General features: G+C 51.3%; 94 protein-coding genes, 3 tRNA genes, 1 pseudogene and 1 riboswitch (2 of these 99 cut by a window edge). Of the genes and pseudogenes, 62 read left to right on the forward strand and 36 right to left on the reverse strand.

Annotated elements, in window-relative coordinates; all coding sequences use genetic code 11:
* From pyk to Hfont_RS12990, 5 genes are all read left to right on the forward strand, one after another.
* On the forward strand, window positions 1-511 hold the final stretch of the coding sequence (gene pyk, locus Hfont_RS12970; RefSeq protein WP_112992837.1) for a pyruvate kinase. Its footprint begins 905 nt before the window's first position; 511 of the gene's 1,416 nt are visible here — the last part of the coding sequence; its start codon lies off the left edge, out of view; its stop codon occupies window positions 509-511.
* A 192-nt stretch (window positions 512-703) separates the two neighbouring features.
* Window positions 704-811, forward strand: a riboswitch (TPP riboswitch).
* A gap of 114 nt (window positions 812-925) precedes the next feature.
* Entirely contained in the window at window positions 926-2,839 is a 1,914-nt protein-coding gene (gene thiC / locus Hfont_RS12975) for a phosphomethylpyrimidine synthase ThiC (RefSeq protein WP_112992838.1), read from the forward strand.
* On the forward strand, window positions 2,839-3,042 hold the full coding sequence (thiS, locus tag Hfont_RS12980; RefSeq protein WP_112992839.1) for a sulfur carrier protein ThiS: 204 nt from the start codon (window positions 2,839-2,841) through the stop codon (window positions 3,040-3,042). Before thiC ends, thiS begins: the two co-directional genes overlap by 1 nt.
* Before the next feature lie 81 nt (window positions 3,043-3,123).
* Window positions 3,124-3,924, forward strand: coding sequence for a thiazole synthase (locus tag Hfont_RS12985; protein ID WP_112992780.1), 801 nt, complete (start codon window positions 3,124-3,126; stop codon window positions 3,922-3,924).
* Between the two features lie 128 nt (window positions 3,925-4,052).
* On the forward strand, window positions 4,053-5,033 hold the full coding sequence (locus tag Hfont_RS12990) for an NAD(P)H-quinone oxidoreductase (protein ID WP_112992840.1): 981 nt from the start codon (window positions 4,053-4,055) through the stop codon (window positions 5,031-5,033).
* A 104-nt stretch (window positions 5,034-5,137) separates the two neighbouring features.
* Here the strand turns inward: Hfont_RS12990 and Hfont_RS12995 are convergent, their stop codons facing one another.
* Complete coding sequence (locus Hfont_RS12995) at window positions 5,138-6,115, reverse strand: LysR family transcriptional regulator (protein WP_112992841.1); 978 nt, start codon at window positions 6,113-6,115, stop codon at window positions 5,138-5,140.
* Between the two features lie 146 nt (window positions 6,116-6,261).
* Here Hfont_RS12995 and Hfont_RS13000 point away from each other — a divergent pair, with 146 nt between their 5' ends.
* The 8 genes from Hfont_RS13000 (at window position 6,262) to Hfont_RS13035 (ending at window position 14,931) form a co-directional block, all read left to right on the forward strand.
* A complete protein-coding gene (locus Hfont_RS13000; RefSeq protein ID WP_112992842.1) occupies window positions 6,262-6,597 on the forward strand; it encodes an HAD family hydrolase in 336 nt (111 codons plus the stop codon).
* A 432-nt stretch (window positions 6,598-7,029) separates the two neighbouring features.
* Window positions 7,030-8,196: an ADP-forming succinate--CoA ligase subunit beta gene (gene sucC, locus Hfont_RS13005; protein WP_112992843.1), complete on the forward strand. Its 1,167-nt coding sequence runs from the start codon at window positions 7,030-7,032 to the stop codon at window positions 8,194-8,196.
* Between the two features lie 2 nt (window positions 8,197-8,198).
* A complete protein-coding gene (gene sucD / locus Hfont_RS13010) occupies window positions 8,199-9,074 on the forward strand; it encodes a succinate--CoA ligase subunit alpha (RefSeq protein ID WP_112992844.1) in 876 nt (291 codons plus the stop codon).
* A gap of 196 nt (window positions 9,075-9,270) precedes the next feature.
* On the forward strand, window positions 9,271-10,038 hold the full coding sequence (locus Hfont_RS13015) for a fumarylacetoacetate hydrolase family protein (protein WP_112992845.1): 768 nt from the start codon (window positions 9,271-9,273) through the stop codon (window positions 10,036-10,038).
* A gap of 18 nt (window positions 10,039-10,056) precedes the next feature.
* The gene (locus Hfont_RS13020; RefSeq protein ID WP_112992846.1) at window positions 10,057-11,067 is read left to right on the forward strand and encodes a 2-dehydropantoate 2-reductase; all 1,011 of its coding nucleotides are present in this window, start codon (window positions 10,057-10,059) and stop codon (window positions 11,065-11,067) included.
* A gap of 598 nt (window positions 11,068-11,665) precedes the next feature.
* Entirely contained in the window at window positions 11,666-12,691 is a 1,026-nt protein-coding gene (locus Hfont_RS13025) for a Bug family tripartite tricarboxylate transporter substrate binding protein (protein ID WP_112992847.1), read from the forward strand.
* Between the two features lie 110 nt (window positions 12,692-12,801).
* A complete protein-coding gene (locus tag Hfont_RS13030; protein ID WP_112992848.1) occupies window positions 12,802-13,323 on the forward strand; it encodes a tripartite tricarboxylate transporter TctB family protein in 522 nt (173 codons plus the stop codon).
* Window positions 13,324-13,401: 78 nt separating this feature from the next.
* Window positions 13,402-14,931, forward strand: a complete 1,530-nt coding sequence (locus Hfont_RS13035; RefSeq protein WP_112992849.1) for a tripartite tricarboxylate transporter permease — start codon at window positions 13,402-13,404, stop codon at window positions 14,929-14,931.
* A gap of 346 nt (window positions 14,932-15,277) precedes the next feature.
* Here the strand turns inward: Hfont_RS13035 and Hfont_RS13040 are convergent, their stop codons facing one another.
* Window positions 15,278-15,886 (reverse strand): Crp/Fnr family transcriptional regulator, encoded by a 609-nt coding sequence (locus tag Hfont_RS13040; protein ID WP_112992850.1) that lies wholly within the window; start codon window positions 15,884-15,886, stop codon window positions 15,278-15,280.
* Between the two features lie 270 nt (window positions 15,887-16,156).
* On the opposite strand from Hfont_RS13040, the gene oxc reads away from it, so the two are divergent.
* From oxc to Hfont_RS13075, 7 genes are all read left to right on the forward strand, one after another.
* A complete protein-coding gene (gene oxc, locus Hfont_RS13045) occupies window positions 16,157-17,872 on the forward strand; it encodes an oxalyl-CoA decarboxylase (RefSeq protein WP_112992976.1) in 1,716 nt (571 codons plus the stop codon).
* 261 nt (window positions 17,873-18,133) lie between these two features.
* Window positions 18,134-19,393 (forward strand): formyl-CoA transferase, encoded by a 1,260-nt coding sequence (gene frc, locus Hfont_RS13050; protein WP_112992851.1) that lies wholly within the window; start codon window positions 18,134-18,136, stop codon window positions 19,391-19,393.
* Window positions 19,394-20,071: 678 nt separating this feature from the next.
* On the forward strand, window positions 20,072-21,322 hold the full coding sequence (gene frc, locus Hfont_RS13055; protein WP_112992852.1) for a formyl-CoA transferase: 1,251 nt from the start codon (window positions 20,072-20,074) through the stop codon (window positions 21,320-21,322).
* Window positions 21,323-21,754: 432 nt separating this feature from the next.
* Complete coding sequence (locus tag Hfont_RS13060; protein ID WP_112992853.1) at window positions 21,755-22,897, forward strand: ABC transporter substrate-binding protein; 1,143 nt, start codon at window positions 21,755-21,757, stop codon at window positions 22,895-22,897.
* Between the two features lie 184 nt (window positions 22,898-23,081).
* Entirely contained in the window at window positions 23,082-24,785 is a 1,704-nt protein-coding gene (locus tag Hfont_RS13065; protein ID WP_112992854.1) for an NADH-ubiquinone oxidoreductase-F iron-sulfur binding region domain-containing protein, read from the forward strand.
* A gap of 31 nt (window positions 24,786-24,816) precedes the next feature.
* Entirely contained in the window at window positions 24,817-27,663 is a 2,847-nt protein-coding gene (fdhF, locus tag Hfont_RS13070; protein WP_112992855.1) for a formate dehydrogenase subunit alpha, read from the forward strand.
* A gap of 202 nt (window positions 27,664-27,865) precedes the next feature.
* Window positions 27,866-28,702: a formate dehydrogenase accessory sulfurtransferase FdhD gene (locus tag Hfont_RS13075; RefSeq protein ID WP_112992856.1), complete on the forward strand. Its 837-nt coding sequence runs from the start codon at window positions 27,866-27,868 to the stop codon at window positions 28,700-28,702.
* Between the two features lie 19 nt (window positions 28,703-28,721).
* On the opposite strand, the gene Hfont_RS13080 is transcribed toward Hfont_RS13075, so the two are convergent.
* Complete coding sequence (locus tag Hfont_RS13080) at window positions 28,722-30,050, reverse strand: D-amino acid dehydrogenase (RefSeq protein WP_112992857.1); 1,329 nt, start codon at window positions 30,048-30,050, stop codon at window positions 28,722-28,724.
* Window positions 30,051-30,449: 399 nt separating this feature from the next.
* Here Hfont_RS13080 and Hfont_RS13085 point away from each other — a divergent pair, with 399 nt between their 5' ends.
* A complete protein-coding gene (locus Hfont_RS13085; RefSeq protein ID WP_241523112.1) occupies window positions 30,450-30,731 on the forward strand; it encodes an HAD family hydrolase in 282 nt (93 codons plus the stop codon).
* 191 nt (window positions 30,732-30,922) lie between these two features.
* Here Hfont_RS13085 and Hfont_RS13090 read toward each other — a convergent pair whose 3' ends face one another.
* From Hfont_RS13090 to Hfont_RS13105, 4 genes are all read right to left on the reverse strand, one after another.
* Window positions 30,923-32,062: a UbiH/UbiF/VisC/COQ6 family ubiquinone biosynthesis hydroxylase gene (locus tag Hfont_RS13090; RefSeq protein ID WP_112992859.1), complete on the reverse strand. Its 1,140-nt coding sequence runs from the start codon at window positions 32,060-32,062 to the stop codon at window positions 30,923-30,925.
* A 5-nt stretch (window positions 32,063-32,067) separates the two neighbouring features.
* Window positions 32,068-33,402: an aminopeptidase P N-terminal domain-containing protein gene (locus Hfont_RS13095; RefSeq protein WP_112992860.1), complete on the reverse strand. Its 1,335-nt coding sequence runs from the start codon at window positions 33,400-33,402 to the stop codon at window positions 32,068-32,070.
* Between the two features lies 1 nt (window position 33,403).
* Entirely contained in the window at window positions 33,404-34,114 is a 711-nt protein-coding gene (gene murU / locus Hfont_RS13100; protein ID WP_112992861.1) for an N-acetylmuramate alpha-1-phosphate uridylyltransferase MurU, read from the reverse strand.
* Window positions 34,115-34,195: 81 nt separating this feature from the next.
* Window positions 34,196-35,233: an aminoglycoside phosphotransferase family protein gene (locus tag Hfont_RS13105; RefSeq protein WP_112992862.1), complete on the reverse strand. Its 1,038-nt coding sequence runs from the start codon at window positions 35,231-35,233 to the stop codon at window positions 34,196-34,198.
* A 148-nt stretch (window positions 35,234-35,381) separates the two neighbouring features.
* On the opposite strand from Hfont_RS13105, the gene Hfont_RS13110 reads away from it, so the two are divergent.
* The 5 genes from Hfont_RS13110 to gloA all read left to right on the forward strand — a co-directional run bounded on the left by Hfont_RS13110 (window position 35,382) and on the right by gloA (window position 41,348).
* Window positions 35,382-37,559: an LPS-assembly protein LptD gene (locus Hfont_RS13110; protein ID WP_241523113.1), complete on the forward strand. Its 2,178-nt coding sequence runs from the start codon at window positions 35,382-35,384 to the stop codon at window positions 37,557-37,559.
* Between the two features lie 17 nt (window positions 37,560-37,576).
* Complete coding sequence (locus tag Hfont_RS13115) at window positions 37,577-38,995, forward strand: peptidylprolyl isomerase (RefSeq protein WP_112992863.1); 1,419 nt, start codon at window positions 37,577-37,579, stop codon at window positions 38,993-38,995.
* A gap of 24 nt (window positions 38,996-39,019) precedes the next feature.
* Window positions 39,020-40,054 (forward strand): 4-hydroxythreonine-4-phosphate dehydrogenase PdxA, encoded by a 1,035-nt coding sequence (gene pdxA, locus Hfont_RS13120; protein WP_112992864.1) that lies wholly within the window; start codon window positions 39,020-39,022, stop codon window positions 40,052-40,054.
* Between the two features lie 36 nt (window positions 40,055-40,090).
* Window positions 40,091-40,858: a 16S rRNA (adenine(1518)-N(6)/adenine(1519)-N(6))-dimethyltransferase RsmA gene (gene rsmA / locus Hfont_RS13125; protein ID WP_112992865.1), complete on the forward strand. Its 768-nt coding sequence runs from the start codon at window positions 40,091-40,093 to the stop codon at window positions 40,856-40,858.
* Window positions 40,859-40,946: 88 nt separating this feature from the next.
* Complete coding sequence (gloA, locus tag Hfont_RS13130; protein ID WP_112992866.1) at window positions 40,947-41,348, forward strand: lactoylglutathione lyase; 402 nt, start codon at window positions 40,947-40,949, stop codon at window positions 41,346-41,348.
* Window positions 41,349-41,448: 100 nt separating this feature from the next.
* Here the strand turns inward: gloA and Hfont_RS13135 are convergent, their stop codons facing one another.
* From Hfont_RS13135 to gdhA, 12 genes are all read right to left on the reverse strand, one after another.
* Window positions 41,449-42,351, reverse strand: coding sequence for a M48 family metallopeptidase (locus Hfont_RS13135; RefSeq protein WP_112992867.1), 903 nt, complete (start codon window positions 42,349-42,351; stop codon window positions 41,449-41,451).
* A gap of 15 nt (window positions 42,352-42,366) precedes the next feature.
* Complete coding sequence (locus tag Hfont_RS13140; protein ID WP_112992868.1) at window positions 42,367-43,122, reverse strand: lysophospholipid acyltransferase family protein; 756 nt, start codon at window positions 43,120-43,122, stop codon at window positions 42,367-42,369.
* 53 nt (window positions 43,123-43,175) lie between these two features.
* Entirely contained in the window at window positions 43,176-43,733 is a 558-nt protein-coding gene (gene gmhB / locus Hfont_RS13145) for a D-glycero-beta-D-manno-heptose 1,7-bisphosphate 7-phosphatase (protein WP_112992978.1), read from the reverse strand.
* A gap of 39 nt (window positions 43,734-43,772) precedes the next feature.
* Window positions 43,773-45,875, reverse strand: coding sequence for a glycine--tRNA ligase subunit beta (glyS, locus tag Hfont_RS13150; RefSeq protein WP_112992979.1), 2,103 nt, complete (start codon window positions 45,873-45,875; stop codon window positions 43,773-43,775).
* A gap of 8 nt (window positions 45,876-45,883) precedes the next feature.
* Window positions 45,884-46,801 (reverse strand): glycine--tRNA ligase subunit alpha, encoded by a 918-nt coding sequence (gene glyQ, locus Hfont_RS13155; RefSeq protein WP_112992869.1) that lies wholly within the window; start codon window positions 46,799-46,801, stop codon window positions 45,884-45,886.
* 71 nt (window positions 46,802-46,872) lie between these two features.
* Window positions 46,873-48,429 carry an apolipoprotein N-acyltransferase gene (gene lnt, locus Hfont_RS13160; protein ID WP_112992870.1) on the reverse strand — a complete coding sequence of 519 codons (1,557 nt, stop codon included), beginning with the start codon at window positions 48,427-48,429 and terminating at the stop codon, window positions 46,873-46,875.
* A 45-nt stretch (window positions 48,430-48,474) separates the two neighbouring features.
* On the reverse strand, window positions 48,475-49,365 hold the full coding sequence (locus Hfont_RS13165) for an HlyC/CorC family transporter (RefSeq protein ID WP_112992871.1): 891 nt from the start codon (window positions 49,363-49,365) through the stop codon (window positions 48,475-48,477).
* A gap of 142 nt (window positions 49,366-49,507) precedes the next feature.
* Window positions 49,508-49,978, reverse strand: a complete 471-nt coding sequence (gene ybeY, locus Hfont_RS13170) for an rRNA maturation RNase YbeY (RefSeq protein WP_112992872.1) — start codon at window positions 49,976-49,978, stop codon at window positions 49,508-49,510.
* Window positions 49,965-51,017, reverse strand: a complete 1,053-nt coding sequence (locus Hfont_RS13175) for a PhoH family protein (protein WP_112992873.1) — start codon at window positions 51,015-51,017, stop codon at window positions 49,965-49,967. Before Hfont_RS13175 ends, ybeY begins: the two co-directional genes overlap by 14 nt.
* A gap of 40 nt (window positions 51,018-51,057) precedes the next feature.
* Window positions 51,058-52,410, reverse strand: a complete 1,353-nt coding sequence (miaB, locus tag Hfont_RS13180; RefSeq protein ID WP_112992874.1) for a tRNA (N6-isopentenyl adenosine(37)-C2)-methylthiotransferase MiaB — start codon at window positions 52,408-52,410, stop codon at window positions 51,058-51,060.
* Window positions 52,411-52,438: 28 nt separating this feature from the next.
* Window positions 52,439-52,801, reverse strand: coding sequence for a hypothetical protein (locus tag Hfont_RS13185; protein WP_112992875.1), 363 nt, complete (start codon window positions 52,799-52,801; stop codon window positions 52,439-52,441).
* Window positions 52,802-53,101: 300 nt separating this feature from the next.
* Window positions 53,102-54,445: an NADP-specific glutamate dehydrogenase gene (gene gdhA, locus Hfont_RS13190; RefSeq protein ID WP_112992876.1), complete on the reverse strand. Its 1,344-nt coding sequence runs from the start codon at window positions 54,443-54,445 to the stop codon at window positions 53,102-53,104.
* Window positions 54,446-54,587: 142 nt separating this feature from the next.
* Here gdhA and Hfont_RS15105 point away from each other — a divergent pair, with 142 nt between their 5' ends.
* Both Hfont_RS15105 and Hfont_RS13195 read left to right on the forward strand, forming a co-directional pair.
* Window positions 54,588-54,758 carry a hypothetical protein gene (locus Hfont_RS15105; RefSeq protein ID WP_162845912.1) on the forward strand — a complete coding sequence of 57 codons (171 nt, stop codon included), beginning with the start codon at window positions 54,588-54,590 and terminating at the stop codon, window positions 54,756-54,758.
* On the forward strand, window positions 54,748-55,254 hold the full coding sequence (locus Hfont_RS13195; protein ID WP_112992877.1) for a Dps family protein: 507 nt from the start codon (window positions 54,748-54,750) through the stop codon (window positions 55,252-55,254). Before Hfont_RS15105 ends, Hfont_RS13195 begins: the two co-directional genes overlap by 11 nt.
* A 112-nt stretch (window positions 55,255-55,366) precedes the next feature.
* Here the strand turns inward: Hfont_RS13195 and Hfont_RS13200 are convergent, their stop codons facing one another.
* Together Hfont_RS13200 and Hfont_RS13205 are read right to left on the reverse strand one after the other, a co-directional pair.
* Window positions 55,367-55,810 carry a universal stress protein gene (locus Hfont_RS13200; RefSeq protein WP_112992878.1) on the reverse strand — a complete coding sequence of 148 codons (444 nt, stop codon included), beginning with the start codon at window positions 55,808-55,810 and terminating at the stop codon, window positions 55,367-55,369.
* 218 nt (window positions 55,811-56,028) lie between these two features.
* Window positions 56,029-56,098: transfer RNA gene (locus Hfont_RS13205), tRNA-Met, on the reverse strand.
* 270 nt (window positions 56,099-56,368) lie between these two features.
* On the opposite strand from Hfont_RS13205, the gene Hfont_RS13210 reads away from it, so the two are divergent.
* Window positions 56,369-57,277: a site-specific integrase gene (locus Hfont_RS13210; protein WP_162845913.1), complete on the forward strand. Its 909-nt coding sequence runs from the start codon at window positions 56,369-56,371 to the stop codon at window positions 57,275-57,277.
* A 256-nt stretch (window positions 57,278-57,533) separates the two neighbouring features.
* Here the strand turns inward: Hfont_RS13210 and Hfont_RS13220 are convergent, their stop codons facing one another.
* Window positions 57,534-58,652: a RelA/SpoT domain-containing protein gene (locus Hfont_RS13220; RefSeq protein WP_112992881.1), complete on the reverse strand. Its 1,119-nt coding sequence runs from the start codon at window positions 58,650-58,652 to the stop codon at window positions 57,534-57,536.
* 124 nt (window positions 58,653-58,776) lie between these two features.
* Between Hfont_RS13220 and Hfont_RS13225 the strand changes: the two genes are divergently transcribed.
* The 6 genes from Hfont_RS13225 (at window position 58,777) to Hfont_RS13250 (ending at window position 68,350) form a co-directional block, all read left to right on the forward strand.
* On the forward strand, window positions 58,777-59,478 hold the full coding sequence (locus Hfont_RS13225; RefSeq protein WP_112992882.1) for a GIY-YIG nuclease family protein: 702 nt from the start codon (window positions 58,777-58,779) through the stop codon (window positions 59,476-59,478).
* A 728-nt stretch (window positions 59,479-60,206) separates the two neighbouring features.
* On the forward strand, window positions 60,207-61,067 hold the full coding sequence (locus Hfont_RS13230; RefSeq protein ID WP_112992883.1) for a hypothetical protein: 861 nt from the start codon (window positions 60,207-60,209) through the stop codon (window positions 61,065-61,067).
* 569 nt (window positions 61,068-61,636) lie between these two features.
* Window positions 61,637-63,361, forward strand: a complete 1,725-nt coding sequence (locus Hfont_RS13235; protein WP_112992884.1) for a type I restriction-modification system subunit M — start codon at window positions 61,637-61,639, stop codon at window positions 63,359-63,361.
* Entirely contained in the window at window positions 63,354-64,556 is a 1,203-nt protein-coding gene (locus Hfont_RS13240; RefSeq protein WP_112992885.1) for a restriction endonuclease subunit S, read from the forward strand. The genes Hfont_RS13235 and Hfont_RS13240 overlap by 8 nt, the downstream gene beginning before the upstream one ends.
* A gap of 3 nt (window positions 64,557-64,559) precedes the next feature.
* Window positions 64,560-67,643 carry a type I restriction endonuclease subunit R gene (locus Hfont_RS13245; protein WP_112992886.1) on the forward strand — a complete coding sequence of 1,028 codons (3,084 nt, stop codon included), beginning with the start codon at window positions 64,560-64,562 and terminating at the stop codon, window positions 67,641-67,643.
* Window positions 67,643-68,350 (forward strand): M48 family metallopeptidase, encoded by a 708-nt coding sequence (locus tag Hfont_RS13250; RefSeq protein WP_112992887.1) that lies wholly within the window; start codon window positions 67,643-67,645, stop codon window positions 68,348-68,350. Before Hfont_RS13245 ends, Hfont_RS13250 begins: the two co-directional genes overlap by 1 nt.
* A gap of 36 nt (window positions 68,351-68,386) precedes the next feature.
* On the opposite strand, the gene Hfont_RS13255 is transcribed toward Hfont_RS13250, so the two are convergent.
* From Hfont_RS13255 to mutL, 4 genes are all read right to left on the reverse strand, one after another.
* Complete coding sequence (locus Hfont_RS13255) at window positions 68,387-68,806, reverse strand: hypothetical protein (RefSeq protein ID WP_112992888.1); 420 nt, start codon at window positions 68,804-68,806, stop codon at window positions 68,387-68,389.
* A gap of 382 nt (window positions 68,807-69,188) precedes the next feature.
* Window positions 69,189-69,265: transfer RNA gene (locus tag Hfont_RS13260), tRNA-Met, on the reverse strand.
* 176 nt (window positions 69,266-69,441) lie between these two features.
* Window positions 69,442-70,392: a tRNA (adenosine(37)-N6)-dimethylallyltransferase MiaA gene (gene miaA, locus Hfont_RS13265; protein ID WP_112992889.1), complete on the reverse strand. Its 951-nt coding sequence runs from the start codon at window positions 70,390-70,392 to the stop codon at window positions 69,442-69,444.
* Window positions 70,393-70,452: 60 nt separating this feature from the next.
* Window positions 70,453-72,291 (reverse strand): DNA mismatch repair endonuclease MutL, encoded by a 1,839-nt coding sequence (gene mutL / locus Hfont_RS13270; protein WP_112992890.1) that lies wholly within the window; start codon window positions 72,289-72,291, stop codon window positions 70,453-70,455.
* A gap of 132 nt (window positions 72,292-72,423) precedes the next feature.
* Between mutL and Hfont_RS13275 the strand changes: the two genes are divergently transcribed.
* On the forward strand, window positions 72,424-73,077 hold the full coding sequence (locus tag Hfont_RS13275) for a VTT domain-containing protein (RefSeq protein WP_112992891.1): 654 nt from the start codon (window positions 72,424-72,426) through the stop codon (window positions 73,075-73,077).
* A gap of 63 nt (window positions 73,078-73,140) precedes the next feature.
* Here Hfont_RS13275 and Hfont_RS13280 read toward each other — a convergent pair whose 3' ends face one another.
* The 5 genes from Hfont_RS13280 to Hfont_RS13300 form a co-directional block, all read right to left on the reverse strand.
* Window positions 73,141-74,442, reverse strand: a complete 1,302-nt coding sequence (locus tag Hfont_RS13280; RefSeq protein ID WP_112992892.1) for an N-acetylmuramoyl-L-alanine amidase — start codon at window positions 74,440-74,442, stop codon at window positions 73,141-73,143.
* On the reverse strand, window positions 74,406-74,891 hold the full coding sequence (gene tsaE, locus Hfont_RS13285) for a tRNA (adenosine(37)-N6)-threonylcarbamoyltransferase complex ATPase subunit type 1 TsaE (RefSeq protein WP_112992893.1): 486 nt from the start codon (window positions 74,889-74,891) through the stop codon (window positions 74,406-74,408). Before tsaE ends, Hfont_RS13280 begins: the two co-directional genes overlap by 37 nt.
* A gap of 140 nt (window positions 74,892-75,031) precedes the next feature.
* The gene (locus Hfont_RS13290) at window positions 75,032-75,925 is read right to left on the reverse strand and encodes an AEC family transporter (protein WP_112992894.1); all 894 of its coding nucleotides are present in this window, start codon (window positions 75,923-75,925) and stop codon (window positions 75,032-75,034) included.
* 77 nt (window positions 75,926-76,002) lie between these two features.
* A complete protein-coding gene (locus Hfont_RS13295; protein WP_112992895.1) occupies window positions 76,003-76,593 on the reverse strand; it encodes a response regulator transcription factor in 591 nt (196 codons plus the stop codon).
* Window positions 76,594-76,706: 113 nt separating this feature from the next.
* Window positions 76,707-78,737 carry a two-component system sensor histidine kinase NtrB gene (locus Hfont_RS13300; protein ID WP_112992896.1) on the reverse strand — a complete coding sequence of 677 codons (2,031 nt, stop codon included), beginning with the start codon at window positions 78,735-78,737 and terminating at the stop codon, window positions 76,707-76,709.
* 263 nt (window positions 78,738-79,000) lie between these two features.
* Here Hfont_RS13300 and Hfont_RS13305 point away from each other — a divergent pair, with 263 nt between their 5' ends.
* From Hfont_RS13305 to Hfont_RS13340, 7 genes are all read left to right on the forward strand, one after another.
* Window positions 79,001-79,969 carry a DctP family TRAP transporter solute-binding subunit gene (locus tag Hfont_RS13305; RefSeq protein ID WP_241523115.1) on the forward strand — a complete coding sequence of 323 codons (969 nt, stop codon included), beginning with the start codon at window positions 79,001-79,003 and terminating at the stop codon, window positions 79,967-79,969.
* A gap of 446 nt (window positions 79,970-80,415) precedes the next feature.
* The gene (locus Hfont_RS13310) at window positions 80,416-81,393 is read left to right on the forward strand and encodes a tripartite tricarboxylate transporter substrate binding protein BugD (protein ID WP_112992898.1); all 978 of its coding nucleotides are present in this window, start codon (window positions 80,416-80,418) and stop codon (window positions 81,391-81,393) included.
* A 181-nt stretch (window positions 81,394-81,574) separates the two neighbouring features.
* Window positions 81,575-82,036 (forward strand): tripartite tricarboxylate transporter TctB family protein, encoded by a 462-nt coding sequence (locus Hfont_RS13315; protein ID WP_112992899.1) that lies wholly within the window; start codon window positions 81,575-81,577, stop codon window positions 82,034-82,036.
* 13 nt (window positions 82,037-82,049) lie between these two features.
* Window positions 82,050-83,552, forward strand: a complete 1,503-nt coding sequence (locus Hfont_RS13320) for a tripartite tricarboxylate transporter permease (RefSeq protein WP_112992900.1) — start codon at window positions 82,050-82,052, stop codon at window positions 83,550-83,552.
* A 543-nt stretch (window positions 83,553-84,095) separates the two neighbouring features.
* On the forward strand, window positions 84,096-84,593 hold the full coding sequence (locus Hfont_RS13330) for a methylated-DNA--[protein]-cysteine S-methyltransferase (RefSeq protein ID WP_112992902.1): 498 nt from the start codon (window positions 84,096-84,098) through the stop codon (window positions 84,591-84,593).
* Window positions 84,593-85,570 carry a site-specific tyrosine recombinase XerD gene (gene xerD / locus Hfont_RS13335; protein WP_241523117.1) on the forward strand — a complete coding sequence of 326 codons (978 nt, stop codon included), beginning with the start codon at window positions 84,593-84,595 and terminating at the stop codon, window positions 85,568-85,570. Before Hfont_RS13330 ends, xerD begins: the two co-directional genes overlap by 1 nt.
* 241 nt (window positions 85,571-85,811) lie before the next feature.
* Window positions 85,812-86,009, forward strand: coding sequence for a hypothetical protein (locus Hfont_RS13340; protein ID WP_112992903.1), 198 nt, complete (start codon window positions 85,812-85,814; stop codon window positions 86,007-86,009).
* A gap of 28 nt (window positions 86,010-86,037) precedes the next feature.
* Here the strand turns inward: Hfont_RS13340 and Hfont_RS13345 are convergent, their stop codons facing one another.
* Complete coding sequence (locus Hfont_RS13345; protein ID WP_112992904.1) at window positions 86,038-87,048, reverse strand: endonuclease/exonuclease/phosphatase family protein; 1,011 nt, start codon at window positions 87,046-87,048, stop codon at window positions 86,038-86,040.
* A 35-nt stretch (window positions 87,049-87,083) separates the two neighbouring features.
* Here Hfont_RS13345 and ybaK point away from each other — a divergent pair, with 35 nt between their 5' ends.
* From ybaK to Hfont_RS13360, 3 genes and pseudogenes are all read left to right on the forward strand, one after another.
* The gene (ybaK, locus tag Hfont_RS13350; protein ID WP_112992905.1) at window positions 87,084-87,575 is read left to right on the forward strand and encodes a Cys-tRNA(Pro) deacylase; all 492 of its coding nucleotides are present in this window, start codon (window positions 87,084-87,086) and stop codon (window positions 87,573-87,575) included.
* Between the two features lie 99 nt (window positions 87,576-87,674).
* Window positions 87,675-88,280, forward strand: a complete 606-nt coding sequence (gene plsY / locus Hfont_RS13355; protein ID WP_112992906.1) for a glycerol-3-phosphate 1-O-acyltransferase PlsY — start codon at window positions 87,675-87,677, stop codon at window positions 88,278-88,280.
* 236 nt (window positions 88,281-88,516) lie between these two features.
* Window positions 88,517-90,207: pseudogene (locus Hfont_RS13360) on the forward strand (methyl-accepting chemotaxis protein).
* A gap of 48 nt (window positions 90,208-90,255) precedes the next feature.
* Here the strand turns inward: Hfont_RS13360 and tsaD are convergent.
* Complete coding sequence (gene tsaD, locus Hfont_RS13365; RefSeq protein WP_112992907.1) at window positions 90,256-91,284, reverse strand: tRNA (adenosine(37)-N6)-threonylcarbamoyltransferase complex transferase subunit TsaD; 1,029 nt, start codon at window positions 91,282-91,284, stop codon at window positions 90,256-90,258.
* Window positions 91,285-91,385: 101 nt separating this feature from the next.
* Here tsaD and Hfont_RS13370 point away from each other — a divergent pair, with 101 nt between their 5' ends.
* The 5 genes from Hfont_RS13370 (at window position 91,386) to Hfont_RS13390 (ending at window position 96,292) form a co-directional block, all read left to right on the forward strand.
* Window positions 91,386-92,069 carry an ANTAR domain-containing response regulator gene (locus Hfont_RS13370; protein WP_421801001.1) on the forward strand — a complete coding sequence of 228 codons (684 nt, stop codon included), beginning with the start codon at window positions 91,386-91,388 and terminating at the stop codon, window positions 92,067-92,069.
* Between the two features lie 327 nt (window positions 92,070-92,396).
* Entirely contained in the window at window positions 92,397-93,620 is a 1,224-nt protein-coding gene (locus Hfont_RS13375; RefSeq protein WP_112992908.1) for a CmpA/NrtA family ABC transporter substrate-binding protein, read from the forward strand.
* Window positions 93,621-93,629: 9 nt separating this feature from the next.
* Window positions 93,630-94,547 carry a nitrate ABC transporter permease gene (ntrB, locus tag Hfont_RS13380; RefSeq protein ID WP_112992909.1) on the forward strand — a complete coding sequence of 306 codons (918 nt, stop codon included), beginning with the start codon at window positions 93,630-93,632 and terminating at the stop codon, window positions 94,545-94,547.
* 70 nt (window positions 94,548-94,617) lie between these two features.
* Window positions 94,618-95,430, forward strand: a complete 813-nt coding sequence (locus Hfont_RS13385) for an ABC transporter ATP-binding protein (protein ID WP_112992910.1) — start codon at window positions 94,618-94,620, stop codon at window positions 95,428-95,430.
* A 259-nt stretch (window positions 95,431-95,689) separates the two neighbouring features.
* Window positions 95,690-96,292, forward strand: coding sequence for a methyl-accepting chemotaxis protein (locus Hfont_RS13390; RefSeq protein ID WP_241523126.1), 603 nt, complete (start codon window positions 95,690-95,692; stop codon window positions 96,290-96,292).
* Window positions 96,293-96,305: 13 nt separating this feature from the next.
* Here the strand turns inward: Hfont_RS13390 and Hfont_RS13395 are convergent, their stop codons facing one another.
* Both Hfont_RS13395 and Hfont_RS13400 read right to left on the reverse strand, forming a co-directional pair.
* On the reverse strand, window positions 96,306-98,021 hold the full coding sequence (locus Hfont_RS13395) for a bifunctional protein-serine/threonine kinase/phosphatase (RefSeq protein ID WP_112992911.1): 1,716 nt from the start codon (window positions 98,019-98,021) through the stop codon (window positions 96,306-96,308).
* 77 nt (window positions 98,022-98,098) lie between these two features.
* Window positions 98,099-99,313 (reverse strand): nitrate/nitrite transporter, encoded by a 1,215-nt coding sequence (locus Hfont_RS13400; RefSeq protein WP_112992912.1) that lies wholly within the window; start codon window positions 99,311-99,313, stop codon window positions 98,099-98,101.
* Window positions 99,314-99,584: 271 nt separating this feature from the next.
* On the opposite strand from Hfont_RS13400, the gene nirB reads away from it, so the two are divergent.
* The 11 genes from nirB to Hfont_RS13455 all read left to right on the forward strand — a co-directional run bounded on the left by nirB (window position 99,585) and on the right by Hfont_RS13455 (window position 114,076).
* A complete protein-coding gene (gene nirB, locus Hfont_RS13405; protein WP_112992913.1) occupies window positions 99,585-102,023 on the forward strand; it encodes a nitrite reductase large subunit NirB in 2,439 nt (812 codons plus the stop codon).
* A gap of 94 nt (window positions 102,024-102,117) precedes the next feature.
* The gene (gene nirD, locus Hfont_RS13410; RefSeq protein WP_112992914.1) at window positions 102,118-102,471 is read left to right on the forward strand and encodes a nitrite reductase small subunit NirD; all 354 of its coding nucleotides are present in this window, start codon (window positions 102,118-102,120) and stop codon (window positions 102,469-102,471) included.
* Window positions 102,468-105,308, forward strand: a complete 2,841-nt coding sequence (locus tag Hfont_RS13415; RefSeq protein WP_112992915.1) for a nitrate reductase — start codon at window positions 102,468-102,470, stop codon at window positions 105,306-105,308. The genes nirD and Hfont_RS13415 overlap by 4 nt, the downstream gene beginning before the upstream one ends.
* A 100-nt stretch (window positions 105,309-105,408) precedes the next feature.
* Window positions 105,409-106,404 carry a DNA-binding protein YbiB gene (ybiB, locus tag Hfont_RS13420; protein ID WP_112992916.1) on the forward strand — a complete coding sequence of 332 codons (996 nt, stop codon included), beginning with the start codon at window positions 105,409-105,411 and terminating at the stop codon, window positions 106,402-106,404.
* Window positions 106,388-107,188: a uroporphyrinogen-III C-methyltransferase gene (gene cobA / locus Hfont_RS13425; RefSeq protein ID WP_241523119.1), complete on the forward strand. Its 801-nt coding sequence runs from the start codon at window positions 106,388-106,390 to the stop codon at window positions 107,186-107,188. The genes ybiB and cobA overlap by 17 nt, the downstream gene beginning before the upstream one ends.
* 82 nt (window positions 107,189-107,270) lie before the next feature.
* A complete protein-coding gene (locus Hfont_RS13430; protein WP_112992918.1) occupies window positions 107,271-108,467 on the forward strand; it encodes a BaiN/RdsA family NAD(P)/FAD-dependent oxidoreductase in 1,197 nt (398 codons plus the stop codon).
* Between the two features lie 132 nt (window positions 108,468-108,599).
* On the forward strand, window positions 108,600-108,812 hold the full coding sequence (rpsU, locus tag Hfont_RS13435; RefSeq protein WP_112992919.1) for a 30S ribosomal protein S21: 213 nt from the start codon (window positions 108,600-108,602) through the stop codon (window positions 108,810-108,812).
* 163 nt (window positions 108,813-108,975) lie between these two features.
* Window positions 108,976-109,425, forward strand: a complete 450-nt coding sequence (locus Hfont_RS13440; RefSeq protein WP_112992920.1) for a GatB/YqeY domain-containing protein — start codon at window positions 108,976-108,978, stop codon at window positions 109,423-109,425.
* Window positions 109,426-109,474: 49 nt separating this feature from the next.
* Window positions 109,475-111,283: a DNA primase gene (gene dnaG / locus Hfont_RS13445; RefSeq protein ID WP_112992921.1), complete on the forward strand. Its 1,809-nt coding sequence runs from the start codon at window positions 109,475-109,477 to the stop codon at window positions 111,281-111,283.
* 220 nt (window positions 111,284-111,503) lie between these two features.
* Window positions 111,504-113,981, forward strand: a complete 2,478-nt coding sequence (gene rpoD / locus Hfont_RS13450; RefSeq protein ID WP_241523121.1) for an RNA polymerase sigma factor RpoD — start codon at window positions 111,504-111,506, stop codon at window positions 113,979-113,981.
* Window positions 113,982-113,997: 16 nt separating this feature from the next.
* Window positions 113,998-114,076, forward strand: a tRNA-Ile gene (locus tag Hfont_RS13455).
* Between the two features lie 229 nt (window positions 114,077-114,305).
* On the opposite strand, the gene Hfont_RS13460 is transcribed toward Hfont_RS13455, so the two are convergent.
* Window positions 114,306-115,343, reverse strand: the 3' portion of a protein-coding gene (locus Hfont_RS13460) for an EAL domain-containing response regulator (RefSeq protein ID WP_112992923.1). The gene runs 147 nt beyond the window's last position; 1,038 of the gene's 1,185 nt are visible here — the last part of the coding sequence; the start codon falls outside the window, past its right edge; it ends in the stop codon at window positions 114,306-114,308.

Consider the following 115,343-nt stretch of genomic DNA (forward strand, 5'->3'; position numbering starts at 1 on the left):
CGCTGATGCTGTCATGCTGTCGGCTGAATCGGCTAGCGGTAAGAATCCTGTTCGTGCCGTGCAAATGATGGACGCGATCATCAAGGAAGTGGAATCCGATCCGGTTTACCGCAACCTGCTGGATGCACAACAAGTTGCGCCACGTGCAACGCCGGAAGATGCGATCTGCATCGCCTTGCTCGACACAACTACTTCGCTCAACGCAGCGTGCACTGTGACTTACACCAAGTCCGGCAGCACCAGCATGAGCGCTGCACGTGTTCGTCCGAATACTTCGATTCTCAGCATCACGCCGGAACTCAAAACCGCGCGTCGCCTGGCTTGGGTCTGGGGCATTCACTCGATCGTCGGCAAGGACGTGCATTCGGTTGACGAAATGGTCAGCGAAGCAGTGACGGCAGCCGTGCGCGAAGGCTTTGCCAAAAAAGGCGAATACATCGCGATTTCGGCTGGCTTGCCATTTGGTGAGTCCGGTACGACCAATCTGTTGCACATCGCAACAGTTAAGTAATCTGAAGTAAAAGTTTAGGAGTAAGCAGTTTCTGAAAGACGGTGTGTCTGCCGTTTTTCAGAACTGACATGAATGAGTTGTTGAGTTGCAATAACTCATTCATGTCAGATGTAAAAATCTGACATGGGTCAATTGACATAGCCGTTTTATGACATAGACTACGAGTCGTAGTTTGATTGACCTGTTGTAGAAGTAAGAAGCTAGGGGTCCTAGGCAGATGCGTTCCGCATTTGCCGGGTGAGAAAAACCCTTGAACCTGATCTGGATAATGCCAGCGAAGGGAAGCTACCGAGAACGTGTATTGCATCCGAAAATTCGAATTGTATTTATCGAAGTCAAAATTGAATGCGATGCATGTTCCCGAAACCTCCTTAGCTGGCTCCAAGCCAATTTGTAGTTAGCCAAGGAGCCAAAATGAATGCCAACCCGAAATTCCTGTCCGCTACCGCCACGGTAGATGAAGCAGCGATTCAACCATTGCCAAATTCCACCAAAGTTTATATTCAAGGTTCGCGTCCTGATATTCGCGTGCCTATGCGCAAGATCACGCAATCCGATACTGCGGCCTCGTTCGGCTTTGAAAAAAACCCGGCGATTTATGTCTACGATACGTCAGGCCCATATACTGATCCGGAAGCAAAGATCGATATCCGTTCCGGTCTCGATACGCCACGTCTGCCGTGGATACTGGAGCGCAAGGACACCGAAGAATTGGCCGGTCCGACATCCGAATACGGTATCGAACGTCTGAACGATCCCAAGCTCGCAGAATTGCGTTTCAACCTGCATCGCAAACCGCGTCGTGCACTCGCTGGCAAAAATGTGTCACAGATGCATTACGCACGCCAAGGGATCATCACGCCGGAAATGGAATACGTTGCGATTCGTGAAAACATGAATCGCCGTGCCTATCTGGAAGAGCTGAAGCAATCCGGACCTAAGGGCGAAAAGCTCGCCGAGCTGATGGGACGTCAACATCCGGGTCAATCGTTCGGCGCGTCAATTCCGCAAGAAATTACAGCCGAATTCGTACGCAGCGAAATCGCTCGCGGCCGCGCCATCATTCCGGCCAACATCAACCATCCTGAAATTGAGCCTATGATCATCGGCCGTAATTTCCTGGTCAAGATCAACGCCAACATCGGCAACTCGGCAGTCACTTCTTCGATCGGTGAAGAAGTTGAAAAAATGACGTGGGCAATTCGTTGGGGCGGCGACAACGTGATGGATTTGTCGACTGGCAAACACATACATGAAACACGTGAATGGATCATCCGCAATTCACCTGTACCTATCGGCACCGTACCGATTTATCAGGCGCTGGAAAAGGTCAACGGCAAGGCCGAAGACCTGACATGGGAAATCTTCCGTGACACGCTGATTGAACAAGCAGAGCAGGGCGTCGATTACTTTACTATCCACGCCGGCGTGTTGCTGCGCTATGTGCCTATGACTGCAAAACGCATGACAGGTATCGTGTCACGCGGCGGTTCTATTATGGCGAAATGGTGTCTCGCGCATCACAAGGAATCCTTCCTGTACGAACACTTTGAAGACATCTGCGAAATCATGAAAGCCTACGACGTGTCCTTCAGTCTCGGCGATGGTTTGCGTCCAGGTTCTATCTACGACGCCAACGATGAAGCGCAACTCGGCGAATTGAAAACATTGGGTGAACTGACACAGATTGCATGGAAGCACGACGTGCAAGTAATGATCGAAGGCCCGGGTCATGTGCCTATGCATCTGATCAAGGAAAACATGGATCTGCAACTGGAGCAGTGTCATGAAGCGCCGTTCTACACGCTGGGACCATTGACGACCGACATCGCACCTGGTTACGACCACATCACGTCCGGTATCGGCGCTGCGCAAATCGGCTGGTACGGTACGGCTATGCTTTGTTATGTCACACCGAAAGAGCATCTCGGTTTGCCGAACAAGGTCGACGTCAAGGACGGCATCATCACTTACAAGATTGCCGCGCATGCTGCGGACTTGGCGAAAGGTCATATCGGTGCACAGATACGCGACAATGCATTGTCGAAAGCGCGTTTCGAATTCCGTTGGGACGATCAGTTCAACATCGGTCTCGATCCGGACAAGGCGCGCGAATTCCATGATGAAACTTTGCCGAAAGACTCAGCCAAAGTTGCACACTTCTGTTCCATGTGCGGGCCGCATTTCTGCTCGATGAAAATCACGCAGGAAGTACGCGAATACGCAGCTCAACAAGGCATCACGGAAATTCAGGCTTTGAAAAAAGGCATGGAAGTGAAATCAATTGAGTTTGTGAAAAGCGGTTCGGAAATTTATCAAAAGCAGTAATGATAAAAATTGAACTCAATGGATCGCCGCATCAACTCGACGCGCATAAAAGCGTGGAAGAGTTGATTGACGACTTGTCTTTGTCAGGCAAGGCAGTCGCCGTTGCTATCAATCGCGAAATCGTGCCACGTCATCTGTGGCAGCAGCGGCAGTTACAGACTGCCGATTGTGTCGATATCGTGCGCGCTATCGGCGGCGGTTGATCATTGAAGCAAACACAAGGCAGCCACAAGCTGCCTTGTGTGTTTTTACGTATCTACTTGAATCATCGAAACAGGACCTCCATGAGCACCCCAACATTCACCGATGAACCCTTCGTTATCGCCGGCACACCTTACCGTTCACGTCTGCTGGTCGGTAGCGGCAAATACAAGGATTTGAACGAAACGCGCGAAGCCAGTCTGGCCAGCGGTGCACAAATTGTCACTGTCGCGATTCGTCGCGTCAACATCGGCCAGGACCCGAATGCACCGAGCCTGCTTGATGTCTTGCCGCCTTCCGAATTCACTTTGCTGCCTAACTCTGCTGGCTGCTACAACGCCGCCGATGCGGTTTATACCTTGCAACTGGGCCGTGAAATCCTCGGCGGTCACAAACTCTGCAAACTCGAAGTACTCGGCGATGAAAAGACCTTGTTCCCGAACATGCCGGAAACCTTGAAAGCTGCTGAGACCCTGGTCAAGGATGGTTTCGACGTCATGGTGTATTGCAGCGACGACCCGATTCAGGCGCGCATGCTGGAAGACATCGGTTGCGCCGCCATCATGCCGCTGGCTTCCTTGATCGGCTCCGGCATGGGTATTCTGAATCCATGGAATCTATCGCTGATCATCGAACAATCCAAAGTCCCTGTCATCGTTGATGCTGGCGTAGGTACCGCATCCGATGCTGCGATTGCGATGGAACTCGGTTGCGACGGCGTCTTGATGAACACCGCGATTGCCGGCGCACAAGATCCTGTGCGTATGGCACATGCGATGAAACTTGGTATCGATGCTGGTCGCAACGCTTATCTGGCCGGTCGTATCGCCAAACGTTTCTCTGCTTCGCCGTCTTCGCCTATGGCGGGACGCGTGGTCAAGTAAGGCAATTGAAGGTAAAACGGTAGAGAAAGGCCAAGGTGCTTTGGCTAGGCCGCACTTCGATCTCTGGCAGAGGACGTGATTATCGAATATCCTTGCTGCCTTCAACATCTTCACAATAAAGGATTACCATGCGCGCGATCGAAATCACCCAGCCCGGCCCTCCTGATGTATTGCAACTCTGCGAGCGCCCTAGGCCTGAACCCAAGGCTGGCGAGCTGCTGATCAAGGTGCATGCGGCTGGCATCAATCGTCCTGACGTATGGCAGCGACTTGGCAGTTATGCTGTGCCAAAAGGCGCGTCGGATATTCCAGGCCTGGAAATCGCCGGTGAAGTAGTCGGTGGAGATCTTGCAGACAGCGGTTTTAAAATCGGCGACATGGTGTGCGCACTCGCGCAAGGCGGCGGTTACGCAGAATACTGTACCGCACCTGTCGAACAATGTTTGCCGATTCCCAAAGGTTTGGATGTGGTGGAAGCGGCTTCGTTGCCGGAAACATTTTTTACCGTCTGGAGCAATGTTTTTGATCGCGTCGGTTTGACCGGCAACGAAACCTTGCTGGTGCAGGGCGGCACCTCCGGTATCGGCGTGACGGCAATTCAGATCGCCACTGCGCTCGGCCATCGCGTATTTGCAACCGCTGGTAGCGAGGAAAAATGCCGCGCCTGTGAAGTACTTGGTGCCGAGAAAGGCATTAACTACAAGACTGAGGATTTTGTCGAAGTCGTCAAGGCTGCGACCAATGGCAAAGGCGTCGATGTGATTCTCGACATCATAGGCGGCGATTATGTGGCGCGTGAAATCAATTGCCTGGCTGACGATGGTCGCCTGGTATTCATCGCGCTGGCGGGCGGCAACAAGGCAACACTCAGTCTGGGACAAGTCATGTTGCGTCGCTTGACGATCACCGGCTCTACCTTGCGCGCACGTCCGGTCGCGTTCAAGGCAGCGATTGCCGATCAATTGCGTACCAAAGTCTGGCCGCTGATCGAGTCAGGGAAGATCAAGCCTGTCGTGTATCAAACTTTCGCACTGGAAGATGCAGCGCAAGCGCATGCCTTGATGGAAAGCAGTACGCATATCGGCAAGATCGTTTTGAAAATCGTGTAAGCGCCTGTAAAAATTTGATGCAGTAAAAATACATGCAATAAAAAGCCAGACTGTCGATAAATGACAGTCTGGCTTTTTTAATTCTGCAGCAGTTTTTTTAGCTACTACTTCTTTCTTCCCTTGGCTTTGACAGGAAGGTCGCTCAACTGATTGCCCGGTTTAGGGTTGTAGCGAATGATGCGTTCGATTAACTCCGGTCCTTCTTCCAATAGAAATTTTCTGAATGCTTGCGCGACCGGCGGCAGTCGCTTGTTTTTGCGATGCACGACATACCAGTTCAGCATTACCGGGAAACCTTCCACATCCAGCACCGCTAGGCTGCCGGCCTGCAATTCCAGACTGATGGTATGTGCGGATAAAAAGCTGATGCCCATGCCTGCGATAACGGCCTGCTTGATGGTCTCAGTACTCTTGATTTCCATCGCGATATTGATGTCGTTGATACGTTCGCCGAAGCCGTCTTCCATCGAATGCCAGGTATCCGATCCCTTTTCTCTGACAACAAAAGGTTCGTGTATCAGCGTGCTCATCGGAATTTTTTTCTTGTTCACCAGATGATGGTCGGGGGCCGCCACAATCACATAGGGGTGCGGTGCAAAAGCCTCATTGATCGTATCCATGTCGGTTGGCGGTCGCACCATGATCGCAATGTCGGTCAGGTTGTTGGTCATCTGACTTAACAAACCTTCGCGATTATGAACGGACAGATTCAGTGTCACGCCCTGATGGCTGCGCGCGAACTCGACCAGCAGGCGCGGAAAGAAGTAATCCCCGGCGCTGATCACGGCGACGTTCAGTTTGCCGCCAGTGACGCCCTTGAACTGCGTCATTGCGTCTTCGGCTTCCTGGAACTGCTGGATGATGGCCCGGCTGTAGTTCAATAATTCGGCGCCAGCGGGTGTCAGATAGATTTTCTTCCCCAGTTGCTCGAACAGGGCGAGGCCGGCGTGATCTTCCAGTTTTTTGACTTGCGTGGACACGGCAGGCTGCGTCAGATGCAGTTCTTCCGCCGCGCGCGAAAAACTCAAATGGCGAGCTACCGTCTCAAAAACCTTTAATTGCCTGAGTGTTGCATTTTTCATGGGGTGGGGTAGTGCATGTATAAGCCAGAGGGAATCATTATGATTAAATACTTTAACTATGCCTAATCATTTTTTCGCCCTAAGATGCAACTCAAGTTTGGAAAACATCTCTGAACGAGTATCAAAATACAGACAGGAGACTTGCCATGTTCACAGCCGCGTTTGATCAATATTCTGCAGATGATGCAGCCGATCTGCACCGTAACGCCTATAACGCGGCGTTCTATGAACTTGGTTTGAGCTGGTACTGGGATGCGAACACAGGCGATGATCTCGCTACCATCTCGGGCGGGCGCAAGCGTCTTCAACATTATCTGGAGACCTGCCAGGCGCATCTGCTCAAAGTATATGAAGCTGATTTCCTGATTGAAGCAATACAAGCTGCCAAAGCACGCTGCTATGAAAACATGACAGCGAGCGGTACCCGCGTGACCCGTCCGGTAAATTGGGCGGAAATCCAGCGGGGCGAAGTCGGCGTTTGAGCACATGCATCATGCGCTATTCATCATGACCTGATGCAATTGTGCTCTGATGCAAGTCAACTGTACTGCGTACATCAACTGATCGGTTCGATGTTGCGCCGCGTACAGTAGGAGCTCACTCAATTTGTTGTATCCAAAGGCGATTTTTGAATCGCTGCCCTAGTGTCGTTTACACTGGTGTCGACCTGTAAGTCAATTACTGAGTAAGTAAGTTGATTTAACTGACGACAAGTATCGAATCTTAACCTTGGTCAAGGAGTTCGAGAGACGCTTCTCGCACAATCCCGGTCACCGTTTTCTATTCGATTTGGCAACTGTTAAAATAACTTTCTTTCTGCTAGAAAGACCGGCGGTTTTTGCGTGGATTTAATGCAAAAAATAATTTTATCGTAGCGAATTGCTGCAAAAAATTGATTATCAACAAGGACGATCATGAATATCCACGAGTATCAAGGAAAAGAAATACTGCGTAAGTACGGTGTTACGACACCAAAAGGCTTTCCATGTTTTTCCGTAGATGAGGCTGTTAAAGCTGCTGAAAATCTGGGCGGTAAAGTCTGGGTTGTAAAAGCACAGATTCACGCTGGCGGCCGCGGTAAAGGTGGCGGCGTTAAAGTTGCCAAGTCGCTCGATGAAGTACGCAAATATGCGAACGACATTCTCGGCATGACATTGGTGACGCATCAAACCGGTCCTGAAGGTCGTTTGGTCAAGCGCTTGCTGATCGAAGAAGGCGCTGACATCAAAAAAGAACTGTACGTCGGTATGGTCGTTGATCGTGCTAGCCAACGCGTTGCTCTGATGGCATCCAGCGAAGGCGGCATGGACATCGAGCACGTCGCTGAACATACTCCTGAAAAAATCCACAAGGTATTCATCGATCCAGTCAAGGGTTTGCTCGATAGCGAGGCTGATGATATCGCCCGCAAAATCGGCGTACCTGAAGGTTCGGTTCCACAAGCGCGCGCATTCATGCAAGGCTTGTACAAGGCATTCGACGAAACCGATGCATCGCTGGCTGAGATCAATCCATTGATCGTCACCGGCGACGACCGTATCGTTGCACTCGACGCGAAATTCAATTTCGATTCGAACGCAATGTATCGTCATCCAGAAATCGTTGAAATGCGCGATCTGGACGAAGAAGATCCAGCTGAAATCGAAGCGTCGAAATTCGACCTGACCTACATCTCGCTCGACGGCAACATCGGCTGCCTGGTGAACGGCGCTGGTTTGGCAATGGCAACCATGGACGTCATCAAGTTGTACGGCGGTTCGCCAGCCAACTTCCTCGACGTCGGCGGTGGTGCGACGACTGAGAAAGTCACCGAAGCATTCAAGATCATGTTGAAAAACCCGGACATCAAAGCGATTCTGGTCAACATCTTCGGCGGCATCATGAAGTGCGACGTGATCGCACAAGGCGTGATCGCAGCAGCGAAACAGGTTGATCTGACCGTTCCACTGGTCGTTCGCATGGCGGGCACCAATGAAGAACTGGGCAAGAAGATTCTGGCTGAATCCGGTCTTCCTATCATCACTGCAAACAACATGGCTGAAGCGGCTGAAAAAGTCGTCAACGCAGCACAGGGGAAATAAGCATGTCAATCCTGATCAATAAAGATACTAAAGTTATCACCCAAGGCATCACCGGTAAAACCGGTCAGTTCCATACCAAAATGTGTATCGAATACGCAAACGGTAAAAACTGTTTCGTTGCTGGAGTGAACCCAAAGAAACCTGGCGAATCGTTTGAAGGCGTACCTATTTACGCATCCGTCGCTGAAGCGAAAGCAGAAACAGGCGCAACCGTTTCGGTTATTTATGTTCCGCCTCCATTCGCTGCAGCTGCAATCGATGAAGCAGTTGATGCTGGCATCGATTTGGTTATCTGCATCACCGAAGGTATTCCAGTGCGCGACATGATTCGTACCAAAGCACGCATGGAAGGCAAAAAAACCTTGCTGCTCGGACCGAACTGCCCAGGCTTGATTACACCTGACGAAATCAAGATCGGCATCATGCCGGGTCACATCCACAAGAAAGGCCGCATCGGCGTGGTTTCGCGCTCGGGCACACTGACCTATGAAGCAGCGGGTCAATTGGCTGAATTCGGCCTCGGCCAATCGACCGTGGTTGGTATCGGTGGCGATCCAGTCAGCGGTTTGAAACACGTCGACATCCTGCGCATGTTCAATGACGATCCGGACACTGATGCAGTCATCATGGTTGGCGAAATCGGTGGCGATGCAGAAGAAACCTGCGCACGCTGGATCAAAGACAACATGAAGAAACCAGTTATCGGTTTCATCGCTGGCGTAACAGCACCAGAAGGCAAACGCATGGGCCACGCCGGTGCGATTATTTCCGGTGGTAAAGGTACTGCGCAAGAGAAACTGGCTGTGATGGAAGCGTGCGGCATCAAAGTCACACGTAACCCAGCTGAAATGGGCCGTTTGCTGAAATCGGTTCTGTAATAAGAAGGTCTTAACACTCCTCTTGCATGAGGAGTGTTATCTCTACAGAGAATACCCAGTGTTTTTTGTAGAGATAGTTACACATGCTGATGCGCCTACTGCGCACGCCGGATGTGATCGCGTTAGAACGCAAGTTCGCACAGGTACTCCGTTGAGTAACAGTACAAGTTTCGAAATTTAAAGAAAAGAGCCACAAATGTCACAGCATTGGATTCGTTTTAGTCACGCAGGTAATACACAATTCGGTACGCTTGAAGGCGACAGCATTCAAGTTTACACAGGCGACATGTATGCCAATCCGGTCAAAACCAGCACTGTCTTGAATCTTAATGACGTCAAAGTGTTGATGCCTACCGAGCCAACCAAAATCATCGCGATGTGGAACAACTTCCACGCCTTGGCAAAAAAATTGAATTTGGCAGATCCAGCCGAACCTTTGTATCTGATCAAATCGCCAAACTCGTATTTGAATCCAGGCGAAACAATCGAGAAGCCGCCTACAGACGAAAAAATTGTCTTTGAAGGTGAACTCGGTATCGTGATCGGCAAAACAGCCAAGCGCGTTTCCGAAGCAGATGCTTTGGATTACGTGTTCGGTTACACCGTCGCTAACGACGTAACTGTTGCCGACATCCTGAACCGCGATGCATCGTTCGCACAGTGGGTCCGTGCAAAAGGTCTGGATACCTTCTGCCCATTCGGCCCTGTTGTGGCAACTGGCATCGACCCGACCACACTGGTCGTCAAAACAATTCTGAATGGCGATATCCGTCAAGACTATCCGATCAGCGACATGCGCTTTTCGGTCCAGCAACTGGTGAGTCTGATTTCCGCCGACATGACGCTGAATCCTGGCGACATCATCCTGTGCGGCACCTCTGTTGGTGTCGGCTCGATGAAGCCGAACAGCGTCATCGAGATCGAGATTGCCGGTATCGGCAAACTCACAAACGATTTTAAATAATAGTCGCGAGGTAAGAGTATGAAAATTGCAGTTATTGGAGCAGGCGCGATCGGTGGTTACGTTGGCGTAAAACTGGCATTGGCTGGTGAAGACGTTACGTTCATCGTGCGCGGTGCAAACCTGGAAGCCATCAGCAAGAACGGCGCCAAGCTGATCATGCATGATGGTTCCGAGCACGTCGCAAAGAACGTCAAAGCAACTAACAACTACGATGAAGCGGGTCATCAAGACATCATCGTGTTGGCAATGAAGGCGCATCAACTCGAAGCGATCGCCGACGATCTGCCAAAATTGATCGGTCCTGAAACCGTCATCGTCACCATGCAAAATGGTATTCCGTTCTGGTACTTCCACAAGCATGGCGGCAAACTGGCTGGCACGCGCGTTGAAAGTGTTGATCCGACCGGCAAGATTACCGCCCAGATCCCTGCTGATCGCGTACTTGGTTGCGTCGTCTACCCAGCATCCGAATTGATCGCACCAGGCGTCATCAAGCACATTGAAGGTGATCGTTTCCCTATCGGTGAACTCGATGGTTCGATCAGCGAACGTGCAACCCGCGTTTCGGAGTGCTTCACTAAAGCCGGCTTCAAAGCGCCAGTACTGGAAAACATCCGTTCGGAAATGTGGTTGAAATTGTGGGGCAATCTGACCTTCAATCCAATCAGCGCCTTGTCGCATTCGACCTTGCAAGATATTTGCCAATTCCCGCTGTCGCGTGAGCTGGCTGCAGCAATGATGACGGAAGCGCAAACGGTCGCGAACAAACTTGGTATTGAGTTCCGCGTCACGCTGGACAAACGTATCGCTGGTGCTGAAAAAGTCGGCAAGCACAAAACATCAATGCTGCAAGACGTTGAAGCCGGTCGCGATCCAGAGATCGACGCATTGGTAGGTTCGGTGGTTGAGCTTGGTCGTTTGACTGAAACACCAACACCGCATATCAATACGGTCTACGCACTGGTCAAATTGCTGGCGAAAACCATGGATGAAGAATCCGGTCAGATCAAGCTGCAAAAAATCGCTTAATTCAGTAAAGACGAAAAGCCCATGAAATTGTTTTCATGGGCTTTTTTTTTGAAATATTTTTGAATTCAGGGAATTCTGAGTGACGTAGCACTAAAGCCTGTTGATAAATTTTCATTTTTTATATTGAGGACTACGTATAAATACGTATGTCAATTTAGGCAAAGTTTTTCCCAATTTGCCTTGCAAGGATGGCACACTCACACAAAGCGGAAGAAATACGCAATATATAAGTAGCTGATGTTTCAGATTTGAGAAGATAAGTTGTTCGATGATAGCCGCATATAAAAATTGGCACGTCGCAGCGATTTGATCGTTGAGTTGGCAAATACGAGAAATGGAGCTCGTAAATGCAGCGCAATAACTCTAAAAAAGTTACTCAAATGAAATGTAAAACATGCGATCAAGCAGTGGCCGGAGTCTCGTAAACTTGACGCCGGTCAAGAGAATTTTCAAAGAAAGGCCACACTATCTTTGAAAATAAAAGTAACTATAAGTTATGTTTGAAGGCATCGTAGTCGCACGATGCCAGTGCTCACAAGGCATCTCGACGCGGCAGTAGTAAAAAAGTAGTCAAAATTATTATTAATAGGAGACAGCAATGATCAAGGAATTCTTTTCGCACTCAAGCGGTATCGCAAAGGCAACCGCCGGCGCATTTGCAGCAGTCGCTCTGACTGCAACCCCAGCCTTTGCAGCATGGGAACCAACCAAACCAGTCGAATTCGTCGTACCAGCAGGTACCGGCGGTGGCGCTGATCAAATGGCACGTCTGATTCAAGGCGTCATCATCAAAAACAAATTGATGAAAGAGCCGCTGATCGTCGTTAACCGTTCGGGCGGTGCAGGTGCTGAAGGCTTCCTGGACGTTAAAGGTTCCAAAGGCGACCCACACAAAATCATCATCACACTGTCGAACTTGTTCACCACGCCTATGGCAACTGGTGTTCCATTCAACTGGAAAGAAATGACTCCAGTTGCAATGTTGGCACTGGATCAATTCGTTCTGTGGACGAATGCTGAAAAGCCATACAAATCGGCGAAAGAGTATATCGATGCTGTTAAAGCTGCAGGCCCAGGCAAAATGAAAATGGGCGGCACAGGCTCCAAGCAGGAAGATCAAATCATTACTGCTGGCCTGGAAAAAGCTACTGGTACCAAGTTCATCTACATTCCATACAAAGGCGGCGGTGAAGTTGCTGTTCAATTGGTTGGTAATCACATCGATTCGACAGTGAATAACCCGATTGAAGCGGTTTCGCAATGGCGTGCTGGTAAATTGAAAGCGCAATGCGTATTCGATGACCAACGTATGCCATACAAAGCGAAAATCACCGAAACCCTGTCTTGGAACGACATTCCAACTTGTAAAGAAGCGGGTATCCCAACCGACTACACCATGTTGCGCGGCATCTTCATGCCAGCAGGTGTAACTGCTGACCAATTGGCTTTCTACGTTGATCTGTTCACAAAAGTTCGTGCAACAGCTGAGTGGAAAGACTATATGGAAAAAGGCGCTTTCAATACAAGCTTCAAAACTGGTAATGACTTCAAAACATGGCTGGAAGCTGCAGAGAAGCAACACGCTACTCTGATGCAAGAAGCCGGTTTCATGGCCAAGAAGTAATAGACTAATCCGGGGTACATAAGAAGAGAGGCTGCGCTATCGACTAGTTCGATAGCGCCAGTCAGCTCGCGCGCCCCAACTCATGTAAAAAATTTTCAGGAGCATTCCTCATGGATCAGAATTCGGAATCCGGCGATGGCGTTCGCACTGGCGTAGCCACCAATATCGTAGATGCGGTAGTTGCCGCCATCTTATTGGCGCTGGGTCTTACAGTTGTTATAGCAAGCTGGAAGTTGGGCGCAACGTGGACCAGCGATGGCCCAGGTTCAGGCTACTTCCCATTCGGTATTGGTGTGTTGATTTGTATCTCAGGAGCGGGCACTTTGTGCATGTCCCTGTTTGGCAAAAACAAGAACACTGAAGTTTTCGTTGATCGTGAACAGTTCACACGTGTGATGCAAGTTTTCATTCCTGCATTGGTGTATGTTGGCGCGATCGAGATCTTCGGTATCTATATTTCGTCGGCTGTCTACATCACGTTATTCATGATTCTGCTGGGTAAATTTTCGCCAATCAAGGCGATTATTGCCGGTCTTGCCGTCAATGTCGTGTTCTTCTCGATGTTTGAAGTCTGGTTCAAAGTCCCCCTGTTTAAAGGGTCGATCGATCTTTTGAGCTTCCTCGGTTATTAAGAATTGCAGAGCGAATCGCAAGATCGCGCATGTTAGTTCTCACCGAGTCAGATTGGAATTCAAGGAGTTTTAAGTAAAATGGACGAAATTAATTCATTATTTCACGGGTTCGCGGTCATCTTGACCCCAATGAATCTGTTGTTGATGGTCATCGGTATCACCTTGGGTGTGCTGATCGGCGTGTTGCCTGGTTTGGGTGGCGCAAACGGCGTGGCGATTCTGTTGCCACTTACCTTCACGATGTCGCCGACTTCAGCGATTATCATGTTGTCTTGTCTCTACTGGGGTGCATTGTTCGGGGGCGCGATTACGTCTATCCTGTTCAATATTCCAGGTGAGCCGTGGTCAGTTGCGACCACGTTTGACGGCTATCCAATGGCGCAAAAAGGTGAGGCTGGTGCAGCATTGACCGGTGCTTTCACTTCGTCGTTTATCGGCGCGTTTATTGCAGTTGTCATGATCACCTTCCTGGCACCATTGGTTGCTAAATTCGCGTTGCGTTTCGGCGCTCCAGAATTCTTCTCGGTTTATCTGCTCACCTTCTGTAGTTTCGTCGGTATGGGTAAAGGTTCGCCGCTGAAAATTCTTGCTTCAATGGCACTCGGTTTTGCGCTGGCATCAGTCGGTATGGATACGGTTACCGGTCAATTGCGTATGACCTTTGGTTTCGAAGAGTTGATGCGTGGTTTCGACTTCCTGATTGCAGTTATCGGTCTGTTCGGTATCGGTGAAATTCTGTTGTCGATGGAAGAAGGCCTGGCTTTCTCCGGTAAATCGGCAAAAATCGATCCAAAAATCGTGTTTGCAACCTGGAAAAAACTGCCGCAGTACTGGGTCACTTCCCTGCGTAGTGCCGTGGTTGGTATCTGGATGGGTGTTACTCCAGGTGGTGCAACACCTGCATCGTTCATGTCCTACGGTCTGGCCAAGAAGATGTCCAAGAACGGTTCGAAGTTCGGCACGGGTGAACTCGAAGGCGTGGTTGCTCCTGAAACTGCAGCGCATGCTGCTGGTACCGCAGCGCTGCTGCCTATGCTGGCTCTGGGTATCCCAGGTTCGCCAACAGCGGCTGTTCTGCTCGGCGGTCTGCTGATCTGGGGTTTGCAACCTGGTCCATTGCTGTTCACTGAACAACATGACTTCGTTTGGGGCCTGATCGCTAGTATGTATCTGGGTAACCTGGTTGGTTTGGCAGTTGTTTTGACTACCGTTCCATTGTTTGCTTCGATCCTGCGCATTCCGTTCTCGATCATTGCACCAGTTATTGTCGTGATTTGCGCTATTGGTGCTTACACCGTCGGCAATGCAATGTTCGATATCTGGTTGATGTTGGTATTCGGTGCAGTTGGCTACGTGTTCAAGAAACTGGACTACCCGCTGGCTCCGCTGGTTCTGGCATTGGTTCTTGGTCGTAATGCAGAAGATTCGTTCCGCCAAGCGATGTTGTCATCGCAAGGTGATGTGTCGGTAATGTTCTCGAACGGTTTGGTTGGTTCGATCACTGCTCTGGCACTGATTATGTTGTTCTGGCCTCTGATCTCGAAAGTGATCGCGCTGGTTCGTCCTCCTAAAAAGGATGAATTCGCTGAACACCGCGAAGCAGAATAATTGATGTAATTCGATCATGACGCTCTTGAGTGGGCGTCTAAAGATCTGGTTTTAATAACAGATTTGATCTTATGCCCCGTAAGGTTTGCACCTTGCGGGGCATTTTCATTTCTGAAACTTCAATACAAAGTTGGCTGATGAATTGGCAGACGAGTATGAGTTCTCAACGTTGTTGTTGAGGATGTGTATGGGAGCGAAACGAGAAAGTGGGTTGTTCTATACTCGATGAGCAAAATCGAGTAGGAATGACTTAAAGCGGCAGTAAATACAGGATACGTACTTGTTTCAAGTGGGATTGGGCGTTTCGCAAACGCTAATCTTTAAGGCCGATCTCTTTTGGGTAAGGTCAGATCTTCCCTTGATGCTTCAATCGACTTAACGTTTCCGGTGATAAATTGAGATAGGACGCTAATTCTTTTTTTGGAATGCGATCAAAGAGATCTTGATGTTTGCGTATGAAGCGTTGTACGCGGCCTGGCGCATCCAGCAAATGCAGTGTAATAGTGTGGGCCATGATTTCACTCATCAGATGCATCACGTCATATTCAAATGCTTGTTTGACATGCTCATGTTTTTCCATGAATGCAATCCATTGCAGCAAAGGTAATTTCACGACGCGCGCTTTGGTTACGCAGATAATGCTGTAAGGAGTCGGTGTTTTAAGGCGCCATGCGGCATAACTGGTTTCCATGCTGCGTTCATCTGCAAAGCGTAGAATCATTTCCTTGGCTTGTTGGTTGGTAACCACTCGCTTCAAGATGCCGTCAAGAATGAAGTATTGCTCCATTTCATGTACGCCTTGATGCAGCAAAAAATCGCCTTTGGGGCAATCCACCACGACTAGATGTGGTTCCAGCTCAGCCCATTCGCTATCTGTCATTTCTTTTAAGACAACATTTTGCTTGAGCTGAACGCGAATTACATTTCGTTCTGGATGGTTATCAACAGTCGGCATTTACAAGGGAAAAGATATAAGAGACAGAAGGGTGAGTGGGGCTAATATCATGCGATGAAAATTGACCGGGGTCAATGATAGAAGCGCGGACAGATCGATATGATACGCCCACTTGAATAGGCATGCGCAAAAGCGTATGACTAAGGGTATCTCTAAAAATCATCCCATCTGATTTTTAGAGGTGCCTTGCAAGTAATAATGGCCGTCAAAAGTGCGGCATTGAATGGCACTGAGCAACGTTGCTCGACCTTAATCGAAAGAGAATTCATCATGAGTAATGCGACAGCAGCAGTAATACCAGAAGGCGTAGAGCTGACCGACGGTTTCCATCTTTTAATGGAATCGCTGGAAATGAACGGCATCACCAACATCTACGGTTTGCTCGGTATTCCAGTTACGGAAATCGGCCGTATGTGGCAAGCACGTGGTAACAAGTTCTTCAGCTTCCGCAACGAACAAAATGCAGGTTATGCAGCATCGGTTGCTGGTTACTTGACCAAAAAACCTGGCGTTTGCGTGACCGTTTCCGCTCCAGGTTTCTTGAATGGTTTGACCGCACTGGCTAACGCCACCACAAACTGCTTCCCAATGATCTTGATCTCGGGTTCGTCCGAGCGTGAAATCGTCGATCTGCAACAAGGTGATTACGAAGAGATGGATCAGTTGAACATCGCTCGTCCACATTGCAAAGCTTCTTTCCGTATCAACCGTACTGAAGACATCGGCGTTGCTGTTGTCCGCGCTATCCGCACAGCATTGTCGGGTCGTCCAGGCGGCGTGTATCTGGACATCCCAGCACGTCTGTTCAGCACAGTAATGAGCGCAGAAGAAGGCGCGAAAACTCTGTTCGTTCCAGTTGATCCAGCTCCAGAACAAATCCCAGGCCCATCGGCTGTTGCTCGCGCTGTTGAATTGATCAAAGGCGCTAAAAAGCCATTGATCTTACTCGGCAAAGGCGCTGCATACGCACAATGCGACGCAGACATCAAAGCACTGATCGAAGAAACCGGTATTCCATTCACACCGATGTCGATGGCAAAAGGTCTGGTCTCCGATACACATCCACAATGTGCAGCTGCTGCTCGTTCGATGGTATTGCAAGAGTCCGACGTTGTTGTTCTGATTGGCGCTCGTCTGAACTGGTTGCTGGCGCACGGCAAAGGCAAAACCTGGGGCGTTGCGAAGAAATTCGTGCAAATCGACATCCAGGCTAACGAAATGGACAGCAACGTACCTATCGCTGCACCATTGGTTGGTGACGTCGCTTCGTGCGTCAACGCATTGCGCGCTGGCCTGAAAGGCATGACCAAGCCAACCGAATGGATGGGCGCTATCGCTGAACGCGTTACGACCACCAAAGGCAAACTGGCTAGCAAATTGACCGCAGCAACTCCGGTTATGAACTACTTCAACTCGCTCGGTGCAATCCGTGATGTATTGAAAAACTACCCAGACATCACTCTGGTTAACGAAGGTGCAAACACCCTCGATAACGCACGTATGGTCATCGACCAATACTTGCCACGTAAACGTGTAGACACGGGTACATGGGGCGTTATGGGTATCGGTATGGGTTCGGCTGTTGCTGCAGCTGTTGAAACAGGCAAGCCAGTCGTTGCAATTTGCGGCGATAGCGCATTCGGTTTCAGCGCAATGGAATACGAAACAATCACCCGTTACAACCTGCCAGTAACTGTGATCATCATGAACAACGGTGGTATCTACCGCGGTGACGAAGCAAATCCAGAACACCAATTCTCGTGCATGTTGTTCAACCCGAACACCAAGTACGATCAATTCAGCGTTGCTCTGGGTGGCGAAGGCGTTCGCGCTGAAACTCCAGAACAACTGGCTAAAGCGTTGGAAGCTTCCCTGAAATCGGGCAAGCCAACCATCATCGATGCAATCATCGATCCAGCAGCTGGTGTTGAATCGGGTCGTATCGGTAACCTGAACATCGTTTCGACGATCGGTAAAAAGAAGTAATACTGGGTGAGATCATGACGCCAGTCATGATCAAACTTGGTGGCACGATCGAGTAGTTTTCGGTCGTGCCATGTACTTGACACTGTTCAGGCTGCGGCACTAGACTAGCGTGTTCAGAACTCCAAGCTGTATTGGAATATAGTCATGTAAAAATGGCGCAATTCCACCAAGATTTTTCTGGGTGGTTTTTTTACTTCCTGAAGCCCAAGTATGTTGGTTTCAGGAATCAAGTTAAACGATTGATAAGGAAATCTACCGATCATGAGTCAAAATTTACCATTAGCAGGTATTAAGATTATCGATTTCACACACGTACAAGCTGGTCCAGCATGTACACAGTTGCTGGCATGGTTCGGCGCTGATGTGATCAAAGTTGAACGTCCAGGTTCCGGCGACGTGACACGTAGCCAGTTGCGCGACATCCCTGATGCCGATGCTCTGTACTTCACAATGCTGAACAGCAACAAGCGTTCGCTGACTCTGGATACCAAAACTCCAGCAGGTAAAGAAGTTCTGGAAAAAATGATCAAAGAATCCGACGTTATGGTTGAGAACTTTGGTCCTGGCGCTTTGGATCGTATGGGCTTTTCTTGGGCGCGTATCCAAGAACTGAACCCAGGCATGATCTTGGCATCGGTTAAAGGTTTCTCCGATGGTCACCACTACGAAGACTTGAAAGTCTACGAAAACGTCGCACAATGCGCCGGCGGTGCTGCTTCGACAACCGGTTTCTGGGACGGCCCACCAACTGTTTCTGCAGCTGCTTTGGGTGATTCCAACACAGGTATGCATTTGGCAATCGGTATCTTGACAGCCATCATGGGTCGTCAAAAAACTGGCAAAGGCCAAAAAGTTGCTGTTTCGATGCAAGATGCTGTTTTGAATCTGTGCCGCGTCAAACTGCGCGATCAACAACGTTTGGACAAACTGGGCTTCCTGAAAGAATACCCACAATACCCACACGGCACATTCACCGACGTCGTGCCACGTGGTGGTAACGCAGGTGGTGGCGGTCAACCAGGTTGGGTTCTGAAATGTAAAGGTTGGGAAACCGACCCTAACGCGTACATCTACTTCACCGTGCAAGATCACGCATGGCCACCAATCTGTAAAGCATTGGGCCGTGAAGAGTGGATCGATGATCCTGCGTACAACACACCTGACGCACGCCAAGACAAGATTTTCGATATTTTCGCGACTATCGAAGAATGGCTGAAAGACAAAACCAAGTTCGAAGCAGTTGATTACTTGCGTAAATTTGACATCCCATGCGCACCAGTACTGTCGATGAAAGAATTGGCAAATGACGAATCCCTGCGTAAGAGCGGTTCTATCGTTGAAGTTGAGCACAAAGGCCGTGGTGACAAATACCTGACCGTTGGTAGCCCAATCAAATTCTCCGACATGACACCAAACATCGTTGCTTCCCCATTGTTGGGTGAGCACACAGATGAAGTTTTGGCTGGCTTGGGTTATACCAAAGAGCAAATCGCTGCATTGCACACCGCAAAAGCAGTGTAATAAAACAGCGAGTTGTATCAGCTTGTAAGAAACGGCGCCTTAGGGTGCCGTTTTTTTTTCGTCTCGTTTTCTGTTGATGCGGCATGCAGAGGCTATGCGACAGGGCTGGATGCAGGGTGGGTGGCAGGTGCTATAGTGGCAAACCTAACAGTCGCAGAACCTGGTTGCAGATATGTAGAAGAGTGCACGATATTATTTTGCTGCCTGTGTGCAATTGCTGCTCTGCAGCAGTCATTCGAATGCGCGGCAGAGGGGAAGTCTGTTGCCGGCAAGAGAGAGGCATGCGATGAAAATTGACCGGGGTCAATGATGGAAGCGCAGGCTGATCGATATGATACGGCCACTTGAATAGGTGTGCGTAACAAGGCATATTTAAGGGTGGCTTTAAAAATCCTGGATCTGATTTTTAAAGATGCCTTGCAAGTAAGAAGGTCAGTAAAACACGGTATTACTCCGGTATGGGTAGATGAAAATTGCCGATCATGGTTGACCGCGACACGCTGCAAAGAGCGCGCGGGTTGATCAGGAAAGCGTGCAGCATCTGCAGAGATCAGCATCTGAATTGTTTGGATGTATGCACCCAATACCATGACTCAAACCATGCACAGATTTTTAGTTAAACATGGCGCGAACGGGCATTTGTCTGCTCGCGTTTTTTGTACACGATAGGAGTAGTTGATGAGTAAGGCATTAAGTGGCTATCGCATTCTTGATTTCACACACGTGCAATCAGGTCCGACATGTACCCAGTTGCTGGCATGGTTTGGTGCAGATGTAATCAAGGTCGAACGTGCAGGCGAAGGTGATGCCACACGTGGTCAATTGCGTGACATTCCGGAAGCAGACAGTCTCTACTTCACGATGCTCAACCACAACAAACGTTCGATTACGCTCGACACTAAAAACCCAAAAGGGAAGCAAGTGCTCGAAACCTTGATCAAGGAATGCGACGTACTGGTAGAGAACTTCGCACCTGGCGCGCTGGATCGCATGGGCTTCACATGGGAACGTATCAACGAACTCAACCCGAAAATGGTCGTGGCATCGGTCAAAGGTTTTGGTCCTGGCCCATACGAGCACTGCAAAGTGTATGAAAACGTCGCGCAATGCGCTGGCGGCTCTGCCTCGACGACAGGTTTTGATGATGGCCCGCCAATGGTCACCGGCGCGCAAATCGGCGATAGCGGTACCGGCTTGCACCTTGCGCTCGGCATTCTCGCTGCATTGTTGCAGCGTCAGACAAGTGGTCGTGGCCAAAAAGTTTTGGCGCCTATGCAAGATGCCGTGTTGAATCTGTGCCGCGTCAAGCTGCGCGATCAGCAGCGTCTGGAACGCACCGGCGTCATGAAGGAATATCCACAATACCCGGATACTCCTTTTGGTGATTCCGTGCCACGCGCAGGCAATGCTTCCGGTGGTGGTCAGCCTGGTTCCATCCTGAAATGCAAAGGCTGGGAAACAGATCCAAACGCATACATTTACTTCGTCAATCAAGGTGCCGTCTGGGATTCAGTCTGCAAGGTAATTGGCAAAGAGGAGTGGCTTGCTGATCCGTCGTTTGCAACGCCTGCATTGCGTGTGAATCATATGAAAAACATCTTCGCTGCTGTCGAAGAATGGACCAAGACCAAAACCAAGTTCGAGGCAATGGACATTCTCAACAAGTTCGATATCCCTTGCGGTCCGATCTTGTCGATGAAAGAAATCGCTGAAGAGCAATCGTTGCGCGACACCGGTACGATCGTTGAAGTTGATCATCCAGTGCGCGGCAAATATCTGACAGTCGGTAACCCGATTAAATTGTCGGACAGCCCAACCGATGTGACGCGTTCGCCATTACTCGGCGAGCATACTGAAGAAGTGCTGGGTCAACTTGGTTACAGCGCAGAGCAAATTGCTGACTTGCGTAAAGACGGTGTGATTTCGTAAAAGAAGCAGAATCTGCGACAAGTGTTTCTAAAGCCCCTACCTGAAAAGGTGGGGGCTTTTTATTTGTCGATACTCATTGCATGGCGAGAACGGGCTGCGTGAAAGTAATTCCTCTCCAATGCATATGCTTAATTCAGCTAGAGTGCGAAGCGCGCCTCTAATAGGCAGTATCAAGGATTTGGGATAGCATTGCAGACGGACATCAAGATGCGCGCCAAATGAGAATGATTCTTTTTACCGAGGAATTGCGGGTAGAAGACGGATTTTGTAATTGTTTTAGGTTATCCAATACGCATATGTACTAAAGATCATGTGGAAAATTGATCTCGGTCAATGCTGAAAGTGGGGGCGCGTCGATAAGATACGCGCACCTGAAGAAGTCTAAGTTATGCTAAAAAAAGCATATATATAGTTTTTCTGAGGAGGCGATTGATGGTTAAGGGGTGGAGACAAGTACTGCCGGCTGTTTTGTTAATGGCAGGTGTATTTCAAGTAGCTAATGCTGAGGACGGCGTAACTGAGAGCTCGATCTTGATAGGCCAAACCATCGGTCTTACCGGCACGGTTGCCGGGACGGTAAAAGAAATGAATGAAGGCGCGCATGCTTACATAGCGGCGGTCAACAAGCAAGGTGGCGTGAACGGCCGCAAGATTGAAATACGTACGCTGGATGACCAGTACCTGCCGGAGAAGGCGCTAGCCAATGCCCGTACACTGATCGAGAAGGATAAAGTTTTCGCATTGTTTCAAAGTCGCGGTACGCCGCACACCATTGCGATACTGCCGGAGTTAGCGGCCGCTAAAGTGCCTTTGATAGCGCCTAGCACCGGGGCAGAAAGTTTGCACACACCAGTCAATCGCTGGGTATTTAATGTGCGAGCCAAGTATCAGGATGAAGTAGTCAAGGCGATTGAGCATTTCAATACGCTGGGATTTAAAAACATCGGTTTGCTGACGTACGAGAAAGACGATGCATTAGGGCTCGATGGGCTCAACGGATTTAATAAAGGCATGGCCGAGTACAAACTGAAGCCGGCCTTTATTGAGATTTTTCCGCGTATCAAACCGAATGTGAATGAGGTTGCGCTCAAACTGATAAACGCAAACCCGGATGCGCTGGTGATTGTGAGTTCGGGCTCGAATACGGTAGATGTGATCAAGGCGATTCGCGCGCATGGTGGCAGGATGCAAATCATGACGCTGTCGAATAATTCGTCTAAGGAATTTATCAAAGACTTGGGTTCGGATGCAGCAGGCTTGATTTTGTCGCAAGTAACGCCGCCACCGAATTTGTCGTCTAGTGGTTTGGGTAAAGAGTTTCAGGCTGCAGCCAAGACCATAGGTGCAACGGTTTCTTACGCAGGGCTGGAAGGTTATTTGTCCGCGAAAGTCATGGTTGAGGGTTTGCGCCGTGCAGGACGTAATTTGACGCGCGACAGTTTCATGCGCGGGCTGGAATCGATGCAGAGAGTGGATATGGGTGGTTTGTCTGTCACCTACAGCGACAAGGATCACACGGGCAGCAATTTTGTTGAGCTGACCCTGGTAAGCAAAGATGGGCGATATGTACGTTAAATTGCCGGTCGATAGTAGATATTGGTAATAGGTATAAGCAAGAGATACAGGTAGCAAGCAGTGCAGAGGTTGGTAGTGAATTGATCGCAGAGAAATTCAAGTCTCTGCGATCTGTAATGCATAAAGCGCACGTTGATAAAACCCGGATAACGGTCCGGTGTTTGTAAGTTGATTAGGAACTATCATGAACCACAAAGTCATCCCAATTGCAGTGCAAGAAGTTGTAAATACGAAAGAGCGCAAACGTCAGGCGCCTAAAGGTCGTCGCGTTGATCCAATTGCGCTGGAAGAGGTGCGCGCTTTATTGGGAGATGAGTCCCGTCAGGCTGATTTGCTGATTGAACATCTGCACAAGATCCAGGATAAATTCGGTTCTTTGGCTTCCAGCCATCTGGCAGCGCTGGCGCAAGAAATGCGTTTGGCACAAACTGAAGTCTACGAAGTTGCCAGCTTCTATCACCACTTCGATATCGTTAAAGAAGGTGAAGAAGCGCCACAGGCATTGACCGTTCGCGTCTGCGACGGCTTGTCGTGCGAAATGGCTGGTGCACGTGACTTGCTGGCTAAACTGCCAAAAATTTTGGGCAAAGAAGTGCGCGTCATTGCGGCACCTTGCGTTGGTCGTTGCGAGCAAGCTCCAGTTGCCGTCGTCGGTCAAAATCCGGTGATTCATGCAACCTGCGAAGCAGTACAAGCAACGGTTGAAAGCAAACAAATCACGCAAGCACCTGGCGACATCGTCAACTTCGCTGGCTATCAAAGTGCTGGTGGTTACGATCTGTTGAAGAAGTGTGTTTCCGGTGAGCGTGATGTTGAATCCGTCATCAAGACAATGGAAGATTCCGGTCTGCGCGGTCTGGGTGGTGCAGGTTTCCCATCCGGTCGCAAATGGCGCATCGTACGCGGCGAAAAAGGCCCGCGTTTGATGGCAGTCAATATCGATGAAGGCGAACCAGGTACATTCAAGGATCGCGTCTATCTCGAGAAAGATCCACATCGTTTTCTCGAAGGCATGCTGATTGCAGCATGGGCTGTCGACATTCAAACAATTTATATTTACCTGCGTGACGAATACCACGGTTGTCGCACGATGCTGGAAGCGGAATTGGCGAAACTGAAAGCCAATCCGCCTATCGCCAACATGCCGGAAATTTTCCTGCGTCGCGGTGCCGGCGCTTACATCTGCGGTGAAGAATCCGCGATGATTGAATCGATCGAAGGCAAACGCGGCATGCCACGTTTGCGTCCACCTTACGTGGCGCAAGTTGGTTTGTTCGGCCGTCCTACGCTGGAACACAACTTTGAAACGCTGTACTGGGTACGCGACATTCTGGAAAAAGGCGGCGACTGGTTTACATCGCATGGTCGTCACGGTCGCAAAGGTTTGCGTTCGTATTCGGTTTCCGGTCGTGTCAAAAATCCTGGCGTCAAACTGGCACCAGCCGGCATCACGATTCAGGAATTGATCGACGAACATTGTGGCGGTATGCTGGAAGGTCAAACCTTCTACGGCTATCTGCCAGGTGGTGCATCGGGCGGTATCTTGCCGGCTACGATGAACGACATTCCACTCGATTTCGATACCTTGCAACCATACGGATGCTTCATCGGTTCCGCAGCTGTCATTGTGATGTCGGATAAAGACACAGCAGTTCAAGCAGCGCGCAACATGATGGACTTCTTCAAGCATGAGTCCTGCGGTCAATGCACACCATGCCGCGTCGGCACTGCTAAAGCAGCAGAATTGATCAAGAAACCGAAATGGGATATTGGTTTGCTGGAAGATCTCTCGTTGGTCATGCGCGACTCGTCGATTTGTGGTTTGGGTCAGGCTGCGCCTAACCCTATCGACTGTGTCGTCAAGTACTTCCCGCATGAGTTGGCTTAAGCACGTAGCCCCGGATTAAGGTGAAAAGATAATGAACGCAATTACCAGAAACGAAATGGCACAACTCGAAGTGCCGACAGTCACTTTCGAATTAAACGGTCGTGAAGTAACCGGCCGCGCAACCGATACGCTGTTGACCATCGCCAAGCGCGAAGGCATCGAGATCCCGCATCTTTGCTACAAAGAAGGCATGGACACTGCAGGTAACTGCCGTGCATGCGTCGTCGAAATCAATGGCGAACGCGTCCTGGCTCCTTCATGCTGTCGCAATCCGACTAACGGTATGAAGGTCAATACCGAAAGCGAACGCGCAGTGAAATCGCAAAAACTGGTATTGGAACTGTTGCAGTCCGATATGCCTGAAGCTGACTATACGCGCCACAATGAAGTGGACGAATGGGCTGCGAAATTGGAAGTCGGCAAGCCACGTTTTGCTCCACGCGAAAGAGTCCGTCAAGACACTTCGCACCCAGCGATCACCGTCAACCTCGATGCATGTATTCAATGTACCCGTTGCTTGCGCGCTTGCCGTGATGAACAAGTCAATGACGTTATCGGTCTCGCATTCCGCGGCGATCACGCAAAAATCGTATTCGACATGGACGACCCTATGGGCGCGTCGACTTGCGTCGCTTGCGGCGAATGCGTACAGGCTTGCCCAACCGGCGCCTTGATGCCGGCACGTGATGTGGCGATGAGTGTCCCTGATAAAAAAGTGGATTCCGTTTGCCCATATTGCGGCGTTGGTTGCCAGTTGACCTACAACATCAAAGACAACAAGATTCTTTACGTTGAAGGCCGCGACGGTCCAGCTAACCACGAACGTCTGTGCGTTAAAGGTCGTTACGGTTTCGATTACGCAAACCATCCACATCGTTTGACCAAGCCATTGATTCGTCGTGCAGATGCACCGAAACGTGGTGACTTCGTGATGGATCCGGATCGCGTGATGGAAGTCTTCCGCGAAGCAAGCTGGGAAGAAGCACTGGAAGTGGCTGCAGGCAACTTCGTCAAGATTCGCGATACCCACGGCAAACGTTCACTGGCCGGTTTCGGTTCAGCAAAAGGCAGTAACGAAGAAGCCTACCTGTTCCAAAAACTGGTGCGTACCGGTTTCGGTAGCAACAACGTCGATCACTGCACACGCTTGTGTCACGCATCGTCGGTTGTCGCGCTGCTCGAAGGTATCGGTTCGGGCGCAGTGTCGAATCCAGTGATGGACGTGACGAAGGCGGAAGTCATCGTCATCATCGGCGCTAACCCGACCGTCAACCATCCGGTTGCTGCTACCTGGATCAAGAATGCCGTTCGTAACGGTTCGAAGCTGATCGTTTGCGATCCACGCCGTTCGGAAATGGCGCGCATTGCACATCGCTTCCTGCAATTCAAGGCGGATACCGACGTTGCAATGTTGAACGCAATGATGAACGTTATCGTCACCGAAGGTCTGGTCGATAAAGACTTCATCGAAAGCCGTACTATCGGTTACGAAGAACTGCGCAAAAACGTTGAAGGCTACACACCAGAACTGATGGCGCCTATCTGCGGTATCGATGCAGAAACGCTGCGTTATGTTGCGCGTTTGTACGCGAAATCCAAAGGTTCGATCATCTTGTGGGGCATGGGCGTGTCACAACACGTACACGGTACCGACAATGCACGCTGCCTGATCGCATTGGCATTGATGACTGGTCAAATCGGTCGTCCTGGCACCGGCTTGCATCCATTGCGCGGTCAAAACAACGTGCAAGGTGCATCAGATGCTGGTTTGATCCCTATGGTGTATCCGGATTACCAAAGTGTTACCGATCCAAAAATCCGCGCCAGCTTCGCAAAAGCCTGGAATATGGAACCGGAACTGCTTGATGATCAACCAGGTTTGACCGTGGTTGAAATCATGCACGCGATCACCGATGGCAAAATTCGCGGTTTGTATGTCCAGGGTGAAAACCCTGCGATGTCGGATCCTGATGCCAACCACGCACGTGAAGCGCTGGCTGCATTGGATCACCTGGTTGTGCAGGATATCTTCTTGACCGAAACCGCTTACCTGGCAGACGTGATCTTGCCGGCAAGTGCATTCCCAGAGAAAAACGGTACCTTCACCAACACCGATCGTATCGTTCAAATGGGTCGTCAAGCGATCAACCCACCGGGCGACGCTAAGCAAGATTTGTGGATCATTCAGCAAATGGGTCAACGCCTTGGTTGCGACTGGAACTACAAACACGTGTCAGAAGTGTTCGACGAAATGCGCCACACAATGCCTAGCATTGCCGGTATTACCTGGGAACGTCTGGAACGTGAAGATGCAGTTACCTACCCTTGCCTGAAAGAAGGCGATCCAGGTGACCCAGTCGTGTTCATGGAAGAATTCCCGCGTGAGAGTGGTCGTGCACGCTTCGTACCTGCTGACATCATTCCTGCGAATGAACGTCCAGATGCTGAATACCCTATGGTTCTGATCACGGGTCGTCAGCTGGAACACTGGCATACAGGCAGTATGACGCGTCGTGCAACCGTACTCGATTCGATCGAACCAGATCCAATCGCGTTGATCCATCCGCTGGATCTGGTTGCCATGGGTGGCAAGCCTGGCGATTTGATCACACTGGAATCGCGGCGCGGTAAAGTTACTTTGTATGCGCGCGCGGATGACAGCTCGCCACGTGGTGCTGTATTCGTACCGTTCTGCTACTACGAAGCGGCGATTAACCGTTTGACGAACTCTGCTCTTGATCCGTTCGGCAAGATCCCAGAGTTTAAATACTGCGCAATCCGCATCTCGATGGGCGGTACGGCTCCAGTACAAACCAGCTACGGCGGTGGTCAGGCTTTGATCAATCTGACGAACAGCATGGCAGCGGCTAACAACTAAGACGATTCAGTCTTTAGTCGTTCGTAGCTAAAAAAAACCGGCACTTGCTCTTGCAGCATGTGCCGGTTTTTATTTTTGCCTTCAGCTTTGCATCGGGATCAGCCGTGTGATGGCATAATTGCGGCATGTTTTATATCACTCGTTTTCGCGAGTCAGAGACAAGCAGTTTCTCGCTGATTTTTCCCTATCCATTTTCCCAGACATGACTGTTCGTCCGACCTTATCCAATGCAGTACGCAAGCTCACGCATGATGTCGAAGTCATGGATGAGCGCGGCCGTACATCGACGATTTCGATTCCGGCTGAGCAGCCGTTGACGATCTATGTGGATAAGCGTGAGCTGGTGACATTGATGACTTTGGGCGGCGCGCCTGAAGCATTGACACTTGGCTATCTGCGCAATCAGCGCTTCATTAAAAACATCGAAGATGTTTTATCTGTGCAAGTCGATTGGGATGTTGATGCGGTTGCGGTGGTGACGCGTAACGGGATTGAAAATATAGAAGAGCGTACGGCCAAGCGCACAGTGACGACAGGTGGCGGTGAGGGTACCGTGTTTGGCGGCCTGATGGATGAAGTCGATGCGATATCCTTGCCGACGGATGCGCTGATGACGCAATCCACGTTATATAAAGTCATCGATACCATACGTACCCATCGTTCGGTGTACAAGCAAGCCGGCTCGGTGCATGGTTGCGCCTTGTTTTCCGCCGATGGCGAATTGATTCATTTTGTTGAAGATGTCGGCCGTCACAATGCAGTCGATGCGATCGCCGGCAAGATGTGGTTCGATGGCATGCGTGGCGAAGACAAGATTTTTTATACCACCGGTCGCTTGACGTCTGAGATGGTGATGAAGGGCGCGCAAATGGGTATCCCATTCTTGCTGTCGCGTTCGGGCGCAACGCAGATGGGTCATATGGTGGCTGAGCGTTTGAACATGTCCCTGATCGCGCGTTGCAGCGGCAAACACTTTTTATTGCTGAGCGGTGTGGATCGCATCATTTTTGATGATGTGGTGACTGCGGCAGTTCAGTAATTTCAGCAGCTATTTATTTTTAAGCTGTATGTTTGTCTGGATTGGCTGACATTGATATCGCACCGTTATTCTTGCGCGATGTCATTCCCGTAAAGGCGAAATCCACTTCCGGGTGCAGGCCCGAAATAATATCTGCAATCGCACGTCCCGAACCGCAACCCATGGTCCAGCCCAGTGAACCATGTCCGGTATTCAAGAATAGATTACTGAATTTTGTCTTGCCTATGTAGGGTACATTGGACGGCGTCAGCGGACGCAAACCAGCCCAATAGGCGGGACTTTCATAGTCGCAGGCATCGGGAAATAATTCACGGGTGCGACGTGTAATTGCCGCGCAACGTGTAGCATTCAATTCCCGCGTATAGCCGTTGAATTCACAAGTGCCTGCCACGCGCAGCTTGTCGCCCAAACGTGATAACACCAGTTTGTAGCCGTCGTCTATCAGCGAGACGGTAGGCGCCAGCTCGGGATTCAAAATCGGATAAGTCGCCGAATAACCTTTGCCCGGATAGATCATCAGGTCTATGCCCAAAGGCTTTAGTATCGGCACAGAAAAACTTCCCATCGCCATCACGAATGCATCGGCATGCAGGGTTTGATGAAAGCCTTGTGCATCAATGACTTCTACTGCTGTGATGCGTGCACTGGCACCACTGCCCTCCGTAATCAGGCGAGTTACCGTTGTGTTGAACTGGAAATTTACGCCGCGTTCTTGTGCTTTACTGGCCAGCGCAGTGGTGAATTTGTAGATGTCGCCGGATTCATCGGTCTCGGTAAAATCTGCGCCGACGATTTGCCTGCGCATTTGCGCCAGGGCAGGTTCCAGTTTGACAGCTTCATCGGCTGTCATCGGGACACGCGGACAACCGAGATCGCGCATGATCGCGGCGGATGCCAGTGATTCGTCAAAGTCTTTTTGATCGGTATAAAAGTGCAGGATGCCGCGCGTCAGGCAGTCGTAATCGATATCGACTTCGGCACGTACGGCTTGCAAAGTCTGGCGACTGTATTCAGCGATGGCAACAATCTGGTGAATGTTATGAGCCGTGCGTGCCGGCGTACATTCGCGCAGAAAATTCATGCCCCATTTCCACTGCAACCATTCAGCCCGGAAGCGATACAGCAAGGGCGCATCTTCTTTGCCCAGCGATTTTAAAATCGTCATAGGTGCTGTTTTATTCGCCCATGGCGTGGCATGTGATACCGAAATCTGACAGCCATTGGCGAAACTGGTTTCTAGTGCGGCGCCAGGTTGGCGGTCGATAACGGTAACGTCGTGACCAGCCTTGTTGAGGAACCAGGCGGATGCCGTACCGATGATGCCCGAACCCAAAACGATGACTTTCATGACGCAATCAATCCCGAGATATTTCCGTAAATGCCAGTAGTTGAAGGCTGCAGATAAGGATGGTCTGCTGTGCGTTCAGCTTGAGCTAGAACAATACGATGTAAGGCTGGAAATTGCCTATGACGACTGTCAAGAATCGCGATAAAGCGCGCGACTTTATTTTTCCTAACGATTTTTTGTCGTCAAAAACGAGGACTTTTAACCTTCAATCCATTATCTATAACTAATGATTGTTATTAAATACTTTAACTATACCTAATCATTTTTAGCCCTTACGATGCACTTGAAGTCTGCAAAAGGTATCGCGGACTGGTTTCCGCAATGACGTGCACATACCCAAGGAGAAGTGCAATGGTCGAACTTGAACAATGTCCAATAGGCAACGCAATTGAATGCCACTTGGCTGCTTATAATGCAGCGTTTTACGAACTCGGCTTGAGCTGGCACTGGGACAGCGATGTATTCCATGTGCTGCAAAGTCTGCCGTGCGAACGTGACCGCATCAAAAAATACATGGAAACGCATCAGTCGCATTTGCTGAAAGTGTATGACGCTGATTTTCTGATCGACGCGATTCAAACGACCAAGACCCGTTGCTTCGAAACCTTGACCGAGAACGGTGCGAAAAAAGCCGCTAAGGTCAATTGGGCAGAATTCCAGCGTGCAGAAGTAGGCGTTTGAGCTACATCTCCTCAGTGACAGTAGCGAAAATCACTGTCATTTCTTTCTGCTGAAGTTTATTTTGTGCGATTTAGCGCATGCAAGCAGTAAGATAATAATAAAAAAGCCGCTCTCAAATAATGAGAGCGGCTTTTTTGTTGGGCGTTTGAATATGCTTGCTGCTATCGTCTGAAAATTTTTTCAGACGATAGTCAGGAGCGTCGTCCAAACATCATCTGCTCTGCCAATAGTTTTTTCGCTGGTTTTATGCCATCGACCAAACCTAATGACAAGCCCAGCAAGGCTTGCGAGATTCCACCCGCAGGCGCGCTCGCAAAAATTCTCGCCATGATGTCAGTCAAATGGATGGTTACATTGCGATCCGATACACGAGTTGCGGAAAACTCTTGCAGCGCGGCTGGTTCCATTCTTTTTGCCAGCAATCTTGCCAATACGCTGGCGTCACGCAAACCAAGATTCAGGCCTTGGCCAGCGACCGGATGCAGGGTCTGTGCGGCGTTACCGATAGCAACGGTTCTGCTTGATGATGCGGCTTGCGCATTTAAACCCAACGGAAAAGTATTGCGTTGTGTCGTCGCGGTAAAACGTCCCAGGCGCGTACCGAATGCAGTGCCTAGTTCTTCTAAAAAGCCTGCATCGTTCAATGCCAGCAAGCGTTGTGCGGTATCTGCTTTTACACACCACACCAGCGCGTAACCATCTTCTTGCGGCAACAGTGCCAAAGGACCTTCATCGGTAAAGCGCTCGTATGCGCGATGCGGAATCGGTGCACTGGTCGTGACATGAGCGACGATTGCGGTTTGGCCGTAATCGCGGTGCATGGATTTTTTTACTTGCTCTGTAAAAATCCCGCCTTCTGCCTGCACCACGATTTTTGCAGTGATGGCTGCGCGATCGGCAAATGCGAGCGTGACCGCGGTATCATTCTCGATCAGATCATTCACGCTTGCCGGACGTATCAGGCTAATGCCCATGTTCGATGCATGCGCATTCAATGCAGCGACTATTGCTCCATAGCGCGTGACGTAGCCCAGTGCCGGTAAATCGTATTCTTCACGCTCTATCATTGTGCGGCCGAAATGGCCGCGACGTGACACGTGAATTTGATTGATTTGCGTTGCTGCAATAGGCCAGGAATTGATGGCTTCAAAAATCTGGCGGCTGCCATAAGACAAGGCGATAGCACGCGGGTCGCGCGAGGTTTGTTCAATTGTTTTTGCATCGATCAAGGCGATGCGTTCAGGCTTGACACCTTGCTTGACCAGCAATGCGGCAAGCGTCAATCCGACCGGGCCTGCGCCGCAGATGGCGATGTCGAAATCGGTTTGCATATTGCTTAATCGTGCTTCATCAAGGCTTCGATGTCGGCGACCGTTTTCGGCGCTGCTACACTCAGGATGTGGCAGCCATCGGCGGTAACCAGCGCATCGTCTTCTATGCGTATGCCGATATTCCAGTATTGCTCGGGAACGCCTTCTGCAGGGCGAACATAGATGCCTGGCTCGACCGTCAGTACCATGCCGGCTTGCAAGGTACGCCAAGGTTTTTCTGCTCCGTTTGGTGCCGCATCGCGATATTCGCCGACATCGTGTACATCCATGCCCAGCCAGTGGCCGGTGCGGTGCATGTAGAACTGACTGTAGGCACGATTCTCGAGGACGTCACTTAATGATCCAACCTTGTTTTTGTCTAGCAGGCCGGTATCCAGCATGCCTTGCGCGAGCACTTTGACGGCAGCATCGTGGCCATCCATGAAACGTTTGCCTGGTCGTGTTTCCGCTATCGCTGCATATTGCGATGCGAGCACGATTTCATACAATTCTTTTTGCGGGCCGGAAAATTTCCCGTTGACGGGAAAGGCGCGCGTGATGTCGGATGCGTAGCTATCCAGTTCGCAACCGGCATCAATCAGCACCAGATCGCCATCCTTCAACTCGGCATCGCTGGCGCGGTAGTGCAAGACGCAGGCATTTGCGCCGGTCGCGACGATGGAGCCGTATGCCGGGAATTGCGAACCGTTGTTGCGGAATTCGTGCAGGATTTCTGCTTCCAGATGATACTCGCGCAACCCAGGGCGAGCGATGCGCATGGCGCGTCTGTGCGCTGCGGCCGCGATATCAGCCGAGCGCTGCATGATGTCTATTTCGCCGGCGTCTTTGTGCAAGCGCATTTCATCCAGCAATACTTGTACATCGTAGGCGGCGCTTGGTGGCGTGACGCCGGCACGCGCTTGTGAGCGTACGGTTTGCAGCCAGCGCTGCATTTGTGCATCAAGCTTGCTGTCGCTGCCTAGTGCGTAAAACAAGCCTTGGGCATTGGCCATCAGCTTGGGCAATTCTGTATCGATTGCTTCAATCGGGTAAGCCGCATCAAAACCGAAAGTGCTGCGTGCGGCTTCCGGGCCGTAACGAAAGCCATCCCAGATTTCGCGTTCCAGATTTTTCTCGCGACAAAACAGTATGGATAGATTTTTCTCGCCAGCGAGTAAAACGATCACCGCTTCCGGTTCGGTAAAGCCCGACAAGTAATAAAAATAACTGTCGTGACGATATGGGTAATCGGCATCGCGATTGCGCATGACTTCTGGTGCGGTCGGGATGATGGCAATGCCGCCGCCTTTGGCCTGCATTTGAGCGATCAGTGATGCGCGTCGTGCAGCATAGGTTTTCATTTTATTTTCCTGTCAAGGGTGCGTTCAGTTCAGCAAGGCGTTCTGCGGTACCGACGTCGGTCCAGTCACCACGATACAGCTCGCCGCCGACTTGGCCGTGTGCTGCATATTCACGCAATAGCGGGGCCAGTTTGGCAGATTCGCCGGCAATGATCGCATCGAACATCGAAGGGCGATAAACGCCTATGCCGGAAAAGGTCAGGCGCGGTTCGCCTTCGTTGATAATGGAAAAACTGTTCAACGCAAAATCGCCTTGCGGATGGTGTGCAGGATTTTTGACCAGATATAACCACGCGACGTCGCGCTTATCCAGCGGATGAGGATGGCCCCAGACATCATTATCTTCCAGCACGCCCTTTACCTGCTCAAAGTTAAAGTGGGGACAGTAGATGTCGGCCGCAAGCGCTAGAAAAGGTTCTTCGCCCAGCAGGTGCCGCGCTTTCGCAATGCCGCCTGCGGTTTCCAGTGCAGTGCCTTCTGCCGAGTAGGAAATACTGGCGCCAAACTGTTTGCCGTTACCTAGCGCTTCCTCAATCATGTTACCGAGATGGGCGTGGTTAATGACAATGTCCTTGATGCCTGCGCGTACCAGATTCAGGATGTGCCAGACGATCAATGGGCGACCGCGCACTTTCAATAAGGGCTTGGGGCAGGTATCGGTTAACGGGCGCATTCTTTCACCGCGTCCGGCAGCGAAAATCATCGCTTTCATGGTTGTCGCATTCTTTGTTTGATGAATAAATTTCTTGCCTGCGGCCTAATTAAAAATCGCAAGGTATTTGCTTTGAGTCGATTAAAACGTATAGCCGACTTGTGGTGCTTTATCTTCCAGCTCATCCAGTAATTTTACGAGTGGCGCCAGTTCCTTGTATCGGTGCGCCGCCTTGCGTGTGTACTCCATGACGAGCGGTAGATCTTTCAGGTAAGCGTCCTTGCCGTCGCGGTGATACAGGCGCGCAAAAATGCCGAGCACTTTCAGATGGCGCTGCAGCCCCATGTATTCGAAATCGCGATAGAAGGAATCGATGTCGGGATTGACTGGCAGGCCGGCGCGTCTGGCGCGTTCCCAATAGCGAATCGCCCAGTCGAGTACGATTTCTTCGTCCCATTGGATGTAGGCATCGCGTAGTAGTGAAGCCAGATCGTAGGTGATAGGCCCGTAAACAGCATCCTGAAAATCGAGGATGCCAGGATTGCCGTTTTGCAGCACCATCAGATTGCGCGAATGGTAGTCTCTATGTACATAGACTTGCGCTTGTGCGAGATTGTTTGCGAGCAGCGTATCGAACACCTTGTTCAGCGTCGCCGTTTGTTTCTCGGTCATGGTCAGGCCCAGGTGCTTGCCGATATACCATTCCGGAAACAGCATCAGTTCGCGCAGTAGCAGAGCACGGTCGTATTCCGGCAAGACTGCTGGTGCGCTATGGATCTGAATTTGCACCAAAGCATCAATCGCATCGATGTAGAGTTTGTGCGCATTGTCCGGATTTAACAATTGCAGATAAGTAGTCGATCCCAGATCCGATAATAATAAAAACCCTGATTCAATATCCTGTGCCAGAATGTTTGGCACCGAAACCCCGGTGGCGCCAAACACGTCGGCGACATGGATGAACGGGCGCACGTCTTCTTGCGGTGGCGGAGCATCCATAACGATGTAACTGCCGCCATTGACGCCGTCAATGCGGAAATAGCGCCGAAAACTGGCATCGGAAGACGCCGATCTGAGCGACGTTAGCTGAAGTTCTGGTGCCGACAAGGATGCCAGCCATTTTTGAAGTGCGGTCAGACGTGAATCGCCGGAGGAATCAGATGCAGTATGTAAAGACATGAAGCGAGCCTAGGAATTCGGTTTGTGGGTAGTGAGTTCCCATATAATAAGGGATTACATTCGAAAAATCGCCAGAGATGGTATCCAAAACTTTATTTTCATGACCTGGCATTTCTCTTCCCGTTCTTCTCAACGCTCTCGTGCCAAGATGACCGCCGTGTTCGCGGCTGTCTTTACGTCGACGCTCGCTTCCGCACAAATTCCTGTCAAGCCGGCGAAAGGAAAGTCGACAGAAGCAGCTGAAACGCAGGTCAGCTCAGAGCAGATGACAGGCCGTCCGGATCGTGAAATTGTGCTGGATCGCGATGTGGAAATCATTCGTGGCGAAACGAAGCTCAATGCGGATCATGCAACTTACTGGATAGAAGAAGACGAAGTCGAAGCCAGTGGCAATGTCAAGATGGACCGTTTTGGCGACCGCTACACAGGCGACAAGATGCGCTTCAAGATCGATGAAGGTCAAGGCTATGTCTTGAATCCGACCTATCACATGAAGTCAAATAATGCGCAAGGCAAGGCTGAACGCATTGATTTTGAAGCTGAAGACAGGGCGCTCATCACGCAAGGCACCTACAGTACCTGCGAAGGCCCGGATCCTGATTGGTACTTGAAGTCGAATACCATGCATCTCGACAGTGGACGGGATGTCGGTACCGCAGGTACTACCTTGATTTACTTCAAGGGCGTGCCGATTATCGGGACGCCGTACATGTCCTTTCCATTGTCCGATGCGCGGAAATCCGGGGTTCTGTTGCCGAGCATGGGTACCACCAGCACCGGTGGCTTTGAGGTTTCGGTACCTTACTATTTCAACATCGCGCCGAATCGCGACTTGACGCTGACACCAACATATATCGAGCGTCGCGGCATGCAATTGGGTGCGGATGCGCGTTATCTGGATAGTAATTACGCTGGCGAAACCAAGATTGAGTATTTAGCCAACGATGCAGAGACGCAAACGAATCGTTATTCGTACGCATCGATACACAATCAACACTTTACGCCGCAGGCGTCGTTTGGCTGGAATGTCAAAGGCGCGTCGGACGATAATTATCCTAGCGATTTTTCACGGAATCTGGCGACGAGTACAGAGCGTTTGTTGTTGCGTGACCTGTATTTTAATTACGCAGGTAATTTCTGGAATGCGACAGCACGCGCATCCAATTATCAAGTGTTGCAGGATCCGTTATCACCAATTGCACGGCCATATGATCGTTTGCCGCAATTTACTTTGCAAGGTGGACGGCAGGATGTAAATGGCTTCGACTGGAATGCAGTCGGCGAGGTGACGCGTTTCTGGCATCCGGATCTGGTGCGTGGTGAACGCTATGTGATTAACCCTAGTGTTTCTTATCCTATTGTTCGCCCTAGTTATTTCCTGACGCCCAAGGTGTCAATGAACGCGACTACTTACAATGTTCAAGATCCGGCGACCAACGTCAACTCAAACTACAATCGTGTGTTGCCGACATTCTCGCTGGATAGCGGCTTGATCTTTGAACGCGAGGCCAGTATTTTTGGTGATGCGGCGACGCAGACATTGGAGCCGCGCTTGTTTTACGTGCGCACTCCTTATAAGGATCAGAGTCAATTCCCTGTATTTGATAGCGCATTAGCTGATTTGAGTTTTTCGCAAATATTCAGTGAAAACCGTTTCATCGGCAACGACCGTATCAGCGATGCGAACCAGCTGACGTTTGCTATGGTCTCACGCTATATCGAATCTACCGGCGCTGAACGCTTGCGCGTCGCAGTTGCGCAAAGATTGTATTTCGATGATCAGCGCGTATGTTTGCCGGCGAGTGGCCAAAGTTCTTGCTTGCCCAGCAACGACAGCAGTTCTGACTGGTTGGCGTCGGGTACCTTGCGTGTGTCGGACTCTCTCAGTACCGAAGCCAACTTGCAGTACAGTGCGACGGAGAAAAGTGTCAGTCGCGCCAATGCCGGTGTGAGTTGGCGGCCGGAACCGAAAAAAGTATTGAATCTGACCTATCGCCGTGACGTGCCGAATGAATTGAAGCAAGTTGATGTATCAGGGCAGTGGCCGATTGCTGACCGCTGGTATGGGGTTGGCCGCGTTAACTATTCCCTGTCAGATAGCAAGGTATCAGAAGGTTTGCTCGGCTTGGAATACAAGGCGGATTGCTGGATTTTCCGTGTTGTGGGACAAAGAATCCCGACAGCAACCGGCAAATCTACTTCATCGCTCTTTTTCCAGCTTGAACTCAGTGGTTTGACTAAGCTGGGCTCCGATCCGATGGAAGCATTGCGCACCAGCATTCCTGGTTATCAAGTCATCAATAAACCTTCTAACGTCACTTATTAAGTTTGCACGTAAAAATCATGAATATTTTTTCTTCTTTGTTTGCCCATCACTACCCAGTTCGATACGCCAAGAATGGATTGATTTTGTTAAGTCTGGCTTGTGGTTTGGTTACTGCGGCTAGCGCACAAAACATGACGCCAAACACTGCATCTAAACCTGCGGTGCAACCTCGTCTGGCGGATGCAATTCTGGTCGTGGTCAACAATGAAGTTATTACACGTTATGAATTTCTCGAACGTCTGAAAGTCATTGAGACTCGCCTTAAAAGCCAGGGCGGTCAGATGCCGCCGATTCAGCAATTGCAGCGTCAATTGCTGGAGCGCATGATCGTTGAACGTGCGCAGTTGCAGCAGGCTAAAGAATCAGGCATCAAGGTGGATGACACATCACTGGATCGCGCCGTTGCACGTATTGCAGATCAGAATAGGTTGACGATGCCTGAGTTCCGCAAGCGTCTGGAAGAGGATGGCATGGTCTATTCCCAATTCCGCAACGAGATTCGCAACGAGATGATCTTGCAGCGTTTGCGTGAACGCGAAGTCGATAACAAGATTCAGGTATCGGATGCCGAAATAGATGCCTATATGGGCGCGCAAGAGGGTGCGGCTGCGACGACAGCACCGCAGGAATACAACATAGGACAAATCCTGATTCGCGTTCCTGAAAATGCATCGCCACAGCAACTTGCCGAAAGCAAGCGACGTGCAGAGGAGGTCATCGCGCAATTGAATGCAGGCGGCGACTTTGCCAAACTGGCCGCTGCCTATTCTGACGGCACAGATGGTTTGACCGGTGGCGAATTGGGTTGGCGTAGTCAAGAGCGTCTGCCGCAATTGTTTATTGATGCTGTTGGCAATTTGCAGCAAGGGCAGATTGCTCCTCTGGTTAAAAGCGGTAACGGTTTTCATGTGTTGAAACTGCTAGGCAAACGTACCCAAAGCGTGATGCGCGCCGGAGCAGCTCCGAGCAACACGGCCGCAGTGACAACCGTCAAACAAACCCACGCCAGCCACATTTTGATCAAGGTGAACCAGGTCGTTACTGAGGCAGATGCACGTCGCAAGCTCACCGAGTTGAAGCAGCGTCTTGACAACAAGGCCGCAACATTTGAAGAGTTGGCACGTCTTTACTCGAATGATTTCTCCGCTTCAAAAGGCGGCGACCTTGGCTGGATTTATCCTGGCGATACTGTTCCTGAATTTGAGCGCGCAATGGATGCCTTGCCTATCGGTGAAGTCAGCGAGCCTATTCAATCGCCGTTTGGCTATCATTTGATTCTGGTAAAAGAGCGCAAGGCTGACGATGTTTCACAAGAACGCCAGCGCATGGTTGCGCGTCAGGCCATTCGTGAACAAAAGCAGGAAGAGGCTACGCAGGATTGGTTGCGCCAGGTTCGTGATCGCGCCTATGTTGAATACCGGACGGAAGAAAAATAATGTCTGCCAAGGTTTGCGCGCACTGTGAGTAAGCGACCAACAATTGCGATTACGTGTGGTGAGCCGGCGGGTATTGGTCCGGAGATTTCAATTCGTGCTGCATGGGAATTACGTGCAGATGTAAAAAGCGTATTGATAGGCGATGCGGCGTTTTTATCCATGATCGCCGCCTCCATCAATCCGGATATTCATTTGTCTGCATTGTCCTTGCAGGCAGTGCGCAATAACGGTTTGCCAGCGTTCCCGCGCGATCAGATTGCAGTGATCGATTGTCCTCTCGCTGCACACGTTGTTCCTGGCAAGCTGGATGCGCACAATGGCCGTTATGTGCTGCAAACGCTGGACATTGCGATTGATGGTGCATTGCAGGGCTGGTTTGATGCGATCGTCACTGCGCCGCTGCAAAAAAGCACAATCAATGATGCCGGCGTGCCCTTCACAGGCCATACCGAATACCTGGCCGATAAAACCGGCACCAAACAAGTTGTGATGATGCTTGCGACGAATGCGACACCACAGCCCTTGCGCGTGGCTTTGGCAACGACGCATTTGGCTTTGAAAGATATTGCATCTGCGATTACGTTTGAAAGCCTGTCCGACATCATCGATATCCTGCATGCAGATCTGCAGAAGAAATTCGGCATTGCACAGCCGCGCATACTGGTAACTGGCTTGAATCCGCACGCAGGCGAAGGCGGCTATCTGGGACGGGAAGAAATTGACGTCATCACACCGGCATTGCAGGCAGCACAGGCCAAAGGCTACGATGTAAGCGGCCCCTATCCAGCGGATACACTGTTTCAACAAAAACTGCTGGCCAACGCCGATTGCGTACTTGCGATGTACCATGACCAGGGTTTGCCGGTATTAAAGTACGCCAGCTTCGGTTTGGGCGTCAATATCACACTGGGTTTGCCGATTATTCGCACTTCAGTCGATCACGGCACTGCGCTTGATCTGGCGGCTGCAGGCCTCGGTCAAGCTGATCATGGCAGCATGCTGGAAGCGATACGCGTTGCCGCACAAATGGCTGCCGCATCGAGAGCTTCTACCGAATAAACAAGCACTGATTTTTCAGTTAAAACTACACAATCAATGAAACATATTCCGCGTAAGCGCTTCGGTCAGAATTTTTTGACTGACGATGGAGTTTTGCACAACATCATCCTTGCAATCGATCCGCAACCGCAGGATACGATGGTCGAGATAGGTCCAGGCCTTGCTGCGATGACGCGTTTGTTGTTGCAAGGTGTGGATCAGATGCACGTAGTGGAACTGGATAGAGATCTGGTCGAACGCTTGAAAAAAACCTTCGATCCAAAAAAACTCATCATCCATTCTGCAGATGCTTTGCAATTCGATTTTTCCAGCATTGCGGTTCCTGCCGGCAGCAAGTTACGTGTAGTCGGCAATTTGCCTTACAACATTTCCAGCCCTTTGTTGTTTCATCTCGCAGAAATGGCGCCACACGTTCAAGACCAGCATTTCATGCTGCAAAAAGAAGTGGTGGAGCGCATGGTGGCCGAGCCTGGTAGCAAGACTTACGGTCGCTTGTCGGTGATGTTGCAATGGCGTTACAAAATGGAATTGATGTTTATCGTGCCACCGACTGCCTTCGATCCGCCGCCACGCGTTGAGTCAGCAATTGTGCGCATGATTCCGCTCGCGAATCCTTTGCATTGCGATCAGGAAAAGCTGGAGCAAGTTGTGCTGAAAGCGTTTTCACAACGGCGCAAGGTGATACGTAATTGCCTGGCAGGAATGTTTGTCGAAAGCGATTTGATCGAAGTCGGCATCGACCCGCAAATGCGCCCGGAAACCATTCCGCTCGCACAATACGTCGCGCTGGCCAATCGCCTTTAAGCTCACTTGGCGTTAACTCGCCTTCGGCAAAAAACGCACGATCAGCATAAAATAAGCACTTCATTCAATTCGTATTGCGGAGATACCCATGCGCATTCTTCACACCATGCTTCGCGTAGGCGACTTGCAGCGGTCCATCGATTTTTATACCAAGATACTCGGCATGAAAGTGCTGCGTCAGACTGAAAATCCTGAGTACAAATACACGCTGGCATTTCTGGGTTACGGCAGCAATCCGGATCACGCAGAACTGGAGCTGACCTATAACTATGGCGAGCACAGCTATGAAATGGGCACGGCTTATGGTCACATCGCCATTTCAGTCGACGATGCCTACAAGGCGTGTGCCGACGTGAAAAAATCCGGCGGCAATGTGACGCGTGAAGCTGGGCCAGTCAAGGGCGGCAGCACCGTGATTGCATTCGTTACCGATCCCGACGGTTACAAGATCGAATTCATCGAACGCAAAGACGACGAGCAGCCACACTAAAACCATGAAGGCATGCATATGCCTTCATGGATGGAAACAAGTTGGATGTACGTCACGAAGTGAAATAATGTGTGAAGCGATGCTGCGATGCCAGCATCGTTCAAAAGATGGGCAGCGTCTCCGGCGCATGATCGCGCAAGGCTTTTTTCGCAGCTGCAAACTCAGGAAATACCGATTGTACTGTGGCCCAGAATTGCGGGCTGTGGTTCATCTCGCGCAAATGCGAGAGCTCGTGTGCGATCACGTAGTCTATCAATGGCAAAGCAAAGTGAATCAGGCGCCAGTTCAAACGAATTTTCCCATCCGCTGTACAAGAACCCCACTGCGTCATCGCGGATGACAAGGCAAAGGACTGATAACTGACGCCAAGTTTTTCGGCGTAGATAGGCAGGCGTTCGGCAAAGACACGTTTGGCTTCCAGTTGCAGCCAGCCTTGTACTCTATCCTTCAATTGCTGTTCTGCTGCATCCAGAGGCAGGCATGCGCTTAATTCTTTTGATGTCGCATTGTACAGAATGCCGGCGCTCTGCGTTGCCAGTATGCGCAAGGTGATGTCACTGCCGAGGTAGGGCAGGGTGCCGCCGTCGCGCCATTCCATTTGCGGTTGCAGGCGTCGTGCAGAACGTTCACGTCGCTCATTCAGCTTGGTGAAAATCCAGCGCTGCTTTTCACAAATCGCGTTTTCGATTTCCGTCAGTGTTACCCATTTCGGCGCAGTGATACGCAAGCCGTCATCATCGATCATGAAGCCGATAGAACGACGCTTCGAGCGCACCAGCGTGTAATCCAGAGTGTGTTCGCCTACATGCACGCGACGCTTGCCTGTCGGTACAGGCTTGGCGACATCGGTGCTTGGAGGTGCGCTTGGCGGTAGCGATGATCCAGGCGAATGCTTAGGCGCGGGGTGATCTATTTTCGGTTGTGATGAAAAATCGGACGAAAAGAAATCAAGCTGCAGCGCAAGCTGTTGCGGATCAGGCGATGTGTGACGAAGCAGCTTCAAGGATGTGCGGGGCCGTTAAGGTTTTTGCGACGACTGGTCGCGATAGTCATCGGGTGAAATCACACGCATTTCCGATTCTATCCAATTTTCGACTTGCTGCATCAGATCAACGGCATTCAATCCTTCCGGCGAAATCGGCTTGCCGATAGATACAGTGACCAATCCCGGGTGCTTGATGAAGGAATTTTTCGGCCAGCATTTACCTGGATTCAAGGCGATAGGCACGACAACGGTATTGGTTTCTACCGCAAGACGTGCGCCGCCACCCTTGTATCGACCGCCCTGCCCGACAGGGGTGCGTGTGCCTTCCGGGAACATGATGATCCATTGACCATCTGCCAAACGTCTTCTGCCTTGCACGACGACTTGTGCAAACGCATCCTTGCCGCTGCTGCGATCGATAGGGATCATGCGCAACAAACCAAGCGCCCAACCGAAAAAAGGAACGTAGAGTAACTCCTTCTTGAACACGAATACCAGTGGCCGTGTCATTTTGCACAGCAGGAAAATGGTTTCCCATGCAGACTGATGTTTCGCTAACAAAATCACAGGTTGATCAGGCAGATTTTCGTAACCTTTGATTTCATAACGAATACCGCACAATACTTTTGCCAGCCAGATGATGAAGACGTTCCAACGCGAGGTAATGAAATACCGTTTGTTATATGACAAAGGCGCCGCCAGAAAACAGACAGGTGCCCATATCAAGGTAGCGACCAGCATTGCCAGTGCAAATAACAGCGAACGCAAAAACAAAATGGCACGTGACATTACAACTCCAGATTAAGTGCAAGACTAAAGGTAGCTATTTAGGGTGAGGCTATTCAAACAGCGTAATTGTGCGCGGGCGTTTTCAATAAATGATCGACGACGGCGGCAAGATTGGGGTAGCTGGTGGTGCCTGGCGGCAGTCCACCTTTTGCCAGGGTCTTTTCGCCTTTGCCAGTCAAGACCAGATAGGGCGCGCAACCGACCACAAAGCCCGCCTGCAGATCGCGTAGCGAGTCGCCTATCATCGGCAAGCCCCTCAGGCTGACATCGAAGCGCTTGGCTATCGTGTGCAACATGCCTGGCTGTGGTTTGCGGCAATCGCAACTATCGTCGGCGGCATGCGGGCAAAAGAATACTGCATCGATTTCTGCTCCCACCGATTGTGCTGCTGCATGCATCTTTTGGTGAATTGCATTCAACGCCATGATGTTAAACATGCCGCGCGCGATGCCTGATTGGTTGGTCGCGACGACCACACGATAGTCAGCTTGATTCAAACGTGCAATCGCTTCCAGCGAACCGGGAATCGGAATCCATTCATCGGGTGTTTTGATGAAGGTCTCCGAGTCCTGATTAATGACGCCATCTCTATCAAGAATAATCAGTTTCATCGGCTCGGCTTTCGGGATGGATGGCATGAGAGACTTTGATCAGTTCGCTAATCTTGACAGGTCGGCCACCTGGTTCATGGCTTGATGCAAGGTAGCGAGCAGGCCTAGACGATTATTGCGCAGCGCAGGATCTTCGGCATTCACCATCACGCCGTCGAAGAAGGCATCGACCGGTGTTTTCAATGCCGCCAATACCTGCAGCGAAGCACCGTAATCGCCGCGAGCGAATGCAGCATCTGCTTGCGGCTTGACGGTGATCAGTGTTTGATTCAATGCGACTTCCGCTGCTTCTGTCAGCAGTGCTGCATCAACTTTCGCTGCAACTTCGCCTTCGACTTTTTTGAGGATATTGCCGACGCGTTTGTTGGCTGCGGCAAGCGCTGGCGCTTCCGGCAATGCGGCAAATGCGCGTACTGCAGCGAGGCGGCTGGCAATGTCAGCCAGACGTTGCGGTTGCAAGGCGAGTACGGCATCGATTTCCTGCGCGCTATAACCTTGTTCGCGCAATGCGTTGGCGAGGCGATCGAAGATAAATGTCAGCAAGGCAGTGCGATGGTCATCGTTTAGTGCATTGAATGGTTTTTCTGCGGCGGCGATCAATTCATTGATGCCGATATCGAGTTTGCTTTCGATCAGCATCCGAATCACACCGAGTGCATGACGACGCAAGGCAAACGGATCTTTGTCGCCGGTTGGAACTTGTCCGATACTGAACAAGCCAACCAGGGTTTCCAGTTTGTCTGCCAGCGCGACTACCATGCCGACTGAATTTCGCGGCAATGTGTCGCCTGCAAAACGTGGTTTGTAGTGATCTTCAATCGCATCGGCGACGTCTGTTGCCAGGCCGTCATGCAGGGCGTAGTAACGGCCCATGATGCCTTGCAGTTCAGGGAATTCACCTACCATGTCTGTCAGCAGATCGGCCTTGGCCAATTGTGCTGCGACGTCGGCTTGTTGCGGATCGACGCCGAGCTTGGTCGCGATCGCTTGTGCAATCGCGCGTACGCGTGCAATGCGTTCGCCTTGTGTGCCGAGCTTGTTGTGATAAACGACTTTATCCAGACTGCTTACGCGCGAGGCCAAAGTCTTTTTGCGATCTTGATCGAAGAAGAATTTTGCATCGGCCAAACGCGGACGTACGACGCGTTCGTTGCCGCCGATGACAGTGCTGGCGTCGGCTGGACGAATATTCGAAACGATCAGAAACTTGTTACTCAAATTGCCTACGCTATCGAGCAGCGGGAAGTATTTTTGATTCGCCTTCATCGTCAGGATCAGACATTCCTGAGGCACTTCAAGGAATGTTTCTTCAAACTGACCGATCAAGACATTTGGACGCTCGACCAGGCCGGTGACTTCATCCAGCAAGTCTTCATCTTGAATCGGTGTCAGATTGCTGCCGGCTTCACTGGCTGCTGCAGCAAGTTGGCGCACGATTTCTGCGCGACGTTCTGCGAAGCTGGCGATCACTGCACCTTCGCTGACGAGTTGCTTGGCATAGCTGTCTGCGTCACGGATATACAGCGGATCGAGGCCGGCTTCAAAGCGATGGCCGCGTGTGATGTTGCCGGCGCTCAGGCCCAGTACAGAAACAGGTACGACGTCAGCGCCATACAGTGCGACCAGACCGTGCGCAGGGCGTACGAAGTTGACCGTGCTCCAGCCATCGGCCAGTTGATAGCCCATGACTTTAGGAATAGGCAGCTTGCCCAAGGTATCGTCCATGGCTTTTTGCAAGCCGTCCGGCAATGTAACGCCGGTGACGATGCTGTTGAAAAACAAGACCTCGGCTTTGCCGTCGGATTCGCGCTTCAAATCCGCGACTGCAGATTCGTTTGCGCCCAAGGCGGCCAGTTTCTTCAGCAGGGCCGGCGTTGCCTTGCCATCTGCAGTCAAGCCTACGCTTGCCGGCATCAGTTTTTGCATGACTTGCTTGTCATCCGCCTGCACGAGCACGTGCGTCAGATGCACGGCAAGTCGACGCGGTGAAGCGAAGTGCGTCAAGACACTACCATCGGAAAGCAGACCTTGTGCTTTCAACGATGCTTGCAGATTTTGTGCAAAAGCATCGCCGATTTTCTTCAATGCCTTTGGCGGCAATTCTTCGACGAAGAGTTCGACTAATAAATTTTTGTTATCCATGCTGTTGCTCATGCTGTTTCTTTTTCGATTTGAGCCAGCACTTCGGCGGCATGTTCAGGTTTGGCCATAGGGAAGCCGAGGCGGGCACGGCTGTCAAAATAGCTCTTGGCGACGCTGCGCGCCAGATTACGAATGCGGCCAATATAGGCAGCACGTTCAGTGACGGAAATCGCGCCGCGCGCATCCAGCAAGTTGAATGTGTGCGCAGCTTTCAATACCTGTTCGTAAGCTGGCAATGCCAGTTTGTTCTCGATCAGATTGAGTGCCTGTTTTTCATGTGCAGTGAAAGCGACGAACAGGAAATCGGCATCGCTGTGTTCGAAGTTATAAGTTGATTGCTCGATCTCGTTTTGCTTGTAGACGTCGCCGTAAGACAAGCCTTCTGTCCATTTCAAATCGTAGACGTTGTCGACACCTTGCAGATACATCGCGAGGCGTTCCAGGCCGTAAGTGATTTCACCGGTGATTGGTTTGCAATTGATGCCGCCGACTTGCTGGAAGTAAGTGAACTGTGTGACTTCCATACCGTTGAGCCAGACTTCCCAACCTAGGCCCCATGCGCCCAGAGTCGGGTTTTCCCAATCGTCTTCAACGAAGCGAATATCGTTTTGCTTGAGGTCGAAACCGAGTGCTTCCAGCGAGCCCAGGTACAGTTCAAGGATATTCGCCGGTGCCGGTTTCAATACGACCTGGAATTGATAGTAGTGCTGCAGGCGATTCGGATTCTCGCCATAACGACCATCTTTAGGACGGCGTGATGGCTGCACGTAGGCCGCTTTCCAAGGTTCAGGGCCAATGGCGCGCAGGAAGGTCGCAGTGTGCGAAGTGCCGGCGCCGACTTCCATATCGTAGGGTTGCAGCAGCGCGCAACCTTGCGCGTCCCAGTACTTTTGCAGCGTGAGAATGATTTGTTGAAATGTGAGCATCTTGTTTGAATTTTTGCATTACCCGGGGCGGGTAAGGGCAGGTTTGCCAAAACCCCAGATTTTACCGGGTTTTAGGGGTGATTAGTGTTTCTGCGCGTCAGATACCAGGCAGCGATCAGCAGCGCAAAAGCCAGCAATACGATGAATGCATTGCCGACGAAAACATACGGCGTGATGCCGCTGTAACCTTGCGCCGATGCAGTTAACACGCCGCGCTCAAAAGGTTTGAGTTGCGCGACGACCTTGCCGGTCGGATCTATGACGGCGGTGGTGCCGGTATTCGTGGAGCGCAACATGGTGCGGCCGGTTTCTATGGCGCGCATTTGCGAGATCTGCAAGTGCTGCGGCAAGGCGATCGAATCGCCAAACCATGCAATGTTGGAAACGTTCAGTAGCATGGTCGCTACCGGTTTGCCAGCGGCATCAGCGGCACGCAATTGGTTGGCAATTTCTTCGCCGAACAAATCTTCATAACAAATATTCGGCAAGACGGATTGATCCTTGACGGCGAAAGGCGCTTGCAATCCGGCGCCGCGCGTGAAGTCGCCGAGCGGGATATGCATCATGTCGACAAACCAGCGAAAGCCGAAAGGGATGAATTCGCCGAATGGCACCAGATGATGTTTGTCGTAGCGATACAGCTTGGGTATGGCGCGGCTGGCGGTTGTCGGCGCAATGCCGATCACGCTATTCGCATATTGCTGCGGTCCGTCGCTGACGGCGATACCGATGGCCAAATGACTGTTGGATGCGGTCGCAAACTCAGCCAGGCGCGGCAAATAATCTGTCGGTAATTGATGCGCCAGGAGCGGCAATGCGGTTTCCGGGGTGGCGATCAAATCAGCCGGCGCGGCGCGCATCATGTCTTCGTACAGCGTGAGCGTTACATCGGTCTGTTCATCGTCGAACTTGATTTCCTGCGGCACGTTACCTTGCAACAGACGCACTGAAATCGGTTCACCATGTGGTGTCGTCCAGTTGATGGATTTCAAACCAAAACCGGTGGCGAGTATGGCGACAATCAGGATGACTGCAGATTTTTTCGTTGGCAGTAAAACCAGGCAAGCGGCCAGCACCGCGGCCAGCCATCCCAATCCATACACGCCTATCAGCGGCGCATAACCGGCGAGCGGACTGCCGGTGTGTGCATAGCCGGACACTACCCACGGCAAGCCGGTTAATACCCAGCCGCGCAACCATTCTGACAGCAACCATAGCGAGGGAAAGACCAGCAACAGCAAGATAGTTCTGGATGCGTGTAGTCGCTGCTGGAACCACGCACCAACGCCAGTAGCCGCAGCGAAAAACGCACCCAGCAACAGCGCCAATAATGCCACTGCTAAGGCCGCCATCGGTGCCGGCATGCCGCCGTATTGATGCATGCTGATGTAGAGCCAATACACGCCGCACGCAGACCAGCCGAAACCGTAGGCCCAGCCTGTCAATGTGGCGGATTTGATGGAAGGTGCCTGCAATATCAAATGAAACAGCAGCGCGAGCGTGATGATTTGCAGTGGCCACCAGCCTACAGGGGCGAATGCAAAAACATTCAGCGCGCCGGCGAACAAGGCAATCACTGTTGCCTGTGTCGGAGCAAAACGAAGAGAGAGAAGAGTGCTCACGCGCATGAGCAGAAAATGACGAGAATAGAAAGTGTCACGCGCGTCACGAGGTCAACTATCAAGGGTTTCATCAGCAGTCGTCGCCGGCAGTTTTTCTACCAGCAAGACGTGGATCTGGCGTGCATCGGCGCGCAGTACTTCAAAGCGCAAATTGCCTATGTCGACGATCTCGCCCTTGTGCGGCATGCGAGCCAGATGATTGGTGACGAAGCCGCCTAGCGTATCGACGTCAGCACTGAAGATTTCAGTGCCCAGCTCTTCGTTGAACTGGGTGATTTCAGTCAGTGCTTTGACGCGCCAGCGTGGCCCATGTTCACCGGCTTTGATGGCGAGGATATTGTCCTCTTCTTCATCGAAATCGTATTCGTCTTCGATGTCGCCGACGATTTGTTCCAACACATCTTCGATCGTGATCAGGCCGGCTACGCCGCCGTATTCATCGACCACGACAGCCATGTGATTGTGTTTGGCGCGAAATTCACTGAGCAGCACGTTCAGGCGTTTTGATTCTGGAATGAAGACAGCGCTGCGCAGCATCTGACGTACATCGAAGGATTCTTCCGCGTAATAGCGCAGCAAATCCTTGGCCATCAAAATGCCGACCACATTGTCGCGTTCGCCGTCGACGGCAGGAAAGCGCGAATGTGCTGTCTCCAGCACCATAGGCATCCATTCCGCAATTGGCTTACTGATATCGACCACATCCATCTGCGCACGCGGCACCATGATGTCGCGCGCCGACAATTCGGAAACCTGAAAAACGCCTTCTATCATCGCCAATGCATCAGCGTCGATCAGATGCCGCTCATGGGCATCCTGCAGGATGGTCAGCAGCTCGGCGCGGCTGTCCGGTTCGGGCGCGATCAGCGCAGTCAGGCGTTCGAACAGCGAGCGATGCGGTTTGGCATCGCCGGATTTATCTTGGGGGGGAATGTCTTGCATAAGGCGAAAAGCCGTTGCGGGTGGTGGTTTCAACAGGGTTCAGGATACAACAAATATTCAAGATTCCAAAAATGTGAGCGATCACAGGCTGGTTTTACTCTGGCCTGCGCGTGAATGGCTCACATGACAAGGGCTCACACGATCATGATTCGATATAGGGGTTGGGAAAGCCGAGTGCGGCCAGCATTTCAATTTCCAGCGTTTCCATTTCTTCTGCCTCCTCGTCCGATTCGTGATCGTAACCTTGCGCATGCAGCACGCCGTGGATTACCAGATGCGCGGCGTGAAATTCCAGGGATTTATTCTGTTCCGCGGCTTCGCGCTGCAAGACGTCGGTGCACAGGATGATGTCTGCCTGAGTCGCATCATTTTCATCGAAGATGTCGTCTTCGTCCTCGTTATAGGCGAAGGTCAATACATTCGTTGCGTAATCCTTGCCGCGAAAATTGCGATTCAAGGTTTTCCCCTCGTCGGCATCGACGAAGCGCAAAGTGATTTGTGCCGGTGCCAGCAGAGCGGCTTTTACCCAGCGGCGCAATAGCGGGCGAGTAAGGATTTCCTGCAGACGCGGGTCTGGATACTGCACGGATAGAGAAAGTTTATTTTGCTGCATTTTTAATCGCTGTTTTGGAAGGTGCACGTTTCTTCGGTTGTTTGGTTTCATCGTAGGCATCGACGATGCGAGCCACGAGTGGATGACGCACCACGTCGGCGCTGCTGAAGCGCGTGAAAGCCAGCCCGCGGACTTCACCGAGTACGTCGATTGCTTCGACCAGGCCGCTCTTTTGATTTTGCTGTAAATCGATTTGTGTAATGTCGCCGGTGATGACGGCTTTACTGCCGAAACCGATACGCGTCAAAAACATCTTCATTTGTTCAGGCGTGGTGTTTTGCGCCTCATCCAGAATCACGAAAGCGTGATTCAGCGTGCGGCCGCGCATATAGGCCAAGGGCGCAATTTCGATTGCCTGTTTTTCAAACATTTTTTGCGTGCGGTCGTAGCCGAGCAAGTCATACAGCGCGTCGTACAAAGGACGCAGATACGGATCGATTTTTTGCGACAAGTCGCCGGGTAAAAAGCCCAGGCGTTCGCCGGCTTCTACTGCAGGACGCGTCAGGATGATGCGCTTGACGGCATCGCGCTCCAGCGCATCGACGGCGCACGCCACGGCCAAATACGTTTTGCCAGTGCCGGCGGGACCAACACCAAACGTGATGTCGTGATCCATGATCGCCTTCAGATACTGCAACTGATGCGGCGTACGGCCGCGCAAATCGTGGCGGCGAGTTTTTAAAACAGGCGCATCGGTAACGGATACTACGGCTTTATTTTTTGTCGTTTTCTTTGCTGCAGGAATAATCAGCTCAGGTTCTGCCAGGGCGGCACGCTGTTCAACCAATGCGAGTTGTACTTCTTCCAGCGGCACGATTTTGTCTGCCTGCCGATAAAACTGATCCAGAATCTCGACTGCACGCGCACCATTGTCACCGCTGACTATGAATTTTTCGCCACGGCGAAAAATCGTGACGTCCAGTGCGGCGGAAATTTGCCGCAGGTTTTCATCCATAGGGCCGCACAGATGCGCGAGGCGCTTGTTATCCAGCGGTTCGGGGACGAAGTACAAAGGTTGCACGACAGTTTTTGTTTTCAATTTTGGCTGAGTAAGTTTGGCGTGATTTGAATATGAAAAGTTATTGCTTGACGATGATTTCGCCACGCAATGTGTAGGCGTGCGATTGCGTGATGTTGACGTCAACCATCTGGCCTATCAGGCTATTGCCTTGTGGTCCTGAAGCAAAATTGACGACGCGGTTGTTTTCGGTACGGCCTTGCAATTCATTCTCATCTTTTTTGGATGGACCTTCCACCAGGATGCGCTGTACGGTACCCACCATTTCATTGCTGTAACGACGCGTGTTTTGATCGATCACGGCTTGCAGTCTTTGCAGGCGCTGGAGCTTGACCTCGTGCGGCGTGTCGTCTTCCAGATTGGCGGCCGGCGTGCCGGGACGCGGACTGAAAATAAAGCTGTAGCTGTTGTCGTAACCGATATCGTTTATCAATTTCATCATTGCTTCAAAATCGGCATCGGTTTCGCCAGGGAAGCCCACGATGAAATCGGACGAAATCGAAATATTCGGACGCACTGCGCGCAGACGACGCAGTATCGATTTGTATTCGAGCGAGGTGTAGCCGCGCTTCATTGCTGCCAGGATGCGATCCGAGCCGTGTTGCGCAGGCAGGTACAAATGATCGACCAGCTTCGGCACTTTGGCGTAAGTATCGATCAGACGTTGCGTAAATTCTTTTGGATGGCTGGTAACGAAGCGTATGCGTTCTATGCCTTCCATCTCGGCGATATATTCGATCAGCAAGGCGAAGTCGGCGATTTCGCCATCGCTTGAATCACGGCTCATTTTGCCGCGATAGGCATTGACGTTCTGTCCCAAGAGCGTGATTTCCTTCACGCCTTGTGCTTCGAGGCCGGCGACTTCTGCCAGCACGTCGTCAAAGTTGCGCGAGACTTCTTCACCGCGTGTATAAGGCACGACGCAGTAGCTGCAATACTTGCTGCAACCTTCCATGATCGATACAAACGCGCTTGCGCCTTCTACCTTGGCGGGCGGCATGTGATCGAACTTTTCAATTTCTGGAAAACTGATGTCGACTTGTGAATGGCCAGTCGAACGGCGCTGCTTGAGCATGTCTGGCAAGCGATGCAGGGTTTGCGGGCCGAACACCAGATCGACATAAGGTGCACGCTTGACGATTGCATCGCCTTCCTGCGACGCGACGCAACCGCCCACACCTATCATCAGGTCGGGTTTGAGCAACTTCAATTCACGCAGACGGCCGAGGTCGGAGAAAACTTTTTCCTGCGCTTTTTCACGCACTGAACAAGTGTTGAGCAGGATGACATCTGCATCTTCCGGCGTGTCGGTTTTGATCAAGCCATCGGACGCGTTGAGGACGTCAGCCATCTTGTCCGAGTCGTACTCGTTCATCTGGCAACCGAAGGTCTTGATGTATATCTTTTTTTGCATGACTTGCTTAATTTTTTACTTAATTAATTTACTGAAACTTTGAAACGGGCGCAGGTAGCGCCGCGGGCACAACAGGTTTAGGCGGCGCTTGTTTGGCCTCTTCTTCCGTCAATATCCACACGCGATCTATTTCACCACTTGCAATCTCGGTGTAATTCACAGGCAATTTGCTGCCGCGCAGCGCAGCCGGCATGTCTATCGTGTTGTTCTGATTCCAGATGCGGGCGCCGGCAGTCAGCGTGCGTGTTTTGTCATTGATGATGATCGCCGGAGCAACGGCCGGCGTCATCACGCCACGTTTTGCACCGGCCGGAAACGGTCGTTCAAACGCCTGTGCCGAGAAGCTCGTCACGGCGAAGGCAACACTGATCAGCAAAATTCTTGTCCGCATGGCAGGTTTCCATTATGGGTAAAAGAGGTGTTGCGGCAAAACGGCATGCGCAGAATGCGTGAAAATGATTTCCGACGGCAGATGGCAAAACTGCATGCAAACCAGCCTGAGTCGACGCGAAATGATGCGCATCCGGGTCATGCATTTTTCAATGCACAAGGAGCGTCATCATATCATGGCGGTGATGCCGGATAAGAATGGACGGACGTGAGTGAAGTGCGCTGATGATGAGGAGATGTTGCTGCGCACGAGCAATGATGAAGCAGGCTGCAGGTCGTGTGTCGACCTGCAGCCGTAAGCTTAAATTACGCCTTGCGCCAGCATTGCGTCGGCAACCTTGACGAAGCCGGCCACATTTGCGCCATTGACGTAGCTGACGCTGCCGTCAGCGCGGCGACCATGACGCAGGCAGGCGTCGTGGATATTGCACATGATCGAATGCAGACGGGTATCGACTTCGTCGCGCGACCATGAGAAACGCATGGCGTTTTGTCCCATTTCCAGTCCCGAGGTGGCTACACCGCCGGCGTTGCTGGCCTTGCCCGGCGCATACAGGACGCCACTGCTTTCGAAAATCCGCACGGCTTCTATCGTGGTTGGCATGTTCGCGCCTTCCGCCACGCAGATCACGCCGTTCTTGACCAGTGCATTGGCTGCATCGACGTCCAGTTCGTTTTGTGTTGCGCAAGGCAATGCAACATCAACCGGCACGTGCCATGGACTCATGCCGGCGTGGAATTCGACACCGGTACGTTGTGCGTAGTCGCTGACGCGGCCGTACAGATGGTTTTTGACTTCCATCAGGATGGCCAGTTTTTCCGGTTTGAAACCGTCGTTATCAACGATGGTGCCGCTGGAATCGGACACGGTGACTACTTTCGCGCCCAGCGACATCGCTTTTTCAACCGCGAACTGAGCGACATTGCCCGAGCCGGATACGCTGACGCGCATGCCGTCGAAGCTGAGCCCTTTTTGCTTCAGCATTTGCTCGGCAAAATAGACGGTGCCGTAACCGGTCGCTTCCGGACGCATCAGCGAACCGCCGAAGCTCAGGCCCTTGCCGGTGAAGACGCAGTCGGAGCGATTACTGAGTTTTTTCATCATGCCGGCCATGAAGCCTACTTCGCGCCCACCCACGCCGATATCGCCGGCAGGCACGTCGGTATCGGAACCGATATGACGGAACAGTTCGCTGGTGAAGGCCTGGCAGAAACGCATGACTTCGCCCGGGCTCTTGCCTTTCGGATCGAAGTCGGCGCCGCCCTTGCCGCCGCCCATAGGCAGCGTGGTCAGTGCGTTCTTGAAGGTTTGCTCGAAGGCCAGGAATTTCAGGATCGACAGATTCACCGATGGGTGGAAGCGGATACCGCCCTTGTACGGACCGATCGCCGAATTTTGCTGGATGCGGTAGCCGCGATTGACTTGTACGTTGCCGTGATCGTCAACCCACGATACCCGGAATATGATGATGCGCTCTGGTTCGACCAATCTATCCAGCAAGCCGTGTTCGGCATATTGAGGATGTTGTTCGATGAAAGGCCACAGGCTTTCCATGACTTCCGTGACGGCTTGTAAAAATTCGGGCTGGCCAGGATTGCGTTCAGAGACGTGGGCCAAAAAATCGTGAAGAGATTGGTATTTCATTGGAACCTTAAATTAGTGCGCAAAAATTGCATCCGGTATTTTGCACCAAAATGGAACGTTTTTTACGATTTCTTAACATTTCAATACCGAAAAACCCGTGCGGTATGAGCTTGCTAGAGGAGTTTAAATGCTGAGGAAATAGATGATGCGGATTGTCGCCATCCAGATGCTGGTGATCATTTTTTACGCCGAATTCAAGAGGGAGAGTTTTAATCGGGCGAGCATGCTCGATGATCACCCGGCACATATTGCAGAAAATCAAAGTATGATCATGCATACAAACCAACTTTTCGGAGCGCTACATGGCCACTAAAAAACCAAGTCCATCAACTCAAGTCACCAAGATCGACATCGGTATTTCTGAAAAAGACCGCGCCAAGATCGTACAAGGCCTGTCCGGTCTGCTGGCTGACAGCTATACGCTTTATCTGATGACCCACAATTTCCACTGGAACGTCAAAGGACCGATGTTCACCAGTCTGCACACCATGTTCATGGCTCAATACACAGAGCAATGGAATGCGCTGGATCTGATTGCTGAACGTATTCGCGCCCTGGGTTATCCGGCGCCAGGTACTTACAAGGAATTCGTCAAGCTGGCATCCATCAAGGAAATCGACGGCGTGCCAAAAGCGATGGACATGGTTCGTCATCTGGTCAATGCGCATGAAGCGACCGCCCGCACTGCGCGCGCCTTGTTTGATATCGTCGACAAGGCCAACGATGAGCCGACCGCCGATTTGCTGACGCAACGCCTGGACGTGCATGAAAAAACTGCGTGGATGTTGCGTAGCCTGCTGGAAGAATAATACCCGCGCGGAGCTATCCGCTCTATGCAAAAAATCCCTTGAGAGCCTGAATTCTCAAGGGATTTTTTTATTACTTGATGCCGCGCGCCGATTTTTCAGATTGTTAATGCTGTCAGCGAAATACCAGTACCGGTAGGGTCGAATGCGCCAATACCTTTTGCGTTTCGCTGCCGACAAACAGCTTGTTCAAACCTTTGCGTCCATGCGAGGCCATGAAAATCACATCGCAATTATTCTGTTCTGCTGCGCGCACGATTTCTTCATACGGACTGAAAGACAGGGCGACTGCAGTCTTGCATGTCACGCCCTGAGCGCGGGCAAGCACCGCTGCCTTGTCAACATTATGCTGTGCGATTTCCTGCGCTTTCTCGTCATAGGCAACCGAGTCCATTGGAAATACGCCTGTTCCTTCAACCAGTGCCGAGTACACATACGGCTCGGCGACGCAGAGCGTGACGAGCTCGCCGTTCATGGCTTTGGCAAACTCTATCGCGGCATTGATGGCTTTGTCGGATAAGGGCGAGCCGTCTGTTGGTACGAGGATTTTCTTGAACATGGTTTTCTCCTGTGATTGGAAAACGTGTGATTACCTGACCATGATATGCCTGCGCGCCCGGGCGCGAACTTGTTCCAGATCAAAAAACGGCTGCTTAGGCAGTCAGCGCTGCCTCAAGTGCAGAGGGGGTACTGAAATGCTGCAGTACGGAAATACGTCGGGCAACAAAAAACCCGCGCTCTCGTGAGAGGAACGCGGGTTTATGCATTTCTTGTTCTTGGTGGTGATAGGTGGATTTGAACCACCGACCCCAGCATTATGAGTGCTGTGCCATAGCGTGTGAGCGATTGAAATAATCCATTTAAATCAATAGCTTGCGCGGAACGCTCCGCTTTCCCAGTATGTTTGCTCAACTCTATATCAACTGGCTGATTATAGATGGGTGAAACAGTGGCTAATATTACTGAGCGTAAGGGTAAGTATCACGTCCGTGTTTATCGAAAAGAAGGTGCCGTGTGTAAGTCTTTCATATTACGGAAGGACGCACTGGCTTGGGCAAGACAGGTTGAATCAGACATTCAATCGGGTCGGTGGCGCCCCCCAAGCGCAAATAACGCAATGACGTTAAAAGAAGCTCTGAACCGGTACAGCGCCGACGTGACGGTCGCTAAAAAGGGTGCGGCACAAGAGACTTACGTTATCCAGGCAATCATCAGAGATCGCTTGTCAGCGTCCCCTTTGCTATCTATTAAGCCTGTGGACATTGCTTCACTACGTGACAGGTGGCTTGCAACACTCGCTCCCGCCACAGTACGTCGGCGTTTGGCTATCCTTTCACATTGCTTTGAAATCGCACACAAAGAGTGGGCGATTGAAGTCACCAACCCATTGCTTTCGATTCGAAAGCCTACTGTCAGTAACGGGCGTAATCGCCGCTTGCTGCCAGGCGAACTGGAGGCGGTACTCAAAACATCAAAAAGCGCGGAGTTGTCGCCGATCGCCCACTTGGCGGTAGAGACCGCCATGCGTCTTTCCGAGATAATCCAACTTCAATGGTGTGACGTGAGTTTGGCGAAACGTTTTATCTCATTGAAAGATACGAAAAATGGAACCGGTCGTGTTGTTCCATTGAGTCCAGAGGCAGTGGCAATTTTGCAGCGGCTGCAACCACGATCTGAGGGCGCTTTATTTAGATCAAATGGGGCTGTGATTAGTAAAGCTTGGCGAAGGGCGCTGACGGGCGCATACAGCCTTTATAAAAGGCAATGTGTTGAGTCCGGTAGTGCGCTACTAGCTGGATATTTGAGCGATCTGCACTTTCATGATTTGCGACACGAAGCAACGAGCAGATTGTTTGAAAGAGGAGTATTTGGCACGATGGAGGTGGCGTCAATTACTGGTCACAAAACGCTACAGATGCTCTCACGTTACACCCATCTCAATGCCACTCTTCTAGCTGAGAGATTGGCACACTCTTCGAATCAAAGTGCAGTTGTTGCAGACGCCGTTAGGAAAGGAGATGTGTGATGTGGGACATGATTTTAACGATCTCAAAGGATCGTCAGCATTACGCCAAAATATCGTTACAGCGTGACTATGATGTCGCCGTCGCACAGGCAAGGGATTTCGTAAGACGTTTTCCGGAGTCAGAAGGTTTCAGGGTGACACTATATCGATATCGGAACGATGGGGAGCCTATTGCATTCCAGGATATCGCTAAGGTTTAGTCGTGACGATGGGAGCCGTGTGAAGCATGCTGGCTGATAGCCCGTTCGCTATCGGCCTATTCAGGGATTCTTGGGCGCTTATCGCTCGATAACCCCAAGAGAATTCTCTTGATCCAGTTTGGATTGGCGTATTCGTGTCGCGCAATGATGGTGTTTAAATGTTGGACAAACTTGTGAGCATCAGCGAAATAATTTGGATACGCTTCTTTCAGGCTGCTTAGTGAGTGTGTTGATACCAAGGCGACAATAACCTCAGGATTGTTTGCACTACTTCGTTCCTTTTGCAAATATTCGTCCAGCGCATTAGTGTATTCAGGAATGCCAAAGAAGTCATACCGAAGAGTTTTTTCGCGTGTATCGATAGATATCAAGTAATAACCTTCTACCCATTTAATACCTTCCTCATCCAGGATGCGAAGAGATGTATTGTAAGCCTCGAACTTGTCGAGAACGGCCAGCTTTCTTGCTAGGCGAGCTACTTCGGCACAGCTCTCCATGTGGGATTCATCATTGATAACGACACCATCCAGTTCCGAGAATGCTTCACCTGCGGCTGAGAAAAAATTCAACCAATCCGGCCTGCCATCATCATTTTTTAATGCCTGCTTTGTGAATAAATCAATGATTTCTACAGCGGTTGCCCAAGCATGCTGTACTTCGGTGCGCAGCTGGATTTCTATAACGAAAGCAGTATTCCCCTGTTCTCCAGGAAACTTGCCGATCATATGAACGCCGCGGTATCCATCTTTCTTCGGCGTTTGAATATAGTCACGTTCACGATATATTCCACGCGTTTTAAGAGCGCGTCGCACTTTGTTAACATGACGCAAAGACCTAAGCACAACTCGGCATCCTCCGACATCTTGCATATTTTGAAGTAGCATGCCGGACTCACGGTTCAGCTTGGCAATTATCGATGGCGTACGCTTTAATCTTTTAGCGATAATCGCTGCTTTGTCCTTTTGAGTCACGACAGCTAGTTCAGAAACAGCATGGTCGAGCGGGGTAATATGGCACGCGCGCCAATACGACAACGCCTTGAGCGCTTCGAGATGCGCATCAGGGTTGTCGATAGAAATACTGGTTTTTTTAAGAGTCTCTCCTGCTCGCCCGACAGCCGTTTTGGAATAGATGGAGCTTGATTTCTCGATTATTTTTTCCGCAGCTTTTTTCATCAATCAGACAATTTTTGAATTAGGCGTTCATTCTAACAAGATCGGGCTGGCCGATTAAAATTGCACGTAGCGAACTTGATCAAATCAATTGATTTTTTCTAATCAAAATATAAAAGAAGAGTAAATGAAAACCTTGCCCATCGAGTTCGAACCAACGGCCTCATTCTGCTATAAGTTCGCTCGGTATCACATGCTCCCAGAACTCGCATTAGAACCTGAAGCGACTTCCGGCGAGCCATTCAAACTAAACCTGGTGATTAACAGAGTCATCGCTAGATATTTCTCAGAACAGGAATTAAACCTTAGCTATCCAGCTCGTGATGCAGAGGGAAAAATGCATCAGGTCGGGAGTGCGTTGAGATTTTTCGCCTCGCATAGAGCCAAGATTGGACCAGAATCTCCGTTTGTGTGGTTGGGGCAGTCGGGAATGTATCGTCTCAAATCCGATGTAGAGTTCACGCAGGAGGCGGTTGCAGATGAAGATGAGGCAATCGAAGAACAGGTTGATATAGAACATCGTGGCTGGCTTTACGCTTTTTCATTCCCCGCAATTAAAAAAACTGTTGATCCATTTCCTATAAAAATCGGGTTCACTGGTGCCGCCGATGTCGAAACGCGTGTCTTTGGACAGTGCAAGGGTTCTGGTTTTTTTGAAAAACCAGAAATTCTCGGACGTTGGCAAGTAACACGAGTTACCCAGATAGAAAGCGCTGTTCATGCTGTTCTTAAGGCTAGAGGTCGTTGGATAGAAGATGCACCGGGATGTGAGTGGTTTACGACAACTGTGAGCGAAGTGCAGTCAATTGTTGAGTTTATTGAGACGTAGTCGCGGTCACTTGAATTGGACTATCAGTGGCATCAGTACGTATTGTTCAAAAGGGTGGACTACCAGACCTGGCAATTAATTTTGCGTAGGGTTGTGCGCTTTCCAATATAGAGCCGATGATACCTTCACAAAAAGCCTGCTTCCATAACGGACGCGGGCTTTTTGTTTGCTCAATCATGAAGATGCGAAGGGCAATCGTAATAAGGGACGTCGAGGTCAGCGCAATAGCTTTTTTAAGGTAATTTGCAGGTTATTTTTTCGTCAGAAATCGACACAAAATCAGGTTGTATAAGAATGCATCGTAAGTATCTGATTTGTATGAAAAAACATCGATAATTTGTGACGAGTAGTGTAGTACGGGAAGCCGACCAATTTGGAGGTTTTTCTCGTCACATTCTAAGCACACGAAGTCCTAGGAATATAAGGTTTCATTAGTAGGCTATGAGTCCGTCATTCCAGGTTTGCCAAGACATATCCTTATACAAACGACCCATCTCCATCCAAGCTCTGACGCATACCTTTCGGACATATGTAGTCGCTAAGCGACGCCTGAATTCAGTCTCGCTTTGGCAAAAAATCCCCCATAAAAATCTTTTTAAGTTCGTAACCTACTGAATTAAAAGAGATTTTTTCATCGAAAATTGCCAACACAAAGCCTAAATTCGCTTAGTAGCATATGGCGGCTGCCAAATTTAGGCAGTTGCGCACGCCAACTACAGGAGGGTTATATGACACACGAAAATATCAACGAATTGAAGCCGGTGAATGGGATGGCTAACGCCAGCACAGCAAATAATAGTTTTATCGGCGCCGCCACCCCGCTGCTTAGCAAGGTAAGGAGTAAGACAAACGGCGCGCTGGAAGAGGTTCTGGACACGATGGTCAATAAGCGTTCGAGTTCTACAAAAAAACTGTGGGATTACACAGCCATTCGCTCGTTTGTATGCGCTATTAACTTGGTGATGAACGAGCGTGGTTTGAGACCCCCCCGCTTCCGAGAGTTGCGGAAGGTGCCATTCAAGCGTAGACCAGCTTCTTTTTCAACCGTAAAAGTTCCCGGCGTGCCTAATCCATCCTTGCTTACGCCAGAACAAGAGCTGTTGAGTTCAGATCGAAAAATGATTGATCTTCACTGGTTGTATGCACAAGGAAAGCGCGACAGGGTAAAGGATCGGACTTACCGTGATCTCTTTGATCAGCCTGAATTTGATTTTGAACTTGCAGCTGAATTCCTGGCTAATGATTGGACATCGGAAGCACGAGTCAACTCAATTTTTAAACTTACCGATGTAGAGCAATGGCAATTGGCGTCGCTTGTTTCTAATTCAATACAGAAACAGTGGCAGAAGATCGACGACCAGGCACTTAATGTCGATAGAATTTTGCGCAATCATGCGTTGATCCGTCCACAACTTGCTGCCGATGTTAAAGACTTCAAATACTTGTGGGTTGCCAATGAAATTGCTGGTGGCACTTCGCAATCATTGGTGGCGAGGGTCTTGGGATGGCAGAAGGGAGAGCCTCCGCTTTCTGCTTCAACGATCTCAGCCAAGCTGAAGAAAATGAAAAGATGGACTGTGGCTAGGTAATTCCTAGTGTCGGCTGCTGCTGGCCGAAACAATTCGTATGTGGGCCTATATAACTAATTGATATCTATGAATAAAGGCTCACTCCGTGCTTATTTCTGTGGCTATAGGTTTATAAGTTAATAGGTTTGTAGGTTTATACGTTTTTAAGTTAATACGTTTATATTTTTAGGCGACCTGCGGCGCTAGGCGACTAGCGTCGCCTCAACACCAATTTACTTTAATTTTCAAATCTATAGCGGAATGGAAGCAGTTTCGGAAATTAGATAACTAAATTGTAAGGACGTTTGTATCCATGCCGGCTCCCGCGCTCTGCGCGTTTGCCGGCTAATTTAATTGCGGTCGCGAAAAGACATTCAGCCAGGATTAGACCCCCTTGCCTTAACTTAACAAAGCAGTAGGCTAATTTAATCTGCCTACGCAGGGCGGTCATTGATCGTCTTACCCGCGCCTAGCGAGTGCGCAAAACGGGAGTTCCGACGGTTGTGATGAGCGATGGATAGTTCCGACACTTCGAGCATTGCCCCTATAATCTCCTCACGAAAATCAATCAAGACTGGCAAAGCACTTACATGACGCAGAAACTCACGCTTCAACAACTCGAATCTTATCTTTGGACAGCCGCCGATATCCTGCGCGGCAATATGGATGCATCGGAGTTCAAGGACTACATCTTCGGAATGATGTTCCTGAAGCGCCTGTCAGACAGTTTCGATGAAGAGCAGGAAAAGGTCATCGCCCACTACGTCGGCATAGGTAAATCGAAGGCTGAAGCTGAAAAGCTAGCGCAGGATGAAGATGAGTATGACCAGACTTTCTTTGTGCCGGAACGGGCGCGCTGGAACACGCTCAAGGATCTGAAGCACGATATCGGCGCCGAACTGAATAAAGCCACCGAAGCGATTGAAGAACACAACACCAGCCTGGAAGGCGTGCTGGTCTCGATCGACTTCAACATCAAGAACAAGCTGTCCGACAAGAAGCTCGGCGATCTGCTCTCGCACTTCAGCAAGCACCGGTTGCGTAATGTTGATTTTGAATCGACCGATCTGCTTGGTACTGCTTACGAATACCTGATCAAGATGTTTGCCGACTCCGCCGGTAAAAAAGGCGGTGAATTCTATACGCCGAGCGAAGTCGTGCAACTGCTGGTTGCCTTGCTCAAACCCCACGCCGGCATGCGCATATACGACCCTACAGTAGGCTCAGGCGGCATGCTGGTGCAAACCCGTAACTACCTAGTCAGTCACGGCGAGAACGCAGCCAACCTCTCGCTATACGGTCAGGAAATGAATTTGAATACCTGGGCGATCTGCAAGATGAACATGTTCCTTCACGGGGTGTTCAACGCCGACATACGCAAGGGCGATACCTTGCGCGAGCCGCAGCACGTCGAACATGGCGAGTTGATGCACTTTGATCGCGTGATCGCCAACCCGCCGTTCAGTCTGGCAGCGTGGGGCAAAGAAGAGGCTGACAACGATGGCTTTGGTCGCTTCCCTTACGGCACGCCACCCAAGGATTCTGGCGACTTGGCTTTCGTGCAGCACATGATTGCGTCGCTGAATAACGATGGCATGATGGGCGTGGTCATGCCGCACGGCGTGTTGTTTCGCGGCTCCAGCGAGAAGGAAATCCGCAAAGGCATCTTGAACGACGACTTGTTGGAAGCCGTGATCGGCTTGCCTGCAGCATTGTTCTACGGCACGGGCATCCCTGCCAGTCTGCTCATCATCAACAAGAACAAGCCGAAAGAACGCAAAGGTAGAGTCCTCTTTATCAATGGCGAACTCGATTATGCAGAAGGCAAGAACCAGAACAGCCTGCGCGCCGAGGACATTGCCAAGATTGTTGCCACCTTCGAGCAATACGCTGGCATCAAGCGCTATGCCAAGGTAGTGACGCTGGCAGAGATCGCTGAGAACGACTACAACCTGAACATACGCCGCTACGCCGACACCTCGCCGCCGCCGGAAATTTTCGACGTGCGCGCATTGCTGCATGGCGGTGTGCCGGTGCGTGAAGTGCATGACGATTACATACAGGAAGAGATCCTGCGAGGCTTTGACGTGACGGTAGTGTTCGTCAAACGCGATGCCGATTATTACGATTTCAAGCCGGAAATCACCAGCAAGGAAGTGATCCATGCACATCTGCCGTCCGACAACCCGGCGTTGATCGCGCAGTTTGAACGTTGGTGGGATAAGTACAGCGTGTCCTTGCATGAGCTGGATGTGCAAGTCGCGCAAGCGGAAGTAGTGATGAAGGGATATTTGGCGGAGTTGGGGTATGAGTAATGCAATTCCAAAAGGATGGTCAGAATACCGACAAGGGGACGTAGCCGAATTCTCAAATGGACGTGCTTACAAACTAACGGAATGGGAAAAACAAGGTACGCCAGTCATTCGACTTCAAAACCTTACTGGTTCCGGCAAGGATTATTACTATTCAAACTTGGAATTGCCTGAGCGTCAATATTGCGATTTTGGTGATTTACTTTATATGTGGTCTGCAACTTTTGGTGCGCATATCTGGAAAGGCCCAAAAGCGATCTATCACTACCATATTTGGAAAGTAACTTGTGATGAAGTAAATATTACTAAGCCTTATCTTTACCAGTTACTTAAGCAAAAAACTGAAGAGTGGATGAGCAAGTCGAACGGCATGGGAATTTTACATGTCACCAAGGGAAGCATGGAGGACATGCTATTACTGCTTCCCCCGCGTCCTGAACAACAAAAAATCGCAGCCACCCTCACCGCCGTTGATGACGTAATCGAATCCACCCAGGCGCAAATCAACAAGCTGAAAGACTTGAAGACCGGCATGATGCAAGAGTTGCTCACAAAGGGGATTGGTCACACGGAATTCAAGGATAGCGAAGTTGGACGTTTGCCAAAAGCTTGGAACGTTATCAGTTTGGAGGATATTACACTTGAGCATAAGCAAGGGTATTACTCTAAGGATGCATACACTTCAATTGGTGCTTATGTTGTACGTATTACTGACTTGAGCAATCCATATATTACATTTGAAGGCATGCCCAGAATGGTTATGTCTGAAGTTGATTTCAATGCGTACAAGATTATTAAGGGTGATTTTTTATTTGCTAGGAGCGGTGCGATTGGGCGGTATGGAATTTTTGATTCCGATAACGAAGCAGTGTTTGCTTCTTATCTAATTCGTTTCCGTTTTAATCAGGACATGGCTTTAAATAAATTTGTGGGTTATTGCTACGAATCCGATTATTGCCAATTTCAGTTGCGTGCTATTACGCAAGGAAGTTCAAACGTTAATATCAATGCTCAAAACATTAAAGGTCTTCTGATACCTCTACCTTCATTGCCAGAACAAGAAAAAATCGTCGCTCAGATTTCAAGCTTGGACGCAACTTTAATCGCGAACACAAAAAAAATGAATGCGCTTCAGTCAACTAAGAAGGCACTCATGCAAGACCTCTTAACTGGCAAAGTCCGCGTCAAGGTGAACTGACTCATGACCAACGATGAATACGACAAAGTCGAACTGCCTGCGCTGCAGCAACTGCAACAGCTAGGCTGGACGTATTTGCCCGGCGCACAGTTCGCGCCGTCGCCAACTGGCGAGCGCACGTACTTCCGCGAAGTGGTGCTGGAAAAGCGCCTAGCTGCCGCTATGCAACGCATCAACCCGTGGATCAGTGACGAGAACTTGCGCAAGGTGGTGCGTGAAACTACACATCCGGTCACAGCGACGCTGATGGAAGCCAACCAGAACCTGTGGCAGAACATCGTGCATTACCAGTCGGTCGAACAGGATCTGGGTAAGGGGCGCAAAGGGCAGACGGTACGCCTCATCGATTTTGACAATATCGCCAATAACGAATTCCTGTGCGTCAACCAGTTCAAGATTGAAGGCATCAATGAGTCGATCATTCCTGACATCGTGCTATTCGTTAATGGATTACCGCTGGCGGTGATTGAGGCGAAGTCGCCTTACGTTACCAACCCGATGGAAAATGGCATCAACCAGCTTCGTCGCTATGCCAACCGACGCGCTCCGCATGAAGATGAAGGCGTTGAGAGATTGTTTTGGTATAACCAGTTGATGGTGTGTACGCATCGCGATCAGGCTCGCGTTGGAACGATCAGCTCCAAGGTTGAGCATTACCTGGAGTGGAAGGACGCTTACCCATTCACAGAGGCACAAGTCGCTGCAGCGGTGAATGGCGATACATTGCAGTTGACAGTGGATACTGGCACTCATCAGAAGCAGCTTGGCGTAGCTGAACAAGCAGTGCCGTATGACGCTATCCTGAATAATCCTGTGGTGGCTAATTCGCAGCAGATTTTGCTTGCTGGCTTGTTCAGTCATGCCAACTTCCTGGATGTGATTCAGAACTTCACTTTGTACGAGCCAGTCGATGGACGTGTGATCAAGAAAATTGCGCGTTACCAGCAGTTTCGCGCAGTGCATAAAACCATACATCGTCTCAAGACGGGTACCACCAAGAAAGACAAAGGCGGCATCATCTGGCACACGCAAGGCTCAGGCAAGTCGTTGACGATGGTGATGCTGGCCATCAAGATGCGGCGCGATCCGGCATTGCGTGACTACAAGCTGGTATTTGTTACAGATCGCACCCAACTCGACTCCCAACTCACTGCACAGTTTGAAAGAGCGCAGGGCGAAACGGTCTATCACGCCAAGTCAGTCGCACACTTGAAGGAATTGCTAGCGCGCGATAGCGCCGATCTGGTTACGGCGATGGTCCAGAAATTCCAGGAGTCTGAGGATGACTTTGACTTCCCTGAGCTGAATACATCCGAGAAGATTATCGTGCTGGCTGATGAAGCGCACCGCACACAATATGGCACGCTTGGCGTGGCGATCAATGCCGGCTTGCCTAATGCACCTAAGATTGCCTTCACAGGCACGCCGCTGATTACGTCGCAAAAGACTAGTCATGAGTTCGGCACCTATATCGATACCTATACGATCGAAGAAGCCGTGGCTGACGGTGCGACCTGCCAGATTCTGTATGAGGGGCGGGAGGCGAAGACTAAAGTCACTGGCGACTCGCTGGACAAGCTCTTTGATGAATATTTTGCCGATCGCAGTGCGGAAGACAAGGCAGCAATCAAGAAGAAATACGGTACTGAACAAGCCGTGCTGGAAGCGCCTCAGCGCATCCGTTGGGTGTGTATCGATCTGCTCAAGCATTACCGTGAACATATCCAGCCTAACGGCTTCAAAGCGATGATTGTTACGTCTTCGCGTCGTGCAGCGGTGTTGTACAAGCAGGCGATAGATGAGCTGGAGGGGCCGGAGACGGCTGTCATCATTTCGGGCATGCATAACGACGATGCTTTTTTTGCGCCCTATACCGATAGCCTAGTGCAGAAGCAGCAGATCGACAATTTCAAGAAACCAATCGTTGATCAGCCCTTGTCGATCATCGTCGTCAAGGACATGCTGCTGACCGGCTTCGATGCACCGGTTTGCCAGGTGATGTACCTCGATCGCAAGTTGAAAGAGCATTCATTGCTTCAGGCGATCGCGCGGGTCAATCGAACCGCTTCAGGGAAGGCGCGAGGCTACATCGTTGATTACTTCGGCTTGAGCGATTATCTGACGGAAGCCTTGGACATGTTCTCGAAGGAGGACGTGGCCGGCGCGTTGCAAGACCTGAAGGATGAAATTCCGAAGCTGAAAGCGATGCACACTCGCGTGATGGGGCATTTCAAAGGCATCGATATTGATAATCTGGATGCTTGCATCCTGGCGCTGAAGGATGAAGACAAGCGCCAACACTTCGAGATCGATTTCAAGAAGTTTGCGAAGCAGATGGATATCGTCATGCCGGACGCCGGTGCTAAGCCCTTCCTGCCTGATCTGAAGGCGCTAGGCAAGATCAATCAAGGTGCGCGCAATCTATACCGCGACGCGCAACTGGATTTAGCCGGCGTGGGGGAGAAAGTGCGCGCCCTGATTGAAGAGCATATTCGCGCCACTGGTGTCGATCCTAAAATTCCGCCGATTGACTTGCTAGCAGTCGATTATAAGAAGAAGCTCCAGGAGCATAAGTCTGACGAATCCAAGGCGTCAGAAATCGAGAATGCGATCAAGCATCATATCGACATCAATCTTGCGGAAGACGAGGAGTACTACAAGTCGCTCAGTGCCAAGTTGAATGAAATCCTGCTCAAGAAATCAGAGCATTGGGATGAGCTGGTACAGCTTCTATTGAATTTTCGCGACACCATCGAATCTGATCGCAAGCAGGCAGCCGATAACCTGGGTCTGAATGATACGGAGTTTGCGTTCCATAACATTCTGGTGGCGGAAGTGTCGCTGCTTACTGGTAACGAATCACTCGGCGAGTTGATTCACGATGAGATCGTCCAAGTAACAAAAGCATTGGTTGAGATGATGGATGAAGCAACTGTCATCGTCGATTTTTTCAAGAAGCCAGATGAGGTCAAACGGGTCAAAAAGAACATCAAGCGCGCAATCGTTGCATCCAGTTTCAACGATGACAAGCTGTACGGTGTTCTGACAGAGCGATTCATGGCCTTGGCACAGGTGAAATTCAAGTAATGATCGCGCCTGAGTATGTACAGGGGCGTGGCTTCGTTGCTGAAGTCATTCGTACCCCACGAACTAAATCCGCCCGCATTCAAGTGGATGAATCGGCGGTGTCGATTATCGTCCCCCTTGCGTTGCCTGATACACGCATCAGGAAGCTTCTGACTGAGAAAACGCGCTGGATCAAAGAAAAGCTGTACCTGCATCAGCAGGAGGCTCCAGTTAGCAGCAAGGAGTTTGTCAGTGGGGAAGCCTTTCCCTACCTGGGTCGCAACTATCGCCTGAAGCTGGAGTCCGGTGCCTTCCAACCGGTTAAGCTGAAGCAGGGTCGCCTAGTTGTGACGCTGCCGGCAGACGCTGTTACGCCGGAGCTGGTCAAGAATGCTTTGATACGTTGGTATCGCTACCAAGCGCAACAGCGGTTTGCGGAAAAGGTACAGCGCTATGCCAAAGTAATCGGTGTGAAGCCAACTGAGGTGGGTATCAAGACATTCAAATCCCGCTGGGGTAGCTGCAACGTACGCGGTGAAATCCTATTCCACTGGAAGGTCATTCTTGCGCCGCACCGTGTGGTGGATTACGTCGTGATTCATGAACTGTGTCACTTAAAACACCATGACCATTCGGCTGCATTTTGGAAATCAGTTGAACGATTGATGCCTGATTATCTGGAATGTAAGGAATGGCTAAGGGTGGAAGGCGCAAAGTTTGATATTTAGCATTTGCTAAGTTGTTTTAGCGCATAGGCTTTTAGGTTATTGGCCAAGAATAATTTTGATGCCGGCAGACAGCGCCTGTTCAACCAGACCCCTGGCGACATCCTTAGCCCCGGATGTTACGGCGCTTGAAAGCTGCTCGCCGATTGGAGCTGTTCCTGAGACTGAATCCGGAATAGATCGAAGTACCGCCAGTCCTTTCTGAGTAAGTACAGCTCCTTGGCATATGCCATGACTGTACCCATGTGTACGGATGTATCCTTCCTGAGTGAGCCAAATGAGTGTGTGGAAGATTGGTTCCCAGTCCGAATCCTGCCAAGTAGGAATTCCTCCAAGATCAGAGGTAATCGAAAAGTGATCCGGCCCCAAATCCATAGGGGAGGGAAAGTCCTCGTAAAGTAAGGTGAAAATCTTTGAGACGGCGTCGTTAAAGATTTTTATGTTTTCGGAATTGCTCATTGTGGATGCGCCGTGAATTGGACGGTTGTAATGGAAGCCCGCTAATGCGTAGCTATAAAGGCGCCGTTGGGCTTGGTTTTAGTGTTCCGATTTGGTGAAGGGCGCTGCTTCATTGGGAGGTCGTCTTGTGCCGCGTCACGTTGTAGATTATCTGGCAATTTGATAACCAAATACGGTGTTTCGCCACCATAACTCCTGCCTCAGGCGATTTATTTTGGTAGATAATCTGCAAATGGGCGAAAGTTTGCTCAACTCTGTCTCAAGTGACGGGGTAAAAAGTGGGTTGATTTTACATATTTGGGTCTGCAGTACGGAAATACGTCGGGCAACAAAAAACCCGCGCTCTCGTGAGAGGAACGCGGGTTTATGCATTTCTTGTTCTTGGTGGTGATAGGTGGATTTGAACCACCGACCCCAGCATTATGAGTGCTGTGCTCTAACCAACTGAGCTATATCACCAAACAGCCGAAAATTATGACGTTTTCGGCTGGCTAAGTCAATATGAAATTGCGGTAAGGGATGATTTATCCCTTGAATTCAGCTGATTTTTTGCTGACTTGATGGGTGAAAATCATTGTGCATTTGTAATGACTGAACTTGCTCGGGGATGACGCAGATGCAGACTCTAGCGGGATTTACGGCTGATTTGCGCTGGTAATTTTGTGCAAAATGCTGCTTGGAGTGTCGGGTGCCAGACAGTCAATGACGTGGCGGTCCGGCATGCTGCGCAGCCAGGTCAGTTGCCGTTTGGCTAACTGGCGGGTAGCGACGATGCCTTTTTCGCGTAATTCAGCCAGGCCGTAGTCGCCGTCCAGATATTCCCAGCTTTGGCGATAGCCGACGCAACGCATGGAAGGCAGGCCAAGATGCAGGTCGCCTCGTGCGCGTAGCGCTTTAACTTCATTGATCAAGCCGCCGTCTTGCAGCATGGCGTCGAAGCGCGTTGCTATGCGCGCGTGCAAGACGCTGCGATCAGACGGTTCCAGTGCAATCGGCAGTAGATTGAAGGGCAATTCACTTTTCGGTGCTTGTGCCAACAATGCGGACATCGGCTGGCCGGTGAGCGCGATGATTTCCAGGGCGCGTTGTATGCGTTGCGAGTCGTTTGGTTTCAGGCGGGCGGCGGTAATAGGGTCCAGCTTTGCCAGCTTTGCATGCATGGCTGGCGAACCGATAAGTGCAGCTTCTGCATCCAGTTCTGCGCGCAATGCGGTATCAGCCTGCGGCAGCGCATCGAGTCCATCTTTTAAACCTTTGAAATACAGCATGGTGCCGCCGACCAGCAGGGGCAATTTGCCGCGCGCAATAATTTCTGCGGAAAGACGCAGTGCATCTTCGCGGAACTGCATGACTGAATACGATTCCAGCGGGTCGAGAATGTCGATCAGATGATGCGGTACGCTTGCACGTTCATCGTCCGTTGGTTTGGCTGTACCAATATTCATCTCGCGATAAACCAGAGCGGAATCGACGGAAATGATTTCAGAAGGAATCCGTTCGGCGATCGCCAGTGCGGCGGCAGTTTTACCAGACGCGGTTGGTCCCATGATGGAAACCACCAGCGGTTTAGCGATGAGGGTGCTCATGCGTTCTCGGCTTGCAGAATAAGTGTGATGAAACCGATGGTTGTCACGTATGTAGTCACTTCAGCGACCGCGCTCGAACAGTTTGTCCAGATCCGATAAACCGAGTTGTACCCAGGTCGGCCGGCCGTGATTGCATTGATCTGCGCGCTCGGTTGCTTCCATCTGTCGCAGCAGCGCATTCATTTCCGGCACGGTTAATGTGCGATTGGCGCGCACCGCGGTATGACAAGCCAGCGTGCCCAGCAATTCATTGCGTCGTTCCAGCAGTACGCGTGAAGCACCGAATTCACGCACGTCGCGCAATACATCGCGCGCCAGGCTTTGTGCGTCTGCATTTTTAAGCAAGGCCGGTACGGCGCGTACAGCGAGTGTGGTGGGCGACAAGGCAGCGATATCGAAACCTAGTGACTGCAGAATATCCTTGCTGTCTTCCGCCGTACCGACTTCCACGCCATCGGCATAGAAGGTGACCGGAATCAGCAGCGGCTGCACCTGCATCGCATTGTCGTCGAGCGCGTGCTTCAGTTGCTCGTACAAAATGCGTTCGTGCGCCGCATGCATATCGACCAGCACCAAGCCCTTGGTGTTTTGCGCCAGGATAAAAATCCCATGCAGCTGCGCCAGTGCAAAACCGAGCGGGAATTCATCGTCCGACATGGTTTGCGCAGCCGCATGAACATTCATTGACGACTGTGAAAACGGTGCAGCGCTATCGTTGGATGCCGGGTCGCTGTTAAAGAGCGCGCCGTAATTCGCCGCGTTTTGCGCCACGCCATAAGGCGTATTGAATTGCGGCGCGAATGTGGTTTGCTGTTGTTCGCGTAACCATGGCAATGCGCTGGATGGCGCTGGTGTCGGCGAAGGTACGGCACCGAATGCAGTTGCCGAGGTTTGCGCCAGCGCGCGGCTGACAGCGTGGAATACAAATTGATGCACTGCGCGACTATCGCGGAAGCGGACTTCGATCTTCGACGGGTGCACGTTCACATCGACCAAGGCTGGATCGAGATCGAGACTGATGACATACGATGGATAACGGTCGCCGTGCAAGACATCCTGATAGGCGGAACGCACCGCATGCATCAACAGTTTGTCGCGCACGAAGCGACCATTCACGTAAAAATATTGTGCATCGCCGCGTGCCTTGGACGCGGTCGGCAAGCCAATAAAGCCATGCAGATGTAAAGGGCCGGCGGTTTCTTCCAGTGGCAGACGTGCTCCGGAGAATTCATGGCCGAGAATATGCGCACTGCGTTTAGCGATATCGTTGATCGCCCAGTGATCGATGGTCTTGCCGTTATGCGTCAGCGAAAACGAAACATCAGGGCGCGATAGCGCAATGCGGCGCACGACTTCTGCGCAATGACCGAATTCGGTTTGTTCGGTTTTTAAGAATTTGCGGCGTGCCGGCGTGTTGAAATACAGATCCAGCACATCGACTGTGGTGCCAGGTGCGCCTGATGACGGCGCGACTGTGCTTTTTTGATCCAGATTTTGCACGCCTGTGATTTCCCACGCGTGCGCCGCATCGGCGGTGCGCGAGGTCAGGGTCAACTGTGCGACCGATGCGATTGACGCCAGCGCTTCACCGCGAAAACCCAAGGTCGCGACATTTTCCAGCTCGGTCAGCGAATTGATCTTTGATGTGGCGTGGCGCGCCAAAGCCAGGGGCAATTGTTCTGGCGAAATGCCACGTCCATTGTCGGTAATGGCGATGCGTTTGACGCCACCTTGTTCCAGCCGCACACTGATTTGCGTGGCACCTGCGTCCAAGGCGTTTTCCAGCAATTCCTTGACGACAGCAGATGGACGTTCTACCACCTCGCCGGCGGCGATTTGCGAAATGAGTTGGTCGGAGAGTGGCTGTATGGGCCGGGCTGGCTGAACGGTTGCGTGCATCTGCAGATTATAACGTCGCCAGCCTGCAAACGGCAGTGAACCGATGCGTAATCAGACTGTCAGTTTGCATGAGCGGTGAGCACAATTACGAATGAGCAGTGGTGTATCATGCTGCCGCTACCAAGGAGAATTATGGATTTCATGCAGTTTTTCGACATGATTTTGCATGTCGACAAGTATCTCGGTACCTTTATCGCGCAATACGGCGGACTGATTTATCTGGTTTTGTTTGCAATTATTTTTTGTGAAACAGGGTTGGTGGTTTTTCCATTCCTGCCGGGCGACACCTTGCTTTTCATCGCAGGTGCATTTTGCGCATCAGGCGGCATGAATATCTGGTTATTGCTGAGTTTGCTGATCGCGGCTGCGATCCTCGGCAATACGGTGAATTACTGGATAGGACGGCGCATAGGTGAAAAAGTATTCACCCATGACTATCGCTGGCTGGATCGCGATGCCTTGCAAAAAACGCATACTTTTTATGAAAAACATGGCGGTATCACTCTGATATTGGCGCGCTTTCTGCCTATCGTGCGTACGTTTGCGCCTTTCGTGGCCGGCATCTCGATGATGACCTTCGTGCGTTTTCAGTTCTTCAATGTCACTGGCGCGATTTTGTGGGTGGCCTTGCTGGTGGTGGGTGGCTATTTGTTTGGCAACATCCCCATTATTCGGGATCATTTGAATACCATCGTGCTGATAGGCGTAGGTGCCGCAGCTGTGCCGGTTGCGCTTGGGGCTTTGTGGAAAGTCGCACAACGATTCAGAAAACCAAAAAAGCCGTAATAAAAAAGCCGCGAATTTCGCGGCGTTTTTATTTGTCGGTATTTTTATTTGCAGCTGTCGACATTACATCATTCTGCTTTTTGCCAGCGGCGGATTTTTCGCAAAGTATTTCCTGATGCCTTGCGCGACCGCATCTGCCATGCGGTCCTGATACGCATCATCGTTCAACCTGGATTCTTCTTCCGGATTGGAAATGAATGCCGTCTCGATCAGGATGCTCGGAATATCGGGCGCTTTCAATACCGCAAAACCCGCTTGTTCTACTGCACCTTTGTGCAGGCGATTGATGCCGCCGATTTCATTCAACACGGCTTTTCCCAACTTCATGCTGTCGTTGATTTGTGCCGTGGTGGAGAGATCCAGCAGTACGCTGGCCAATTGCTTGTCGTGATTTTTGATATTGGTGCCGCCTATCAAATCGGCGGCATTTTCCTTGTTGGCGAGCCAGCGCGCTGCAGTTGAGGTGGCACCTTTTTCGGACAAGGCAAATACCGACGAACCGTTGGCAGTGGCCTGTACAAACGCATCCGCATGGATAGAGACGAATAGATCGGCCTGTACCTTGCGGGCTTTTTGCACGCGCACCTGCAGCGGTACAAAATAATCGCCATCGCGCGTCAGCATCACGCGCATATTCGGTAGTTGTTCTAGTTTCGCTTTCAAGCGTTTGGCGATTGCCAGCACGATGTTTTTTTCATAGCTGCCGCCACGTCCGATTGCGCCTGGATCTTCGCCGCCATGGCCAGGATCGAGTGCAATCGTCAGCATGCGCGTAACTTGCGGCGGACGGCCTGACTTGGGTTCGACATACGGCGGCACCACTTCTGCAGTCGGCGGCGGCATCGCATCGGGAGGGACATCCAGTGACCATTGGCCTTTTTCAATCAAGGCAGCGATCGGGTCGGGTGGATTGACCGGATACAAATCGAATACCAGTCGGTGCTTGTATTCGCCAACCGGTGCCAGTGTGAATACCTGCGGATTGACTTCTTCTTTCAGATCGAACACCAGGCGTACGACATTCGGCTTGTTCTGACCGACGCGCACCTGCTTGATGTAGGGATCGTTGGATTGAATCTTGGCGACCAGACTTTTCAAGGTTGGTCCCAGATCGATACCTTCCACATCCACCACCAGTCGTTCAGGATTTTTGATGATGAAGTGCGTGGTTTTCAGATTGGTGTCGTTCTCCAGCGTGACGCGCGTGTACTCGTCAGCGGGCCATACGCGCACGGCCAGAATTTGCGCAGCGAATGCGGGCAGCGGAGCAAGCAGGGAAATCAGTAGCGTACCGCCCGCTTTAAGGACGGTGCGACGCACTTTGGCGATTACAGGTTGGGAGCGAATTTCAGTCGGTTCAGACATTCAACACCTTGATCGGACGACGCTTGCAATTCTACATCACGTCCTTCGCCCACGACAGTGAGTGAAATGTTGATGTCGGGCGGAGGTAACACCGCGTCGGCTTTTTCCGGCCATTCGACGATGCAGATTGTTTGATGGTTGAAGTATTCGCGGAAACCGGCATCGAGAAATTCTTCCGCACTCGCCATCCGATACAGGTCGAAATGGATCACATTGACGTTTTGGCCATCGATATCGATGGCATACGGTTCGGCCAAGGTGTAGGTCGGGCTTTTCACATGGCCGTCGTGACCCATCGCATGCAGCATGGCGCGTGTCAGCGCCGTTTTGCCGGCACCAAGATCGCCGTGCAAATAAATCGTCAGTCCCGGTTGCACTGCGCGCGCCAGCGCCGCACCCAAGGCAAGGGTGCCGGCTTCTTCGTGCAAATGGGCGGTAAAGTGTTGCATGTGCTTTAACTGGACTTTCGTATTCGCTATTTTCAGGCGTCAATAAAATATTTGTTGAGTGGCTTCATCTGGAGCCGCGATCTTAGTACGATGTCATAGACGAGGTGTAGTTCAATCGATTTGATATTCAACGGCCTTGTTTACTGTAGCAGCGCCAGCCAAAGTGGCAAGGTTGCCATCGAAATCAAGGTACCGGCTGAAATCAGGAAGGCGACAAAAGGGGCATTGCCACCCATGCGCGCCGCCAATACATAAGCGCTTGATGCGGTCGGCAACGCTGCAAACATGACGACGATCTGCAAATGCAAAGGCGATAAATCCATCCACAAACCCAGCGCATACGTGATGACAGGCACCGCGAACAGTTTGACGAATAAGAAGTAGCTGGCGATACCTTTAGCTGCATGCAAGCCAGTCAGGCGCAAGCCGGCACCGACCATGATCAGGCCAAGTGCGATCGATGCATTGCCGAGGCGCGACAGGAAGGCGCTGGCAATATCAGGCAAATGCAGGCCGAGCAGATTGAATACGACGCCGCCCATGGTGGCCATCAGCAATGGATTTTTCAGCAGTTCGAGCAGCAAACCACCCTTGTCTTTTACCAGTGCATGCACCGCTGCCATATTGCAAAGCGGGACGGCAAAGCCGATCACCAGCCCCATCAGCGACGTGCCTTCGTCGCCACCGAGGCGACTGGCAATGGCGAGGGCGATGTAGGAATTAAAACGGAATGCAGTTTGCACGCCGGATTCGAAAATCATGGGCCCTGCGGTTTTGAACAGCGGCTTTGCCAGCCAGCCAAGCAGGATGCCGGCGACGCAGGCGGCGATTGCAACTTGCAGGAATTGGCCGGTCGCAGCGAAGTTAATCGGCGAACGCGCGGTAGAGTAGAACAACAGCGCTGGAAACAGCACGTAATAAATAATCTTTTCCATACCGGCCCAGAACTCGTTGCCCCAATTGGTGACGCGAAAGAGCACGGACCCGAACAGGATCAGCAAAAAATCAGGCAACAGGATATTGACGATATGCATGGGTAATCAGCAATGCGCTACGGCGCGAAACTGGATGGAAATATGGCGGGAAATACGTACAGCCCAGGGGGCAAAATTTACTTCAACAGGCGCGCCAGTTCGACTGCCGTCTTGACATTCATCTTGTCGAAAATATGCGCGCGATGTACTTCGACTGTGCGCATGCTGATGCCCAGTTTGTCGGCGATTACCTTGTTCATTTTTCCTTCAAGGATCAAATCCAGTACTTCACGTTCGCGTCCCGATAACGCAGCCAAACGCGTGTGTATCGCGGCGCTGGCTGAAGCTTGTTCGGATGCGGCCAATGCTTCCTGCACGCGATCCATCAGTTTGTTATCGTTGAATGGTTTTTCAAAGAAATCGAAGGCGCCACGCTTCAGCGTATCGACGGCCATCGGCACATCGCCGTGACCCGTCAGGAAAATAACCGGAAATACCTGCGTCAGATTGCGTGAAGAAAGCAGATCGAATAGCGCAATGCCGCCGATGTCCGGCATGCGCACATCCAGCAAGACGCATTGTCCTTGCAGATTGATGCGCGGCATGTTGTCCAGCGCGGTGAGAAATGCCTTGCCGCTGTCATAAGCGGTGGCTGGAATGCCACGTGATTTCGCCAGCCACATCAGCGAGTCGCGGATTACTTCTTCATCGTCAATAATGTGCAGCATTGAATGTCCTGTCAGCCTGCTTGTAACGCTTTGGTGTGTTGCCCTGCTTTGATATTTCCGCTCGCTTGAGAAGGTGGGTGCAAATAAATATCAAAAAGGTATTTTGTTTCGGTTCAATCTGCACGCATTGTCGTGTCGATCAACTTATTTTGCAACGCCGGCAGCGAAAAACGGAATATCGTGCCGCCGCCCGGATTATCCACATGTGTCAGCGTACCGCCGTGAAATTCGATCGCGGTGCGGCAAATACTCAAGCCCATGCCCATGCCGTCCGCCTTGGTGGAAAAGAACGGCGAATATAGTCGCTCCGCCACTTCCTGTGGAATGCCGTGCCCCTGATCGCTGATTGAAACGACGACATTGCGCGCATTGCCGGGGTCGACGCTGGCGGCAATCCGCAACACGCGTTTTTCCGGCGCGACGCTTTGCATGGATTCAATCGCATTGCGCGTCAGGTTCAATAAAACTTGTTCCAGCAATACTTGATCAGCCAGTATCGTCGGCAAGGTCGCCGGGATATCCACTTTGATGGCGACAAAGTATTTTTGCGCCTGCAACTCAACTAAGGGCGCCACGCTTTCTATCAATTCTGAAAGAGTGATGGCTGTGCGCATAGGTTCGCGCTTCTTCACGAAGGTGTGCACACTGCGAATAATCTGGCCGGCGCGCTGGGCTTGCGCATTGGCTTTTTCCAGAGCGTGCGTCAGCATATCGATATTGATTTCCGCGACACGCGGTTGTTCGCGCGCCAGAATATTCAAGGCTCCCGCGGTGTAGCTGGAGATGGCGGCCAAGGGCTGATTCAATTCATGTGCGAGTGTGGATGCGATCTCGCCCATGGTTGCCAGGCGTGCGCTGGCTTGCAATTTTTCCTGTTGCTGACGGTTCAGATCTTCGACGCGCTTGCGGTCCGAGATGTCGAGGATGGAACCCATCCATCCGGTTTGCTGGCCAGTATCATCAACCAGCGGCGATTCGAAAATCAGTACCGGGATGCGTTCACCATTGGCATGCTGAAAAACAGTTTCAAATCCTTGCGGCGTCACCGTGCCGGCCACGACTTGTGAAAAACGTCGTTGATATTCGCCCATCGCTTCCGGCGCCCAGTAAGGCATAGGTGGCAGGTGACCAACGATATCTTCCGCTGCGATGCCGACCATTTGCGAAAAAGCCGGATTTACATATGTGACGCGGCCATCAAGATCGCGCGCGCGCAAGCCGGTGATCAGGGAATTTTCCATTGCAGTACGAAATGCGATTTGCTCGCGCAAAGCCATTTCCGCTGCAAGACGTCGATTGATGTCGCGCCACAGCGCGGTCAAGCTCCATGCAAGGCCAAGCGCCAGCAGAATGACAGTATCGACCAGCAAGCTAGGTAGTAACTTCGGCGCGCTCTTGGTGCTGTTGGTGCTCAACTTCAAGGACACGCCGGCCAGATTGAGCGCACGTCTATGCGTATACACACCGCGCCCCGCGCCGCCCGATGCGCGTTTGTGAATGATCACGTCGTTGATGTCGGTCAGCGCGATTTCGTTATCCTGTGCGAACCACCACGGCACCATGTCATCCAGAATGCTGGACGCGAGATAACTGGCGACGATGCTGCCGGTATATTTGTCTCCTACATATAGCGGCACGTGATAATCGAACATGACTGGCCCGCTGATATCGGCTGCAGGCTGGCTGTACATCGGCGTTCTGGTGGCGCGTGCGCGGGCATCTGCTCTTTTTGATGGTGCTGATAATTCATTTCTTGTGATCAGTGTTTCATCGGTCGACGTGATTAAATTGCCATCGACATCGAGTTCTATGATGCGATGAATCTCGTGATTGTTGCGGATCAGATTGGCCATGCGTTCCTGCAAACGCGTGCCGGTCAGATAGCCGGAAATGATTTCCGATGCCATCAGATTCAGGCTCTCTTCATTGCGCTGAAGCTGAAAACGTATGGTTTGTTCGACCCACAATGAATCAGCAATCAGCTGCTCTTGACGCTCGCTGGCTTCCTGCTGCTTTTCATGCAGCGGCAGCCAGATCAGCGTGGTCAAAAACAACATGGCCAGCAGTAGCGGGATGAGCCAGCGCCACGCCTGTTTGCGGCTGGGAAAGCCGAAGCTGGGGGGGCGGGATTGGTTTAATATCATAAATATTTATATAAAATCTGCGCTGCTGTAAAACTGCCCAGCAAGATTTTTGTAGATTCGTTCGTGGTCTTGCATGACTAGCTATGCTGCTGTATTTTGATGCAGGCGCTCATGGTTCCCTGTGCCGAGAATGTGGTTATCCACACTTGTGACTAAGTGGATGACTGCGCATAGTACCAACAAAATTAAATCTGGAACCTTCTGACTGCGCGATGAGAATAGCAACAAAAATACATTGGATTGTGCTTGGCCTGACATTATCGATGGCCGCCACAATTGTATCTGCGCAAACGACTACTGTAATTAAATTCAGCCACGTTTCAGCCAGCGATACACCGAAGGGCCAGGCTGCATTGCGTTTCAAGGAATTGGTCGAGCAAGCCAGTCGTCGTCGCATACGCGTGGACGTTTATCCAAATAACCAGTTATATAAAGAGTCGGACGAGCTGGAGGCATTGCAATTAGGGGCAGTGCAAATGCTTGCGCCGTCACTGGCCAAGCTGGCACAATTTGGCGTGCAGGATTTTGAGGTGTTTGATTTGCCTTACCTGTTTGCCAATAAAGAAGCGGTCACGCGTGTGACCGACGGTGCGATAGGCAAGTCCATGCTACGCAAGCTGGAATCGAAAGGCATGATCGGTTTGGCTTATTGGGATAGTGGCTTCAAGATCATGTCGGCGAACAAGCCGTTGAAAATGCCGGCTGATTTTATAGGTCAGAGAATGCGCATTCATTCTTCGCCAGTGCTGGAAGACCAGATGGAAGCCTTGGGTGCGACTCCGCAAATGCTGGATGGAAATGAAGTTTATTTCGCTTTACATAGTCGCATAGTGGACGGTGTGGAAAGTTCGCCGGTCAATTTCTACGCAAGAAAATTATACGAAGTACAAAGCCATGTGACGATATCGAATCACGGTTACCTTGGTAGTGCTGTCATCGTGAACAAGAAATTCTGGGATGGCTTGCCTTCCGATCTGCGCAAGCAGATTGACGATGCGATGCGCGAAGCAACGGCATATGGCAACAATCTCGCTGCACACGAAAACGATGCCGCGCTTGAAGCAATCAAGAAAAACAAGAAAACCACAGTCCATATTTTGACTGATAAGGAAAATGCTGCATGGCGTCATGCCTTGCAACCAGTGCGCAAGCAACTGGAAGGCAGAATCGGCAAGGCGGTCGTGATCGCCGTGACCAAGGAAGCCGAATCACGGCAGGTGAGCGATCGTTGATTTTTTTGTCAATCGGTTTGCGGCGCTAATTAATTAGTTAAGTCGGCTTTTTTCGCCGCTCTTGGTAAGCGCCCTTTTCCGGTGCGAAAATTCTCTATCTGTTGTACTTTTCAACGTGCTGGTCGCACCGTTCTGCCATATCAGATTGATTGTGACATGCCTGACGCTGAATATTGAACCGTCACTTAACCTTTCTGTGAGTATTGGATAAAATCGTTTAGTCTTGTTCGCGCAAGGCTGGTGAAAGGTTCGATCAGTAAAATAGAAGCCTTGAATTGAATTCAAGATGGGCGATTAGTACTTAGCTCATTGAATGCCAGTGTCTTGTAATGTTCTCGCTATCTCTTTTTTAGAGGTTTTGATAGGATGCACAGGCAGTGGAGTTAAAAGGGCGTATGTCCCAGCCCTTGTTTTTCCAATAAATATTAAATCTGGAGACAAGTAAAATGAAGAACACATTCTTGAAGTCGGTGGCCGGACTCGCATTGCTTGCCAGCGCTTTCGCTCATGCGGCTGATCCTTATCCAAACAAAACCATCACGATGATTGTGCCGTTTGCTGCAGGCGGCCCGACTGATACCGTTGCGCGCCTGGTTGCGCAATCGATGACTACCTCGCTGAAACAAACCGTTATCGTTGAAAACGTCGGCGGTGCCGGCGGCACAATCGGCGCAGCGCGTGTTGCCAAATCGGCTCCGGACGGCTACACCTTGTTCCTGCATCACATTGGTCAATCAACAGCACCTTCGCTGTATCGCAAACTGAGCTACAACGCGATCGACGATTTTGAACCTATCGGCTTGATTACCGACGTCCCTATGACATTCATCGCACGTGGCGATTTCCCGGCCAAGGATTTCAAGGAACTGGTTGCTTACGTTAAAGCGAATAAAAACAAGGTGACTTACGCAAATGCTGGCGTTGGTTCGGCTTCCCATCTGTGCGGCATGTTGTTCATGACAGCGATCGATACCGAATTGACTACCGTGCCTTACAAAGGTACTGGTCCAGCGATGAATGATTTGCTCGGCGGTCAAGTTGACTTCATGTGCGATCAAACGACGAATACAACCAGCCAGATCAAAGGCGGCAAAGTCAAAGCATACGCAGTGACAACGAAAGTGCGCGTTCCTTCCCTGCCAAATATTCCAACGACATCTGAAGCCGGTTTGCCTGGCTTTGAAGTAGCGGTCTGGCATGGTCTGTATGCACCAAAAGGCACACCAAAACCAGTCATCGAAAAAGTGGAAGCGGCATTGCAAGTCGCATTGAAAGATCCAACCGTCAAACAACGTTTTGCCGATCTTGGCACCGAGCCGGTTTCTGCAGATCGTGCCACGCCGGAGGCATTGCGCGCACATCTGAAGTCTGAAATTGCAAAGTGGAGCCCTATCATCAAAAAGGCTGGCGTTTACGCTGATTAATCACAATTTGAGATGTTGAAGCAATCGATGTAATAAATGACGAGATACGCAGGTATCTCGTCATTTTGAATATGGGCCTGTCAATTTTATTGATGGGCAAAATTGAAGTAACCGTATGTATTTGCCCGGCACCTGAAGTTCAATGCGCCGCAGCATCAAGTTTTAAGAGAAGGGAAGCACCGTGCCATCATTCATTCGACATCCTAAGGATTTCTGGACTGGGATTATTTTTCTGTTCATCGGCTTGGCCGCAATCATCATTGGTCGCGATTACTCGATGGGTACCGCCGGCAAAATGGGCCCCGCTTATTTTCCGACCATTCTGGGTGGTTTGCTCGCACTGATAGGACTGATTGCCGCGGTACGCTCGTTCTTCCGTGAAGGTGAGGCGCTCGAAAAATTTGCGATCAAGGAAACAGTTCTGATTCTGTCCGGCGTTCTGCTGTTCGGTTTCCTGATTCGTGGCGCTGGTTTGGTCGCAGCTATTTTTGCGATTGTGTTGTTCAGCGCATTTGCCAGTGCCAAATTTAAAGTGTTGCACGGTGTTGCGCTGGCTACAGGGATGACAATTTTTGCGGTCGTCGTTTTCGTTAAATTGCTCGGCTTGCCGATTGCGATTTTTGGCCCATGGTTTGGCGGTTGAGAAGGTACTGATAATGGAATTATTTACTAATCTAGGGATAGGCTTTGATACAGCCTTGTCCTTGCAGAATTTGATGTACTGCCTGATCGGCGTGTTTCTGGGTACGGCCGTCGGTGTGTTGCCAGGTCTCGGCCCGGTTGCCACGATCGCGATGTTATTGCCGGCGACGTTTGCCTTGCCTCCAATCGCTGCGTTGATCATGCTGGCCGGTATTTATTACGGTGCGCAATACGGCGGCTCGACCACTGCGATTCTGGTGAATCTGCCGGGGGAGTCATCCTCGGTGGTCACTGCCATCGATGGTTACCAGATGGCGCGACAGGGACATGCAGGTAAAGCGCTGGCGACTGCAGCTATCGGTTCATTTTTTGCCGGTACTGTTGCGACGATTTTGCTCGCTTTGTTTGCGCCGCCACTGGCTGATCTGGCATTGAAGTTCGGTCCTGCCGAATACTTCTCGCTGATGGTGCTGGGTTTGGTCGCATCTGTTGTGTTGGCTAGCGGTTCGCTGCTCAATGCAATCGGCATGGTGATTCTCGGTTTGTTGCTGGGCTTGATCGGTTCAGACGTCAACTCGGGTGCGGCACGTTATACCTTCGATATGCCGGAACTGGCAGACGGTATCAACTTCGTGATCGTCGCGATGGGTATGTTCGGTATCGGTGAAATCATCCGTAATCTGGAACATGAAGAAACCCGTTCGCTGGTGATGAAGAAGGTGTCCGGTCTGATGCTGACCAAGGAAGATTTCAAACGCATTATCGCGCCGATTTTGCGTGGAACTACTTTGGGTTCTGCCCTCGGTATCTTGCCTGGTGGTGGCGCGATGTTGGCTTCATTTGCTGCTTACTCGATCGAGAAAAAAGTATCGAAAAACTCTGCGCAATTCGGCAAGGGCGCGATTGAAGGTGTGGCTGCGCCGGAAGCGGCAAATAATGCTGGTGCTCAAACTTCATTCATTCCTATGCTGACCTTGGGTATTCCATCCAATCCGGTGATGGCCCTGATGATCGGCGCGATGATCATTCAAGGTATTCAGCCAGGTCCTGCCGTGATGACAGAGCAGCCAACCCTGTTCTGGGGCTTGATTGCTTCGATGTGGATTGGTAACTTCTTCCTGATCGTGTTGAACTTGCCTATGATCGGTTTGTGGGTACGCATGATTACCGTGCCTTACCATCATTTGTATCCGGCAATTCTGATGTTCTGCGCGATTGGCGTATTCAGTTTGAATAATAGCGATTTTGATATTTATCTGATGGCCTTATTCGGATTGTTCGGTTATATTTGCGCAAAGCTCGATGCTGAGCCGGCTCCGATGTTGCTCGGTTTTATTATCGGACCGATGATGGAGGAATATTTGCGTCGTGCATTGTTGTTGTCGCGTAGTGATCCGATGGTGTTCTTGACACGTCCGATCAGTGCAACGATGCTGGCGATGGCGGTGTTAGCCTTGGCAGTCGTGCTGTTGCCGGCGTTGCGTAAAAAACGTGAGGAAGCATTCAAAGAAGAATAAAGGCTAGGTACGTCGCTTCTCAGTCAGGGTTGGCGATAGTACCGATGGGCCGAGGAGACCTGTGTTTCAAGAAGCTGTTGAGAGGTAACTCATCAAACGGTCGGAAATACAAAAGCAAAATTCAAGGCGTGTCGAAAGACACGCCTTTTTTATTGTGTGAATGGTGGATGAAACATGAGTTTGAGCTGGTCTTGGTACTGCAAATCTGTGTGGCCGACAAGCTGTCTTTTTGCTATTTGTTGTTGTAAGGATTAAGTAAGGATAATTGCTTGATTTCCCTTAAATTGATTTTTATAATAAGTTCAACTTTGCTGTCTCGACCCAAAATAGTGCGCACTTTTCTGCGCCACCGAATGGTTTGAGGGGAGCATATACACACGGCATTGATGTCGGATTAGTAGGGGAGACCTGTATCAATAATTGCGGCGATAGCATAGCTATACGCGGCTTGGGGTACAGCAGATGTATTTGAGGGCGCATCGCGAGATGCGCCTTTTTTGTTTTATGCTCTGTGTTTATGCAAATGTCTCTGGGTTGTATGCAATGAAGCAGACTTCTTCCTCATCCCTGTTTTCCGCTATCGTCGAAACGTCGTTTGGCGCTATTGGTATACGCACTGAAGATCGCCTGGTGCGTGAAATGGTGTATCTCCCGGCAAGTTTTCAGGGTAAAAATGCGATGGATATCATCTCTGAACGTGCGGCGCTGCAGGTTGAGCGTTACCTGAGCGATCCCGATTTTCAATTCGATCTGCCGTTAACGCAGCTAGGCACGCCGTTCCAGCGAAAAGTCTGGGCGGCCATTTCTGAAATTCCGCGTGGCAAGGTGCTCACCTATGGCGACATTGCCAGGCGTGTGCAATCAGCGCCGCGGGCGGTCGGGCAGGCGTGCGGTGCGAACTGGTTTCCATTGGTGATCCCGTGTCATCGCGTTACTGCAGCTGGTGGTCTGGGTGGATTTTCGCATCACGATGACGAAACCGGATTCCATGTCGGCGTAAAGCGTTGGCTGCTCGCGCACGAAAAGGTCGCGGGTTATTGATGAGTGGGGCCACAGCAATCAAAAAGCCAGCCAAAAAAGCGAAGTCGACGCCACAGGCCGCAGCCAATACCGTCGATGCCGAACCATTGGCAAGCCAGGCGCAGATCGATGAATTCTGCGACACCTTGTGGCTGGAAGACGGTCTGGCAAAAAACTCTTTGGAGGCTTACCGGCGCGATTTGCGCTTGTTTGCGGTCTGGCTGCAAGCCGAGCGCGGCAAGACTTTGCTGGCTGCGCACGCCGATGATCTGAATGCCTACTTCTTTGCGAAACATGAAACGACCAAGGCCACATCGTCGAATCGTCGATTGGCGGTTCTTAAACGGTTCTATCAATTAGCCTTGCGACAAAACCGCATCAGCGACGATCCCTGTCTGAAAATGCGTTCGGCCAAGCAGGCTCCACGTATCCCGAAAACATTATCGGAGGCGCAGGTCGATGCCTTGCTGGCGGCGCCTGACGTGATGACGCCGCTGGGTTTGCGCGATCGCACAATGCTGGAGCTGATGTATGCCAGCGGTTTGCGCGTGACGGAACTGGTATTGCTGAAGTCGATAGAAGTCGGCATGAATGAAGGCGTACTGCGCGTTACCGGAAAGGGCGGGAAAACCCGGTTGATACCGTTTGGCGAAGAAGCGCGGGCCTGGATAGAGCGCTATCTGAAAGAGGCGCGTGCGGCGATTCTGGATGGACAAATCGACGACGCCTTGTTTGTGACGGCGCGCGGTGGGCCGATGACGCGTCAGATGTTCTGGACCCTGATCAAGAAACATGCGGCCGCCGCTGACATCAATGCGCCGCTATCACCGCATACCTTGCGCCATGCATTTGCCACACATTTGCTGAACCACGGCGCTGATTTGCGCGTGGTGCAATTGCTGCTCGGACACTCCGATATTTCGACGACGCAGATTTATACGCATGTGGCGCGCGAGCGCCTGAAGCGTTTGCATCAGATGCATCATCCGCGTGGCTAAATACCCCACTTCTCTGCTAGTTAGGGAGTTGTTATGTAAATGGGCGAAATTGGCTGAATTTGTCTGATATTTGAAGATTTTTTCTTGATTTCTTGAGCGTGAAGGGTGTGGGTCCGCTGTCTGTTTTCAGCCGCGAAAGTTGGTGACGTGCTAGCATTCGTACCACTGATGGTGCCTCGTCGAAGACTGACCTTGGCCCACCTCCTATCTTCAACAGAACATCTACTCAAAGAGCACTCACTTGGCTAAACCTAATTTTCAGTACGAGAAGCGTCAAAAAGAGCTGGAAAAGAAACGAAAAAAAGAAGAAAAGCTGAAGCGCAAGGCAGAAAAAGGCAGTGTGCCTGACGACGGCACGGAAGCATCTGACGTCGATGCTGATGAATCGGACTCCGACACAGATACAGACACAGACGCTACCGGTCCTGCCAGCAACTAATTTTCAGTTTTTGCTTGAAGTGATAGATTCAAACCGATGCGCCATCCGGGTTTGATGGTGTCATGCCTGAACCTGATTTCCCATGCAGAAGGATGCGCGCCAAGACCAAGCCATGATCTGAAGCGTGCGCTTGTTTGAATGTCATGTGATCATTCAAATACATCACTTCAACGACTTCACCGATTGCCGCACGTGATGCGGGATTGAATTCTTCCGAAACCAGTATGTGGTCGATCGTTTCATAGCTGCCGTCGTGAATGTGCGTGTAACCGACATCGCGCAGGGCATCGCGGCGCGACTGGATGCGATAGCTTTCAAACAGGCGATCGTCTACGCCGTTAATGGGATATTTACCCAGGCCCATTACCATCTGCGTTGGAATCGCATTCGCGACGTCGTTGAAGTCGCCCATCACAATAATCGGCGCACGCTTTTCCTTGTTCAGATTGGATAGCAATGTGCGTAAGCCCAGTGCATCGGTGCCGCGTCGTATCAGCGAACGCAGCATCGCAATCCCGGTTTGATCCGGTTGGTCGTCATTATTGTCGTTGCGATAATCCGGTAGCTTCGATTTCAGGTGGCAGACAAAAACATGAATCAACAAGTCAGGTGACACTTCGATTTTTGCATGCAGTATTGGCCGCGTGAAATGACTGACGGGATGTGCGACACCGGGCAAGGTGACGGCAAGATCGTTGGGTAATTCCTTGAACGTTGTTACGCCTTCTGCGACGGGCAGGCGAGAGATCAGGGCAACGCTGGGTGTCAAATGATCGGCCTGTGGATCGGGATCGAAGCCGATATGATGGGCATCGCGATACTTTTGCGTTTTTGCCAGTACATCCTTTAAGGCCGCTTGTGAGAAGATTTCCTGCAGGCCGATGACGTCGGCATCGAGCCTATCCAGCTGCTGTGCGATCCAGCTGATTTTTGCATCGTATTCTTCCGCAGAATACGGAATCTGGTCTTCATAATATTTCATGCCCGGCAATGCCAGGTTGCAGACATTGAAGGTCGCAAAGCGGAGTTCTTGTTGCATAATGTGCTCCAAATTTTAAGTTGAGCGTAACACGCATGGCAAAAAAAGAGCATATTTCCGAAACGCCCGCGACCCAGTTCTTGCGCCGCAAGGACATTGCTTTTTCCGAGCACCCTTACGATTATGAAGAGCATGGCGGCACCACGGTTTCTGCGCGCAAGCTGGGCGTCGATGAACATGCCGTTGTCAAGACACTGGTGATGCAGGACGAAGCTGCCAAACCAATGATCGTGTTGATGCATGGTGACTGCAAAGTCTCGACCAAGAATCTTGCGCGCCAGATCGGCTGCAAATCGGTAGAACCGTGCAAGCCGGAGGTGGCAAATCGGCATTCAGGGTTTTTGATAGGCGGTACTTCGCCGTTTGGTACACGCAAGACTATGCCGGTGTATGTAGAGCAGAGTATTCTTGATTTGGAAAAAATTTATATCAACGGTGGTCGACGTGGTTACCTGATTGGTATAGCGCCACAAGTATTGACGCAAACATTGTCTGCAACGGCGGTGCAATGTGCGCTGGAAGAATAAAAGAGTTGAGAGCGTTGTTTTGCAATTAAAAATAAAATCGTAAAACGAGCGGGTAATACATAACAAAAGATGTAATTAAAAAAGTAACTTAAGGTTGATATGAATACAGTTCTTTTCGCAATCGCGGCCTACCTGATTGGTTCGATTTCTTTTGCAGTGGTCGTCAGCAAATGTTTCCGTCTGGCCGATCCGCGCAGCTATGGTTCCAAGAATCCGGGCGCGACTAACGTGCTGCGCAGCGGGAATAAAAAAGCCGCAATTTTGACCTTGCTGGGTGATGGTGCAAAAGGTTTTGTCGCAGTGTGGCTGGCCAAACATTTCGGCCCTGAATACGGTGTGCAAGAGAGCGGCGTTGCCTTGGTCGCGATTGCTGTTTTCCTCGGCCATCTGTGGCCTATCTTTTTTCGCTTCGTTGGTGGCAAAGGTGTCGCAACTGCATTGGGCGTGTTGCTCGCCTTGAACGGTTGGCTCGGTTTGGCAACATTGATTACCTGGCTCGTCATTGCTTACGCATTCCGCTATTCATCATTGGCAGCTTTGATTGCGAGTATTTTTGCACCGTTCTACTATGGATTGTTGTTTGGTCCGGATGTGATCTTGCTTGCTGTACTCGCGATGAGTGTATTGCTGGTTTATCGACATGCGAAGAACATCGGCAATTTGCTGGCAGGTAAAGAAGGCCGGCTAGGCAGCAAGAAGAAGTAAGGCGTAATCCAGATCGTTCACCGCGAATCCAGTTCGCATCCAAGGACCAGCCGCTCTATCAGGCGGCTGTGTCTATCTCAGTTATATGACCAATTCATGACGGTGTTGCTTTTCAGCGTACATCCCATGCGCCCCTCGATCTTTCTTGTAATTGCATAAAGCAAACATTAGAGTGTCTTGAGCACGCTGGTAAGTCTGTCTGCTCAATTTTGTTCCTAATGTCCCTTAAGGCAATCATGAAAAATCTGAAAATTGGAACCCGTCTCGGCCTCGGTTTTACTCTCATCATTTTGCTCATGACAGTCATGCTCGCCGTCAGCTTCTGGCGTCTGGGCACGATCGATAAAACGGCACAAGCCATGATAGACGAGCCGATTGCGACTGAGCGATTGGTCAGCGATTGGTATCGGACTATTCATGCGGGCGTACGGCGCACGATGGCGATTGCCAAAAGTAGTGATCCGTCGCTCACGACCTTCTTCGCCAACGACACGGCTGAATCTTCGAAAATGTCCACCGAGCTGCAGGGCAAGATCGAGCCTTTGATGAACACGCCCAGGGAAAAGGAAATCTTTAACGGCATCGTTGCTTCGCGCAAGGAATTCATCTCGATACGCGATCGAATCATTAAAGAAAAAGTCGCTGGCAATACCGCTGAAGCAAATCGATTGCTTGAAGTCGAATTTACACCGGTCGCCAAGTCATACACCGGCTTGTTGCAAGAACTGGTCGACCAGCAGCGCAAAGAGAGCGACAACATGGCGCAGGATATTCATGCGACCTACAGCACCAGTTTGAATATTCTGATTTTCCTTGGTGTCGTTGCAATTCTGCTTGCAGTGCTAGCAGCATGGTGGCTGACCAAAGGCATTACTACGCCTTTGAATCATGCAGTCGGTGTCGCGCGCAAAGTCGCATCAGGTGATTTGAATAATAAGATACACGCCTCCGGCAAGGATGAAACTGGCCAGTTGTTGGCTGCGTTGAAAGACATGAATGACAGCTTGTTGCGCATCGTGTCTGAAGTCCGATTGGGTACTGACACTATCGCCACCGCATCAAGTCAAATCGCGTCGGGCAATATGGATTTGTCCAGCCGAACAGAGACGCAGGCCAGCTCATTGGAAGAGACTGCCTCTTCGATGGAAGAGTTGACTTCGACTGTCAAGCAAAACGCCGACAATGCACGACAGGCCAATCAAATGGCCGCATCTGCATCCGAAGTTGCAGGTCGCGGTGGCGAGGTCGTCGCCAAGGTTGTTGAAACCATGAGTTCGATCAACGATTCATCGAAAAAAATCGTGGACATCATAGGTGTGATTGACGGCATCGCGTTTCAAACAAACATTCTTGCATTGAATGCTGCGGTAGAAGCGGCCCGAGCTGGCGAGCAGGGCCGAGGTTTCGCAGTCGTCGCAACTGAAGTGCGCAACGTTCAGCAGCCGCAGCAAAAGAAATCAAAACGTTGATAGGTGACTCGGTAGAGAAGGTCGATAACGGTGCCAAACTGGTTGATCAAGCCGGCGCTACCATGTCTGAAATCGTAGAAAGTGTTAAACGTGTTACCGACATCATGTCGGAAATTACGGCCGCGAGTGCCGAGCAGACCGAAGGTATCGAGCAAGTCAATCAAGCCATTGGTCAGATGGATCAAGTCACGCAGCAGAATGCCGCATTGGTGGAGGAAGCCGCGGCGGCTGCTGCCTCACTGCAAGAGCAGGCCGATAATTTGGCGCAGGTTGTGAGTGTGTTCAAGATTGACGGTATGCAAGCGGCCGCGCTGCAAAAGAGTCCAAGTTCCAGTCCACACAGTGCGGTGCGAACGGCAGCGCCAGTGAAGAAAATTTCTGTCAAGATCGCGCCGCAAAAGCCGCCAGCCCTGCCTAAAGACAGGCACACAGAAGCAAATGACTGGGAAGAGTTTTAAACATTTTGAATGATCACGCAGTGACGATAATTTCGTACTGCGTGATTTTTAGATTTCGCTGATGCTATCCAGCGGCCAGCGTGGTTTGACGTTGAAGGCATAGTCTTTTTTCGCCGCATCAGGATTGATCTGCAAGCGCATCGCGCCTGCGAATGCAATCATCGCGCCGTTGTCGGTACAAAATTCCAGTTCCGGATAAAACACCTTGAAGTGTTTTTTCGCGGCGGCTGCATTCAGTGAATCGCGCAGTTGGCGGTTCGCGCCGACGCCGCCGGCAATCACCAGGCGTTTCAAGCCTGTGTGTTTGAGTGCGGTGACGCATTTAGCTGTGAGTACTTCAACGATCGCATCAACGAAGGCGCGCGCGATATTGGCCTTGTCTTGTTCGCAGATATTCGTGGTCTGGTTTTTGACGACTGTTAGCACTGCAGTCTTCAATCCGGAAAAACTGAAATCTAGATTTTTCGAATGCAGCATCGGACGCGGTAATTTATAAGCAGTCGGATCGCCGAACTCGGCCATGCGCGAAATAGCGGGCCCACCCGGATAACCGAGGCCGAGCAACTTGGCGGATTTATCGAATGCTTCGCCGGCTGCATCGTCCAGTGTTTCGCCCAGCATTGTGTACTGCCCGACACCATCGACGCGCATCAATTGCGTGTGACCGCCGGAAACCAGCAATGCAATGAAGGGAAATTCCGGCGGTTCGCTGGCCAGCAAGGGCGACAGCAAATGGCCTTCAAGGTGATGTACACCCAATATCGGTTTATCCAATGCCAGGCCAAGGCCGCAGGCGACCGATGCGCCGACCAGTAATGCGCCGGCCAGGCCCGGGCCTTGTGTATACGCAATCGCATCGATTGCATCGTGTGCGACGCCGCTTTCGGCAAATACTTGTTCCAGCAAGGGAATGGCACGGCGTATATGGTCGCGCGATGCCAGTTCCGGCACGACGCCGCCGTATTCTTCATGCATTTTTACTTGCGAATAAAGTGCGTGCGCGAGCAAGCCGCGTTGCGTGTCGTACAACGCGAGACCTGTTTCATCGCAGGAGGATTCGATACCGAGAACAAGCATGGAGTAAAGGTGCGGGAAAAATGCAGTATGTGGTGTGATTCTTGCGTGGATTGTAGCTTATTCTGGTACAAGACCGTATCACTCGCTTTGAGAATGTTGCAATGATTGAAACTCCAAAATCCGACTCACACTCTGACATGCGCTCCGATGCACGTTCTGACGTGCGCTCGCTACGTATCGTCGTCGTTAATACTGTCATGCCGCCCGAAGGCGAGCAGGATGAACATGCATGGATGCAGGCGGAGCGCGCACGCGCGCTGCGTATTGGCTTGCTTGAAGCCGGTTACAACATCATCGCGGTTTTCCCTGCCGATATGCATTTGCCGGATCGCGTTGCGCAATTGCAGCCGGACATGATCATCATCGATGCCGAATCCGATTCGCGCGATGTGCTGGAGCACGTCGTGATGGCGACGCGTGAAGCACGGCGACCTATCGTCTTGTTTACTGAGGATCACGCGACCTCCAGTATGGAAGCTGCAATGGCGGCCGGCGTGTCGGCTTATGTGGTGGCGGGTTTGCAATCCGAGCGCATCAAGCCGGTGCTGGATGTCGCTTTGGCGCGTTTCAATGCCGAGCAGAAATTACGTACCGAGTTATCCGATACCAAACTCAAACTGGCAGAGCGCAAGACGATAGAACGCGCCAAGGGTTTGCTGATGGAACGTCACAAAATTTCCGAAGACGAGGCTTATTCAAAACTGCGACGTCTGGCGATGGACAAGAATTTGAAGTTGTCCGAATTGGCACAACGCATATTGGATGTTGCTGACTTATTGGGTTGATACACAGCGTGAAGATTACAGGTGAAATTTACGATTGGTTGTCGCACTAAATAAATGCGCCGCACAAAAAAAGAGCGATAGTTGCTTATCAAGTGCACATTATCTTCACCAAATCAGCGAATAAGCGCTGGCACACCAATTGCTAAAGTGTAGCTAGCACCAACGAAGGTGCTACGAATTAAAAACTGTACTGGCCAATGATGGCCGGGATGGTTCAGGACAAGGACGTCCGTGTCGCAAGAGCATTGCTCTTGCTGACCGGACGTCCTTTTTTTATTGCGAAAACCCTTGAGGATCACCATGACAACGAACGACAGGAAATTCAATATGACACGGCGCACAGTCTTGAAAGCAGGGACGGCCCTGACCGCATCGGCCTTCGGTGGATTGGCAACTCAAGGTGTATGGGCTGCAGGTTCAGACAAGCCGGAAAAAGAAGAAGTCAAAGTCGGCTTCATTCCTTTGACGGATTGCGCATCGGTGGTCATGGCCTCGGTCATGGGCTTCGATAAAAAATACGGCATCAAGATTATTCCAACCAAGGAATCGTCATGGGCGGGTGTACGCGACAAGCTGGTGAATGGCGAACTGGATGCGGCGCACGTCTTGTATGGCCTGGTTTATGGCGTGCATGAAGGCATAGGTGGTGCCAAGAAAGACATGGCTGTCTTGATGAATCTGAACAACAACGGCCAAGCGATTACGCTTTCCAAAAAACTGGCAGACGCTGGTGCCGTGAATGGCACAGGTCTGGCCAAGTTGATGCAAATGGAAAAACGCGAATACACATTCGCGCAAACTTTCCCTACCGGCACACATGCGATGTGGTTGTACTACTGGCTCGCGACCTACGGCATCAATCCGATGAAAGACGCCAAAGTCATTACTGTGCCGCCACCGCAAATGGTTGCGAATATGCGCGTCGGCAATATGGATGGCTTCTGCGTTGGCGAACCATGGAATCACCGCGCGATTGTTGATGGCATTGGCATCACTGCTGCCACCACACAAGACATCTGGAAAGATCATCCAGAAAAAGTTCTCGGCACCACATCAGATTGGGTCGCGAAAAATCCTAACACAGCACGTGCTTTGACTGCCGCTGTGCTGGAAGCAGGTCGCTGGATCGATGCATCCTTGTCGAACAAAAACAAAATGGCAGAAACGATTGCTGCCAAGTCTTACGTCAATACCTCAGTCGACGTCATCAATCAACGTATTCTCGGCCGCTACCAGGATGGCATGGGCAAAACGTGGGATGACCCTAACTACATGAAGTTTTACAACGAAGGTTCGACCAACTTCCCGTATCTGTCAGATGGCATGTGGTTCATGACACAGCACAAACGCTGGGGCCTGGCAAAAGGCGAGCCGGATTATCTGGGTACAGCCAAATCGGTCAATCGCATTGACCTCTACAAGGAAGCGGCAACGATGGCAAATGTGCCTATCCCGAAAAATGTCATGCGGTCTTCGAAGTTGATCGATGGCGTGGTGTGGGACGGCAAAAATCCAAAAGCTTACGCGGAATCATTCAAGATCAAAGCATAAGGAATCATCATGAGCGCAATCATGCATACAGCAGAAAACGCGACCATCGCGGCATCGGTCGAACCCAGAAAATCGGAGAGTGTCATGCAAAATGCGGACGCGCCAGCAGTCGTTATCGAGAAACCGAAAGCAAAGGGCAGCAAGTTTTCTTTGCGTCCTTTCTTTCTGGCAGTATTGCCGCCGATTTTCGGTTTGATTTTCCTGATGCTGGTGTGGGAAATCATCTCCGTCAAAAACAGCGGCATTCCATCGCCAGCGGTGACCTTGAAATCGGCCATGGAATTGTTCGCCGATCCGTTCTATAGCAATGGCCCGAATGATCAGGGCATAGGATGGAACATTCTGGCTTCGCTGAAACGTGTCGGTGTCGGCTTCGGCCTGGCCGCACTGGTTGGCATTCCATTGGGCTTCATGATCGGACGTTTCAAGTTCTTGTCCGGCATGTTCAATCCAGTGATCAGTTTGCTTAAACCGGTATCGCCGCTTGCATGGTTGCCTATCGGCTTGCTGGTATTCAAGGCTGCTGATCCGGCTGCGATCTGGTCTATTTTCATCTGCTCGATCTGGCCAATGATCATCAATACCGCAGTCGGTGTGCAACGTGTACCGCAGGATTACATGAACGTTGCCAAGGTATTGAATCTGTCCGAATGGAAAATCGTTACCAAGATTCTGTTCCCATCGGTATTGCCATACATGCTGACAGGTGTACGCCTCGCGATCGGTACTGCATGGCTGGTAATCGTAGCGGCAGAAATGTTGACTGGCGGCGTTGGTATCGGTTTCTGGGTTTGGGATGAATGGAACAACCTGAATGTGGCACACATCATCATTGCCATCGTCGTCATTGGTGTCGTCGGTTTGATACTGGAACAGATCCTGGTTGGTATCGCCAGAGTCTTTACTTACGAAGATGTGAAAAGTTAATTTTGAAGCGCTGACCTGAAATTTAGATCAAACCGGATTGCAACGAATAACGAAGCACAAGGAAAACATCATGGATAACATCAACAGCAAGTTCATCGATATTCAAAATGCGGAAATGTCCTTTCATACCAAGAAAGGTGTTTTCAATGCGCTGACTGATATCAACCTGACCGTTGCGAAAGGCGAGTTCATTACGCTGATCGGACATTCCGGTTGCGGCAAATCGACATTGCTTAATTTGATCGCAGGTTTGACGCATGCCACTAACGGCATGTTGTTGTGTGCCAATCGTGAAATCGCGGGTCCATCGCCAGAGCGTGCAGTGGTGTTTCAAAACCATTCACTATTGCCATGGCTGACCTGTTTCGAGAACGTGTATCTCGCAGTGGAACGTGTGTTCGGCAAGCTGGAAGGCAAAGCCAAATTGCGCGCACGTACCAAGGCGGCATTGGCATTGGTCGGTTTGACACACGCTGAACAAAAACGTCCGAACGAAATTTCCGGCGGCATGAAGCAACGTGTTGGTATTGCTCGTGCCTTGTCGATGGAGCCGAAAGTTTTGTTGATGGATGAACCGTTCGGTGCGCTCGATGCATTGACCCGCGCGCACTTGCAGGATGAGTTGTTGAAGATCGTTGCAGCGACCGGCTCCACTGTCGTGATGGTGACGCATGACGTCGATGAAGCAGTACTGCTGTCGGACAAGATCGTGATGTTGACGAATGGCCCATCGGCCACCATTGGCGAAGTGCTGGAAGTGAAACTGGCACGACCCCGTGAACGTGTTGCGCTGGCACAGGATCCTTTGTATTCGCAATATCGTACTGCAGTGCTGGAATTTTTATACCATCGTCAGTCGCATCCTGCCAAGGAAGCGGCCTGATCTGACAGCGTTCTAATCATTAATCATTCAAGCTGAGTGACAAGTTATAAGGACACAGGCCATGATGCCCCAGGCTGCTTTACGTGAAACAAAAACTGCGGCACCGGCTTTGCCGGTTGCCGTCAATGATGAGCATGTCGTCAATGCCGTCCACGTTAAACATGAAACCGAACGCGGAATAGCACTACAAACAGCAAGTGAAGCAGATGCATCTGCGGAAGATGAATCTGTTGTCCCTTTGTCGGGTGAAATTTTCGGCATGCTGATTAATCTGTCCGGTCGTCGCCGCTTTACTTCGCAGCGACTCGTGCTGTATGCGGTATTGGCGTCGCAAGGTCATGCAAATGCCGCTGCAATAGGACGTGAAGCATTGGGCTTGTTCCGTGGCGCGCATGCCTCCCTGCTCAAGCGCTCTGGCGATCTGCCTGGCGTGTTTTGCCCAGAGCTGGAGGAAGTCTATTTCGGGAAAGCCGAGGGTGACCGCAAGATTTGTTATTTTATGGATCTTGCCGGACGCACGCTGAATGCGATCGAAGACAAGCTCAGAGCTGCGCCTGAATTACTGGCCGAGTTGGTGCAGGTCACGACGCCACTGCTGGCGATTCTTAACCAGATCACATCGGTTTATGAGGAGCAGTCGAAAAAGCACGCGCGACTGATGCGCAATCAGTTGCGTAGCATCATGACCGAGATTGAAACGATTGCGCGCGAAGCGAATATGGTGGCGATGAACGCCCGTATTGTTGCAGCACGGGCGGGACAGGCCGGCAAGGAATTCTCGGTGGTAGCCGGTGTGCTGTCGAATATCACGCACGAGATTGATGATCTGGTGAAAGCCGCGCTCAACGGCGCGGCTGCCTGACATTGAATCTGAATCAGCGAACCACCAGCAGATACAGCAATAGAAGATTGATGACGATGGAGATGGTCGCCACCGCACGCCATACGGAAGCCGGATCACGTTCTGCCAAAGCTTTGGGTGCGATGGGAGCAAGTGGCCGACTGGCGCCACGTTCCAGCGCCAGTAAAAATTCTTCGGCAGTTTCAAAGCGATCCGCCGGATCACGCGCTACTGCCTTGAGTAAAACATTCTCCAGCCACAAAGGCAGATCCGGCCGGTAACGACTAGGAACCACGGCTTCACCAAAGCGCGGCGTCTGGAACGGTTCGATTTCGCCGTAGGGAAAATGCCGCGTCAGCAACAGATAAAGTGTCACACCGGTTGCATACAAATCGGTTTGACGTGATGCGGGTGCATTATTGAATTGCTCAGGCGCGAGGAAGGATGGTGTGCCGGCACGTGGCGCACGTACTTCATCTTCCGCTTCCAATCCCGATTGTGCGACGCCAAGATCCAGAATGCGCAACTCGCCATCGTCGCCCAAATGGATGTTGCCCGGCTTGATGTCTCTATGAATGATGCTGCGTCTGTGTAGTGCGCCGATGGCGCGTACCAGTTTGGTACCGTGCGCGATTACATCCGGAATCGTGAAGTGCTCACCTGCATCCAGATGCTGTTGCAGCGTATTGCCTGCGTGCCAGGTGGTCAGATAGTAGAGATAGGTTTTTTGTTCTGGCGTAATGATCTGCGGGAAGAAGCGCGCGACTACGCGTTTCGCCAGCCACTCTTCATGCGCAAATGCCGAGCGCTCATGTACGTCTTGCGCGCGATCCGGATGTAAGGTTTTCAAGACCAGCTTGCGCGGTGTGTGATTGCCAGAGCGTGGTTCAGAGACGCGATAGAGCAAGGTCGTCGTCGATGCGTGTATTTGTTCTTCGACGGTATAGCCGTCTATGACCTGGCCTACTTTCAATTTGGGCGGCACTGGAAGTTGCTGCGAGCCGGACAGGGCATCACGCAAATTTGTTTCCGGCAAGGCATCGACACGTACAACCAGCGCGCTGACATTGTCTTGTGCGCCGGCAGCCAGTGCGCTGTCGATCAAGGTATTGGCGATGGCTTCCGCTTCATGCTGTTTGCTGACAAGTTGCGATAGATGGTCGGTGAGATCGTATTCAGATATCGAAGCCCATACGCCATCGGTAGCCAGCAGGAATGCATCGCCTTCATGCAACTCACCCATGCCGTGATCGATCGCCAGTTGCGAGTCTAGCCCGATTGCGCGCGTCAATACGTGCTGCATTTCCGGCCTGTCCCACACATGATCTGCGGTGAGGCGCGTCAACACACCTTTCCTTAATAGATACAGACGTGTGTCGCCTACGTGCGCAAAATAATAAAAATTGCCGCGCAATACCAGTGACGTCAGCGTCGTCGCCATGCCCGCGAGTTCGGCACGTATCGACCCTTGATGCTGCACCCAGCTGTTGATAGCCTTCAGCACGCGATCCAGCGATTGCGTGACCGGCCACGTATCGGAGGTCGCGTAGTAATCGCTCAGCAAGCCGCGTATTGTGTACTCGGATGCTTCGCGCCCACCTTCATTGCCGGATACGCCGTCAGCAATGGCCGCGATCATTCCTTTGCTCGATAACTCCGGTTCGTCCGGCATGACCATGCCGACAAAATCTTCGTTACGCGGGCGTTGGCCTGCACGCGTGGCGTAACCCGCAGCGATTTTTAGCGGCATGGTGCGGACGACAAAGTTTTCATCATGATGAGCATCGGTTTGGACAATGCGCTTTTAAACACGTGACAGATACTGAATCAGATTTTTGCATTCGTCATGGCCGCGCTGCCCCAGGTTGTACGCCAGCGATTTTTCACTGCGGACAAACCGAGCAAGGCAACGATGGCCAATGCCGCGAACACAATCAACCCGCCTTGATAGCTGCCGGTTAATTGCTTCGAGTAACCAAGGCTGGATGCCAGATAGAAACCACCTATGCCGCCAGCCATGCCGACCAAACCAGTCATGACACCGATTTCCTTGCGGAAGCGTTGCGGGACCAATTGGAATACCGCGCCGTTGCCCACACCCAGTGCCAGCATCGCGAGTACGAAGATAGCGACAGCCGCGCCTGCCGATGACAAACCGAAGCTGGCGATCAGCATGAAGCTTGCTGCCAGCATATACATCATAGACAAAGTTTTGATGCCGCCTATGCGGTCGGCCAGACGGCCGCCCAATGGACGGATGGCAGAGCCGGCGAATACGCATGCTGCGGTGAAATAACCGGCGGTCACTGGTGACAAGCCATATTGACCATTGAAGTAAATCGTCAGCGACGATGCCAGACCAGAGAAGCCGCCAAAGGTCACGCTATAGAAGAACATGAACCACCATGCATCCTTGTCTTTCAATACATGCAGATATTCAAGCAGCGATTTTGCTGGCGGTGCATTAGGCGCATCCTTGGTAAATACCAGATAGACGATAAAAGCCACGCTCAGCGGAATCAGACACAGGCCGAACACATTTTGCCAGCCGAAGATGATGGCCAGTGTTGGCGCAAACAATGCAGCGAAAGCGGTGCCCGAGTTACCGGCACCCGCAATACCCAGCGCAGTACCTTGATGTTCAGGTGGATACCAGCGCGACGCCAGCGGCAGCGCGACAGCAAATGCCGCACCGGCGAAACCGAGGATGACGCCGAACGCCAGCATCGTGTGATAAGTGCTCAAGTCGCCCAGCCATGCCCACAACATGCCGCTCATGACGATGACCTGGCCGATGATGCCGGCTTTTTTCGGTTTCAAATGATCAACCAGTACGCCCATGACGATGCGTAATAAGGCACCTGACAATAAAGGAGTGGCAACCATCAGTCCTTTTTGTGCGGGAGTCAGGCCTAGGTCGCCGGAAATTTGAACGGCCAGTGGACCGAGGATGACCCAGACCATGAAACTCAGGTCGAAGTAAAAGAATGAAGCAAGCAGGGTAGGTGTATGACCCGCTTTCCAGAATGATGATTTTTGCATGAGATCTCGCTGAGTTAGACAATATGCATCTAAATATGCAAGGGTTATGCCACTTTAGTGCAAGCACAGTCCACGAATGGGCGCGCTTAATGCTCCTTGAATTCCATGAGTAGCACTGCACCAAATAAAAGGCATATTGCACTTGTTAAGTGCGCAAATTACTTTCTATTGGTGCAGAAACAGCTTTTTTCGAGAAAAGCGCACAAAAAGTAAAACTGGCATCTGTTTTGCTTATTTGAATTCGCGAACAACAAATCTGTGGGATGCAGCGATGAAAAAAATGAAACTGGTCATGGTCGGTAACGGTATGGCAGGCGTGCGTACTTTGGAAGAATTACGCAAGATTGCACCGGACTTATATGACATTACGGTATTCGGCGCCGAGCCTTATGCCAATTACAACCGTATTTTGCTGTCCCCGGTTTTGGCCGGTGAGCAAACTATCCAGGACATCATGTTGAACGATGTCGACTGGTATGTAGAAAACGACATCAAACTGCACTTGGGCAAAAAGATCGTCAAGATCGATCGCGTCAAACGTGTAGTGATTGCAGATGACGGTACTACTGCCGAATACGATCGCCTGTTGCTGGCTACCGGTTCCAATCCTTTCATGTTGCCGATTCCGGGTAAAGATCTGGAAGGTGTGATTTCCTATCGTGATATCTACGATACCAACGCGATGATAGAAGCGGCCAAAGTGCATACCGATGCGGTTGTCATCGGTGGCGGTTTGCTGGGTCTGGAAGCAGCCAACGGTTTGAAGCTGCGCGGCATGAACGTTACGGTGGTTCATTTGCCGGAAACACTGATGGAACGCCAACTCGATAACGTCGCTGGCAAGATGCTGCAAAAATCGCTGGAAGATCGCGGCCTCAACTTCCTGCTCGGTAAAAATTCGCAAGAAGTCATCGGTGATGAAAACGGTCGCGTCAAGGCATTGCGCTTTACCGACGGTACAGAAATCCCGGCGCAACTGGTCGTGATGGCCGTCGGCATACGCCCGAACACACAACTCGCTGAAGAAACCGGCATCTATTGCAATCGCGGTATCGTCGTCAACGATACGATGCAAACCTACGATCCTAAGGTGTATTCAGTTGGTGAATGCGTCAATCATCGCGGTACTGCATACGGCCTGGTTGCCCCCTTGTTTGAAATGGCAAAAGTTTGCGCCAATCATTTGGCCAACTTCGGTATCGGCCGTTATCAAGGTTCCGTTACCTCGACCAAACTGAAAGTAACCGGCATTGACTTGTTCTCGGCCGGTGAATTCCTCGGTGGTGAAGGTACGGAAGAAATCATGTTGTCCGATCCTATAGGCGGCGTGTATAAAAAGTTGGTCTTGAAAGACGACAAACTGGTCGGCGCTTGTTTGTACGGTGACACCGTCGATGGCAGCTGGTACTTCAGCTTGTTGCGCGAAGGCAAAGACATCAGCGAAATTCGTGATTCCCTGATGTTCGGCGAAGCCAATACCACTCGTCCAGGTGACACGGGTCATGAAGGTTTCAGCAAAGCGGCCGCAATGCCTGACAGCGCAGAAGTCTGCGGCTGTAACGGCGTGTGCAAAGGCACCATCGTTACGGCAATCAAGGAAAAAGGCCTGTTCACGATCGAAGACGTGCGCAAGCATACCAAGGCATCTGCCTCTTGCGGTTCGTGTACCGGTCTGGTTGAACAAATCATCATGGCAACTGCCGGTGGTGATTACTCGGTATCGAGCAAAGCCAAACCGATGTGCGGCTGTACCGATCATACGCATCAAGAAGTGCGCGATGCGATCAAGAAAGACAAGATGTTGTCGGTCGCAGAAGTGCAGCAAAAGATGAGCTGGCGTACGCCTAACGGTTGCTCAAGCTGCCGTCCGGGTATCAACTATTACCTGATCTCGACCTGGCCGCATGAAGCCAAGGACGATCCGCAATCGCGTTACATCAATGAACGCGCACACGCGAACATCCAGAAAGACGGCACTTTCTCGGTGATTCCACGTATGTGGGGCGGCGAAACCAACTCGTCAGAACTGCGCCGCATCGCCGACGTGGTCGACAAGTTCAAGATTCCTACTGTCAAGGTTACCGGTGGTCAGCGCATCGATTTGCTGGGTGTGAAAAAGGAAGATTTGCGCGAAGTCTGGCATGACCTCGGCATGCCATCCGGTCTTGCGTATGCAAAAGGTTTGCGTACAGTGAAGACTTGCGTAGGTTCGGAATGGTGCCGTTTCGGTACTCAGGATTCGACCAAGATGGGGCAACAACTTGAGCGTCAACTGGCACGGATGTATGCTCCGCACAAGGTTAAACTTGCTGTCTCTGGTTGCCCACGCAACTGCGCAGAATCCGGTATCAAAGACGTAGGCATTATCGGCGTCGATTCCGGTTGGGAACTCTATGTAGGCGGCAACGGCGGCATCAAGACAGAAGTTGCAGAATTCTTTGTCAAACTGAAAACGCATGAAGAAGTGCTGGAATACGCTGGTGCCTTCCTGCAGTTGTATCGTGAAGAAGGCTGGTACCTGGAACGAACCGTGCATTACCTTGCGCGTGTTGGTCTTGATCATGCGAAACAAAAAGTGCTGGAAGATGAGGAAAACCGCAAGGCCTTGTACGAGCGCTTGTTGTTCTCGCTCGAAGGTGAAGCCGATCCTTGGCATGAACCTGAAAAAGCGATGGTCGATACGCGTCAATTCGAGCCATTGTCGATCTAATCAGGATGGCACTCGCGCTTAATGTACGAGTGCCAATTACACAGCACACAACCGCAGTAAACAACATCTATAACAATTTTTATCAAGGTCATGTATGTCAAACCAATGGAAAGTCATCTGCAAGGTAACGGACATTCCAGTCCTCGGTTCCCGCGTCGTCAATCGCACAGACAAGCCGAACGTCGCCATTTTTCGCAATAGCGAAGACAAGGTTTTCGCCTTGCTGGATCGCTGCCCGCACAAGGGTGGCCCTCTGTCGCAAGGTATTGTGTTCGGCGAGCGCGTCGCCTGTCCCTTGCACAACTGGAGCATAGGCTTGGGCGATGGCTGTGCCGCTGCACCGGACGAAGGCTGCACACAAAAATACAGCGTCAAGGTTGAAGGCGGTGATGTCTATCTGGATGTAATCGAACTGAATGCGCCGGTCAGCGAGGCTGCCGCTGCATGAGTGAATCACTGCTTTCTGCTGCCCGGCCTGAATCTGCAACGGCATCTGCTGCAAATGCATCCGCAGTAGCGCAACTTCCGACCGAAACCAAAGCCACCTGCTGTTATTGCGGGGTGGGCTGCGGTGTCTTGATTCAAAGCGATGGAGAGAAGGTGATCGCCGTGCGCGGCGATCCGGATCATCCGGCCAACTTCGGCCGTCTGTGTACCAAGGGCAGCACCTTGCATTTAACTGCGCGTCCGGCACTGCAACAGCAGTCGCGCGCGCTGTATCCGGAAATGCGTCTGGCCCGCAGCGATGAGCGCGAGCGCACATCGTGGGCGACGACTATGGATTTCATCGTCAATAAATTTGCCGCCACGATACGCGATCACGGCCCGGATAGCGTCGGCTTTTATTTGTCTGGTCAGTTGCTGACCGAGGATTACTACGTATTCAACAAGCTGGCGAAAGGCTTGATCGGCACCAATAACGTCGATACCAATTCGCGTTTGTGCATGTCGAGTGCAGTCGCCGGTTACAAGCAAACCCTGGGTGCCGACGCGCCGCCACCTTGCTATGAAGATATCGATCAGGCTCAAGTCATTTTTATCGTCGGCTCGAACACTGCGTACGCGCATCCAATCATCTATCGCCGTATCGAAGATGCACGCAAGGCCAATCCTTTGCTGAAAGTCATCGTCGCCGATCCGCGCCGTACCGATACTGCGCGCGAAGCTGATTTGTTCTTGCCTATCTTGCCGGGCACAGACGTCGCGCTGTTCAACGGCATGTTGCATATCTGTTTGTGGGAAGACCTGGTCGACCTCGAATATATTGAAGCGCACACGGAAGGTTTTGCCGAACTAAAGCAAACCGTGCGCGAGTACACACCTAAATTTGTTGCCGATATCTGCGGCATCAAAGAAGAAGATTTGATGCAGGCCGCACGCATGTTCGGCAAATCGAAAGCAACCTTGTCCATGTATTGCCAGGGTTTGAATCAATCCTCATCCGGCACTGCAAAAAACGCGGCACTGATCAACCTGCATCTGGCCACACATCAAATCGGCAAGCCTGGCGCAGGACCGTTTTCATTAACCGGCCAACCGAATGCGATGGGCGGTCGAGAAGTTGGCGGCCTCGCCACCATGTTGTCGGCGCATCGCGATCTGGCGAACCCGCAGCATCGCGCAGAAATCGCAAAATTATGGGGTGTGGCCGATGTACCGGCGACACCTGGAAAAAGTGCTGTGGAAATGTTCGAAGCGGTACACACCGGTGACATCAAGATCATCTGGATCGTCTGTACCAACCCGGCGCAATCGATGCCTGAGCAGGCCATGATCCGCGAAGCACTGCGCAATGCCGAACTCGTCATCGTGCAGGAAGCGTACAAAACGACGGCAAGCTGCGACTACGCAGACGTGCTGTTACCGGCGTCGACCTGGAGCGAGAAAGAAGGCACGGTTACCAATTCCGAACGTCGCATTACGCGTTTCAAATCCGTGTTGCCGAAGCTGGCCGAAACTAAACACGATTGGGAAATCGCAGTCGACTTCGCGCGCAAGCTGGAAGGTGCACTCGGCAAACCATCGTCTATCTTCCCGTTTGAAACGACAGAAGAAATCTGGAATGAACATCGCGAATCTACCCGTGGCCGCGACCTGGATATCACAGGTTTGAGCTTCAAACTGCTGGAAGAACAAGGCCCGCAACAATGGCCGTTTCCAGAAGGCGCGACTACCGGCAAGAAACGTTTGTATGAAGATGGCATATTCCCGACGGCGACCGGCCGCGCGAAGTTTGCCAACACGGTTTATCAGCCAGTCGCTGAACCCGTTGATGCACGTTACCCCTTCCATTTAACGACGGGACGTTTGCGCGATCAATGGCATGGCATGAGCCGTACCGGTACCGTCGCGCAATTGTTTTCGCATGCGTCGGAACCGTCGGTTGTCTTGTCCAAAGTGGATATGGAGCGCCGCCTGCTTAATGTCGGTGACCTGGTGCATGTGACTAGCAAACGCGGTTCACAGATTTTCCCGGTTGCATTGGGTGATGATATGCGCGCGGGGCAGGCTTTCATCGGCATGCATTGGGGCGAGGAATATGTATCCGGTCGTGGCCGCGATGGTGATGGCACTTACGGTGTGAACGCGTTGACCACACCGGCATATGACCCCAGCTCCAAGCAGCCTGAGTTGAAGCATGCCGCAGTCAAGATTTTGAAAGCAGAATTCCCTTGGCGCTTTATCGTGTTCGGCTGGATAGACGAAGCCAAGCTGCTCGACTTGCAAACGGCGTTGCGGCCCATGATGCGCAAGTTCGCGTATGCGTCGTGCACGCTGTTTGGGCGCGATAAAGTTGGCGTCTTATTCCGCGCAGCGGACGATTACGCCGCGAATCCAGCGTTGACTGCAGAGATAGAAGAAAAATTCAGCATCGCCGGTGCACAAGTGCTGCGCTATGACGATACCAAGCGCGGCAATTCGCGTCGCATTCTGATTGTCGATGGCAAGTTGCAGGCGGTAGCACTCGCGGGTGATATTTCTGCCGAAGGCTGGTTGAAGGAATATCTGGAAAGCGAACAACCGGTTGCTGCATTGGGTCGCTTGTTGTTGATGCCATCGAACAAGCCGCCGCAAAACTTCAAGTCGCGTGGACGTATCGTCTGCAACTGCTTCAATATCTCCGAAACGGAAATCAACGATAGCTTGATCGGCGTGCGTGGTGACGTCGATGTGAAACTGGCTGGTTTGCAGCAGACATTGAAGTGCGGCACCAACTGCGGATCATGCGTGCCGGAATTGAAGAAAATCATTTCCAGCCAACAGATGCCTGCCAAAGCTGCCTAAGCTACCGTACTTTTCATTTTAATTTTCGCTGTAAATTTTCCTTCGCCTTTCCCCGGTTCTGCACTTTCGCAGAATCGGGCTTCGGTGTACCCTCTGCGGCATGCAAAATCCTTCCAATACCGAACCACTCGCTACTGCTCGTTTCATCAAGGAAATCGGGCGTGGCGTCAAAGGCGCGCGCAGTTTGTCGCGCGACGATGCCAAGCTATTGTATGCAGCCATGCTGGACGGACGAGTGTCCGATCTGGAAATGGGCGGCATCATGCTGGCGATGCGCATCAAGGGTGAATCGGTGGATGAGATTGCCGGCTTTGTCGATGCGGCAGAAGCATCGTTCGAACCTTTGGTTGCGCCGGTCAGCGAGTATGCACCTATCGTGATCCCGAGTTATAACGGCGCGCGTCAGATGCCTAACTTGCTGCCTTTGATGGCATTGCTGCTGGCACGCGAAGGTGCGCCTGTATTTATCCACGGCGTGACTAGCGACCCAGGTCGGGTGACGAGTGCGGAAATTTTGAAGGAACTCGGTTATCCGGTTTCGCACAATGCGCAGCAAGTTGCCGAACAGTTTGCGCGCCGTGCGCCTGTATTGATGCCGATTGAAGATCTGGCTCCGCGCATGTCGCGTTTGCTGGCGATGCGCCGCATACTTGGCGTGCGTAACTCTACGCATACCCTGGTCAAGATCATGCAGCCGTTTGCCACGCCGGCCTTGCGCCTGACCTCGTACACGCATCCTGAGTACCTTGCCATGTTGACTACTTATTTCACGACGGCTGCACCATCAGAGCGCGGTGAAGTGTTTTTAATGCGTGGTACTGAAGGCGAAACTGTCGCCAATGCCAAGCGTGCACAACAAATAAGCTGGATGCATGACAGTGAGTGCACAATTCTGGTGCAAAAACAGGAGCCGACTGACGAATTACCGCCATTGCCTGCGGAACGTGACGCTCTTACGACGGCTAGATGGATAGAAGCCGCGCTGCGCGGCGAAGAACCTATCCCTGTCTCCATTTTAGAGCAGGTGGAACAGTGTTTGCTTGTAGCTAAACATCTACAAAGTAAACATGGTGGTCAAGATGGAGCAGTTCGGTAAGGTATTAGGTAAAGTATTTTTGGTCGGCGCAGGTCCAGGTGATCCGGATCTGCTGACAATCAAGGCGGTAAAAGCCATCGCCCAGGCGGATGTGATCCTGATCGACGATCTGGTCAATCCTGAAGTCTTGCAATATGCGCCAGCAACTGCGCGCATCGTCAACGTCGGCAAGCGCGGCGGCTGCAAACAAACCCCACAAGAATTCATCGAACGTTTGATGTTGTCCGAAGCGCAAGCCGGACAATGCGTCGTGCGCTTGAAAGGCGGCGATCCGTTTATCTTCGGCCGTGGCGGCGAAGAGCGTGATCATCTGCAAGCTGAAGGCGTTGAAGTCGAAGTCATTAACGGCATCAGTAGCGGTCTTGCTGCGCCTGCATCTATCGGCGTTCCACTCACACATAGAGAATGGAGTCAGGGCGCAATCTTTATCACCGGTCACGGCAAAAACGCAGAATCCAACCCTGACTGGAATACGCTGGCCAAACTCAATCTGACGCTGGTGATTTACATGGGCGTCGCCCGCTCGACAGAAATTCAGGCTGCCTTGCTGGAAGGTGGTAAAGCCGGCAGCACGCCAGTCGCCGTGATTCAATCAGCAACCGGCATGGCGCAAGCGCAATTGATTACGACCCTGGCAGAATTGCCACAAGCTTTAGCTGCATCGACGATAGGTAGCCCCGCCATCATCGTGATCGGCGATGTTGTGCGCTGCGCGACGGAATTTGCCAAGCAATCCGACGTGCAAACTCTGCGCGATATCGTATTGCAAAAAATGACAGCATAAGGTTTTGAAATGAAAACAGCCGCGTCCTCCTGGCCGGCTGCGCTTACAATCACGACTTACTTTTTCTCGCTGGTAGTAAGTCATGACAAAACAAGTTGATGTTGCCGTAATCGGTGCCGGTGCCGCGGGCATGATGTGCGCGGCCGTCGCCGGGCAACGTGGCAAAAGCGTGCTGCTGATCGATCACGCCGCCAAGCTCGCAGAAAAAATCCGCATCTCTGGCGGCGGTCGCTGCAATTTCACCAACATAGACGCCACGCCGCAAAACTTCCTGTCGCAGAATCCCCATTTTTGCAAAAGTGCCTTGTCGCGCTACACGCCGCAGGATTTTCTCGCCTTGATGAAGCGTTATCGCATCGCGTATCACGAGAAACACAAAGGCCAATTGTTTTGTGACGATTCAGCAGAAGACATCATCAGCATGTTGAAAGCCGAATGCGCGCTCGGTAACGTGGCGTGGCGCATGCCATGTAGCGTGAAGGCTGTAAACAAAAGCGATGACTTGTTCCGCATTGAAACCAATACCGGCGAAATACTCGCAAGCAGTGTCGTGATTGCGACTGGTGGCTTGTCGATTCCTAAAATCGGTGCGACTGATTTTGCTTATCGCATAGCCAAACAATTCGATTTGAAAATGGTGGAGCCGCGTCCTGGCCTGGTACCTTTGACTTTTGATCTGGCAAGTTGGGAGCCTTTCGTGCCGCTGGCTGGCATCGCCTTGCCGGTGGAAGTAGAAACCGGCGTCAAGAAAGCACGCGGTTATTTCAAGGAAGATTTACTGTTTACACATCGCGGCCTGTCCGGCCCGGCGATTCTGCAGATTTCCAGTTTCTGGGAGCCGGGTACACCCTTGATTATTAATCTGGTGCCCGAAGTCGATATTGCCAAAGCGCTGATAGAGGGTAAATCCAGCAGCAAGAAAAATCTCGGCAATCAATTGGCGCAATGGTTGCCGTCACGGCTGGCTGACGAATGGCTGATCGTGAATGGTTTTAAAAGTGATGCGCGCGTTGCCGACATGCAAGACAAGCAACTGCGTCAGTTGGGTGCCTCAATTAATCGCTGGAACATTATTCCGAACGGCTCGGAAGGTTATCGCAAGGCGGAAGTCACTCTGGGTGGCATCGATACGCGTGAATTGTCGCAGCAGACCATGATGACTAATAAAGTGCCGGGTTTGCATTTCATAGGAGAATCAGTCGACGTCACCGGCTGGTTGGGCGGTTATAACTTCCAGTGGGCGTGGGCTTCAGGTGTTGCGGCGGGGCAATCCGTTTAGTGACCCCGCGTAAATTAGTGGATTCCGTGGTATTTTTCCTTCAAATTGAACATCGGTAAATAAAGAGTCTTCCATTTGCTAAACAAGACTGCTATACTCTTCGACTCACTACCCAACATTGGTTTACCTTACATGACCACTATCCGCTTTAAAGAAAACGAGCCGTTCGAAGTCGCTATGCGTCGCTTCAAGCGCACTATTGAAAAAACCGGTTTGCTGACCGATTTGCGTGCGCGCGAGTTTTACGAGAAGCCAACTGCTGAACGTAAGCGCAAGCTCGCTGCAGCTGTGAAACGCCATTACAAGCGTATCCGCAGCCAGCAATTGCCTAAGAAGCTGTACTAATTCTTGAAAGCTGCGCGCCTGATGTGCGTGCGGTTCAAGAACTTAGTTGTAAACCCGCTCCGGTGTTGGTCCGCAGCGGGTTTTGGCGTTTTTAATGGTCTGATTTTATTGGATTGTTTTTAAAGACAGTTTTAAAGATTAACTACCAGATACCGGAGTGCGTATGAGTTTGAAAGAACAGATCACCGAAGACATGAAATCGGCAATGCGCGCCAAAGAAGCCGGCAAGCTCGGTACGATTCGCCTGATTACCGCTGCGATCAAGCAAAAAGAAGTCGATGAGCGCATCGAGCTGAACGATACGCAAGTGCTGGCGATCGTTGAAAAAATGATCAAGCAGCGTAAGGATTCGATTTCGCAATTCCAGGCTGGCGGCCGTCAGGATCTGGTTGATATCGAAGAAGCAGAACTCACTGTCTTGACGACATATATGCCGAGCGCATTATCCGATGCAGAAGTGCAGAGCGAAGTTGCTGCTGCAGTTGCTGCATCCGGCGCTGCCGGCCCGCAGGATATGGGCAAAGTCATGGCAATCTTGAAAGCGAAACTCGCTGGTCGCGCTGATATGACTGCTGTATCCGGTCTGGTCAAGGCTGCATTGACCAAAGGCTGATTGCCTTTTGTGTCGCCATATTCAAACTCACGATTAGCTTGAACCCGACGTGATTCCACAGTCGTTTATTCAGGATCTGCTCAACCGCGTCGACATCGTCGATGTGGTGGGTCGTTACGTGCAGCTGAAAAAGGGTGGCGCCAATTTCATGGGTTTGTGCCCGTTTCACAACGAAAAATCCCCCAGCTTTACTGTTAGTCCGACCAAGCAGTTTTATCACTGCTTTGGCTGCGGTGCGCATGGCACGGCGATCGGATTTTTGATCGAATATTCCGGCATGGGCTTCGTCGAAGCGGTCAAGGATTTGGCGCAGAACGTCGGCATGATCGTGCCCGAAGCCGAGGATCGTTTGCCGCCTGCGCAACGCGCTGAACAGCAAGCGAAAAGCATGGCATTGTCGGAGGCGATGAATCGCGCATGCGATTTTTATCGTCAGCAATTGCGGCATGCCGAAACTGCAAAAAGTTACTTGATCGGGCGCGGGCTGACCGGCGAAATCGCGGCGCGTTACGGCATGGGTTATGCGCCTGATGGCTGGGATGGTTTGCGCGACGTGTTCCCTGATTACGAATTGGATGCACTGGTTGAGTCCGGCCTTGTCATTAACAGGGTGGAAGAAGAGGGTGCGAGCGGCGGGCCGCGCAAACGCTACGACCGCTTCCGCGATCGCATTATGTTCCCGATTCGCAATTCCAAAGGTCAGGTGATCGGTTTTGGTGGTCGCGTGATGGGCGACGGTGAGCCTAAATACTTGAATTCGCCCGAAACGCCCTTATTTCAAAAGGGTAGCGAACTGTATGGATTGTTCGAGGCGCGACAGGCGATACGTGACGCCGGTTACGTCTTGGTGACCGAAGGTTATATGGATGTGGTGGCGCTGGCGCAACTGGGCTTTCCGCAAGTGGTGGCAACCTTGGGTACTGCATGCACAGCGATACATGTGCAAAAACTGTTGCGCCAAACCGATCAGGTGATTTTCAGTTTCGATGGTGACAAGGCTGGCCGACGTGCAGCAAGGCGCGCGCTGGAAGCCAGTTTGCCGTATGCCGGTGACAACAAGGTTATCAAATTTTTGTTCCTGCCCAGCGAGCATGATCCGGATAGTTATATCCGCGCGATGGGTACAGAGTCGTTCGAAAAGCAGGTGCAGGATGCCATGCCTTTATCGCAATTCCTGTTGAAGGAAGCTGTGGGCGATAACGATCTCGGATCGCCGGAAGGCAGGGCGCGCGCGCAGTTTGATGCGAAGCCTTTATTGCAGGCATTGCCGGCATCTTCATTGCGTTTGCAAATTGTGCGCAGTCTGGCGCAGGTAACGGAAAGTACACCGGCAGAGATTGAGGCCCTGTTTGAACTGGCACAACCGATTTCGCGTGTGCGTGCTGCACCGCCTAAAGGCAAGCGCACTGCGCCAGTGGGCTTGGAGCGCCAGATCATGCGCTTGCTGGTTGCGCATCCGGTGCTGGCTGCCGAGCTGGATCAGTCTGCCTTGAATGTAGCAACGTACTTTGCGCCGGATCGCACCGACATGCTGGAACAGTTGGTGGAAATGAGTCGCGAGATGGGCGCGCATGCAAATTTTGCGACCTTGGCTGAGTTGCTGCGTTCGACCGGATCGGATTTCGATCCATTGATTGCAGAAATAGCCGCCGAATCCGAATCGAATATCGATGTGGCGCGACTGGAGCTGGCTGGCGCGATCCGGCAAACCAAAATGAAAGTTTTGACGGCGGAAATTGAAACTCTGGTGGCGGCAGGCTTGAGCGGTGAATCGGCACAGTCTCGTTACCGCGATTTAACCTTGCAGCAAGAACAATTAAGGCGACAGGCACAGGCAGAAAAGGCGCAAAGAGACTAATTTTGCTCTTGTGTAGAGGGGGAATGCGCCCCCATATGCTATAATTAAAGGCTTTCGATTCAACGCCTTAGAGTTGCAGGTGTTGTAAGGGATCGGAAAGAAAATCAATAAACTTGCGCGGGCGGAAGCCGGAGTTGAATGCGCAAATCGGCTCGTTGAGTACGGCTTTTGCCGTATTCCAGGGCATAACCAGTTGGTAGTTGATCCAATGGCGAACGCAATGAAGAAACCCGCAAAAAATCAGACGCTTGCTGCGAGCAAAGCCAAAACGGCTGTGGCGAAGTCGACCCAACCTGTTGCAAAAAAAGTGGCGAGTAAGCCCGTCGGCAAAGCTGCGCCGACCAATGTAAAGGCAGCAAAGCCTCCAATGAAATCTGCTACGGTAGTAGCGAAATCTGCGGTGGCCAAACCTTCATCCAAAGTTGCTGCAAAGCCGGTATTAGTGCAATCGAAAGCCCCTGTGACAAATAAGAAATCTGAAGTGAAGCTTACTAGCAAGTCAGCCAAAATCGAACCGAAAGTCGAGTCGCGTCCTGGCGTCAACGTCATGATCACACCGACCGTCAGTCAAACTACTGACGCCGCCACACTGGCCGCAATTGATACGTCCGGCTACATCCTGCCGTCGATCAAGGTGCCGGGTCGTCGTGGCCGCAAGCCAAAAGAATTCCAGCCTGAGAACGACGAAGTCGCTGCATTGAATGCAGTCGAACGCGCAGAACTCAAAGCCGTCGACAAGGCAAAAGCCAAAGACCGCAAGGCCAAAGAAAAAGCATTGTTGAAAGATGCGTTTTCGAACGACACCGAAGCCAGCGAAGAAGAACTCGAAGCTCGTCGTCAAAAACTGAAAACGTTGATCAAGTTCGGTAAGGAACGCGGCTTCCTGACGTACGCCGAGATCAACGATCACTTGCCAGAAAACATCATCGATCCGGAAGCGATCGAAGGCATCATCGGCACCTTCAACGACATGGGTATCGCGGTCTACGAACAGGCGCCGGATGCTGAAACATTGCTGTTGTCCGACAACGTTGCAACCGTTGCCAGCGATGACGAAGCCGAAGCGGCTGCTGAAGCTGCATTGTCCACCGTTGACTCCGATTTCGGTCGTACTACCGATCCAGTCCGCATGTACATGCGTGAAATGGGTTCGGTTGAGCTGCTGACGCGCGAAGGCGAGATCGGCATTGCAAAACGTATTGAAGATGGCTTGCGCGACATGATTCAGGCGATCTCGGCATGCCCGACCACGATTGCAGAAATCATCGCCGCAGCAGAACGTATTTCAAAAGACGAAGCCAAGATCGACGAAATCGTTGACGGCCTGGTCGACATGAATGCAACTGAGCCTGTGATCGCACCTACTCCTGCTGCTTCTTCAGATGACGAAGAAGAGGAAGAAGAAGACGAAGAGGAAGAGGAAGAGGAAGAAACTCCTGCTGCTGCCGCTTCTGGTGCTGCTGGTTTTACCGCAGAACAAATGGAGCAATTGAAGCGCGAATCGCTCGCCAAGTTTGCGACCATCGCCCTGCAATTCGACAAGATGCGCAAAGCCTTCGAAAAAGAAGGCTACAACTCCAAGCCTTACGTTAAAGCACAGGAAATCATTTCCAACGAATTGCTGAGCATTCGCTTCACTGCAAAAGTTGTTGAAAAATTGTGCGATACCTTGCGTGGCCAGGTGGATGAAGTGCGTCAGATCGAGAAGCAGATTCTCGATGTCGCCGTCAACAAATGCGGTATGCCGCGTAGCCATTTCATCAAGGTTTTTCCGGGCAACGAAAGCAATCTCGAATGGGTCGATGGCGAAGTCAGCGGCAATCATCCATACAGCGTGGTTCTTGCGCGTAATGTGCCGACCGTCAAAGAGTTGCAACAAAAACTGATCGACCTGCAAGCACGTGTCGTGTTGCCGTTGCCAGATCTGCGCGCCATCAACAAAAAGATGGCTGCCGGTGAAATGAAGGCACGCAAAGCAAAACGCGAAATGACAGAAGCTAACTTGCGTCTGGTTATTTCGATCGCGAAAAAATACACCAACCGCGGTTTGCAATTCCTGGATCTGATCCAGGAAGGCAACATCGGTTTGATGAAGGCAGTCGACAAGTTTGAATATCGTCGTGGTTTTAAATTCTCGACGTATGCAACATGGTGGATTCGCCAGGCGATCACCCGTTCGATCGCCGATCAAGCGCGCACGATTCGTATTCCTGTGCACATGATCGAAACGATCAACAAGATGAACCGCATCTCGCGTCAGATTTTGCAGGAAACCGGTGCTGAGCCGGATCCGGCAACGCTCGCGATCAAAATGGAAATGCCGGAAGACAAAATCCGCAAGATCATGAAGATCGCGAAAGAACCGATTTCGATGGAAACACCGATCGGCGACGACGACGATTCACATCTGGGCGATTTCATCGAAGACAACAATACATTGGCACCAGCCGATGCAGCGTTGCACGCTTCGATGCGCGGCGTGGTCAAGGACGTACTCGATTCATTGACACCACGCGAAGCAAAAGTCTTGCGTATGCGTTTCGGTATCGAAATGTCTACCGACCACACTTTGGAAGAGGTTGGTAAACAATTCGACGTAACACGCGAACGCATACGTCAAATCGAAGCAAAAGCGCTGCGGAAATTGCGTCATCCTTCGCGTTCAGATAAACTGAAAAGCTTCCTCGAAGGTAATTAATATCTAGTCAGGTTACGGGCCTCTAGCTCATGCTTGGTTAGAGCAGCGGACTCATAATCCGTTGGTGCCGTGTTCGACTCACGGGAGGCCCACCAGTATTTATGTGGCAATATCAAGGACTTAGATGAAAATCTAAGTCCTTTTTTTATGTCACTTAAGTCTGTCGGTACAATTTCGGAACACTGAGCGAATAGAATAGGTTGGCACTGGAGAGAACGTATGGCAACAATTTCAAAGACACCTTCGTGACCAGGTCTCATTGAGAGAGATATCCAAACGATTGTCGAGTTTGCAATTAGCGACAAGCGCTCTTTGAGTTCCAATTTACGAGTATGCGCGTACCCAGGCTTCCACCTGCGATGCGGCCATGGGCTTGGCAAATAAGTAGCCTTGTGCCACATCGCAGCAGGTAGACTTTAGAAAATCAAAGTCCTCGCTCTCCTCAACGCCTTCGGCTACCGTTTCCATGCCCAGCTCCTTGGCCAATCCAAGGCTGGCCTGAACAATCGCGCGTAGTGTTTCGTTATGGTGTGCGCCATGTACGAAGCTGCGGTCTATCTTCAGTTCGTCGAAAGGGAGATCACGCAATTGGGCCAGCGACGAGTGACCGGTGCCGAAATCGTCGATGGACAAGCGAAACCGTCTCAAGCGCAAACGAGTCAGGATTTCAAGCGGCATGCGCAAGTCTTTCATCAACTGAGTTTCTGTCACCTCCAGTACGATAGATGCAGGGTTTACCCCCTTCAAGCGGGCCTGTTCTGACACAAAATCAGGAAAGTCTAGTGACGTCAGGTTATCCATAGAGACATTAATGGCGACACTCAGATCCAACCCTGCTGCACGCCAGATTGCGGCGTCAGTAAAGGCCTGCACGAGTACCGCACCTGTCAAGGCGTCAATCAGACCGTGAGCTTCCGCCTCAGGGATAAATTGGTCCGGATATACCAGTCCATCCAGTGGATGCTGCCAACGAACCAGAGTTTCGACGCCAGTGACCCGACGGTTACGGATAGATAGCTTGGGTTGGTAATGATTCACCAGTTCGCCGTTTTGAATGCCGCGGTGAAGTTCGTCGGCGCTATAGCTCTTGCGGGCCGCCCGCCGCCGCATGCTGTTGGTGGAGTCTGCCTTACTCAGGGCTGAATCGAGTAGATGCGGCGAAACCGGTTTGCTGAAACAACCCAGGACGTGAATCTGATGCGCCTCGACCAGCGTGCGCGCCGACTTTAAGGTGCGCTCGCATTCTCCGCTTACTAAAATGAGGCCGCCGGCGTAGCCGCGAGCCACAAGCTGGCGCACAAACTCCACGCCGTCCATGCCAGGCATGTTGAGATCGACAAGAATCACCGAAGCCGAGGTGTC

The sequence above is a fragment of the Herminiimonas fonticola genome, from assembly GCF_003293745.1.
Lineage (GTDB): Bacteria > Pseudomonadota > Gammaproteobacteria > Burkholderiales > Burkholderiaceae_D > Oxalicibacterium > Oxalicibacterium fonticola.

Bases quoted from the DNA above. Each gene is read 5' to 3' on its own strand.
- thiC (WP_112992838.1), top strand. From the start codon at position 926: ATGAATGCCAACCCGAAATTCCTGTCCGCTACCGCCACGGTAGATGAA.
- thiS (WP_112992839.1), top strand. From the start codon at position 2,839: ATGATAAAAATTGAACTCAATGGATCGCCGCATCAACTCGACGCGCAT.
- Hfont_RS12985 (WP_112992780.1), top strand. From the start codon at position 3,124: ATGAGCACCCCAACATTCACCGATGAACCCTTCGTTATCGCCGGCACA.
- Hfont_RS12990 (WP_112992840.1), top strand. From the start codon at position 4,053: ATGCGCGCGATCGAAATCACCCAGCCCGGCCCTCCTGATGTATTGCAA.
- Hfont_RS12995 (WP_112992841.1), bottom strand. From the start codon at position 6,115: ATGAAAAATGCAACACTCAGGCAATTAAAGGTTTTTGAGACGGTAGCT.
- Hfont_RS13000 (WP_112992842.1), top strand. From the start codon at position 6,262: ATGTTCACAGCCGCGTTTGATCAATATTCTGCAGATGATGCAGCCGAT.
- sucC (WP_112992843.1), top strand. From the start codon at position 7,030: ATGAATATCCACGAGTATCAAGGAAAAGAAATACTGCGTAAGTACGGT.
- sucD (WP_112992844.1), top strand. From the start codon at position 8,199: ATGTCAATCCTGATCAATAAAGATACTAAAGTTATCACCCAAGGCATC.
- Hfont_RS13015 (WP_112992845.1), top strand. From the start codon at position 9,271: ATGTCACAGCATTGGATTCGTTTTAGTCACGCAGGTAATACACAATTC.
- Hfont_RS13020 (WP_112992846.1), top strand. From the start codon at position 10,057: ATGAAAATTGCAGTTATTGGAGCAGGCGCGATCGGTGGTTACGTTGGC.
- Hfont_RS13025 (WP_112992847.1), top strand. From the start codon at position 11,666: ATGATCAAGGAATTCTTTTCGCACTCAAGCGGTATCGCAAAGGCAACC.
- Hfont_RS13030 (WP_112992848.1), top strand. From the start codon at position 12,802: ATGGATCAGAATTCGGAATCCGGCGATGGCGTTCGCACTGGCGTAGCC.
- Hfont_RS13035 (WP_112992849.1), top strand. From the start codon at position 13,402: ATGGACGAAATTAATTCATTATTTCACGGGTTCGCGGTCATCTTGACC.
- Hfont_RS13040 (WP_112992850.1), bottom strand. From the start codon at position 15,886: ATGCCGACTGTTGATAACCATCCAGAACGAAATGTAATTCGCGTTCAG.
- oxc (WP_112992976.1), top strand. From the start codon at position 16,157: ATGAGTAATGCGACAGCAGCAGTAATACCAGAAGGCGTAGAGCTGACC.
- frc (WP_112992851.1), top strand. From the start codon at position 18,134: ATGAGTCAAAATTTACCATTAGCAGGTATTAAGATTATCGATTTCACA.
- frc (WP_112992852.1), top strand. From the start codon at position 20,072: ATGAGTAAGGCATTAAGTGGCTATCGCATTCTTGATTTCACACACGTG.
- Hfont_RS13060 (WP_112992853.1), top strand. From the start codon at position 21,755: ATGGTTAAGGGGTGGAGACAAGTACTGCCGGCTGTTTTGTTAATGGCA.
- Hfont_RS13065 (WP_112992854.1), top strand. From the start codon at position 23,082: ATGAACCACAAAGTCATCCCAATTGCAGTGCAAGAAGTTGTAAATACG.
- fdhF (WP_112992855.1), top strand. From the start codon at position 24,817: ATGAACGCAATTACCAGAAACGAAATGGCACAACTCGAAGTGCCGACA.
- Hfont_RS13075 (WP_112992856.1), top strand. From the start codon at position 27,866: ATGACTGTTCGTCCGACCTTATCCAATGCAGTACGCAAGCTCACGCAT.
- Hfont_RS13080 (WP_112992857.1), bottom strand. From the start codon at position 30,050: ATGAAAGTCATCGTTTTGGGTTCGGGCATCATCGGTACGGCATCCGCC.
- Hfont_RS13090 (WP_112992859.1), bottom strand. From the start codon at position 32,062: ATGCAAACCGATTTCGACATCGCCATCTGCGGCGCAGGCCCGGTCGGA.
- Hfont_RS13095 (WP_112992860.1), bottom strand. From the start codon at position 33,402: ATGAAAACCTATGCTGCACGACGCGCATCACTGATCGCTCAAATGCAG.
- murU (WP_112992861.1), bottom strand. From the start codon at position 34,114: ATGAAAGCGATGATTTTCGCTGCCGGACGCGGTGAAAGAATGCGCCCG.
- Hfont_RS13105 (WP_112992862.1), bottom strand. From the start codon at position 35,233: ATGTCTTTACATACTGCATCTGATTCCTCCGGCGATTCACGTCTGACC.
- Hfont_RS13110 (WP_241523113.1), top strand. From the start codon at position 35,382: ATGACCGCCGTGTTCGCGGCTGTCTTTACGTCGACGCTCGCTTCCGCA.
- Hfont_RS13115 (WP_112992863.1), top strand. From the start codon at position 37,577: ATGAATATTTTTTCTTCTTTGTTTGCCCATCACTACCCAGTTCGATAC.
- rsmA (WP_112992865.1), top strand. From the start codon at position 40,091: ATGAAACATATTCCGCGTAAGCGCTTCGGTCAGAATTTTTTGACTGAC.
- gloA (WP_112992866.1), top strand. From the start codon at position 40,947: ATGCGCATTCTTCACACCATGCTTCGCGTAGGCGACTTGCAGCGGTCC.
- Hfont_RS13140 (WP_112992868.1), bottom strand. From the start codon at position 43,122: ATGTCACGTGCCATTTTGTTTTTGCGTTCGCTGTTATTTGCACTGGCA.
- gmhB (WP_112992978.1), bottom strand. From the start codon at position 43,733: ATGAAACTGATTATTCTTGATAGAGATGGCGTCATTAATCAGGACTCG.
- glyS (WP_112992979.1), bottom strand. From the start codon at position 45,875: ATGGATAACAAAAATTTATTAGTCGAACTCTTCGTCGAAGAATTGCCG.
- glyQ (WP_112992869.1), bottom strand. From the start codon at position 46,801: ATGCTCACATTTCAACAAATCATTCTCACGCTGCAAAAGTACTGGGAC.
- lnt (WP_112992870.1), bottom strand. From the start codon at position 48,429: ATGCGCGTGAGCACTCTTCTCTCTCTTCGTTTTGCTCCGACACAGGCA.
- Hfont_RS13165 (WP_112992871.1), bottom strand. From the start codon at position 49,365: ATGCAAGACATTCCCCCCCAAGATAAATCCGGCGATGCCAAACCGCAT.
- ybeY (WP_112992872.1), bottom strand. From the start codon at position 49,978: ATGCAGCAAAATAAACTTTCTCTATCCGTGCAGTATCCAGACCCGCGT.
- miaB (WP_112992874.1), bottom strand. From the start codon at position 52,410: ATGCAAAAAAAGATATACATCAAGACCTTCGGTTGCCAGATGAACGAG.
- Hfont_RS13185 (WP_112992875.1), bottom strand. From the start codon at position 52,801: ATGCGGACAAGAATTTTGCTGATCAGTGTTGCCTTCGCCGTGACGAGC.
- gdhA (WP_112992876.1), bottom strand. From the start codon at position 54,445: ATGAAATACCAATCTCTTCACGATTTTTTGGCCCACGTCTCTGAACGC.
- Hfont_RS15105 (WP_162845912.1), top strand. From the start codon at position 54,588: ATGATGCGGATTGTCGCCATCCAGATGCTGGTGATCATTTTTTACGCC.
- Hfont_RS13195 (WP_112992877.1), top strand. From the start codon at position 54,748: ATGGCCACTAAAAAACCAAGTCCATCAACTCAAGTCACCAAGATCGAC.
- Hfont_RS13200 (WP_112992878.1), bottom strand. From the start codon at position 55,810: ATGTTCAAGAAAATCCTCGTACCAACAGACGGCTCGCCCTTATCCGAC.
- Hfont_RS13210 (WP_162845913.1), top strand. From the start codon at position 56,369: ATGACGTTAAAAGAAGCTCTGAACCGGTACAGCGCCGACGTGACGGTC.
- Hfont_RS13220 (WP_112992881.1), bottom strand. From the start codon at position 58,652: ATGAAAAAAGCTGCGGAAAAAATAATCGAGAAATCAAGCTCCATCTAT.
- Hfont_RS13225 (WP_112992882.1), top strand. From the start codon at position 58,777: ATGAAAACCTTGCCCATCGAGTTCGAACCAACGGCCTCATTCTGCTAT.
- Hfont_RS13230 (WP_112992883.1), top strand. From the start codon at position 60,207: ATGACACACGAAAATATCAACGAATTGAAGCCGGTGAATGGGATGGCT.
- Hfont_RS13235 (WP_112992884.1), top strand. From the start codon at position 61,637: ATGACGCAGAAACTCACGCTTCAACAACTCGAATCTTATCTTTGGACA.
- Hfont_RS13240 (WP_112992885.1), top strand. From the start codon at position 63,354: ATGAGTAATGCAATTCCAAAAGGATGGTCAGAATACCGACAAGGGGAC.
- Hfont_RS13245 (WP_112992886.1), top strand. From the start codon at position 64,560: ATGACCAACGATGAATACGACAAAGTCGAACTGCCTGCGCTGCAGCAA.
- Hfont_RS13250 (WP_112992887.1), top strand. From the start codon at position 67,643: ATGATCGCGCCTGAGTATGTACAGGGGCGTGGCTTCGTTGCTGAAGTC.
- Hfont_RS13255 (WP_112992888.1), bottom strand. From the start codon at position 68,806: ATGAGCAATTCCGAAAACATAAAAATCTTTAACGACGCCGTCTCAAAG.
- miaA (WP_112992889.1), bottom strand. From the start codon at position 70,392: ATGAGCACCCTCATCGCTAAACCGCTGGTGGTTTCCATCATGGGACCA.
- mutL (WP_112992890.1), bottom strand. From the start codon at position 72,291: ATGCACGCAACCGTTCAGCCAGCCCGGCCCATACAGCCACTCTCCGAC.
- Hfont_RS13275 (WP_112992891.1), top strand. From the start codon at position 72,424: ATGGATTTCATGCAGTTTTTCGACATGATTTTGCATGTCGACAAGTAT.
- Hfont_RS13280 (WP_112992892.1), bottom strand. From the start codon at position 74,442: ATGTCTGAACCGACTGAAATTCGCTCCCAACCTGTAATCGCCAAAGTG.
- tsaE (WP_112992893.1), bottom strand. From the start codon at position 74,891: ATGCAACACTTTACCGCCCATTTGCACGAAGAAGCCGGCACCCTTGCC.
- Hfont_RS13290 (WP_112992894.1), bottom strand. From the start codon at position 75,925: ATGCATATCGTCAATATCCTGTTGCCTGATTTTTTGCTGATCCTGTTC.
- Hfont_RS13295 (WP_112992895.1), bottom strand. From the start codon at position 76,593: ATGCTGCACATTATTGACGATGAAGAAGTAATCCGCGACTCGCTGATG.
- Hfont_RS13300 (WP_112992896.1), bottom strand. From the start codon at position 78,737: ATGATATTAAACCAATCCCGCCCCCCCAGCTTCGGCTTTCCCAGCCGC.
- Hfont_RS13305 (WP_241523115.1), top strand. From the start codon at position 79,001: ATGGCCGCCACAATTGTATCTGCGCAAACGACTACTGTAATTAAATTC.
- Hfont_RS13310 (WP_112992898.1), top strand. From the start codon at position 80,416: ATGAAGAACACATTCTTGAAGTCGGTGGCCGGACTCGCATTGCTTGCC.
- Hfont_RS13320 (WP_112992900.1), top strand. From the start codon at position 82,050: ATGGAATTATTTACTAATCTAGGGATAGGCTTTGATACAGCCTTGTCC.
- Hfont_RS13330 (WP_112992902.1), top strand. From the start codon at position 84,096: ATGAAGCAGACTTCTTCCTCATCCCTGTTTTCCGCTATCGTCGAAACG.
- xerD (WP_241523117.1), top strand. From the start codon at position 84,593: ATGAGTGGGGCCACAGCAATCAAAAAGCCAGCCAAAAAAGCGAAGTCG.
- Hfont_RS13345 (WP_112992904.1), bottom strand. From the start codon at position 87,048: ATGCAACAAGAACTCCGCTTTGCGACCTTCAATGTCTGCAACCTGGCA.
- ybaK (WP_112992905.1), top strand. From the start codon at position 87,084: ATGGCAAAAAAAGAGCATATTTCCGAAACGCCCGCGACCCAGTTCTTG.
- plsY (WP_112992906.1), top strand. From the start codon at position 87,675: ATGAATACAGTTCTTTTCGCAATCGCGGCCTACCTGATTGGTTCGATT.
- tsaD (WP_112992907.1), bottom strand. From the start codon at position 91,284: ATGCTTGTTCTCGGTATCGAATCCTCCTGCGATGAAACAGGTCTCGCG.
- Hfont_RS13370 (WP_421801001.1), top strand. From the start codon at position 91,386: ATGATTGAAACTCCAAAATCCGACTCACACTCTGACATGCGCTCCGAT.
- Hfont_RS13375 (WP_112992908.1), top strand. From the start codon at position 92,397: ATGACACGGCGCACAGTCTTGAAAGCAGGGACGGCCCTGACCGCATCG.
- ntrB (WP_112992909.1), top strand. From the start codon at position 93,630: ATGAGCGCAATCATGCATACAGCAGAAAACGCGACCATCGCGGCATCG.
- Hfont_RS13385 (WP_112992910.1), top strand. From the start codon at position 94,618: ATGGATAACATCAACAGCAAGTTCATCGATATTCAAAATGCGGAAATG.
- Hfont_RS13390 (WP_241523126.1), top strand. From the start codon at position 95,690: ATGCTGATTAATCTGTCCGGTCGTCGCCGCTTTACTTCGCAGCGACTC.
- Hfont_RS13395 (WP_112992911.1), bottom strand. From the start codon at position 98,021: ATGCCGCTAAAAATCGCTGCGGGTTACGCCACGCGTGCAGGCCAACGC.
- Hfont_RS13400 (WP_112992912.1), bottom strand. From the start codon at position 99,313: ATGCAAAAATCATCATTCTGGAAAGCGGGTCATACACCTACCCTGCTT.
- nirB (WP_112992913.1), top strand. From the start codon at position 99,585: ATGAAAAAAATGAAACTGGTCATGGTCGGTAACGGTATGGCAGGCGTG.
- nirD (WP_112992914.1), top strand. From the start codon at position 102,118: ATGTCAAACCAATGGAAAGTCATCTGCAAGGTAACGGACATTCCAGTC.
- Hfont_RS13415 (WP_112992915.1), top strand. From the start codon at position 102,468: ATGAGTGAATCACTGCTTTCTGCTGCCCGGCCTGAATCTGCAACGGCA.
- ybiB (WP_112992916.1), top strand. From the start codon at position 105,409: ATGCAAAATCCTTCCAATACCGAACCACTCGCTACTGCTCGTTTCATC.
- cobA (WP_241523119.1), top strand. From the start codon at position 106,388: ATGGAGCAGTTCGGTAAGGTATTAGGTAAAGTATTTTTGGTCGGCGCA.
- Hfont_RS13430 (WP_112992918.1), top strand. From the start codon at position 107,271: ATGACAAAACAAGTTGATGTTGCCGTAATCGGTGCCGGTGCCGCGGGC.
- rpsU (WP_112992919.1), top strand. From the start codon at position 108,600: ATGACCACTATCCGCTTTAAAGAAAACGAGCCGTTCGAAGTCGCTATG.
- Hfont_RS13440 (WP_112992920.1), top strand. From the start codon at position 108,976: ATGAGTTTGAAAGAACAGATCACCGAAGACATGAAATCGGCAATGCGC.
- rpoD (WP_241523121.1), top strand. From the start codon at position 111,504: ATGAAGAAACCCGCAAAAAATCAGACGCTTGCTGCGAGCAAAGCCAAA.